Raw genomic sequence first — 112,950 nt, forward strand, 5'->3', positions numbered from 1 at the left:
GCCGGTTTCCCGGCACGTGTCAGCGGTGCGAAACGGTCTCCGCGGGTTCGGGGTTGAACGCTGACATTGACGGCTTTGAGGATTGAGTCGAAGTTCGCGAAAGAGGAAACGAGTTGACGAGCGTTTGCATCGAGTTTCTCCTTCTTGTTGCGACCCGACAGTTCGGTCGTGATTGACCTTTCCCCACCGGCATGGTGGAGACGAAGTCGCGCCGAAGGATTGGGTCCTTTCAAACGCAACAACGAGATCCACATAGCAATGGTGAATTCATAGATCCAGATCTGATGGAACATCACGTGGCACTCGTTTGCTCGACGGTTACCGCGTCGTTCTTCGGTTGGCTGGAAAATTCGGGAAAATTTTCTCGATCGATGATCCGCGCGATCTCCTCGGCTTCGATCGCGCCACGCTCCGTAAGGATTCGCGCAATGTCGTCCACATATCGCAAATGCTTGGCGATCTCGTCCTTCGCGCGCTGCAAGCAAGCATCCAGCACGACAGCAACCTGACGACGAAGGATTGGGTCGGCGCGAATTCTTGCGAACACTTGGTCAGGCTTGCTCGCCGCGACGTAAACGAGATCGTCGCCGAGGCCGTAGGAAACTTGCATCGCTGCGGCGATCAGCGTGGCGTGCCTGAGGTCGCTGGCATCACCGCCTCCGCCGCTGTCACCGTATTCATCGTAGACGTGGACCTCGGCGGCGATGCCAGAAAGAAGCACGGTGATCTGCGCGAGGTACGCTTTTTTGGTGAAATTGGCGCTGGGGATTTGATGGAAGACGGTCCAGCCTCCGTCGCCGTTTTGAGTTACTTCCCGGAACGCACGAGCTTCGACCACGGTCCGGCGCGTTTCCGCAGCCAGAAGAGTACCGACGACGACGTGGCCCGCCTCATGGACACATGCCTTGCGGAAGGCTTCATCGGACAGCCGGACGCGAGGGGGAAGCCCATGTTCGAGATCGGCAGTCGTCAGCGGACGGCGCTCCGCCCGAGCCTTCCGGCGGGCATCGCGCACGGTCTGCTCGATCACAGCGCCGGACGCTCCTTCGAGACGGATGGCGATGTCCATCAGGCCGCTGAGATGCCGATCCTCGCGGAGATGATGCCTCAGGATGCCAAGCCTTGCCGTCGCGTCCGGAAGCCCGATGCGGATGTGTTTGCCGAGACGACCGGGACGCAGGATTGCGCTGTCGATCTTGTCCGGCATGTTCGTAGCACCGACGGCCACGACGCCCTCGCGGCCATCGACACCGTCGAGACACTCCAGGAAGGCGTTGATGACCTCGCGCTCGTAAGTCTCATTCTTTCCATTCAGTGTTTCACGATCCCCGAAGCTGTCCAGCTCGTCGATGAACAGGATGCAGGGAGCGTCTCGGCGTGCAGCATCGAATGCCCCGCGCATCGCCTTCAAGAGGTCGTTCAGGTACCCTTTGGCCTGCCAGCGGGCGAGCGAATGGATGTGAATGGGCACGCCGCATGTGCGGGCCAATGCCTGCGCGAAAGTCGTCTTCCCCGTTCCCGTGGGACCGCTGAGGAGGACACCCCGGTCGACGTCCGCCCAAGGCAGGTCTCCAGCCAGATAGGCTCTCAGGTCCTTAGCAAGTTCGAGCCCCCAGACTGCGGCATCGCCGAGCCCATGCAGGTCCTCGAGACGCGTCTCATTGGGCGGATCGGCTTTCAGGCTTTTCTCGGAGGCGTTCTTCAGTTGCTCGAGGCTGCGAACGACAAGATTCGAGTTGCGCCCCTGCCTGATCACCGCACCAAGCAAGGAAAGGGGCGTCTCTACGACAGCCTGAAGGAGGTCCGTCGAAATACCGTGGAAGCCCACGGCACGACTTGCCGCCAGAATGGCGCTCACGTCGGTCGCCGGGATCGTCACGATACCATCGGCTGCCAGCCTGAAGGTTGCAGGGAAAGCGTCGATGTCCGTAGTAAGCCCAAAGACGTGGCTGTTCGCCGCGATATTTTCTGCGGTATCCGCTTCGTCGTCGCGGGGACGCGTTGGTTTGCCGTTGTCGGTCCACTGCAGAACCTTGTAACCGTGTACGGCGGTCTCGCGGTGCATCCTCTGCAACATCAGCCGACCAACCTTGGCCACGATGTCGATGTCGCTGGGATTTTTGACGACGACCCCGACAACAAACGGGGTGCCGGCGAGGGCGTGATGCATGCCGCCGTGACGGAGAGCGCGAACAAGCATACACCGGGCGATGGCGATTCCGACGTCCAGAATGGGACGCTTCATTACCCGCCTTCTCGATTTCCTGTTCATCCGTGACATAGACGTGCTCCGTCGCCTTCGGCCACGCATCGCGTCGCCGGCGAACCGTTATTCGTAAGGGAGAGGGCGATCAGCCTCGGAAGGTGGACACTCTGGTGTCGGGGCCAATACGGGCCTCGTCGAGGTCCATTTCGATGAAACGGCGCAGGACCAGCGCGGCGACGACGCCTATGGCATCGTGTCCATTCTGGACGACTTGAAGACAGGTCGAGAGCGGCACAGAGCCGTATTCCTCTAGCAGACCGAGAATCCTAACTCGGTCACCGAGGGATGCTCTGTAGGCGGCGTATTGGACGAGATCGCGCGCGTTCTCGAGCCTGACGTGACCACGCAAGTCATCTTCACGATGGGTCTCATAACCGTAGCCGAGAGCCTGGGCGGATGAGCTCGCCCATTCGGGAGGAATACGGCTGCACAGGTTCGGGATGACATCGATCAGGCTTTGGCCTGTAGCCCGTGTCACCGCAAAGTCCGGAACGTGCCTTCGAGTTCGATGGCTTAGAACCAGGGGAAGGCACGACCACGACGTGACCGTTGGGTCCAGATCGAGAAGGACGCCGACGTCGCGCGCAGCCTGCGTCCGGAAGACCGGATAGGCCGTGCACCGAACGACATTCCTCGGCGGGAAGGAAAGGGCGGACGCTTCCTCTCGGATGCTTGTTAACAACTTCGAGATGGAGTCTTGCCGATCAAGATTACGCTGGGCTTTGGGCATGAATACGCTTGTCCCGAAGCGGATGAAATCATCCGGGAATCCTTGGAATGCTCAGATCAAAGGAGTCAGCGTATGCGTATGTACGATGAACGTGTCTTCGCGCTGCGCTGCGGGCGCATCTGGGCGATTAGGGTGTGAGAAAACACGGTCATCATGAAAAGAACAAATAGCGAACTAAAAGGCAGAGTCAATACCAGATTTGCTTCGGGTGATATTGCCGATGCCCTTCCAGCCACCGGGCATGCTCCTCGGGAGTGGATAGGTCGCACCAGGAAACGGTGTGTAGTTCCGGCGCTCGGCTTTGCTCGAAATCGCGTAGCTCGTAAGTTCATGCAAATCAGGGAGCAAACGAACCGTGACGAGCCATCCCATCATAAAGCGTCTCGACATAACGCGCTTCAGGGGCATCGAACATCTTGAGTGGCGGCCTGCAAATGGCGTGAATGTTATGGTCGGCGGTGGCGATTCCGGAAAAAGCACGGTTCTCCACGCAATAGCTCTGCTTTTCAGCCCGACAAACGCGGTGCAAATTCTCGAAACCGACTACTTCAACCGACGAAGCGATGAGGGCTTCTCAATCGAGGCGACGGTCGAACTGCCCGACGAAATCGGCTTAGCCAACCTGCAACAGACGTTTTGGCCTTGGACGTGGGACGGGCAGGCCGGAGTCATTCCAGACGCCGACGCATCAGGCGGACAGGAAACCCCGGTCTATCGATTGCGTGTGCGAGGAACGAGCGAACTCGATCTCGCATGGGAGGTCGTCCAACCCAACGACGAGGTAGTCGCCTTGCCAGTTAGTCTGCGGCGCCGGGTCGGCGTCGTTCGCCTGACTAACGATGATCGCAATGATCGCGACCTTCGACTTGTCGCCGGATCGGCACTGGACCGGCTGCTTTCGAACGGCAATTTGAAGTCGAGGATCAGCCAAAAAATTTCGGAAGTGGATATCGATGCCGCCCTTCAGGAAGGCGAGACTGAGGCCCTGAGGGAGCTCGATAGCAAACTGCAGAAGGCAGGCCTGCCCCACGATCTCGCGCTTGGTCTCACGAGCAGCCAGGGACTGTCGATAGGTGCGCTCATCGGCTTGTTGGCCAGTCGCGACGATGTCATGCTTCCTCTCGCCAGTTGGGGGGCGGGTACGCGTCGCATGTCATCGCTCGAGATTGCTGGTAGCACCGAAGCAGCGACAAGGCTGACAATTATCGACGAGATAGAGCGAGGTCTGGAGCCTTATCGACTTCGGCAGCTCATCGTCAAATTGGACGAGGGCGGGGGTCAGTGCTTTGTAACAACCCACAGCCCGGTCGCCGTTGCTGCCGCCGGTCGCGGGGTATCGGCTTTGTGGTACGTCGATATCAAAGCAAAGATCGGATCGTTGCCTCGGGAAGCGATCGAGAACCAACAAAAGCGCGATCCAGAAACATTTCTGGCGAAGCTTCCCGTCATCGCCGAGGGCATAACCGAGGTCGGCTTTCTGCGGCGTATCTTTCAAACCGCGTTCGCCGCGCAACCTGAGTTTTTGGGGATAAGGGTCTGCGACGGTGGAGGTAACGACACGATGCTTGGCCTCTTGGAGGCTTTGCGTGATGCCGGATTGACACTGGGAGCGTTCTGCGACGACGAAGGAAGGTTCTCGGGTCGATGGAAGGCTATCTCCGAAGCACTAGGGCCACGGTTTTTCCAATGGCCGAAAGGGTGCTTGGAAGAGAATGTCATAAAACATATCGCAGACAAAAATCTAATGGCGCTCGCGCGTGACCCCGACGGGGCATCGGGTCGCAGGCTGCGCACGCTGGCAGTTCGATTGGACATCGCGGAAAAGGACGAAACGAGCATTCTGAAGGCTTGCGGCGCCCCCGAGATGCGATTTGCTAGACTTCGATCCGTCATCATCGCCGCAGCGACTGGCGACACGGAAGGAGCGCCGAACGACGAAGCAAAGAAGGAGTGGAAGAGCCACAGCCGGGAATGGTTCAAATCGCTTCAGGGCGGCAGCGAACTGGTGGACAAGGCGGTGCAGTTGAAAGCCTGGCCGAAGATTGAGACTGATATACTGCCGTTCATCAATGGACTGCGCGCCGCATTTGGACAGCCTGCTCTAGCCTTGGGGGCACTGAGGCCGTGAAAGACGATGAGATCGCCGATCTCCTGAGGTCGGAGATGCCGTTGGTTTTGATTGAAGCCCCAGCGGGATGCGGGAAAACGCATCAAGGAGCGATCTTCGCCGCAGAAACTGCGGCTCGCAACAAGCGGGGCCGACTTCTCATCCTCACCCACACGCACGCGGCGAGATCCGTGTTTGCCGGCCGGACCAAAAGCGGATCGGTCTCGATCAGGACGATCGACAGTTTCCTCACCGAGATCGCGACCGCTTATCATGCTGCTCTCGATTTGCCGCTGGATGTCGGCAGATGGGCACGCGAGAGCGGTGGATACGACGATGTCGCGAGGCGGTGTCGTCAATTTCTCGAAGGTTCTTCGATGGTCGCGAGCATGCTGGCCGACCGCCATCCGTGGATCGTCTGCGACGAGCACCAGGACGCGAGCGAAGACCAGCATCGGGCAATAATGGCGATCCATTCCGCGGGTGCCCGGGTGCGGGTCTTTGGCGATCCGATGCAGATGATCTTTGCGAAAACTGAAAAGGAAATCCAAAGGAACCTCAAGCGTTGGGAAGACCTCAAAGCGCGGGGCGTTTGGGGAGAACTCGAACATCCACATCGCTGGCATCCCCATTCGCCCGAGCTCGGTGAGTGGGTGCTGCAGGCTCGACACATCCTTCGCGATGGTGGATCGATTGATCTGACAGGTCGCTTACCGCGTGGTTTGGCGGTGCATATCGCCGAGAACTCCGCTCCCATCCCGAGAAATTCGATGAGCATGACGGCCGAACATCGCGCCCCCATAAACGCGCTCACACGCCGCGATCGATCATTGCTCGTGTTGGCTTCCGGAAACGAGCGCGTCGAGCATCTCAATGGCTTCTTCGGCCGATCAATGCCGATTTGGGAGGGACATACTCGCGATCATCTGACGGCATTGATCACGTGCGTCAGGTCGGCTTCGGGCGACGTCGGCACGATATCCGACGGTCTCTTGGATTTTGTCTATGCAACGACGGCGAGGTTCTCCGCATCGAGTCACGGAAATAGGCTGAAAGCCCAGATCGAGAACGGTTGCTCGAAGCGCGCGCGAGGCGCAACGGTTCATCTGCAGGTGATGGCGCGGCATTTGATCGATGAACCAGATCATCGTGGCATAGCGAAGGTCCTCCTTAAACTGACCGAGCTCGTTCGGGCTAAGGAAGAGGGCTTCGCGGAAGTCGCCCTGGATCTCAAGAGCGAAATCCGTGAAGCAATCCAGATAGGGCGTTTTTTGAATGCAGACGAGGGGTTTGCAGAGGTCTCGCGCCGCCGCTCGTTCACCCATCCGAAACCGGCACCACGAAGCCTCAGTACAGTCCACAAATCCAAAGGGCTGGAATGCGACCATGCGTTGATGATGCTATGCGACAAGCAATCGTTTTCGAACAGCCTTTACAAGCGACGTGTGTTCTATGTCGGTATCAGTCGTGCCAAGAAAGCGCTCGCTCTCGTTATATCTCGCAACGACCCAGTTCCATTTCTCTCCATGTAAATCCCGCTCGTTGAACATGGCGAGCATCACAGCTTTCTCCAAATTCAGCCGTCTTGACACCTCAATCGCGGATTCCTTCCTTTCGCTGTAGCGGTCTGTCAGATGCGCCGAGATGCCCCGAGTGAGCAGTGTGAATTTCACCAACTCCTCGGCGACGTCAACGATCCGATCATAATAGGGGGACGGCTTCATCCGTTTCGACGACTGCGTCCACATGGCGGCCTTAACCAGCTTGCAGAATAAGCCGCGATTGTTCCCATCAATGCGTAGCTTGAGAAACCTTATCCGGAGTGATACAGTATTTCCTCGGGCCATCGACAACCACCCGATGAGCCTTCGAGGCCAAGCGTTGTTTCTCTCCATTTCGGAGTTGGAACATGTCTTGTGCCAGCGCGACTTCTGCATCGATAAATCACGCGAAACTCAAAACGACGTCACGCCAACGCCTAAAGCGGCCTTGGCTGCGCCTCTTTGGACGGTTGACGGCATTTTCTCGGTATTTTGAGCGACTGAACTCGCGTCCAGAACTGCTCGACCTCAATGACCATCTGCTCGCTGACATCGGTCTATCGAGGCAGGATGCCGGCCAAGATACCCTCAGGTCCTGTCGGACGCAGCTAACATTGTGGCATGTCCACTGATGACGGCGTTCGCGTTCCGTAAAAGCATGTCCTGACGTCCAGTACGTAAATCGCGAAAATCTTTAACGTAGCGCACCGATGACGCCTGCGATCGTTGATCGGCTCGAAGATTGAAGCTGGCCGAGGAATCACGACATTCCTTGTGCCGTCCTTTTTGAGGCTGGTAATCGATTTCGCACCGTTCATGATCGCAGTGGTGAAAGTCACCGTGTCCCCGTAGCGGAGCGCGTCGAACAACAATCCGTCCTGCAATCGGAAGTCTTGGGTCGAATTTGCACCGACGGTTCCAGAAGGGGCCACACAAAGTCATAGGAAAAGTAACCAGCGCTGCCGCATGCGTCGCTAGGCGGTCGCGCGGCGGACCATGTTGACATGAGATGGGTCGGGATACCGGATCGATCTTGTCTTCCGCAAATCTCCACCAAGCGTATGTGACGGATATTCTCCGAACATGTCGCGGTAGTCGCCGGCGAAGCGTCCAAGATTTATGAAGCCATACTGCATGGCAACATCGGCGATTGTCGCCATGCGTGGGTCTGCTTCGAGCAAGGCGGTATGTACCGAACACAATCTCTTGCGCCGTAAAAACGTGACGGGTCCCATGCCGAATGTTTCATGGAAAGCTCTGTGGAGACTCCGTCTAGAAACCTTCAGCCTGTTACAGACTTCCGAAATATGGATTGGCTTCAGGCTGTTTCGATCGACATAGTCTTCCACCTCTCGCACGATTTTAAGCGCTGACGCCAGAGGACCAAGCGCTTCCGCCGGAACGTTGCGGACGACAGGAAGTGTCATCATCTCGATAATCGCGCGGCGCCAAAACGCGATGGCGTCGTCCGTCAGAATCGAATGCATGGCCATCGCCTGTCGCAATATGTCCAGAAGACGCGGAATGAAACTCGAGTCCGGGACGCCGCGCAGGTGGATCTTCTTCCAGGATTCCAGATCGCAAATGCGAGGCTCCTGCGCGAAAAAGGAAAGTATGTCGCTGTCGGACAGCGATATGGTCAGGATGGACGCTCCTCCAAAGTATCGTCCTCCATATTCGACGCCCGGAGGAGTGACCAAGACGTCGCCCACGGCCATGTCGCGGGACCAGTGTACGACACGCCCCTCTGTCGATGTCAGCATTCCGATCGTTGTCCGATCCGGACTCAGGATTCCCCGTGTTCTCACGCCGACCGAGAACGAGCCGACATTGACGGGCAGGCCGTCGATCGTGAGATTTGAAATGAAGCCGCTGACACGGCCCGGATCGAGCTGGATCACTTCACTGCTGGCTCCCTTGACCGTCGAGGCGAGCTCTTCAAAGTTTGTAAGCTGCAGCGTCTTGACCGATATGCCCATCGACCCCCCCATTCCGTATCGGAAATAACCTGAAGAGCCTCCAGCGGGCGCTCCACGTTGCGACGGCCTTAGAACTTGGCTTTGATGGTGCGTCCCTGGGAAAGAGCCATGGCGTTCGTATCGATCGCGACAGGAACCGAGACCGTGAAATATCCGGCCGTACCTTCCATGCGATTGACTGCGTCGAACTCGCGGTAGACCTTGAGCCGCGTCGAGACTGGCAACTTTCCTATCTCGAATGTGTAGCCGATCGATCCCCCCAGCGCCACGACCCGCCCTTCGTAGCCGCCTAGACGGGCTCCCGTGCCGGAATCAGCGGTGAGCTGTTGGTAGTAGTAACCAACGAGGCCGAGCGTGAATTCTTTGGTGATGTATTTCGTTGCGGCCCATTCGAGATGAAATTCATCGCCACTCTTATAATCTGTGGCCGTATTGGTCTGGTTGAATGTCACGCCCATCGCCGCAGACAAATCCCAGCCGATGGCAGGATCGAGCCATGTAAAAGTGCCGAACACATCCAGTGCCGGTCGGTTGAGCGAGGCATTCGATAGCTGCCCGGCGACATAGGTTCCCGATGGGATGACGCCGCCGACGCCGAGTTGCCAGTGGAAGTTTCCGGCATGCCATCCAACGAAGGACTGCAGGAAAAAGTCGCTGAGATTGGCCTGTGAGTCCGTGACGTTCAAGCCAATCGGACCGAATCGTGGAGAGTTTACGAGGAGACTTGCATTCACGCGCGGTTCGCCGACGGGGACCGTCAGCGAGAAGGCAAGATCGCCGCCAAGAATTTTGGCTGGCGTGACCCAGAGGGTCGTCGGCAACTCGATCCAGCTTTGAGCTGAAACATTTGCAACGAGGAGACCGCCCGTCGGCAAAGTGCGTCCGCCGCCGAGTTTCCCATCGTAATAATAGAAATCATTCTGGAAGAAGACGCCGGGTGGCGGCGTTATGCCCGCGCCGGTGGCATGCGACCCCAACAGAAAAACACCGACGCCGCCTTCGGCTGCCATCACTGGCGACAAGCATGAGAACGACACCACCGAGGAAATGGCAGCAGCAAGAAACCGAGCGCGCATCGCAGAACCCCACCGACAAGCGGACTACAAATCGAGACAGAATCAACATACGCGGAAATATTTGTTCGTCACGACAATTCATCTGCGGGCGTGATCCGGCTATCGACTGTTGCAAAAGAGCGTCGTGATCGCGAAATTTTATCAATATTGTTTGGACAGTTTGTAAGGCCTGCGACGAAATATCTTAAGCCTACGTCCTGCAGAAGATAAGATTGGCACAAACTGGACATCACAAAATTGCAGAGCTTCTCTAAACTCACCAGTACATAAGGAGGAGGAGCTGCTCCGGCAGCTCGCATGCTTTTGTTAATAGGGAAGAAACGCTGACGTAGATGCGCCTGCCTGACGGCGCGCGCCAGTACACATAAGGGGTGCCAATGAACTGCGTATCACTTGCATCTATCAAAAATGGCCGTGCTGGTCGCCTTCTACTCGCCGTGACGATTGTTACGTCCGCGCTTGCCATAAATATCTCTGATGGGTCGGCGATGGGGGTCGTCCCGACATCGACCTCCCTGTTGCGACACGATAGGGAGAGCGCAATCGTTCCAATTGTCGTTGTGCGACGCGGCGCTGCGGCGCGACGAACAACAGTCGTCGGACCGCGCGGCGGCGTGGCAAGCAGGACCGTGGTGCGCCGCGGAGCCGTCGTGCGGCCCGGCGTGGTACGGCCCGGAGCGTGGGTACGGCCGACCTGGTATCGTTGGGCACCGGGCGGTGCGATTGCTGCAGGCGCTGCGCTGGGTTTTGTCACTGCGGCAACTGCGGTCGCGTGGGCCGGGGCTCCGCCGGCGCCGGGCTACTGCTGGTACTACACCGACGCGAGCAGGCAACAAGGATTCTGGGACGTTTGCCCGCGCTAGTGCCGCAAGCAAGCCGGTGGGAATGCCATGGATGTAGCATCGTTGTTGGACGAGACTGCTGACGGGTCTGTTGTCAATGGTGTGCGCAGCCGCGACATGGTGAGGATTTCCGGCGGCACGTTCCTGATGGGATCGAACCGCCATTATCCGGAAGAGGCGCCCGCTCATCGGGTCAGCGTGAGCGCGTTCTCGATAGATGCAACGCCTGTCACGAACCGCCAGTTCAAGGCTTTTGTGAAAGCGACTGGCTACGTCACGACGGCGGAGATAGCTCCCGATCCCAAGGATTATCCGGGTGCGCTGCCGCATATGCTTTATGCGGGGTCGTTGACCTTCATGCCGCCGCCCAGCGGCGTCGTCGATCTGCGCGACTGGAGCCAATGGTGGTGCTTCCTCAAAGGCGCGGACTGGCGACATCCATACGGTCTCGGAAGCAACATCAATGTCCTGGACAACCATCCCGTTGTCCATGTCTCGTTTGCCGACGCGGCGGCTTATGCGGCATGGGCCGGGAAAGAGTTGCCGACCGAAGCGGAATGGGAGTTTGCCGCACGCGGCGGCCTCGACGACGCTGAATTTGCCTGGGGCGACGAGTTCACGCCCGCTGGCCTGCATCTTGCCAACACGTGGCAAGGCGAATTTCCAATCCGGAATGACGTTGACGATGGCTACGTACGCACATCTCCCGTGAAGGCGTTCCCGCCGAATGGCTTCGGCCTGCACGACATGATCGGAAATGTGTGGGAGTGGACCAGCGACTGGTACACACCCGGGCACGAAGCCGATGCGCCGAAGGCCTGCTGCATACCGCAAAACCCGCGCGGCGGACCGGAGGACGCCAGCTATGACCCGCACCAGCCGGACATCCGTATTCCCCGCAAGGTACTGAAGGGCGGCTCGCACCTCTGCGCGCCGAACTACTGCCGCCGTTATCGCCCGGCAGCGCGCCATGCCGAGCCGATCGATACGTCGGCAAGCCATGTCGGCTTTAGATGCATCATTCGAAACTAGCACCAGACGTACGTTTTCTTTGAAAGATGGAGACTTGAATGGCCAGCGACGTCCGAACGGAACAGCCCAAAGAAGCCTTATCGCGAGACGCGGAAAACCATGCGCTCAACCGCAGAAACCTGTTGCTGGGCAGTTCAGCGATTGTCGCGGCTGTAACGCTTACATCTGCCGCACTGGCTCAGGCGCAGAAAGCGGCCCCAATCGCCAGTTCGGCACGTCGACCGAACATCCTGCTGATCCTGGCAGATGATATCGGGTGGTTCGATGTGGGGGCCTATAACCGCGGAATGATGGGCGGGGCGACCCCCAACATCGATCGCATCGCCTCAGAAGGCGCGCTGCATACCGATCATTACGGTCAGGCGAGTTGCACGGCCGGACGCGCGGCATTCATCACCGGGCAGATTCCCATGCGCACCGGCATGACCACTGTTGGCATGCCGGGCGCCAAGCAGGGACTACAGGCTGAAGATCCTACCATCGCCGATCTGCTCAAACCCTTGGGCTACATGACGTGCCAGACCGGCAAGAACCACCTTGGCGACCGCAACGAACATCTGCCGACTGTGCATGGCTTCGATGAGTTTTATGGCAACCTCTATCATCTCAACGCAGAGGAGGAGCCTGAGCAGGACGACTATCCGAAGGGAAACGAGAAATTCAAGGAGACGTTCGGTCCCCGCGGCGTTCTCGAATGCAAGGCCACCGACCGGGACGATCCGACCGAGGACCGGCGCTTCGGCCGGGTCGGCAAGCAGACCATCAAGGATACCGGACCTCTGACACGAGAGCGCATGACGACTGTCGAAGATGACCTGCTTGGGCGTTCGACGGACTTCATGGATCGCGCCACCAAGGCAGGGAAGCCGTTTTTTCTCTGGCACAATACGACGCGCATGCATGTCTGGACACGTCTCTCCAAGCGATGGGACGGCAAGACCGGGCTTGGGCTGTACTCGGACGGCATGCAGGAGCTTGATTACGTTGTTGGCGGTCTGCTGAAAAAACTGGATGATCTCGGCATCGCCGACAACACGCTGGTGATTTTCACGACCGACAATGGCGCAGAGAAGTTCACCTGGCCGGACGGCGGCACATCACCGTTCCGGGGTGAAAAGGGACTCGGTTGGGAAGGTGGCTTTAGAGTCCCGTTCCTGATCCGATGGCCCGGCAAGATCCAGCCCGGCCGTGTCTTCAACGGAATCACGTCGCATGAAGACGTGCTTCCGACGGTCCTCGCCGCAGCAGGTGAGCCTGACGTAGTCGCGAAGTGCAAAGCGGGCTACGCGGCTGGGGAAAAGACGTACAAGGTGCATCTCGATGGCTTCAACCAACTGCCCTACCTGACGGGGGAAGCCAAGGAGTCGGCGCGTGACCAGTTCGTCTACTACGGAGAGACCAGTCTCTACGCCATCCGTTACAAGAACTGGAAGGTCCACTTCGAGACAAAGGACGACTGGTTCGCAGGACACTCGGCCGCACCGACGGTGCCGCAGCCGGTCAATCTCCGCTCGGACCCGTTCGAGCAACACATGCAGGCGCCGAACTATCCGAATTATGCGGTCAACAAGCTCTGGACCGTTCTGCCGATTGCGGCCCTGGTCGAACAGCACCTTGCAACGTTCAAGGACTTCCCGCAGCGGCAATCCCCCATCGACGTCGATGTCAATGCGATGATGAAGCGCGTGATGGCGGCGGCCGCAAAAGTCAGAGGCGGAAACTAGCCTGAGTGCTCTGTTGAGCAACGAAGAGATGGCGGCGAATGAACGCCGCCATTAAACTTGGGAGGCAATCCATGAACAAGAAATTCTCGTGCAAGGCACTTCTCCTTGGTGCAATGGTCGGGATGTCCAGCCCGGCCTATGCGCAGGTCCCGCTGACCAGCTATCAAGACAGTAAGGGCTTTATCGATGTCCAGGCGCTGACATGTGCCCAGCTCATCAACACCTATCAGGAAGACGCGGACACGCTCGCCGCATGGTATAGCGGCTGGTACAACGGCCTTGCCAAGAAGCATTTCGCCCATATCACGCGGGCGAAATCCGGCGAACACCATCTCATCCTCTACTGTCGTGCTAATCCGCAGTTGAAGATCATCGAGGCCATCGACGTTCTGCTCAAGAACGAAGCCTCAAAATAATCCGCGTATAACGTTTGAAGGTCAGCGATGCGTCGTGTCATTCACCTCATTTCATCTGTCGTATTCTGGATCTGCGCATCGTCAGCCTATGCCCAGTCAGATGCGTTGCCATCCTGGAACGACGGTGGAACAAAACAATCCATCGTTGATTTTGTGGCGCGCGTGACAGCGCAAGGCAGCGCTGATTTCGTGCCGGTGGAGCAGCGAATTGCTGTCTTCGATAATGACGGGACGCTGTGGTGCGAACAGCCGATCTACTTTCAATTCGCGTTTGCATTCGATCGCATCAAGGCCATGGCGGCGCAGCACCCTGAATGGAAGACGACCCAACCCTACAAAGCGATCCTGGACGGCGATATGAAGGCATTCGCGGCGTCAGGCGAAAAAGGCCTGCTGCAAATCGTAACTGCCGCCCACAGCGGCATGACGACCGACGAGTTCTCGAAAGCGGTCATCGAATGGACGACAACCGCCCGGCATCCGCGCTTTAACCGCCCTTATACCCAGCTCGTCTATCAGCCGATGCTCGAACTGCTGGCCTATCTGCGCGCCAACGGCTTCAAGACCTTCATCGTGTCGGGTGGCGGCATCGAATTTATGCGGCCATGGGTGGAAAAGATTTACGGCATCCCGCCGGAGCAAGTGGTCGGCTCGTCTGGCACTGTCGCGCTCCAAATGGATGCCGGCGGCAAGCCATCACTTCTCAAGACACCCAAAATTGAGTTCGTCGATGACGGGCCGGGCAAGCCCGTAGGCATCAACCGCTTCATCGGCCGCCGTCCGATCTTCGCGTTCGGCAATTCGGATGGTGATCTGCAGATGCTGCAATGGACAGCGGCAGGCGGAGGCGCGCGATTCATGGGATTGGTGCGCCATACCGATGCCGAGCGCGAGTACGCCTACGACCGGCAATCGAAGATCGGAAAGCTGGACAAGGCATTGGACGAGGCCACTGCGAAAGGGTGGAAGGTCGTTGATATGAAGAAGGACTGGAAGACGATTTTTCCTTGAGATGATCGGATTACGGAAGTTCCAGAGCAGAAGCTCATGACATGAGATAGTGACCTTGAGTGGCATCGATATCTTCGCCTGGATCGTTCTGATCATCATGGTCGCCAGCGCGATTGGGGTAGTCTGCATCGCTGGCTGGCTGCCGGGGCACATCGCCGCCACACGCGGCCATCCATGGGCGGAGGCCGTGACGGTGGCCGGCTGGATCACGTTGATCTGCGGATTTGCGCTGTGGCCGATTGTATTGGTTTGGGCCTATGTAGACGTGCCCGCGCCGCCCAGAACGAAGCAATCCTGATGGGCGCCGCGATCATCAACACTTATTTGGTGCTGCTCTTTCTACTGGTGCATTTCAGGTTCGTCCGCTTCAACCTGTTTTGGAAACTGTCTCCCTTCATTGTGGCGTTGCTGGTCCTGTTCGGCTTGCTGGTGCCGATGGGGTGGGGGGCGCCGCAAGGTCCTGCCGTCGTCATCCGCAATTCCGTTGCCATCGTTCCTGATGTCGCGGGTGAAGTGATCGAAGTGCCCGTTGCGGCGAACGTTACGCTGAAGGCAGGAGACGTGCTGTTCCGGATAGACCCAACGCCCTACGCCGCCCAAGTGAAAGCGATCCAGGCGCAATCGACGCTGGCCGACCAGCGCCTGGCCCAGATGACACAACTGTTCGATCGTAACGCCGGTCGCGGCTTCGACGTCGAGCAGCGGCAAGCCGAAGCCGATCAGGCGAAAGCTCAGCTCGAAGGCGCGCGTTGGAATCTGGAGAAGACGACGGTGCGAGCGCCGGCAGACGGCTATGTCACCAACCTGGCACTGCGTAAAGGGGCACGCGTCGCCAATTTGCCGCTCGCGCCAGTGATGGCCTTCATCGATACGTCGCAAACCATCATCGGCGTCGAGATTGCGCAGAACGATGCACGCTATGTCAAACCCGGTCAGTCCGTCGAGGTCACGTTCAAGTTCATGCCGGGCAGGGTCTATGACGGCAAAGTCGAGAGCGTGCTTCAGGCCATCGCCACCGGGCAGGTGCAGACATCGGGCGCCGCTGTGACGCCGAAGACGATTCAGACCACGCCTTTCGTGGTGCGCGTCGTGCTTGACGATGCCGCGTTCGCTCATTCACTGCCGGCTGGAAGCACGGGCGACGCCGCGATCTTCACCGACAGACTTCAGGTCACGCATGTCGTCCGGCGAGTCCTGCTGCGGCAAACCGCGATTACGAACTACGTCAATCCGTTCTAGCCAAACACGTATCAACGCGCGCAGGTCGGGAGGCCACGATGTCAGCAGCCAATCCGACCCGCTTTCGTGTCGGATTTCGCACGTCTATCATCGTGCTGTTCGTCGGAATTGTGTTGTTCGTCGGTCTGGCGCTGGTCTATCTCGCCTTCAGCCGGGTCACATTGATCACGCGGTCCGCGGCGAGCTCATTCATGGACAGTGTCGCCGAACTTGCCGCCGACCGTGTCAATGGCCAGCTTAAGACGGTACGGGACAGTCTTGATATCCTCCAGGGGCTGACCTCGGTCCAGTCCGCCGCCATCCAGGACAACCCGCGATTACATATCGTGTTGGCGTCGATGCTGCGCAACAACAAACAGCTCTATAATCTCTACATGGGTTACGACAACGGGACCTTCCTGGAGATGGACTTCATCGATCGCGGAGGTGAGGGGGCAAGAAGCCGACTGGCTGCGCCGCACGATGCCACCTTCCGGCTCGTCATCATCGCAAAGAGCGGCAATGATGGCCTGACATCCACCATCACTTTTCTGTCCGACGCGTTGGTCCCCGTCAGTCAGCGTCCGGGTCCGACCGATTACGATCCGCGCAGTCGTCCGTGGTTTAGGGACGCCTTCGGTCCGAATCCCAGCCTGCTGACGGAGCCGTATTTGTTCTTCGCGACCGGAGAGATCGGCTACACGGTGCGGATGCCGATCGCCGAAGGCTTCAAAGGCGTGGTCGCTGGCGATATCCTGCTGAGCGAAGCCGAGACCATGCTGCGCAAACAGCAGCTCGGCAAGTCCGGACTGGCGTTCCTGTTCGACGATGCCGGCCGCGTGCTGGTCCATCCCGACATGTCTCAATTTATTTCCCATGCGGGAGGCGGACGATTGAGCGAGCTGCCGCGCCTTGGTGATATTGATAAGGCAGGCGTCTCGTCCGCCATCGATGCCTGGAAACGAACCGGTGTAGCGCAACAGTTCTTTCACGACAGCGATGGGCGAGTATATGCGGCGGCGTTCCGTCCCATCGAGATGTCCGGTTCCGCAAACCTGCGGTTGGGGCTGTTTGCTCCCATCGACGAGTTCTACGCCAAAATCGAGTCGGAGCGACGCGCCCTGTTTCTTGCTGCCGTCGGTCTGGTGCTGGCGGTGCTTCCGATCGCGTTTGGGCTGGGCTCTATGCTGTCGCGATCATTGGGGGCGCTCGCACGCGAGACAGATGCCATCCAACGATTTCAGTTCACCGAAACAGCGAAATGGCATTCGCCCATTCGCGAAATTGACGAACTGAGCCGTTCGGTCTTCACGATGCGTACGCTTGTCCAGACATTCTCCCACTTTGTGCCCAAACTCCTCGTCCAGCAGCTCGTCGAAACTGGAAGCGCCATGAAGTTGGGAGGAGCTCGGCGAGAGATAACCGTTCTATTCACCGACGTGGAGAATTTCACGGGAATGACCGAAGACAGAGACCCGACCGATGTCATGACCTTCACTTCGCGCTACTTCGCAGCAATGTCGGAGGCCATCATGGCGCACAATGGCATTGTCGATAAATTCATCGGCGATGCCGTGATGGGCATCTGGAATGCGCCTGTGCAGGATGACAACCATGTCCAGGACGCGTGCGCAGCGGTGCTCGCCTGCATCGAAGCGAATGCGAGGCTGAACGCAGAATTTGAACGCGAGGGATGGCCAGCCTACCGCACTCGCTTTGGCTTACATGTGGGGGAGGCCGTTGTCGGAAATATCGGATCGCCCGACCGAATGAGTTATACGGCGCTCGGCGCCACCGTGAATCTTGCTGCTCGTCTTGAGGCTCTCAACAAGAACTATGGGACATCTGTTCTCGTCAGCAGTGAAATTAAACAGCGAACGGAGGCGTTCTACCTCTTCCGCCATGTGGACGTGGTGAAGCCCAAAGGCTTCGCAGCAGAGGTAAGTATCTACGAATTATTGGACTGCCGTCGGTCAAGGGATAACGATTGATTCGGGCTTAGTGCATCGAACGCGGGAAGAATTGGGACGAGATGGATGAGCGGGCGGGGAGCTCGGGAGGACCGAAGGCGAAGCCCCAATAGATGGTAGCTTCGCCGACTTCACAATCCCTAGAATTTCAGCCCCGTCGGCTCGACGGCGACGATCTCGGAATCCAGACTATTTCTCCAGTCATACGAGCCGATCGGATTTTCCGATTCTTCCGGATCCCAGCGTCCCTCGGGTTCATGTTCCGGTGGAAGCGAATCCGTTTGACCCGCCTCTCGCAGGAGACGATGCCGACAACGGTCGCGCCAATGCATCGCTTCTTTGTTCTCCGTTGGAGACAAAAGATCGAGAATGCGCTGCGGGCAGAAATCTGACACTGGACCTTCGTCTTCAAGAATGCCGCTGAGCTCGTACATGTTCTCGCCCGATGCAGGCTTGGGCATGACCAGAAGAACGCCACCATCGACGACGTCGCCGGTCTGCAACGCAATGGCTACGCTGTGTTCGCCACGGTCGTTGTAGTAAATTTGGAAATCGAGGACGTCGTCGCCGAACTCTTCGTCCAGATGGGCCTCGATGGCCTCGCCGATGTCCCCAGATATCTCGACGGTTTCGCGCATGTCGAACGCATTGCCCATATGAATTCCTCCCTCTGCCTCCCGCGAAAGATAGCGAGGTCTGGCGCAAGCAACGAAACCGCTCTGACGCGTGAGGAACTCGCTCATGCGAGCTTTGGATTGGAGTGTCGAATCGTCCTAGATTCCACCGACCACGTAGGCTGGACAGCATCTGAAATGCGAGTGGAAACGCCCCTGAAATGACGCGCCACGCGCCCAGAAAGTTCTCAGACGGCTCCGCTGAATTGGTTTATGCGATCGACGCCGCCGGTAAGATTCGACACATTTCCGAAGTCGAACGGGGATACGCCTGCGACTGCACATGTCCGGCCTGCGGAGCGATGCTGAACGCCAGGAAGGGCCCCGACAATGTCCACCATTTCGGGCATCGCTCGTTTTTCTCGTGCGCCAACGGCCCTGAAACGGCGCTGCACAAACTGGCTAAGGAGATTATCTCGACGGAGCGAAGACTGCTCGTTCCAGAAGTGAAGGCTATATTTGGAGAGCAGTCCTCGCTGATACACCAGAGAAAGCTCGTCTGCTTTGACGAAGTCGTCGAAGAGGCCCGGCATCTGAGCCAATTGGTGCCGGATATCCATGCCAAACTGGACGAGCACCATCTCTTCGTCGAGATCTACGTGACGCATGCATGCGATGAACTGAAACGCGAGAATCTCCGAGCCAATGGCGTCGCCGCTGTCGAGATCGACCTGTCTCGGCTTCGAAGAGACTCGGAGAGGTCCGTGGTTCGGGATGCGGTCATCGAAAAGGCTGACCGACAGTGGCTATTTCATCCGAGGATAGACGCCGCGGTTGATGCAATGCGAATAGCACACAGGGCAAAAGTGAATGCACAGCGAAAGCAATTCGACGATGAGGTTTCAGTCCGTCTCCGCAGGTATGATGCCGGTCTGACGGAGTTGGCAATTCGAAAGGTCGCCTCACCCGACAACACCAAGGAATTCTTCAGGATTGGTCTCGGCAATCACATCGGTTGCTCGCTTGGCGGATCGGGCGGCTTCACGGTGACCGAGAGGGAGTGGCAGTACCGCGTTCTCCGTGTATTCATTCCGAAAGATGACGTGCGGCGCTCTTTCCGCCATCAGGCGATCTTCGAGTGGATCAAGGACAAAAAGCTTCTGCGCGCTGGTTTCCATTATGTGAGACCTGAGCTGGAGGAAGCGATGCGAGAGCGTAACTCTCAGTTCCTGAGCCCGTACCGAGCCATTGAGGCCTATCTTGATGAGCTCGTTGGTCGCGGTGTGCTTCAAAAAATCAAGTCATATTCGCTTTCGGAGGCCGTGTTCACGAAGCTCATGGACTTGCGCGAAAGCATTGATCGGAAACACCAGCGTAGGACGAGCCTGGTCGAGCGCATTGAAAAACTCCTAGAACGCCTGCCGGAGAGCGAACTGGATGATTTCTCTTTGAACGACTGGATGTGGCAAGTTCAAGAGGACGGCATGTCGTTCGGCGAGGCCATCGAGGCCGACGACGAGAGCTTCGACGCGATGCTCGTACCGCTCCGCAAGATCGAAGCGATGATGTTCCGGAAGGGCGCTGCGGTCGCGTATTCATTGGGGCTTCCTATCGGTGCCGAGCAGGCACGCCAGATGGAAGCAAGAAAACGGGAAGCGGACGACAGGGAGGCAGCAAAGCAAGCGGAGGCGGTCCGTCGGGAAGAGGCTTTACAGAAGGCCGCTGCCGACCGTGGCGATGCTCTCGGGCTTACCGCAGCAAAGCACGGAGACGAATGGGTCTCCTGGATAACCATCGGACAGCCCGAACTCGACGGAATGACGCCGTTGGCCGTTGCTATTTTGGGACAGGAGGGCGCGGATAGGGCGCGCCGTCTGCTTCAAAGCCTCATCGAGAGGCGCGACGAAGAATGCGCCAGAAACGCCGAGATTGAGAGATGGAAATCCGAACTCGAGCGGGAGGTCTTCGGGCTTCTTAAAGACAGGACCCAGCCATTCTTGGATTCGCCATATGCTCTCGGACCAAGTGGAAAGAAAGTGAAGCCGCGGGACTACTGTGTGTCGAAGGAAACGTTTGAGGAATGCCTCAAATTGGCAACGAGCATAGCAAAAAAGAAACGATAGGTTCTGACCGACCTCTGGAAGGAAATTTACTTCGCCGGCGCAGCACTGGACGCCGGGGCGACCTGATCGACGACTAACCGGGCAGGGCTGCAGAAGTACACAACAGCGAAAACCGCAAGGGCATCCGCACTACCAAACTCGTGCTTGGTGCAAGGTTACAGCTCTTTTGGCGTCTTACGGTGCCATAAACGGCTTTTGAGGAGGCTTAAGCTACCATGCCGCCGCGAAGCCGGTTCACCACCGCGCCGCCGTTTGCCGTCGAAGATGCAAGCCAAACCCGTCGACTACGCTGGTCAAGGATTAGACGACCGACGATCCACGAATCCGGAAACGCTCGCCACGAGGAGCCAGCGGCCCTCTAAGGCGAACACCCATGGGCGATCAGCATAATTCACTTGTGATCGCACAGCAGAATAAACGTGTACCTGCACGAATTTGCCCGCCAAAACGCGTCCGCCTTTTGTGGGGTGACGCGGCTGTCTTATGTGGTCGATTGAATCCCACAACCAGCTTCAGAGGATCGTCAGCCAGGGCCGACGGAGCCAGCGAGCAAACGCGTCGATCATATGTGGGGTAGCGCGACGATCATTTGCGATGAAATGCAGACTTATGTGGGGATCAACATTAAGAGAACTGAAACTGGGACCACACGCCAATATCTCTGATTCGCATAAGGTATATTATGGAATATATTATCCCATAGCGATCCCAGAGACTTAGCTCAAATTGTTGCGATATCCAGTCGACCGACCAGCCATTCGAGCCAGTTTGTGGCCCCACATCATTGCGGCCCATATAACCTCAGCCGCCGAAATATCTGACTTGATCGAGGTCCGCGATCAATCCCGGCTGCGTTGGTTGCCAGTCGAGTCGCTGCTGCGTCCAGTCGCTGGATGCCGGCGCATCCATCGATGCGAAGCCTGCGAACCAGCCGAAGTGATCGGCGGCTTCAGCCGGCGATTTCGAGACGATTGGCAGGTTCAGGTGCCGACCGATGACCTCGGCTATCTCACGGAATACGACGCCTTGTTCGGCGCTGGCGTGATACCGAATGTCGGCGGAACCGTGCTCGAGGACGAGCCTGTAGAGCCGGGCGACGTCCAGCCGATGTGCGGCGGGCCAGCGGTTGAGACCGTCGCCGAAGTAGGCCGAGGCGCCCTTCTCCCGCGCGATATTGATCAGCATCGGCACGAAGCCATGGTCGCCATCGCCATGGACCGATGGCGGCAGCCGGACCGACGAAGTACGCACGCCGCGTGCCGCCAGACGTTCGGCGACCTGCTCCGATACGCGCGGGCTTGGCGACGCGCTCGACGGGCCCATGTCTTCGGTCGCCAGACGTCCGGGCGCGATGAAGGCCATGCCCGAAGTTACGATCAAGGGCCGCTCGGAGCCTGCCAGCACATCGCCAAGCGTCTCGATGGCACGTGCGTCGATCGCGCAGTTTTCCTTGAATTTCGAGAAGTCGTGGATGAAGGCCGTATGGATCACGCCGTCTGAATTGGCAGCCCCGGACCGTAGGCTGTCCAGATCTTCCAGATCGCCGCGATGTATCTGGGCACCCGCGTCGGCCAGCGCCTTGGCAGATGTATCCGAGCGCGCGAGACCGAGCACCTGATGACCGGCGCCGATCAATTCCTGAACCACCGCAGATCCGACAAAGCCCGAAGCACCGGTAACGAAGACACGCATGTGATATTCCTCTCGTGAATGCGCGGATGTATCGGTCCTGCGGTACAGTGCGTGAAGCCGTGACGTTATACGGGTATGGCGACTAACAGGCTGAGCATGACGGTCACCGAAACAACTTCCGGCGCTGGCTCCAATCCGCTTGGCGCTTATCTCAGGGATCGCCGCGCCAGGCTCGATCCCGTGGCGTTCGGTTTTTCGTCCGAGCGCCGCCGCACGCCGGGCCTGCGGCGCGAGGAAGTCGCGCAGCGCGCCAATGTCAGCGCCACCTGGTACACATGGCTGGAACAAGGACGCGGCGGCGCGCCATCGGCCGATGTGCTCGACCGGATTTCACGCGCACTGGAATTATCGACAGTCGAGCGCGAGCATCTGTTTCTGCTGGCGCAGCACCGGCTACCCGAGGTGCGCTTTGCGCCGTCCGATATCGTCACACCGACGCTGCAGCGCGTGCTGGATTCGATGGAGTTCAGCGCTGCCGTCGTGCGCAATGCGACCTGGGACATCGTGGCCTGGAATCGTGCGGCACTGGCCGTGCTTGGCGACTATCCGAACATCGCGCCCGAAGACCGCAACGTCCTGCGCATCCTGTTCTGTCGTCCGAATGTCCGCACCAAGATGCCGGACTGGGAGAATGATGCACGTTTCGCCGTGGCGGCATTTCGCGCCGACATCACGCGCAGCGGCGCGTCGCAGCGCGCCCAGACATTGATCGACGAGCTCTGCCGCATCAGCCCCGACTTCGCAGCCATGTGGCATGACAACGATGTCGGCAGTTACGGCGAAGGCCGCAAGCATGTGAACCATCCCGTCGTCGGGCCATTCACGATGAGCTATTCGACATTTTCGGTCGACGGTCAGCCGAATTTGGGCATGGTGGTCTATACGCCGGAGACGGCTGCAGATGCCGAGCGGATGAAGGCGCTGATCGCGGCGAAGGGCTAGGTGCGTAGCGACAATCTCGTCATTCCGGGATTCGTCATGACCGGCTTGCCGGTCTAGACGAAGGCCCGGAATCTCGATGTGTTTTCACTAGGTCGGGATTCCGGGTTCGCGTGCGCGAAAGTACGCCCGCGCCCCGGAATGACGAGTTTCTTGCTACGGATATTTCGGCAGCAAGCCATGCGCGGCGAAGCCGCCATCGACGTTGAGAATGTGGCCCGTCACGAAGCTCGACTTGCTGTCATCCAGCAGGAACATCGCGGCACCAGCGACCTCCTCCGGCTCGGCATAACGCCGCTGCGGCACCACCTGCATCCAGCCTTCCCGCGTTGCCACCGTATGCATCTCCTGCACCATGGGCGTCTCGAACGGGCCCGGCGCAATGGCGTTGACGCGGATCTTCAACGGCGCCAGTTCGCAGGCCATCACCTGGGTCAGCGTGACGACGCCGCCTTTGGATGCGCCATAGGCCGAGCGCTCGATATTGCCGCGCAGCCCCGACACCGACGCCACATTCACGATGGCGCCGCCGCCATGAGCCTTCATCAGCCGCGCAGCTTCCTTGGCAACGGCAAAGGTGCCAACCAGATTGATGTCGAGGATCTCGCGAAACAGTTTCACCGAGGTCTCGAAGAACGGCACCTGACGGCCGATACCCGCGGAATTCACCAGGCCACGCACCGGGCCGAAACCGGCTTCGCAGTCCTGCAGGCCGGCAATCACGGCGTCTTCATTGGCCACATCCATGACGACGGTTTTGGTCACACCGGCTTTGATGGCGTCGACCTGGGCCTTGGCGGCATCCAGAGCAGGCTGGGTGAGGTCGGCGAGCAGCACTTTCCAGCCCTCGCCCACGGCCGCCTTGGCGATTGCCAAACCGATTCCCGATGCGCCGCCGGTGATGATCGCTACGCCGTGATCCCTATTCATATGCTGTCCTTGCGTTTCCTCCACCGGTCCTGGCTGCCGGCGGCTTCAGTCGCGCGATGCTTCCCACAAATTCGCGCGGTGCAAAAGCCATGCGCGGGCGTCCTCTATTGGGCCTTGGCCGTTGGTCGCACGGCGAAAAGGCTTGACCGGGCAGCCCGGGCATGATGACCAGACGGCAAGGGCCCTTGGGCCTCACAAAGGCAAACAAAGAAGTGGTTGGGAGAAACAAAATGACGATTTCACGCCGGACTCTGTTGAAGGCATCGGCCGCTGCGACCGCATTTGGCGGCGTCAGCATGCCGTTCATCGCGCGCGCGCAGCAGGCCGAATACGTCTACAAATACGCGAATAACCTGCCCGATACGCATCCGATGAACATCCGCGCCCGCGAGATGTCGGCGGCGATCAAGACCGAGACCAACGGCAAGGTCGACCTGCAGGTATTCCCCAACAACCAGCTCGGCTCCGACACCGACATGCTGAGCCAGATCCGCTCCGGCGGCGTCGAGTTCTTCACGCTGTCCGGCCTGATCCTGGCCACCTTGGTGCCGGCCGCCTCGATCAACGGCATCGGCTTCGCCTTCCCGAATTACGACACGGTCTGGAAGGCCATGGACGGCGATCTCGGCGCCTATATCCGCAAGGAGATCACCAAGGCCAATCTCGTGGTCATGGACAAGATCTGGGACAACGGTTTTCGCGAAATCACCTCGTCCACGAAGCCGATCAAGAGCCCCGACGATCTGAAGGGCTTCAAGATCCGCGTGCCGGTGTCGCCGCTGTGGACCTCGATGTTCAAGGCGTTCGACAGTGCGCCCGCCTCGATCAATATCAGCGAAGTCTATTCGGCGATGCAGACCAAGGTCGTCGAAGGCCAGGAAAATCCGCTGGCGATCATCTCGACGGCGAAGTTCTACGAAGTGCAGAAGTTCTGCTCGCTGACCAACCACATGTGGGACGGCTACTGGTTCCTGGCCAACCGCCGCGCCTGGGAGAAGCTGCCGGCCGATCTGCGCGACATCGTCGCCAAGAACATCAATGCCGCCGGCATGAAGGAGCGCGAGGACGTCGCCAAGCTCAATGCCAATCTGCGCGGCGAGCTGGAATCAAAGGGGCTGGCCTTCAATGAGCTCGAGCCCGGCCCGTTCCGCGACAAGCTGAAGTCGGCCGGCTTCTACAAGGAATGGCAGGGCAAGTATGGCGACGAAGCCTGGGCCATCCTTGAGAAGGCCGTCGGCAAGCTCGGCTGATCGGAACCAATATGGCCGTGCATGACATCTCCGCCCTTGAAAGCGGCGCGTCCAGCGTGGAGAGGGCGCCCCTCTCCCGCCGCGACGCCATCCTGACCTCCATCGACCGCGCGCTCGGCCATCTGGTCGAGATTCCCGCGGCGCTGTTGGTGGTGGCGGAGGTGATCATCCTGTTCATCGGCGTGGTCGCCCGTTACGGCTTCCACCGTCCGCTGATCTGGTCCGATGAACTGTCCTCGATCCTGTTCCTGTGGCTCGCCATGCTCGGTTCCGCCGTTGCGTTCCGGCGCGGCGAGCATATGCGGATGACCGCGCTGGTGGCGTCGGTCGGTCCCCGAATGTGGGCCTTTCTCGACGTCGTCGGGACCTGCGCCGCACTCGCCTTCCTCGTGATGATCGTCGCGCCGTCCTTCGAATACGCCTATGAGGAAAGCTACATCACGACACCGGCGCTGCAGATCGCCAACAGCTTTCGCGCGGCCGCGCTGCCGGTCGGCATCTCGCTGATGATCGTCTTCGCGCTGCTGCGGCTGCTGCGCTACGGCCAGGTCCGCACCGTGCTGACGGCGCTGGGTACCGTCGTGGCGATCATTGGTCTGTTCTGGCTCGCCGAGCCGCTGTTGCGGACGCTCGGCAATCTCAACCTGATCATCTTCTTCGTCGGCGTCGTGGCGCTGTGTGTGTTCGCCGGCGTGCCGATTGCCTTCGCTTTTGGCCTCGCGATCTTCGGCTATATGGCACTGACCACGCACACGCCGATGATGGTGCTGGTCGGCCGCATGGACGAGGGCATGAGTCATCTCATCCTGCTGTCGGTGCCGCTGTTCGTGTTCCTTGGCCTGCTGATCGAGATGACCGGCATGGCGCGCGCCATGGTGGCGTTCCTCGCCAGCCTGCTCGGCCATGTCCGCGGCGGCCTGCATTACGTGCTGATCGGCGCGATGTATCTCGTCTCCGGCATTTCCGGCTCCAAGGCTGCTGACATGGCGGCGGTAGCGCCAGTGCTGTTCCCGGAAATGAAGGCGCGCGGCGCCAAGCCGGGCGATCTCGTCGCCCTGCTCTCGGCGACCGGCGCGCAGACCGAAACCATTCCGCCGAGCCTGGTGCTCATCACCATCGGCTCGGTCACCGGCGTGTCGATCTCGGCGCTGTTCACCGGCGGCTTGCTGCCGGGCGTCGTGCTGGCGATCACACTCGGCGCATTGGTGTGGTGGCGCTATCGCGGCGAGGACCTCAGCCACGTCAAACGGGCTTCCGGGCGCGACATCTTCAAGGCTTTCATAATCTCGGTGCCGGCCATCGCGCTGCCCTTCGTGATCCGCGCTGCCGTGGTCGAGGGTGTGGCGACCGCCACGGAGGTCTCCACCATCGGCATCGTCTATGCCGTGCTGGCGGGCCTGTTGATCTATCGCCAGTTCGACTGGAATCGGCTGAAGCCGATGCTCATCGATACGGCCTGCCTCTCCGGTGCAATCCTGCTGATCATCGGAACCGCGACCGGCATGGCCTGGGGCCTGACCCAGTCCGGCTTCTCGCGCTCGCTGGCGGCGGCCATGACGGGCCTGCCGGGCGGCGGTGCGACCTTCATCGCGGTCTCCATCGTGGCCTTTGTCATCCTTGGCAGCGTACTGGAAGGCATCCCCGCCATCGTGCTGTTCGGCCCGCTGCTGTTCCCGATCGCGCGGCTGGTCGGCGTCCACGAGGTCCACTATGCGATGGTGGTGATCCTCGCCATGGGCATCGGATTGTTCGCGCCGCCCTTCGGCGTGGGCTATTATGCCGCCTGCGCCATCGGCCGTGTCGATCCCGCGGAAGGCATCCGGCCGATCCTCGGCTATCTGCTGGCGCTGCTGATCGGCCTGATCATCGTGGCAATCTTCCCATGGATATCGATTGGATTCCTTTAAGATACGTTCTTTCAGAAGGTTACGGTCATCACCTCGCGTAATTTTGGAAGATCATTTCTGTGATAATCTGATAGATGAAATATCTTACATAACCTACTGAACTAAATATAGGAGTCTTAAAAATGATCCCAGATCAGGGCGCCTATAGCGTCGGCCTCGACCAGACTCCGGCCAACTTCGTGCCGCTGTCGCCGCTGAGCTTTCTCAAACGCAGCGCGGCGGTTTATCCAGACCTCACCAGCACGGTCTATGAGGGCCGCCGTTTCACCTGGGCGCAGACCTATGAACGCTGCCGGCGCTTTGCCTCGTTCCTGACGGGGCGCGGCATCGGACGGGGCGACACCGTCGCGGCGATGCTGCCGAACCTGCCGGCGATGAACGAAGCGCACTTCGCAGTCCCCATGGCCGGCGCCGTCCTCAACGCCCTAAACATCCGGCTCGACGCCGCGGCCATCGCGTTCCAGCTCGACCATGGCGGCGCCAGGCTGCTGCTGGTCGACCCTGAATTCTCCGGCGTGATCACCGAGGCCCTCGGCCTCATGACCGGACCGAAGCCGTCCGTGATTGACGTCGACGACGCGTCCTTCGCCGGCGGCCAACGGATCGGGGAACTTGAATATGAAGCCGCCCTTGCCGAGGGCAGTCCCGATTTCACCAGCGCGTTCCCGCTCGACGAATGGGACGCTATCGCACTCGGCTACACCTCGGGGACCACAGGCAATCCGAAAGGCGTCGTGACCCATCACCGCGGCGCCTACCTCAACGCAGTCTCCAACATTCTCGCGGCCGGTCTCGGCCAGCATCCGGTCTATCTGTGGACCCTGCCGATGTTCCACTGCAACGGCTGGTGCTTCCCCTGGACGGTCGCGGCGAGTGCCGGCGTCAATGTCTGCCTGCGCAAGGTCGATCCGACCAAGATCTTCGCGCTGATGCGCGAGCATGGCGTCACCCACATGTCAGGCGCGCCGATCGTCTACAACACGCTGATCAATGCGCCCGATGCGCCGGTTTATTCCGGCGGACCTCTGGTGCAAGGCTCGATCGCCGGCGCGCCGCCGCCGATGGCCGTTTTGTCGGGCGCCGAGAAGATCGGCATCAAGCTGACCCATGTTTACGGCCTGACCGAAGTCTACGGGCCCGCCTCGGTCTGCGCCGAGCAACCCGGCTGGGATGCCCTGCCCGCCGATGAGCGCGCCAACCTGAAGCGCCGCCAGGGCGTACCCTATCACCTGCAGGAAGCCGTCACGGTGATCGATCCCGAAACGATGCTGGAAGTGCCGCACGACGGCGAGACCATTGGCGAGGTCATGTTCCGGGGCAATATCGTGATGAAGGGCTATCTGAAGAACGAGAAGGCCACCAAGGAGGCCTTCGAAGGCGGCTGGTTCCACACCGGCGATCTCGGCGTGCTCGATGCTGCCGGCTACGTGACCATCAAGGACCGCTCCAAGGACATCATCATCTCCGGCGGCGAGAACATCTCGTCAGTGGAAGTCGAGGACGTACTCTACAAACATCCGGCCGTGCTGTTCGCAGCCGTGGTCGCCAAGCCCGATGCGAAATGGGGCGAAGTGCCGTGCGCTTTCGTGGAGCTGAAGGCAAATGCCGCGGCGACGGAAGCCGACATCATCGCGTTCTGCCGTGGGCAGATGCCGGGCTTCAAGACTCCGAAAGCCGTGGTGTTCGGTGTGATCCCGAAGACGTCGACAGGCAAGATCCAGAAGTTCCTGCTGCGGGATCAGGTGAAGTCGACGGGGTCGTTTAGTAGCTGATTGCAGCAAACTCGTCATTCCGGGGCGGGGTCTCGGCGAAGCCGAGAGCACGAGCCCGGAATCCCGTTATGTTCAAAACACTTCTGGATTCCGGGTTCGCCCGCGCAAGATGCGCGAGCGCCCCGGAATGACGAGATTGGTGTAAGGGTCTCGTCGTCCCCTTGCCGACGCAGAGGTCCCACATATGACGCAGAACTTCGCCGCAATCATTCTCGGCGGGACCGGGCAAGTCGGTGGTGCAGCCGTCACCGAGCTGCTGGCAGTTCCCGAATGCCGCGAAGTGGTGATGATCACCAGAAAGCCCATTGCCGCGCGATCGCGCGTGCGCAACGTCGTTCTTGATACCGGCGCTGCTGACTTTGCCGAACGCACTGCCGGCCTAGCCCGTGAAGTTTTAAGCCAAGGGCCCGCCAGCGCTGTGAGCTGCGTGGGTGTCGGTTCCGGCTCGATGCGGTGGAGCGAAGAGGAGCTGAAGCGCCTTGAACTCGGCGTTGTCGGCGCCTTCGCGCGTGGCTGCCGTGACGCCGGCATCGCCCAGTTCTGCCTGCTGTCTGCAGTAGGAAGCACAGCCCAAAGCCGGTTTCGCTATGTCCGCGTCATGGGCATGAAGGAAGACAATGTGCGCAACGTCGGTTTTACCCGCCTCGCGATCTTCCAGCCCGGCATTATTGTCGGCAACGCGCATACCCCGGCCTGGGTCGGTTGGCTGGGACGTCTCGTGCCTGGTCGGTTTGGCAATGTCGATCAGCGTGACATCGGCCGTTCAATCGCTGCCGAGATCGCCCTGCATCACCGCGAGACCGGCGTCGTGATCCTTGAGAACGCCGCCATGAAAGCGCTCGCTGCTCAAATTACTCCACCGTCAGTCTGATCCCGTCATAGGCGGGGACCACACTCTCCGGCAGTATCGCCTTTACCGCCTCGTAATCCACATCCGCCGTCATATTGGTGATCACCGTCCGCTTCGGCTTGAAGCGGTCGCGCCAGCGCAGCGCATCACTGATGCTGAAATGGCTGGGATGCTGTGTGTAGCGCAGCGCGTCGACGATCCAGAGGTCGAGACCTTCGAGCGCCGGCCAGCTCTCTTCCGGGATGTCGTTGAGATCAGGCGTATAGGCCGTATTGCCGATCCGGTAGCCCAGCGCCGGGATGTTGCCATGTTGGACCAGGAACGGCGTCAGCGTCAGATCACCGCCCTTCCCCGTGATGGTTCGGCTCTCGCCGGCCTCGATGCGAAGGCGATCGAGGATCGGCGGATAGTCGCTGCCGGCGGGCGACTGAAAGCAATAGCCGAAGCGCAGCATGATATCCGTCGCCGTCGAGGCGTTCATATGGACCGGGATACGCTTGCGGCGTTTCAGCACCACTGAGCGGAGGTCGTCCATGCCGTGGGTCTGGTCCGCATGCTCATGCGTCAGGAAGACCGCATCGATGTCATCGACATTAGCGTCGATCAATTGCTCGCGCAGGTCCGGCGAGGTGTCGATCACCACACGCGTGACGCCCTCGGGCCCGATCCGCTCCGCCATCATCGAACACCGACGGCGACGATTCCTGGGATTGGCGGGATCGCAGGCGCCCCAGCCAAGCGCTGGGCGCGGCACACCCGCCGAGGATCCGCAGCCGAGAATGGTGAGCACCAGCGTCATGCCGGCACGCCAGTGCCAGGCCCGCTCCCGGCGGATGCCTTGCTGAACAGGCGAAAGAAGTTCTCTGTGGTCTGCCGCGACAGTTCTTCGAGCGACACGCCTCGTGTTTCCGCGAGCACCTTCGCCGTCTCGACCACATAGGATGGCTCGTTGCGCTTGCCGCGCCATTTGCCGGGCGCCAGATACGGCGCATCGGTTTCGACCATGATGCGGTCGGCGGGAAGCTCAGCCGCGAGATCGCGCAGCTCCTGCGACTTCTTGAAGGTGATGATGCCGGTGAAGGAGATCGATAGGCCCATGTCGATGGCCTTCATCGCCAGCTCCCGTCCGCCGGTGTAGCAATGCAGCACCGCCTTGAACGCGCCCTTCGCCATCTCGTCTGCGAGAATAGTGCCGCATTGTTCGTCGGCCTCGCGCGTATGGATCACCAGTGGCAATCCGGTCGCGCGGGCTGCAGCGATATGGGCGCGAAAGCCGCGCTCCTGCGCGCCGGACGATTCATGCTCGTAGAAATTATCGAGCCCGGCTTCGCCAAGAGCAACGACCTTCGGATGCTTCGTCAGTTCGATCAGTTCTTCGGCGGGAATGCCGTCTTCCTCGTCCGCATTGTGCGGATGGGTGCCGACCGAGCAATAGACGTTCGGAAAGCGCTCCGCGATGGCGAGCAGTGCCGGGAGCCGGCGCACCCGCGTCGAGATGGTCACGAGCTTGCCGACGCCCGCGGCTTCGGCACGCGCGACGATGCCGTCGAGATCGTCGGCGAAGTCGGGGAAATCCAGATGGCAGTGGCTATCGACAAGCATCTCGCAAACTCAGCTCGCAGCCGGCGGCTCGACATAGCGCGGGAACACGCCGGTCGGCGTCGGCAGCTGCGTGCCCGGCCTAATGCGGGTCGCAATTGCCGTGAAGTCGCGCTCGCTTTCGGGGATGCCGAGCACGTCGAGCAGCTTCGCACATGACGCCGGCATTACCGGCTGCGCCAGAATAGCAACCTGACGCACGACTTCGGCAGTCACGTAGAGCACCGTGGCCTGCTTCTTCGGATCGGTCTTGGCCAGCGCCCACGGCGCCTCGCCCGCGAAATAGCGGTTGGCCTCGGCCACCACGGCCCAGATCGCGTTCAACGCCTGATGGATCTGCTGCGTCGCCATGGCGGTGCGTGCGAGTTCCAGCATGCCATCGGCCTGCGCCAGGATGGCCTTGTCGTTATCGCTGAAATCGCCGGGTTCAGGCAGCACGCCGTCATACTGCTTGGCGATCATCGACAGCGAGCGCTGCGCGAGATTGCCAAGATCGTTGGCGAGGTCGGCATTGGTCCGATTGACGATGGCTTCGTGATTGTAGCTGCCGTCCTGTCCGAACGAGACTTCGCGCATGAAGAAATAGCGCATCTGATCGACGCCATATTGCTGCGCCATACCGATCGGATCGACCACGTTGCCGACCGACTTCGACATCTTCTCACCGCGGTTGAGAAGAAATCCGTGACTGAAGACGCGATGCGGGACGTCGACGCCAGCAGCCATCAGGAATGCAGGCCAGTATACCGCGTGAAAGCGAACGATATCCTTGCCGATCACATGCAGATTGGCAGGCCAATAGCGTTTGAAGTCGTCGCCATCGACATCCGGATAGCCGGCTGCCGTGATGTAGTTGGTCAGCGCATCGATCCAGACATACATCACATGACCGGGCGCACCCGGCACCTTGATGCCCCAGTCGAACGTGGTCCGCGAAATCGACAGATCCTGCAGGCCGCCCTTCACGAAACTCGTCACTTCGTTGAGACGCTCGCGCGGCAACACAAAGTCCGGAACGCGCGCGTACAGATCGAGCAGCTTGTCCTGGTAGGCGGACAGACGGAAGAAATAGGTTTCCTCCTCGGTCCACTCGACCGGCGAGCCGAGCGGCTCACGCCGGACACCATCGTCGCCGAGCGTCGTTTCCGCTTCGTCGAAATAGGCTTCCTGGCGAACCGAATACCAGCCGGCATATTTGTCGAGATAGATGGCGCCCGCCTTCTCCAGGGCGACCCACAGCGCCTGAACGGAGCGCTCATGGCGCTTCTCGGTGGTGCGAATGTAGTCGTCATAGGAAATGTTGAGCGCAGCATCCATCTCGCGAAAACGCGCAGAATTCCGGTCGGCCAGTTCGAGCGGCGTCAGGCCTTCCTTGACGGCGGTCTGCTGCATCTTGAGACCGTGCTCATCCGTTCCGGTCAGGAAACGAACGTCGTAGCCGTCGAGCCTCTGGAAGCGGGCAATCGTGTCGGTCGCCATGACCGTATAGGCATGACCGATATGCGGCACGCCATTGGGATAGAAGATCGGCGTTGTCAGAAAATACGCCGGTCGGGTTGCATCGGTTGCAGATGTCATGGCTGACTTTACGGACCTTGAATAAGACGATCTTGGTGAAGCGCGGATCGGCTGAAACCAGTCTCGCAGCGATCAGCGCGTTGCTTCCGCGAGCAGTCCAAACACCGAGAAAACCAGCGGTTTTCGCTCGAGATTGTAGGATTCGGTCTCGCGCGCGGCTCGGTTGATCTTTTCCCATACCTCCGCCAGCCGCGCAAGGCGGGGCAAATTGGCGTTGGCATTGGCATCGTCGGCCCGCATGCGCTCGCCGATCCAGCGGTCGACACTGTCGACAAAGGCGCCGAGCGCGACACGGTCGCTGGTCCCCAGCGCATCCCCCAGCGCATGCAGCTCGCGCGGATCGACATGGGGCAGCGTGTTCAGGAGCGAGGCGGTGCGCTGGTGCAGTTTCAGCGCGCCGCCGCCCAGCAGATTCAGAGCACGGGAAACACTGCCCTCCGAGGCTTCCGCGACCTCCTTGAGCAAGGGATCGCTGGTTTCGATCTCGGCGGCCTGCGACGTGGCGCGGGTCACGTCGGCAACGGAAAGCGGACGCAGCGCCAGCTTGCGACAACGCGACTGGATGGTCGGCAACACGCGTGCCTGCGCATGTGTCACCAGCAGGAATAGCGAACGCAACGGCGGCTCTTCAAGCACCTTCAGCAGCGCGTTGGCAGCGTTGGCATTCAACTCGTCGACTGTATCGACGATACAGACACGCCAGCCGTCAACGGCGGCGGTCGAGCCGAAGAACGATACGGTCTGCCGGGTCTCATCGACAGTGATGACCGTGCGCATCACGCCCTTGTCGTTGAGCGAACGTTCCAGCGTCAGCAGCCCGCCATGGGATTCGGCGGCGACCTGGCGCACGATCGGATGCATCGGATCGAGACCGAGCGATGTTGCGGATTGCACTTGCGGCGACGCGGGATCGCGATGCGCCAGTACGAAACGCGCCATGCGATAGGCCAAAGTCGCCTTGCCGATGCCCTGCGGGCCGCCGATCAGCCAGGCATGCGGAATGCGGCCGCCGCGATAGGCGTTGAGCAGCGTGGCCTCGGCATCCTGATGACCGAACAGCGCGGTCGTCTCGCGCGGATGCGGAACCGAGATCGTTTGCTCGGACGACTTTGCGCTCATGCCGAAGTAACCTCGTGGTTCGACGGCGTTAGAAGGCGTCGGCGCAACACGCCCCAGATATTGTTCGATACGATCTTTGAATCTGCATTGGCGTCGATCAGTACGCAGCGTTGCGGTTCATCGGCTGCGATCTGCCGGAACGCGTCACGCAGCCCCTGATGGAAAGCGATGCCCTCGGCCTCGAATCTATCGGGCACATCATTGCCACGCCGCGCTGCTGCGCGTCGCATGCCGATCGACACCGGGATATCGAGAATGACGGTGAGATCTGGTTTGAGCCGTCCGATGGTGACGCGCTCCATCGCATTGAGCAGTTCCGGCGAGACGTGCCCGAGTCGGCCCTGATAGGCCCGCGTCGAATCCGAGAAGCGATCACACAGCACCCAGATGCCCTGCTCCAGCGCCGGCGCAATCACCGCATGGACATGGTCGTCGCGCGCCGCGGCAAACAGCAGCGTCTCGGCTTCAGGACCGAGCAGTTTGCCCATGCCCGACAGCACCACATGGCGGATGATCTCGGCACCGGGCGAACCGCCGGGCTCGCGGGTGACGATGACGCGCTTGCCTTCGGCCTCCAGCCGGTCGGCCAGAATCTTGATCTGGGTCGATTTGCCGGCGCCCTCGCCGCCCTCGAAACTGACGAAACGACCGCGCGGCGGCGGTGTCGTGGGCGTGTCCGTCATGTCAGAGCTTCTCGGCGCCGGCGCGGAACAGTCCGATCACCAGCTCACCGGCGCCGTCGACGGCGCGCCGCATGGTCGATCCCGTGCCGACGGCGGCCGCCGTATAGAGCGGCGTTTCGACGGCGATATTGGCGCCGCGCCAGACCTTGATCACGCCGACCGGCTGACCGGGCTCGATGGGTGCACGCACGGGGCCTTTATAGACGACGCGAGCGATCAGCTTGTCGGTGCCGTTCTTCTGCACCATCACCTTCACTGGCTCCTTGGCCGAGAGCGCGACCGAGCGGCTCTCGCCGCCAAACACCTTGGCGAAGCCGACGGTCTGGTCGGCTGCGAACAGCGTGCGAGCCTCGAAATTCTTGAAACCCCACTCCAGCAGCTTCTTCGCCTCGGTCGCACGATCGTCCGGATCGTCCAGACCGTTGATCACCACGATCAGCCGCATGCCGTCGCGGATGGCCGAGCCGACCATGCCGTAGCCACCATCCTTGGTGTAGCCGGTCTTGAAACCGTCAGCGCCGTCCAGCGTCGCCAGCAACGGATTGCGGTTCTGCTGGCGGATCTTGTTCCAGGTGAATTCGCGCTCGCCGAACAGTTTGTAGAATTCGGGATAGGTGCGAACGATATGTCGGGCGAGCAGACCAAGCTCGCGCACCGTCATCTTGTTGCCAGGGTCCGGCAAACCATTGGAATTGGCGAAGGTGGATTTCGGCATGCCGAGCACACGTGCCCGCGCTGTCATCTTCTCGGCAAAGGCGGTCTCGCTGCCGGCGATACCCTCAGCCAGGATCATGCAAGAGTCGTTGCCGCTCTGGATGATGGCCCCGCGCAAGAGATCAGCGACCGGCACGCGGCTGTTGATGGCGGCAAACATGGTCGATGCGCCTGCCGGCGCGCCGCCCTTGCGCCAGGAATTCTCGCTGACGCGGTATTCGTCCGTGAGCTTGATGTCGCCGCGGGTCAGTGCGTCGAACACCAGTTCGACCGTCATCAGCTTCATCATGCTGGAGGGCGCGCGGAGCTCGTCGGCATTCTTCTCGAACAGCACGCTGCCGGAGCCAGCCTCGATCAGGATCGCGGTCGGCGCATCGGTATCGTAGCCGCCGTCCTCGACGACCTTCTTGGCGCCCTGCACGCTCTGGTTCGCAGCCTGCGCTGTTGGGCCGAGGGCGACGCCAAACGTCACCAGGGCAGCCAGAAGCGTCCGCCAGCTCCGCGCGGCGAATTGCGATCGTTTCAAGGGAATGGAGCCAGATGCCATGTGCTGTCCTGAGTGCTCTGGTCTTAACAGGATCAACGGAGGCAAACAACGCGGCAAGGTGCAACGCGGATTAGGGCGCCATGCTGCACCCGTCATGTTGTCGGCAGAGAAAGATGGACTGGCTTAGTAGAGACCGCGGCCAGACAGGATCGCCTGGGCGCCGCGCGCATCGACCGTGCCGTCATCCGGCTCGGCAGGCGCAGCATAAGCGGCGTTGCTCTCATAGGACACCGCGCGATGGTTCTCGGTCATGCGCGGCGCCGATGCCGTTCGCATGCGGCTCGATGCCGACATTTCCGACGTCGAACGGATCGACGCCACATCGGCCGAGGTATTGCCGAGCGAATACGGGCGGCCCTCCGGCAGAGGAACATCGCGGGAGACGACGCGACCGCCCTGCATGTCGGGCACGAAGGAGCGCGCCGAGGCGACACGCACCAGCGATGGCGACGGTGCCGGTTCACCGGTGCGCAGCGTGGCAACGAGCTGGCGATCGTCCGACCCTTCCAGCGGCGCGCGGCCGACATATTCGACGCGAACCTTGGCGGTGCCGTTACCCTTGAACTCGAGCAGTTCGGCGGCCTTGTTCGAGACGTCGATCAGGCGGTTGCCGTGATACGGGCCGCGATCGTTGACGCGAACGATCAGCGACTTGCCGTTATAGACGTTGGTGACGCGGGCATAGCTCGGGATCGGCAGCGTCGGATGGGCCGCGGTGAGCGAGGCCATGTCGAACACTTCGCCATTGGCTGTCAGACGGCCATGAAACGCGTCGCCATACCAGGAGGCGATGCCTTCAGCGCGGTAATTGATGTTTTCTTCCGGCACATAGAGCTTGCCGGCGACGGTGTAGGGCTTGCCGACACGGTAGGTGCCGCCGCCCTTGGGAACCGGCTCGCCCATCCCGACGACCCGAGGACTGCTCGAGACGCCATATTTCGGATCGAGGCGGCTGAAGCTGGTGGTGGAGGAGGAACAATTGGCCAGCGCCAGACAGGCGCTGATGGCCGCTGCTGCCTGAACAGCCTGGCCGAGTCGGTTTGACCCACGAATCCCCATACGCCCCAATACCATTCCAGCGGCCGCCTGCCCATCTCCGGGCATCCCCACGGCCAAAATCCCGATGCAGCCCACTTCCGCATCAAGTGGTGAATATATCGCAGCCGGATCGCGGCGGAAATGGGGAGAGCCCCGGTATGGTAAACAGAGGATGTGGGTTTTCAGCCCGCACGCCGGGTGTCGCTCGCACCGCACACGTCGCGCTAGAAGTTCCTCTTGCGATCGGTGAGATGGCACCGTGATTGTGTTCAACCACTTCAGAACACGCGCATTTTTCCGGGATCGACGCTTACATATTTACCCCGGATTCAGACGAGCTTCGTAGCGTGCACACTATGAAAAACCTCATCAAGCGATTTATCGCAGACGAAACCGGCGCCACGGCCATCGAATATGGACTGATTGCTGCCGGCATTGCCCTCGCCATCATTGCCGTCATCAACGGTATGGGCACCAAACTCAATGGCAAGTTCACATCGATCAACTCGTCACTGAAGTGACGACCTGACGATCCATTATCACTCCCCGCGCCGCCACGGCGCGCGGAGTTCTCCCTCAAGTTACGTCTCGCACGATCAATCGTACCACTCGCGGCGGATATACGGGCCGTACAGCACGTCCTGACGCCAGCGATAAACCTGCACCAGCAGGCCGCCGACACCGGCAACAACACTCAGCAACAACAAGGTCTCGATCACCACAAAGCCCCCGGCATTCTCGTTGGGCACAGCAATACATGATGATTTTTAAGATCCCCGCTGCGGTTTGTTTTGAATTTGCGGCCCGCCGCTAACGGAGATTAATTTCCGCAACTCGCTCCCCCGTCCGTTTCAACTATTTGTTAGTTGAACGATCGCGCATGATTTGGATTTGATAGCGGAACGCGCTGACGCGATTCCTGGCGGGACTCTTGCGGCGGGATGTTGGGGATGGAGATGGACGTTTCAAGGACGGATTGCGGCGGAATAACCGGTGCGGGAGAGTACAGGTTTCGCGATGGCCACCTGATCGTGACGCTCTACCAGATCGCGATCTGGGCCGAACATCCCCAAGCGATCTTCACCGTCGTCACATCGCGCTTCCAGAACAGCATGAAGCTCTATGTGCTCGGGTCGTGGCGCCTGCCGAATGCTGCAGCGTCGAGTGAGCAGCCACCCGCTCCCGCTAGTGCGGAAGGAATGTCGCTGCATTGATCACGGTGACGACCGCGAAAGCCATCACCCATAGCGGCCAGACGGACGCCTGCGCCCGCGGGCGGAACTGTCGGGGAACGCCGAAATTGCGTGCCATTGCCTGCTCCATTGCATCGACCGAACGACACTGAATGTGAGCATGCATTCTGTTAAAATTGCGTCGTGGCTTCGGCTATAATTTGTGCGTCCACGGCAAGCATAGCCGCGGCGCGCGGCGCTTCGTAATGACGCAGAGTGAGCTGGCAGCAAAGCGGGGCACCATCGCATCGTGACGATGGATGCCTACCGACGATCAGACGCACATGCTGCCGGTAAGGTTGATTGGTTAGGTTAAACCGGTAATTGCATTGACCGCACCTGCTGCCTTGCTCAATTGCCGGCATGATCGACGATGACGACAGCTATGAGTTGAATGACCAGGGCATCCGGGTGCTGATCGGGCTGACCGTGGAAGAGACTGCGGAATTCACCCGCCTTGACGGCACCATCGGTCACGGCCGCCCGCCTGGGATCTCGCTCGAACAATGGGCCCATGCCGAAGACCGGCGCTGGCTCGAACTCTATCAGAAACACGAAACTGCGCGGCAGCCGTTCTTGCAGACAGGCAAGACCAGGCACTGAGCGCGCAAAAGCGGCATTCTCCGACACCGTAAACTAAAAGCACTCTGCAAATTAAAAGCCGCGCCAACCCGAAGGTTGACGCGGCCATGGCCGTTCTGTTGCAAGGTGGACCTACCCCGAACGGTTACGCCGCGAGGCGCACTTCGTTCATGCGAACGTTATCGTTTGCATTTAGGTTTTGACCCGATAACGGCGGTATCATGCCGAGCACAATTCACAACTTCTTCGCGGCCATCGATCCTGTTTCGCCCCCGCCTGAGCAGCCCGTGCATTTCACCGTCCGGCGAAATCGACCTCACCTGGGTGAGATCGCCAGCTGCTGAGGTGGAGGCGCCGGGTACTGCCCCCGGGTCTGCCCGCAGTCCATTGAGAGGTTCAGCGCCATCGTCTTGCGACGAACCAGATATAGGCGCGATCTCAGGCGAAATCTAGGCTCGGTCCGCCCTGCATTCCGGGCGGAATGCCGCTAGCCCTTCTTGGCGGAACTCTTTTTGGTGGCGGTCTTTTTGGCGGCGCCCTTGGCCGCTTCCGCCTTGGCCGGCTTTTCTTTAGGTGCCTTGGTCTTTGCAGGTTTGGCTTCGGCAACCGGAGCTTCGACCGGCAGCACGTCAGCGGCCTGAGGCCCTGAACCCTGCGTCTCGACCGCCAGAACCTCGACCGCCGGCTCCCCGGCAGGCTTCGCGGCAGCCACCTTCTTCGCCGCAGGCGCAGGCTTGCTCTCCGCGGGCGCGGCGGCCTTGCCGGCCTCCTTGATCAGCCGCTGCGCGGCTTCGAATTTGGCCTCGCGCATCGCACGCAAGGCGTCGGCGCGCGGTGTCGGGTTTGCCATGATGGTCTCCGTCCTCAGAATCGTCAGGCTTTGCTTAGCACGCCCGGCGCCCGGCACCGACCGGCCCAAGGGAATCCCCGTGTTAGATGATTTCAGCCCCGGACAGCTGCCCCGGCGCAATCCTCTCTTTCCCTCGGCAGGCCGCTTTGCTAAGCGCTGTCCCACGACGGAAAGGTGGCCGAGTGGTTTAAGGCAGCGGTCTTGAAAACCGCCGTGCCTGCAAGGGTACCGTGGGTTCGAATCCCACCCTTTCCGCCAAATCAGCAACTATCAATCTGATTTTAAAGGGATATTTTAGGATCACTGTTTGCAGCCCACAAATGAACCAACAACCTCTCAGGGGTGCGCGCGTTCACCCACTTGCCCTGCCCCCTTTATTCTTTCAGACTTCCTTTCAGGTTTGGAGCTATACGCAGGAAGCGCCTCGTATGCTCTGTTTCGAACAATCACTGCATTCATGACCGTAGATTTACAGTTTGCGCCGGTGTTCCCTAGGCACGCGATCGAACGATGCGCTGCCACTGTAGGCTTTGTCCCGGCGCTGCCCGATAAGGCCTTCGATCGGCTGATCGCAGCCGTTACTCCAATTCTTCAGAATGCCGGCCTCATACCCCAAGCTACCGTTTCGATCGGATTTATGGTTGGTCCGGACGGGAAAATGGTACCTATGGATGGGGGCGCCCCCGGCGGCGGCCCTCGCGTTTTCTCTTTACCAGATCAGACAAGCGCGCTGACAATCACCCCTGATGGTTTGGTTTGGGCCATCAGCACATACGTACGGTGGCAGCCATTCGTTGGCGGTGTCGAAAAGAACGTCCTCCCCGTGCTCAAAGAGTTTCTGAGCGACGTGTCTATTGCGGCAGTTAAACTTGAGTACTGGGACCGATTCCTGTGGTCTGGCACGTGGGAAAATTTTGACGTCGGTAAGCTGTTGAAGAAGGGCTCTGGGTTCATTGCTCAAGAGGCTGCGACCCGTCCGAAGCAATGGCACTCCCATTCAGGCTGGTTCGACAATGAAGCAGGTCTTCGCCGTCTGACAAACGTTAACGTCGATCTTGCCGAAGTGGCAGTGGATCCCAGCTTGCCGCCTAGACCTTCTGTGGGAATCTATTCGTCACTTACCGATCAGACTAATGTTCCAGAATACGGAATGATCGATATTTCAGCACTTGGTGAAAGCTTCGTGGTTGAGCGTCTGGAACATCAGCACCTTGCGTTGAAGGATATTCTTGGCCATATCATCACTGATGAAATGGCGACTCGCATCGGATTGAACCCACGGAAGCCCCAAAATGCCGGCGCTTGATCTCGATACGACATACCAATCGAAGCCAATTGACCGAGATCGTGACAAACCCTCGATCACACGGACGGGAGCAGACATCCGCCTGCCAAGCTTGGCGAAGGCCAGGACGTTTGTGCGCCTCGTGGGCTCGGCTCAGGAAGCCGATCAGTTTGTGTTGCTCGCTCCCAGAGATCCTTGGCTAATTGAAACGATAAGGTTGATCGACGATCATCGAAACCTTGCAAAGGGCTGGGATGGCGAGTGTGCAGAACCTCCAGAAGCTGGAGCGCTGGATACTGCCGAGATGCTCTCGGTTTTTCTTAACTCGAATGGACCAGGGAGTCGGCCGACATTCTCAGTCGACTCTTTAGGCCGTCCCACCTTCGCTGCGCGGACGAACAATTTTTATATTCATCTGACTGTCGATAAAAGTGAGCGGATCACTTGGTTCGCGGAGGTGGATGGCGTCGAACACTTCCACGACGACGTTGAATTTAAGGGGCGCAAACTGCCCGACGAGTTATCAGCCATTTTATCGTAGTGGTACATGAGCCGCGAAAAATGCAGAGCGGCTATTAAAAGCACGCCTGAAGAGGAAATTGCTCGAAAGCTTCACCGTGCAACGGAAGACGTGTGCGGTTGCGAGCAATTTGAGATGGAAGACACGTCACCGGGACGAGTTTCGGACGGTGAATTACTAAATTTGGTCGTAAGTGATCCAAATAGTCTGCTCCCCGACGGCTCGCTAAATCCAGCGATGGTTGTGCAAATCGATCTCGGCGGCCTCAGCTGTTTGCGCGGTGCCGCAGAAGACGAAGAATTTCGGCTCACCATAGATCAGTTGAAGACGCGCTCGGCGGCGGCCGGAAAGCAGAGGTTTTTGCACGGCGTATGTATTTTTCCTGCTTCGACTGTTCGCTACGACAACGATTCGAGGCTCTTGGGAGTTTACGACACCGCGCTTCCCGACAAGCCTCATCATGCGGACATGATCGCTCCCGATTTGCATCCAATCACCACGTTGTCGAAGACTCAAAAAGAAAAAGAAAATCGCAGACGATATAAACGCATCATCGAGTTAATCGGAGCAACGCTCGTGCCGGCGCGGCAATTCCGCGGCGGCCAGTTTGCTACTTACGGACGATGAACAAGGGCGCCCGCCGGCGAACCGGCGGGCTTTCCTTGCTAGGCCGCTCGCTTAACCTCAATACCCGTCAGGTGCGAAAGCATCAGGCCGACCATCTGCTCCTCCTTGGTGTTTCCGTCCTCGATCTCGCCAAGCCAGCAGAAGTTGATGATCGCTGAAGCAACGGCACGAAAGCCCGCGAGCGTCGTCGGCTTCAACTCCATCATCTCCTCGAAGACGGCTGCCTCCTCGTCCCAAACGGCGCGCAGCGCTCGATCGGCTGCGTCGTAGCCACTTTCCTGTCGAGACTTCGCATGCGCCTCGCGGTGGGTGTCAAGTGCGGCAATGAGTTCGTCGGCTCGCTTCCGCCGCTGCTCATCGCCGAGCGATACGAAAAGATCCGCGGGCGCGCCGGCGGGAAGGCTTCGGTTGCTTCTCCAGTTCGATAATCCGAATTCGTCCCACTGCTCCGATGTGCCAATGAAATTCCATTGATGGAATTCGGTGCGACCACGAAGCTTGTCGATGTCGTCCTCCACGCACCATTCTTCCCAACGTCCGTCGGCTTGGCGCGTGTACGAGCCGACGTCTCCGTCGTCGTAGCGCTTCAGCAAGACGCGCGGGCGTTCTGGCCGTACCCAGGCATCATCGCATTTACCGAGTTCGATCGAGCGCTGCCTGCATAGGCCTCGAAGCCTTGTGAGCTCATCCGCTAGCGTGATCAGCCTGGCCTCATATCCTTCGGCCGCGCGCGCTGGTGACGGCAAAAGCTGAACGGCGACTGGCGTTGCCGCCAGCGGTAGCGTGACTAGCTGGTTCATGAGGGTCCTCCGTGTCAGGGCTGAGCCAATCGCTCGAGGAACGAAAGTCGGTGCCCTGCCCTCTGGTTCGCTGTCCACAGGGACGGTCTGGGCCGCGCGTGGGCGGCTATCTGGAATCAGGGGCGCTCGGCATGCTGTTCGGTCGCCGGCAGCGCTGGCGGACTCCGCACGGGGCGGAAACATGGGTATGGCTAGGGTCATTGTGGTCGCTCACTGAAATGGGCCTCTCACAGCCGCGCTCGGAGACAGTCCGAGCAGCCGGGGGGTGAGAGCCTGTCAGTGAGACAGGTGCGCCGGTTTTAAGCCCCGAAGGACTCTGGACAGAACGGCACGCCCCGGCCATAATTCGGCCGTTCGGAGCCGCGCCGCCAAGCGCGTCCGTTGGAGCCCTCATCGGGCGCCATTATTCAACCGCCGCCACGTCGCTTGCAGGCGACAAGGCAATTCCTTGCAGGGAATGGTGCGGTCGAAGTCACTGATCCGGGCTCTCACACCCGCCTTCATGCTCATCTGAATTCGTTAACAAATCAATCCCTCTCGGGGGCGCCTTGGCGCGTCTGGCCCATCGGATCGGGAGTCCGAAGAAGCAGCCCGTACGTGCGCGCCTGTGGGTAGTAGCGGCGGACGGCTAAAGTATCGTTGCCTCCCGCCCAAGTTGCGGGTTCATTGTGCGCCGGCATCAATAACATCAATCGTCGGGGCGGAAATGCGATTAGCATCTTTTCGAGTGCGGGAGTTTCAGAGCGTTCGGGACTCTGGAGACGTCAAGGTCGGGGATATCACCTGTCTGGTCGGCAAAAACGAGGCCGGCAAAAGTGCGCTGCTGAAGGCCCTTTATCGCGTGAATCCCGTCGTGCCTGAAGAAGGCGGCTTTGATGTAACAATCGATTATCCCCGCATGTCAGTCGAGGACTATCGCCACGATGTTGAGACTAAGAAACGAGGCATCGCGAACCCCATCGCAACTCAGTACGAACTCACTGACGACGAGGTCGAAGCCATCGAGAGCGAATTCGGCAAATGTCTGAAAAATCGCTTCGTCATGATCTATAAGTACTATGACAATTCTCGCACCTTCAATATGAGTGTCGACGAAGTCGCTGGCCTGACAGCGCTCATCAAAAAAGCTGACATCCCAGAACCGCTTCGCGGGAATCTTCTCGCAAGCACCGTCACAGCGGACGGAGTTCTCGCGAAGCTAACGGCGGCCGAAGCCACCACTGAAACCGATCGGCTCAAAACCCTCTTCACAGCTATCAGCAAAACAAGCGTGAAGAAGTATATTTACGATGAATACGTGCACGAAGCCGAGCCCTCGTATCTTTATTTCGACGAATATTATCAAATGACCGGCCACGAAAATATTGAGGCCCTCGTCCAGCGCTCAGAAGCAAAGGCTCTCAAGTCTTCGGATCATCCAATGCTGGGGCTCATCCGGCTTGCCAGGCTGAAGCTTCCGGACTTGCTTAATCCACAGAGCACCATCGACCTGAAGGGAAAGCTTGAAGGTGCAAGCAATCACTTAACCAGGCAGGTGCTGAAATACTGGTCGCAAAATAAGCATCTCAAAATGACATTTGACGTTCGACCGGGCCTGGCACGCGACCCCGAAGGCATGAGGACAGGAACGAACATCTGGGGCGGCGTATTCGACAGCCGCCATGCGGTGACCACAGAGTTGGGAAGTCGATCGAGAGGCTTTGTGTGGTTTTTCTCGTTCCTAGCGTGGTACTCGGATGTAAAGCGCGACAATAAGCCGGTAATTCTACTGCTCGATGAACCTGGCCTGACGCTGCATGCAAAAGCTCAAGACGACCTACTTCGTTACTTCGAGACGGAGTTGAAGGGCGAGCACCAGTTAATCTATTCGACGCATTCACCCTTTATGATTGATGCGAAGCACTTCGATCGTGTGCGCATTGTCCAAGACGCAAGCATCGACGGCTCTGAAGACATCGGTGGCACGGAAGTACTCAAGGACGTTTACGCCGCGAGTGAAGACAGTTTATTTCCGTTGCAGGCAGCTCTCGGATACGAGATGCATCAAAGCCTATTTGTTGGCCCTTACTCGCTGATTGTTGAAGGGGCCGCCGATCTGCTGTTCATTCAAACTATGTCAGCCCTACTCGGCGCGGACGGGCGGACATCCTTGGACGAGCGTTGGACCGTCACTCCAGTCGGGGGCGCGTCAAAAATACCGACTTTCGTCGCGCTCCTCGGATCTCAGAAAGGCATGACCATAGCAACTTTGATCGACAGTCAGACGTCCGATCAGGAGGCTATTGAAGCTCTGTACAAAGAGAAGCTTCTGAAAAAGGCCAACGTGATAACCTTCGCAGACATCTTGGACGCAAAGGAAGCTGACGTCGAGGACATGTTTGGACAAGCATTTTACCTGCAGATCGTGAATGCTGAGTTCAAGGGGCAGCTGTCCGGTCAAATCAAGGCAGCAGCGATAAAGTCTAAACACCCTCGTTTAACAAAGCGCCTAGACGAATATTTTGCCGAGCACCCATTGAAGCAAGGCTCCTTTGGACACTTTCGACCGGCCCGCTATTTCAGCGAAAACGCAGCCAGTTTGAAGAAAGACATACCGGCCACCGCGTTCGATAGCTTCGAAAAAGCATTTAAGAAGCTGAACAAGCTGCTCGATTGATTGATCGTGCAATCATAGCCGATAGCGGGCGCAACCACCGCGATTCCCGCTGGCCTGCCATCCATGCGATCATACACCCTGGTCACGAATCAAATCGGAAGGGAAACTCTGATGTCACACCTAGTAGATAATCGGCTGGTAGCAGCAACATTAGCCGCTCCAGTAATTGCGAAACTAGAGCTCGGCGCCGCACTCGAGAATGAAGCGGTCAGAATTTATAATGAAATACTGAAACGGTTGGATGAACAATCTGCGAAGGCAGCAGCCGATGGCATTGATAGCTACCTTTCAGGATCGATCATGAGGTAGGCCGTGCCAGCGAGGCACTCCGTCACGGGCCGTTCTGGGTCACCAACTGTTTCTGTGTCCGGCGCTGCCGCTGAGGCACCACCGGCGCGACGTCTGCCAGACCGTTCGGGCCGTCTCCCGCGGGCCGTCGTCTCGGCGTTCTTGTTTGTTCCAATTATGTAATACCCCGTAACTTCTATTAATCAGCGCAAAACTGCATCGCTGGACCGCAGTTCAGGACTTTTGTTCATGCCTACAAACGAACTGATTGGATCAGCCGTTGTTGCAGCCTTTGTTTCCGGCGTCGTTTCCATCGCGGGTGCGCTAATATCGAACCGCACATCTGCGAGTATCAATCGAGAGAAGATCGCGGCGGATGGCGAGCTTGCTGATCGCCGCTTTCGGTACGACCGGGAGATGCACGATTACAAGCGCCGAACCGAGCTCGGCGAAGACGTCTTGGCGAGCTTCTATGAGTTTCGGGACATTATGCGCTCGGTGCGTAACCCCGGATCTTCTGGCAATGAAGGCGATACCAGAGAACGAGCGCCGGGAGAGTCTCCAGATCTCGCACGCAGCAGGGATTTGTACTTCATTCCGTTCGAGCGACTAAATAAAAACGCACAGTTCCTTGGAGCCCTCTTCAGTAAACGCTATCGTGCGCGAGCGCTGTTCGGTGAAAATATAGAGAAAGCGTTCTCGCAATCCCATCAAGCGATGGTGTGGGTTCGTGTCTCCGCAAGCATGCTAATGCGAACGGCTGGCCATCCTCCAAATTTTGAACAACAAAACCGCTGGGAAGGCGACATCTGGGAGGGCTTTGCGGAGCAGGATCGCGTTGCTCTTGCAATCGACCAAGCGATTGGCCTAGCCGAATCCGCCATTGAGCCTTCACTCTCGCGTCAGCCTTCCGGCGAATAGTGCTGCGCTAAGGCCGCGCCGCCATGACGCAATCCGGCTCTATCGAAGACCCGGTCCGACTGATCCACATTCGCGTAGTCTGTGAATAGCGGGCGCAACCGGTCCGCGGCTCCCGCCAGCCGCCTACCCGTGCGATCATGCACCCTGATCACGAATCAAGCTGCTTCAACGGAGCGAATATGAGCGACGCGAACGCGATGGTGAAAAGCCTGGAGATACTTGATAGATCCGCCAAAGAGCTCTCAGGCCTCGGCTTCAACAATGTGACCGTCAGCGAGATGTTTTTTGCCTACGGCATCCGCATCGGGGTGCTCGTCGAGGGCGCAGCCGTGTTCGGCGCCGCCCGCGCCGTGATCGACAGCATGGAGAAGCAAAGCCGTGGTTGACGACGCTAATTCTGGCGCGATCTACACTGAACGCTATGTGGCGTTCATCGATATCCTAGGGTTCAGTGACGTCGTTCGGCAGTCGACGTTTTTTCCATGGCGCGTAGCCAGTCTGATCTCGATCCTCGAGCAGATGGCGGATCCTCAGCAATACCTTCTTGATGGGCTACTGCTCGAAGCGGACAGCTTCAAAGCCCAATCATTCTCCGACTGCATCGTAATGTCAGAAAACGCCAGCCCAGGTGGTTTGCTTCACTTGTTAGGCGCATTGACGGTCACAAGCGTCAAGCTCTTGGCGAAAGGCATATTCACTCGTGGCGGAATCGCGAAGGGGCTCTTGCACCACACCGATAAAGTGGTTTTTGGCCCCGCAATGATCGAGGCCTACAGGCTAGAATCCACAACGGCAAAGTACCCGCGTATCCTTGTCGATAAGGCTACGCATGTTGACTACAAATCTCCGACGTACACGCACGCTGGTGCCAACTATTCAGAACTTCCTGCATTCCGCTTCGACAACGACGGCCCACCTTTTCTGGATATTCTAGCGCCGCTACGACTTCCGACAGCCGATGGTTTTGAAGAGGACATTCCGCTAATTCGGGAAGAGATACAGCGCTCACTTGACGAGGCTATTTACGAACCAAAGCACTTCGAAAAAGTGAGATGGCTCGCTATTTACTGGAACGAGCTTGCGCTTTCCATCGGCGCGCGGACGGTCGATTTTCCACAGCTCGATCATTTGAATCCGAAAAAGACGTAGTGTGCTTCTTCGCTAGGGCAGCACCACCACCACGACGCATTTAAGCCGACGCCTTGCCGCCGACCCGGTCCGCCCACCTGTGAATCACCCGAGAGCTGACCGAGCCCGCTGTCACGGTGGTAAGCTGCGCGAAGCCGCCAACCGCACAGAACTCGCCGTCGATGCCTTTATTGGCGATCAGGTGAGCACGCTGCAGCTGCAGAATTCGAAGCCCATGGACTGCAGGATTGATCGCATCGGCGTCGCCATCTAACGGCAACGACGCCACGATCTTCTCGTGGAGCCCGAGCTCATTAGGCAGACACGTGACGCCTGCAAGCGTAACGACGCGCCATGCGCACCCGTATCGATCATGGCTCGCGACCATGTAGGAGCACGGCCCAGTCGATTCCGAAATGCCGGCGACGAGGACCTCGAAGTCAGCGCTGGCCCGGCAGTCCTCGAACACCGGGGCATAATTGTGCGCGCCGGCCTGAAGCAGCTCGACGATGACGGATCTCAGTTCGTCGAAGGACGCCGCACCGTTGCCGATGAGCTCGGCAAAAATCGGCCTCATGCCGGCGGGACCGCGCATCGCGACCGCGCAGTCGAGATGTGGCATCGGCACCGCCTTCGGCCCGATCATCATAATCTCGCCGTCCGGGTGGTACGCCAGCGCATCCGTCAAGAGATGCACGGAGTTCGACTGGAGTATCACATTCATTGCGGACATGCGCGGTACCTTTCATTGCATTGGTAAGAAGAGAGCCTCCGAGCCCAATTGCGGCGGTACCGAGCATCCCGGGGATGCCGGCACCGAACAGCGCAGGACCAGCCCAAAGAGCGAAGGCGGAGACCGCAACGAGCGCGACCAACCCCAGAACCTGCTTGGTGCCGTTCTGGCCGCCGCCCAGCGGATACGAAACGAAGCGGACGTTGTCGTTCGCCGCTATCCGCGTGCTCGTCCAGAACCTCCGCAGAAGCGGCACGCCGTTGATCTCGAGAATGGTCGGCAGGCCCTTCTTGAACTGCCATCCATACTTCGGATCCCGGGTTGCCCAGCCCGTCCGCCGGAGAAAATCCGTGACCGTCTCGCGACGCCGCGGCACATCGCGCGCAATTTCCTGTCCCGGCATCACAAGATGCAAAACGGGAGTGCGCTCGGCGCTCCGGCGGCGTTCTCGACGTGTGCCCTGAGTCTGTGTCATGCCTCATCGCCCCGTGAACTATATGTCCTGATCTCGCTCGCTGGCTTCAGCGCGCGCCCGATGAGTAGCCGGCGACCGCGCGTGGAGAGCCCGCGGTCGCCGGCCAAGCGCTGCAGCGTTCTGCTTTTGCCGCGGCGCTATTCTTGAATGTGCCCATCACGATTGTTCCAGGATCGTCAGCCGGCGGAGCCGGTCTGCAGATCCGCGTTCCTGCGGTGTCATCGCCTCGAGCTCGAGTCGCCGGCGACGATATGCAATCCGATCGGAGTCGCTAATCTGTGCCGTGGCGCTCGTCGACGACGATCCGCTGAGTCCGACCGCGTCTCTTAGCGTGCCGATGCGATCGACCATGCCGGCCGCGCGAGCGGCGTCTGCCCTAAGTGTACGCCCTTTGCCAAAGTTGCTGCGCACGGTGGCTGCGCTGACGCGGCGCCCGCTTGCGACCGCGGAGATAAACCGGTCTGCCACTTTATCGACCCCATCTTGCATATGGGCTCGCGCAACAGCGCTGAGCGGCTCGAAGGAATTGGCTTCCACCTTGAATGGGCTGGCCCTGCTGACTATGAATGTGGGCTGGATGCCGGCGACGCCGAGTGCGCGGGAGACATCGGTGTGCAGGCACAGCACTCCAATGCTTCCAACTTCGCCGGATGTGGTCATTGTAATCTGAGGTGCTTGAGACGCGAGCCAGTATCCTGCGCTTGCCGCCAGGCCATCGACAAATGCCGCCATCGGTTTGACCCTGGCCGCCGCTGCAATATCGGCACCCAGTTCGTCGCAACCAGTCGCAGCACCACCGGGAGAGTCGACATACAACAAGATTTTGGAGACAGATCGATCGGACAGCGCTTCATACAGTTTTCCGCGAATTGCGGCGTAGTTGGAGAAGCCAAAGTAATCCGACATCATCCCGCCATTTCGCATCAGCGGGCCTGTAATCCCGACGACGGCGATCCCAGCTGGAGCGCCGTTGGAATTGCGTGCCGGTGCTGCCATGCGCTCGCCCCGGGCCATCAGCGCCACCATGCCGCTGAGCCGTGTGGGCTCGATGGCCCACGCCTGCGACTCCGCGCGGAGCATCGCCCAAACGTCACCGTGATCGCGGCCGCTCATGTGCGGGCACCGAGCGCAATGAACGGCGATTGGGTGACCGTTGAATTTTCGGGAGTGATCGTCTCAGCCCATGCCGGCGCGCCGTCGACGCGGTAGCGAAACTTGAACGCCGACTCGTCGGTGAGGAACCGCACGTGGATCGAGCTCAGAAGGTTCGGTTCGCGCTCGGCAAGCAAGTATTGGGAAAAGTCGGCGAGCAAAATGTCGCCCGTGCTGCCGAGCACGGAGGTGTGTTCGCTCAGTTCGACGGGCATCTGGTGCAGAAGCCGCTCACCGTTGGGGCCGGTCTCGATCAGTGTCGGGCCGTCTTGTTCCAACGCCAGCACCTGGCCGAAGACGTCGTTACTCATGAGCCACACGGCTCGCTGATGCGAAGGACCCCAAAGCCGACTGACCATACCGCTCAGGTTTGTCGTGCTGACCGAGGCCGCGGCCTGGCCGACGTCTTTCTCGACGGTGATGAGCGAAGGCGACTTTAGCACGCCGAGCGGCAGTCCGGCGCCGGTGCCGTTAATGACCTCGCGTTCAATTTTGAAGGCGGCGGCCAGCGAGAAAAGCCGCTCGATCGTCGCTGCCAAGACCGGCGCGTCCTGCAGCAATTCGTCGGTCACATAAATCAGAGAAAGAAGTTTTCGAAGGGTGAGCTTGACCTGTTCGATTTTCAGCCCTGTTTCAGGTGCCGGCGCCGCTTCATCGGTCCAATATGTTTGAACGCCGCCGAACCGGGCAATGCCGCCGTCGGCGATTGCAGGGATCGTGATATTCTTGCCCTTGGTCGACGGGAGGCGATCGCACCGCGCCAGGATGGATCCCGCGGCAAAAACCCGGGCCCATAGCCGCTCGATAAACTCCTCCGGAACGAGAAAGCCGCCCTGGTTTCCGAATCCTTCATTCTGTCCGAGCGCGACGGCTTCCATGACGAGACGCGCATCGCGCAGATCGCCGCCATCAGAATCCTGACGCGCGACCGCGAGCAGGAATGCGGAAAACTCATCAAACGTCTCGGTAAGGATTTGCTTGTTCACGCGGTGACTCCAAAGTTGCGCACGCGGCGAGCCCAAACAGCGGCGATGCTGTCCCATCGGCTGAGATCCATCTGGCTCAGATCGCGCGATATGTCCGGTAGCAACTGCGACGTCGGCTCCGGCGCCTCAGCGGCAAACTCCGCCCGAATGTTTCGCTCCGCCTCCAGTGCGAGGCTAAGCCCGTCAACGGCGGCAACGATTTTCTTCGTCGCGACCATATGCCGATCGCGGTAGGTCATCGCGATCTGCACGGATAGCGCGGTGCGTGCCACCAGGAAGGCTTCGTGCGCAGCAACGTACCTGGGCTGAAGCGCGGCGAAATCGAACTCCAGAGCTTCGATGTCGCTCGCTGCCTTTATCGGGCTGCGTTGTGACGCCGCTATAAGACCGCTCAAACTGGCAGCCAGATCCTTTGATCGCTCGGGGATGTGGCTGAGTCCCGCAAGGCTGCGTGCCAGACGGCGCCGTTCGAGATCGCTGCGCAGTTCACGCATCTGCACGCTGATCGCGCGCCATGCTGACTCCGCGGCGGTATACTCGGCGGCCACGTCGGGCGCCGGCGGATCGGGTTTCATAGCAAGAGCGGACGTCATGCGGACCTCGTTCGATCCCAGATCGGCGTCGCGACGGCGCACCTACAGGGTCAAAACGAGAGTTGAGCGATTTGCTGGGTCACTTACAGCGCGGCGGTGACCCAAGCTAAAATAATCTGCGCATGCGGGCTGCGCTTAGCAGAGGACCGCAACGCAGGATTTCGAACCCCGCTAGCCGCTTCGGGTCGTCGATGGCTGGTGTCGATCGATGCCGAAAGCCTAACGCGGCCAACCGATTCAGATCCTCCACGATGGCGTCCGCTGCTTTGTGCGCGCTGCTGAGGTCGGAGTACCAATTCTTTCTATAGGTTCGCAACAGATAACAGCGCTCGCGCACCATGTCCGAGTGTGATCGCTTACGGCGGAGACGGTCCGCTACGCGTTCTCGGTCCTCATCTGAGACGTATGCAAGCACGAGTTCGAGGAACTGGGCGAACATCTCTGGGCTCATCGCGGCTCGCTCCATGAGTTCATTTCCCTGGAAGCGGCGTTTCGCGCCGGACAGGCTCTTTGGAGCGATCGGCGCCGTAGCTCGAGTAATCAAGCAGCGAGGCGTAACGCACCGGATCACGCCAGGTCCGAGATCCAACGCCCGCGACGCATGCGCGGACGAAGCGCATATCGATGTCCGGCCTGATTTCTCGCTTGTCAGCAGCAATCCCTTGCTTAGCCTCCAACATAGCCGCCGCGAGAAGTCGAGATTCCGGCGGCCACCTCGGATTGCTCGCTACGCTCAGCAAGTCCTTGGGATCGTCGGTCATCGCAAAAACGTCGTCGATCGCGCGTCGGACGACAACGAGACGTTCGGGGCTCTGGTGGTCGTGAAGTGCCACGCCGCGGTGCTCACCGATCGTTGCTATCGCGTCGCTCATGATTTTCCTCCTTTGAGAATTCGTAGGGCGCGGCGCGCGACCGGATCGGTCTCATCCGCGCCTGATTCAGCAGTCGGCCTTTCGGGGAGCGGTCCGAGCTTTAGGAGCGCTCTGGCTGCTGAGACTCGGGCCGCTGCTGGCGCGCTCGGATCTCCGGCCACCGCGCGCAACACCGCCATGGGATCGACACTCGAGATGTCGACGCCGGCAAGAGCCGACGCGCTTGTTTCCTCTCGTGTTGGTCTCCCGGGACCGCGTCGCTTAACTCGTTTGGCCATTTGGTGTTTTCACTTAATTAGAATTTCTAGAGATTTTTTCCGCGCGCGCAGATGGTGCAAATGCGACCCCAAGCGGTAACTGCCCCTTCCCGACTTCGGGAACTTAGGCCCCCCGCCCCTTTGTCCCGCCGCGATCATCGCGGCTGATCCTACTCGATGCGTTTAGCCATCGCCGCGCGGCGTGCCGGTAGGGTTGCGATGACGTCGCGGATGGAGTTCAGCCTACCCTGCGCATTGGCGATCATCTCGAGCACCTCCGCCGTGACCGGCATGAACTTGCGGGTATCAATGCAATCCCGCGTTGCCCACTCGATGGCGGCGAACGATGGCGCCTTGGCTATGGCACGGTCCACCATGATCGATGCGTAAGCACCGGCGGCTTTGCTATTGTGAAAATTCAACCTCATCACCGCGAGGTGGTCGCCAATCTCGACCTCGGTGGCTGGCCGAGCGATGACCGCAAAGCGGTCCCGCAGATCCGCTAGGGTCGGAAGGATTCCATCAACGTCCTGCATCAGCCGACGTAACGTATCCGGATCAGCATTGTCGTACGCGTTTGCAATGACATCGCGTCTATAGAGATCGAGCAGCCTTTCACCGGTGTTCTCGAACTCCTCGGATAGAACGCGGAGTTCGCGTTGCGATTTGTGCACCTGGGGTACGGTCATGTTGGTCTCCGGTTAAAGCCAGCAATGGATGGGTCATTCATTCCGATGGGCGACTGGAAAGAGCGCGGCTCTTCAAGCTCATCGGCCCATGCGCGGCTTCGCAACCATCGGGCTGGGTATGGAATGTACTTGCGGTCCGTAGGCGGACGACGGGAGAAGTGTTCCACCAGCCGCGCCACGCCGGCCATGATCTCAGCTTCAGTCGCCTGCTTCTTTTTCAGAACTTGACCCAGAGCAAGTTCAGCGTCTCCGGGTGCCTTCTTGCGTGGGTAGGCTGCGTAGAACCGTTTGAAGAAACTATCTGACGCGACATCGACGCCGCATGTGGGTGGCATCGGAAGAAATAGATATCCTTCTCTGTTCTCTTCTTTGTTCAATACTTCAGTGTTTGTGTGGATGGCCGTAGGTGGTTCGGAAGGCTGTTCGTAGGTGGTTGAGGTGAACGGCCGTACCGGGTTGATCTCTTTCAACCGTGCACTGCTGTCGCTGGTTGACCCTGTACGGCGGTGGGCGGTTAACCCTGTCTCGCCAGCGATTGTTGGATGATCTGTCGGCAGCGATAATTCGTAGCTATTCGAATGCCGACCTTTCGTGCTCACTCGTCGGATGTATCCCGCCTGCTCGCCTGCTTTGATTTGCTTCGGTATGGCGGTGATCTGCTGGCCTGTCCCATCGGCCAGCGTCTGATAGGACGGATTGCATTGTCCGGTCTTGAAATTCTTGTGCAGCGAGATCCGTTGCAAGAGAGTTTTCGTTGCCGGCGTGAGGCGTCGGTCAGCCAATACGGAAGCTTGCCACATGTCACGTTCTCGCAGGGTCTTCATGGGGGGAGAGCTTTCGCACGGGACGGTTCTGGACGAGCGCGACCGCTTCAGCATGCTGGCGCGATCCGAACGGGCCGGGAGCATCGTCGTGCCAGCCGATGAACCATGCGCCATCGTCGTGCTGGACGATTTCGTTGATCGAAAGCATTAGATCGCCGACCGATCACGCTGAGCGATGCGATCGCGCTGCCACTGGGCGATCTCGGAGGCAAGCCACGCAACGGCCTTGCCGCGTTGGGTGAGTTTGATGGGTCGCGGGAACTGAGGCGGCGTTTCACCCATCAGATCGTAGATGGTGGACCGTCCGAGCCCTGTCGCTTCTTTGACGGCAGCTAGCCTGAGTAAGGTATCGACCTGATTGCCTGAACTCTGCACTTTGTTCTCCATGTTCCAACCGGATCATCCCGGGCTTGGTTGGAAGATGCAGAAACGCTCAGCGCGCGTCGTACCAAAAATAAATGAGATTAGATTTGCACATCGCTGGCAAGGCCGAACCCGGCGGCTCGGCGCGCTTTACATCGCTTCCGCCAGATTGACGCCACGTTCAGTTCGCTCGTGCCTAAGCGGCACTCGCTAAGTGCCGCCGAAACTATGGAGCAGGCACACGGGCCCGTACTGGCGCGGTTTCTGGTGGGCCTTAGGCCTCGGGATACCATAAGCTCCACGGCAGCAAAGATGGCTTCATCTCGATGCAGATGCGAAACGGCGTGGCTGCCTTGTCTGAAGTTCGGCGGCTTCATGGCTGCCCGGACGACGTATGCCTGCAGGACCAACGGCAAGGAAAGGTTTCGACCTGTGCGATGCGCGGCAATTTCGCAAAGCGCTTCATGGGCGATCCGATCTCCGCTGCCTGCGAGTTCGATCAAGCGCTCGGGATGATCACCCGAGTAAAGAACGCGGGCCTCCATCGGCATCGACGCGTCATTGGCAAAATCTAGGCCAGCTTCGCACATCAGATTGAACCGGTAAGACCGGTTACTGGCCTCCTCGTCCGCCACCCAAGGGTGCTGCAGCAGGTACGCAAGGGCAGCATCGTAGGCCGATTCAGCTGACACTTCGCTCACGTGGATGCTGCCCGAATCGGTACGACCGAAGCGTTGCGCGGTCCCCCGGCGCAGTATTGCGCCCAGTCGTCCATCAGGCGCCGGCGCTTCTCCCTCATATTGCCGCGGCGATAGGCTGCTTCAACCTTGTCGGAAACTGTGTGGGCGAGCGCCATTTCGGAGACCTCGTTTGGGTATGAAGTCTGCTCGGCGCACCAGTCCTTAAACGTCGATCGGAAGCCGTGCACGGTCAGGTCGTTATCAAACCCCTCCATACCCTGCAGCAACTCTAACATTGCCATATTTGATAGTGGGGTGCCCTCCTCTGCCCCAGGAAAGATGAACTCGCCGGTGCCGTCGGCCAACTCCACTATGTCGCAGGCGCGCTCGCAAAGCGGTACGACATGATCGTACTTCCGGGCGCCCTTTTTCCCCTTCATTCGTGCTTTAGGAACTGTCCAAAGCTTTTCCTGAATGTTGAGCTCAGACCGCGTGCCTTCGATCGTATCGCTGGTACGTGCCGCGGTAAGAATGGTGAACTCAAGCGCACGAGCACTGATGCTGTTTTTGGCGCGAAGGTCGACCATGAAGGCGGGAAGATCGGCGTACGGAAGAGCTTTATGATGCCGAACGGGGGCGACCGATGACTTGGCGGGCAGAAGCTGGTCGAGATGCCCTCGCCACCGAGCTGGATTTTCGCCATCTCTCAGCTTTCGAGCTTTTGCCCAGTCCAGTATTTTCTCGATGCGGCCTCGCACCCGGCTTGCGGTCTCGGTTTTTCCGGCCCAAAACGTCGGTGCACCAAGTTCCTCGCTCTCGGTTTGCTCAAGAATCTTCAGCACCAGATTGGTGTCGATGGCATCAACGGCCAGCCGGCCGATTGTCGGATAAGCGTAGGTTTCCAAGGTGGAGCGCCATTGATCGCCGTGCTTCGCTGATTTCCAGCCTGTCTGATGAGCAGTTATGTACTTTTCGGCTGCCTGTTCGAATGTCATCAGCTTGGCATGAGCTGCGCTCGCCTGGAGTCTTTCCGCGCGTCGCTGCTCAAGCGGGTCGACACCGGTCAGAATAAGCTTGCGACCGGCACGGGCATTCTCGCGAGCCTCCGCAAGGGTTACCAGGTTGACTGGGCCCAGCCCCATCTCGCGGGCACGGCCTGCGATCATGTAGCGAAGGAGCCAGCTTTTGGTGCCGGCGTTGGTCACCTGTAAATACAGGCCGCCGCCATCGGCGTATCGGCCGGGCTTCTTCTGCTTAGTGACTTCGATCGCCGTTAGGCCCTTCGAGGCTGCCATTGACCCACAATCCAACCCACAAAATCGGTCCGGATTTGGCCGGACGTGGTTGGATTTGTCCAGACGATTATCGCCAGATTGTGCCCTTTTACGTATGTTTTTGGACAGGGGCGGAATACAACGGAACCAAAATTACGGACACCCTTTCCGCCATTTGCCGCATCATCCTCTGTCGGACGACATGATCGATCAATCCGAGCCAACGACGCCCGCTGAAACACTCGGCGCTCTCAAGCCGCCGCGCTGCGCGATGTGCCGGGCGCGAATGGCGTTGCTGCGAAGCGAGCCGGATCCCGGCGGCGGCGACAAGTGCACCTTCACCTGCCCGAAATGCGAATTCCTGAAGACCAAGGTCATCGGCGGGCCGCCCGATCTCAGCCGCCACAGGCCGCCCAAAAAAACACGACAGCCCCAGACACGTTAGGCCGCCTGAGGGATTACCGCGGCGGCTGTGCTGCCGCCGGGAGCGGAGCGCCGCCGACCGAGATGGCACCAGCGGGACGATCGGCGGGGCGCTTGCGCGGCGCCGTGGGTGCCGGGCGCGCGGCCACTGGCGCAGCCGGAGCTGCGGCCATGGGCGCTGGCGCCGCAGCGGCTGGAGCCGGCGGGGAGAGAACGCCCCTGCCTTGCAGCGTATCGATCTTGGCGGTTAGTCCAACGACCTGGGTCGTGAGGCCCTGGATCTGATCGGACAGGCGCTTCAACTCTGTCTGCTGCGCCGTCAGCAGTTCGGTAGCAGCCTGGATCGAGCTTCCGGTCTGCTGCTGGAACGCCGCGAAATCAGTCGCGCTGACGCTGCCCTCCGCCGCGCTCGCCAACACCGGGGCGCTCTCTCTGGGGCCAGTGCTTCCTGTCACCGCCTGTGCCATGTCGGTCAGTGCGTCGTGGTAGTTCAGCCAGAGATATCCACCGCCGCCAGCGAGGATCAACAGCACGGCGACAACTCCGAACGGGCCGAACGACCTGCGCTTGCGTAGCGGCACAGGGGGCGGTCCGACATTGATCTCGTTATTGAACGTATCGGCCACTGGAGATCCTCACTTGCGACGTCCGATCCTGCGGCTCGGGGAGCGAGACAACCGGCGCGATTCCTTGAAGCGTATGTAAGCAAAAAATCCACTGAGGTGAACTGCTGCGACTCGGTCATCCCCCATGTCGCCTCATCATGCCCGCGCAGATACGCCTTCAGCGCCCGTTAACCCTGCGCCGGGCTGGCATCGCCTCGCCGGCGCCGCATTGTCATCGCCGTTGCGCCGCGATCACTCCTCGCAACCGCGTAAAATGTTGCAACGACGCATCACTACAGCTCCGAATGAAAAGCGGACCGCGAATCTCTTTGACTGTGCGGCCCCCCGTGCCGTCTGTAGTTCGCGGGGGAATAAGGACCACCACGATGATTGAGACCGTCACTGCACTCTTCGGATTTCTCAGCGCCGGCATTCTGGCCGCTCACGCTTATGACGGTTACCGCGCCCGCTTCTAAGCGCGCGACGATTTCGCGACACGGCCGCTCAGCCATCTCGCAACTCAGCTAGTTGGTGCGCTTGCAGCCACTGCGCTGCTCTGATCGAGACATTCGGCTTCGATGAAAGCTGTCTCCGACGAAACAAGACTGAAACACGATTCTCCAGAACCGCTTTGAACGCGCCCGACGAGGGTAGCGACTGATGGGCAGGGACACAGCAAAGCGCTCGCGCGCCCACCCAATGGAGAAGATCTATGTTTCGCAAAGTAACCCTCGGACTGATCGCTGCAGCCTCGCTCGGTGCAGCCGCCCTCGCCCCCAGCGCTGCATCGGCTCACGGCTGGCATGTCGGTGGCTGGCACGGTGGATGGGGTGGCTACGGTCACCACGCCTTCTATGGCGGGCCGACCTTCTATGTCGGCGGCCTGACCGACGGCTGCCTGCAGCGCCGCGTGGTGGAAACCCGCCGTGGGCCGCGCGTCCGGACCGTCAACGTCTGCGCCTACTGATCGCATCAAGTTACGGAAAGCCCGGCCGCCCAACGGCCGGGCTTTTTGCTGCCGTACTCAGGTATTGTTCTGCTTCTGTTGCCCCCCGGTGACAGCCAAGGTCAGCGTTTCCAGCTAAAGCTTGTGTCGAATTCGCTCAATATCTTCAGAGCGATGGAAGGTCCTGGATGCGAACCCTTTGGCTGGCCGCGATCATCGCAGCGTCGGGCGCGGTGAATGCCGCTGCTGCCGACCTGCAGTCGCGCGTCTGGACCAAGACGCCCGCGACGACCGAAGCAGGCTATAGCTGGGGCGGCTGGTATGTCGGCGGCAACGCCGGCGGTTCCTGGGGCCAGAGCAACGTCTCCAACGCTTTCGTCAATGGCACCGCGCCGATCGCAAACCAGCAGGCAATTGCGGCTGCCTCGCCGCGCCTCAATCCTGATGGCTTCACCGGCGGCGGTCAGGTCGGCTACAATCATCAGGTGGACCGCTGGTTGTTTGGCGTCGAGGCCGACGCGAACTATTTCGGCCTGAAGCAGTCGCGCGGTTTCACCGCGCCCTTCCCGGCCGGCGGTTCGTTCACCACCACAAATTCCGTAACGAGTGATTGGCTGGTCACGCTGCGCCCGCGCGTCGGCTACACGGTCGATCGTACGCTTTTCTACGCAACTGGCGGCCTCGCGCTCACCGAGTTGAATTTCGCCTCCTCGCTAACCGACACGACTGGCCAGAACGAAACCGCGTCACTGTCAAAGACCGTGGCAGGTTGGACCATCGGCGCCGGCATCGAACACGCGTTCACCAAAAACTGGTCGGCGAAGGTCGAATATCTCCATACCGATTTCGGCAAGCAATCGGTCTCGGCTCCGACCTTCACGGGACCAGGCGCTGCAACCGGTATCATCGCCCATGATATCGACCTGAAGACCAATACGGTACGCGGCGGACTGAACTATCATTTCGGCGGCCCGTCGGTCGCGCGCTACTGATCGCTGCAGAGATCTCCAAACAAAAGGCCCTCGCTAGCGAGGGCCTTTTGTTTGGAGATGCATGCGCCGGTCAGCCGGTCATCGCCAAAACGCGGCTTTCGACCGGATACGGCTCCACAGTGATCGTCCAGCGCAGTGGCCAGCAGGTCAGATCCGGACGAACGGCGTGAACATAGCCGTTGACGAAAACGCTGTCGGCATCGTCGCTGAATCGCTCGTCGATCAACTCGCCATGAAGATGCGCCATCCGGCAGCGGCGCATCTGCGCGTATTTCGTCGTTTCGTATTTGGCCAAATCGGGCCTCCCCAACGTCGCAATGTCCCCATCGGGAACTTTGGGCGACTCGCGGTTAACAAAGCCTCAAGCGGATCCGCGACGGTATCGGGCTGGAGTGCGCGTATCAAAAATGCGCAAAGCCCCCGACTTTCATCGATTCGATTCACGGCTGCTTCAAGAATGCAGAACAGTGTGGCGCCAATATTATTGGAGCGTCCCATGTTCATGATCGCGAGCATTCTGACGGTCGCTGCCGGTGTGTTTTACGCAGCGAGTATCAACAACAGCAGATGGGCGATGCAGGTGTGCCACTACGGCGACATATTCTGCATGAACCCGTCATGGCTTGTCATCGCCGCCGTCCTGTCCATCATCTGGGCATTCTTTTTGCGCGTCGATCGACTGTAGTCGTTCGATCAGCAGACGACCTGGTCCGCAACGAGTTCAGCGGGCTTGAGGTGTTGCCGGCGCGGCGCCAAACGCAGCGATTTCGACGTGGCACAATGTGGACAGCCAAAGGTGCGAATTTCACCGCCCTCTTCGTCCGTCTCGATCTTGATCAGATAAACTTGGGTCCTGCAGCCCGAACATTTCAGATGTTCGGTGCGAATGTTATCGTTCAGATGAACTCTGCGGGTGCCGGACATCTGCAGTCTCCGAAAACCGATGACAGCCTGCCCAGACTATCGCGTTTTCACGCATGCCGAGCGCCGAAATAGACAACCTGTAATTGCTTAAAAGAAGCTCTGCGCCCTTAAGGAATCGCCGCCGTATTGAGCTACCGTGTTCCGGCAGGATTATCCAGATTGCGGGTTCCACGCGATACGTCTTTTCACGCAGTTTAGAGTATATCTAAATTCTTCGATTGCGGTTCATCGTCACACAACTATAGATATTGATGGATCGATCTGCTCGACGACCCTGGAATGTCGCAATGCACAAGCGATATCAGCCGCTCAATATCCCCATCGAGATCGTTCGCACGGTGGTGGCGATCGCGGAAACCGGCAGCCTGACCAAGGCTGCCGAACGGCTGGGCCTGAGCCAGCCCGCTGTCAGTTCCCAGATCAAGCGCATTCAGAACATGGTGGGAGGCAACCTCTTCACCAAAACGGTCAACGGCACGACGGCTACCCAGCTCGGCAAGCTGGTGCTGCATCAGGCCAAACGGATTCTGGAAGCCAACGACCAGATGTTGCGGATTGGCGGCGTGGCCAATCTTCCGCAGCCGATCCGGTTTGGATTGAGCACACTGTTCGTCCAGGATTTCTTCAGCCATCAGACCTCCCAAAGTCTGGCCGATCTGGTCATTCACACTGACAACTCGGTGGGCATCACCAAAGGCCTGATCGACGGCTATATCGATATCGCCTACATTCTCGAAAATCCGGAAATGAGCAGCGAGATATCGCACCTGATCGTCAACGAGGCCGATGAGGAGTTCGTGTGGGTGCGCGCAAAGGACTTCGTCCTCAGTTCGGGCGCGCCGATCCCCATTCTGACATGGCCGGGCGACGATCTGATGATCCGGACCCTGACGCGCCACGGTCTGTCCTACAAGATCGTATTCAACAGTCCCGACTATCACGCCAAGTTGGCGGCTGTGGAAAGCGGCATCGGCATCACCGCGATCCCGAAGCGGATGATTCCGCCTACACTCGTCTGGGCGCAGGAATATTACCTGCCGCACCTGCCGCCCGTCAAAGCGTTGCTGTGTGCGCGCTCGAACCTGGAAACAATGCAGAGCACGGAATTGCTCAACGCGATCTCGTCACGCTTTTTCAAATCGCCGGCCATGTTGAACCTGTAACTCAGCCATGATCGTGAGCCCGGCCGTAATCCCTATCGGCAGTCAGCGTGGCACGAGATAGTGTTCGTCCCATTCGCTACGCGGCACCTCGGTGCCAAGCTGATAGGCAAAGGATTTGACGTCGAGCCCGTCAGGAGTGGTCTCGCAGACATAGGACAGCCTGTACCACTTGCCCCCGCTGCGGATGGCACCGCCCGGCGCTTTGATCTGGTTGTCTCGAATGACCGGATCGGCAAACGCGTAGGCCACGAACTCGTCCGGCTTGTATCCCTTGTGCTCGCGGCCCACGGAGCCCATCGCACGCGCATCGCAACGCTGCTCCAGACGGGTTTCCGGCGACAGTTTGAGCATCTGATCGGTCCGGGACGACGCTGCATGTAGGGGAGATTGGGCAGCGATGCCGATAAAGGCAACAACTGCGAACACTAGTTTTCTCATTGCCTTAGGCCAATTACCTTATTTGACTTGCGAGGATTTTGTGGCGCGAACCTACCATGTTCGCACATGCAAAAAACCCCGCTCGTGTTACCGGCGGGGTTTCAAATTCGGGATCGTCAGCCGATCCGTTTGAATGTCAGCAGTTGATGAAATTCCGAGGGCGAGAACCGGCGGCCGCCGAGACCGGAGATACTGACCCGCCACCCCGCATCGTTGAGCGTCCGGGCCTGCGCGACGGCGACGTCCGGAATGATCCGGTGCGTCACCATGCTCTGGTCGTTGCGCGTCGCGTGGATGGTGAAGATATCGCCCCGCCGCGAAGCCGCAGGGATATCGGCTGCTTCAAGATCACTGTCAGAGAACACGGTCGCCAACGCCAGCCTCCATCATCAGTCAAAGCCCGATGTGATTGTGCAGCGCACGTGGTTAACTAATTATTACAGCAACGCGCGCGCCGTCAGGATTTGAAGACGCCCGTGATCTTGTTCCAGAGCGATGAGCCGTCGTCGTTATCGTGTTTCGACCGGTCCGGCTGCGTAGCACTCACAGGATCCGAAGCCGGGAAACTGTCCTTCAGGCCGGTCTTGAGTTCCTCAGACGTTTTGCGATCAGCACGCGCCGCCTCCTTCACGCCAACAGCGTATTTGTCGTGGGGTGCGGGATCGAATTTCTCAGCCATGATCGTCTCCTTCATCTGATGAAGGAAAAACGTCGCCGTGGCCAAGAGGTTCCTCTCTGCGGCGATTAGTCGAGACCGCGCTCGCGGCTGAGGCCGACCATCTCCTGGATGAACAGCGCCTTCTGCTTGTCATCCAGCGTGGCGAATAGCGGCTCCGCGGCATCGGCAACGGCGCGCTGATCGACGGCCCGGTCGTTGAGGAACTGAGCCTCGTTGCGCATCTGCTCGATGATGTCATCCGGCGGATCGCGCTTGGCGCGGGCAATGCGCAGTTTCAGACGCTCCGCGCCGTTATTGCCGAGCGTATGCATGGCGTTGCTAAAACCGGCCCAGTTCTTTTCCTGCTCCGGCGTCAGGTTGAGCGACGTCTTGATACGGCTAGTGTTGGCGTCGCTACTCGCGACGATTTGCTCGGCGGTCAGTTCCGGCTCCGCCGCGGGTTGAGCGCCCTTCTTGCCCTTCTTGGCGGCCTTGGTTTGTTTGGCGCTCGACTGCCCGCCCACGGGACCGCGAACATTGTTCGAGGGCACGCCCAGCACGCCGCCGACAACGCCCACGACGCCGCCGATCGCTCCACCGAGAACGCCCCCGATCGGCCCAGCCGCACGATTGCCGTCTCTTGCGCCTTGCTGCACGCCCTGGACCAGCCCCTGCGCGTGGACCGCTGCGGAATTTCCGAGCAGCAGAACGGCGGCGGCGCACAGCACATGGCGCAGTGGTCGATGCGTGCGCTTGGGCAAATTCATTCTGGTCATCATCGTCTCCTCACCGCAATTTCGCGGCGCAGCAAATCACTTGTGATCATCAGCAACCATAGTGGCTTCAACACGGCCAAGTCCACACGCCAGGTCTCCGCCAATGGTAGACCTCATCGAGCCAAGCCTGTTAGATAACGCCCGCGCGGCCCCTGGCGGGTGCGCAACAACGTAGAATGCTTCAAGGGGTGGAAATGGCGACCAACAAGAAGAAACTTCTGATCACCGAGTCGATGTCGACCCAGGGAATGGACCTGTTCAATGCACGCGATGACATCGAAGTGGTCAAGTTCAGCAATCTGATTTCCGCTGCCGACTACATCAAGCTGATTGAGCAACACGCACCGGTGCACGGCACCGCGCTCGGCGCCACGCGGTTCGGCGAGTCCGAACTCGAAGCCTGCAAGGACATGAAGGTGGTGGCGCGCATCGGCGTCGGCTACGACGCGGTTGATGTGCCGGCGCTGTCCAAGCGCAAGGTGCCGCTGATGATTGCTGGCACCGCCAACTCGCCCTCGGTTGCGGAACAGGCGCTGTTCATGATGCTGACGCTCGCCAAGCGCGCAGTCGAACTCCACGCCATGGTCAAGGAGGGCAAATGGGCGTCGCGCTTCGGAGCGCTACCGTTCGACCTGTTCGGCAAGACGGTGCTGGTGGTCGGCTTCGGCCGTATCGGCACCCGCACCGCCAAGCGCTGCCAGGCGATGGAAATGAACGTCCTGGTCTATGACCCCTATGTCTCGGCCGATACAATCAAGGCTGCCGGCTGCGAGCCTGTCAGCGATCTCGACGCAGCCCTGCCCCGTGCCGACTTTGTCAGCCTGCATTGCCCGAAGACTCCGGAGACGACCGGCCTGTTCAACGCTGCGCGGATCGCCCGCATGAAGCCGTCGGCCTATCTCATCAATACCGCGCGTGGTGGCATCATCATCGAAGCCGCGCTGCATGACGCGCTGGTCTCGGGCAAGCTCGCCGGCGCTGGCCTCGACGTGTTCGAGGCGGAACCGCCGCCGCTCGGTCACGCGCTGTTCGAACTGCCGAACGTGATCATCGCGCCGCATGTCGCCGGCGTGACCCGCGAGGCACTCGACCGCATGGGCGCGCAGACCGCGCGCAACATGCTGAGCGTGCTCGACGGCGAGCCGATCAAGCAAAATGCCGTCAACGCGGACGTGTTCGGCTGAACCGGCGATTGCTGGCGCGGATGATTGATCCGCGCTAGCACTGCCGCAGTCCTCACCAGAGTACCCCGCGATGGCATTCAAGGAATATGGCGATCACGATGCGCTCGGCCTTGCCGGGCTGGTGCGCAGCAAGCAGATCACCCCGCGCGAACTGCTCGATGAGGCGGTGGCGCGCACCGAGCGCGTCAATCCCCGGATCAACGCTGTCGTGGTGCGCCATGAGGACTATGCGCAGCGCCAGATCGACGAGGGGTTGCCCGACGGGCCGTTCACCGGCGTGCCATTCCTGCTGAAGGATCTCGAACTCCTCGATGGCACGCGCACGACCTTCGGGGCCAGTCTCTACAAGGACTTCGTCGCCGATCATACCGGCACCCTCGCCCAACGCTTCCTCAATGCCGGCCTGACGATATTCGGCAAGAGCGCGAGCCCCGAATTCGGGCTGATGCCGACGACGGAATGCCGGCTGCACGGACCGACGCGCAATCCGTGGAATACCGATCATGCATCGGGCGGCTCGTCCGGGGGCGCAGCCGCTGCCGTGGCCGCGCGGATCCTGCCGGTCGCCCATGCCAGCGACGGCGGAGGTTCGATCCGTATTCCAGCCTCGGCCTGCGGCGTGTTCGGTCTGAAGCCGACCCGCGCTCGCAATCCGACGGGTCCTGACAAGGCCGAAGGCTGGGGCGGCTTTTCCTGCGGCCACGTCGTCAGCATCAGCGTACGCGACAGCGCCGCGATGCTCGATGCTGTTCACGGACCCGAACTGACTAGCCCCTATATGGCGCCCGCACCGGAACGTCCCTTCCTCGATGAAGTCAGCCGTGGTCCCGGCAGGCTGCGCATCTTCTTCACCGACAAGTCGCCCTATGGCGATGCGATCGATCCCGAAGTCGCCGCTGCCGTCCGCGATGTCGCCAGGTTGCTCGAAGCACAGGGTCATCATGTCGAAGAACGCGCGCCGGTGCTGCCGCTCGACCCTGCGCAAGTGATTGCGGCGATCGTGTCGGCCAATACGGCGGTGACCGTGCAGTTCGCGGAGAAGAAGTTCGGCCGCCCGATGACCTCGGATGATTTCGAGAAACTCACACTCGGCAGCGCACACAATGCCCGCAAGGCAAGCGCAGTCGACTACGTGACAGCACTGCAGAACGCATTCCAGATCTCCCGCAGCGTCACCGAATTCTTTACCGGCTGCGACATCTTCCTGTCGCCGACGCTCTGCACGCCGCCGATCAGGATCGGTGAGATCGACACGATGTCGGACGATCTCAGCCATGTCGCGCCTTTGCTGCGCCACTACATGCCAAGCACCAGTATGGCCAACATGACCGGCCAGCCGTCCATGTCGGTGCCCCTGGCCTGGAGCAGCAAAGGCCTGCCGATCGGTATGATGTTCACGGCGCATTTCGGCGACGAGGCCATGCTGTTCCGTCTGGCCGGGCAACTCGAGCAGATCCGGCCCTGGAAAGACAGGCGTCCGCCGATCTCTGCCTAAAAACAGCCACAGCGATTACCAAAATGAAACCACAGCCGATTAGATTATCGGCGGTATGTGGACGTTGCGTAATTACGGGGAGGCGCATTTCAATGACCCAGAACGATCCGACCGATCACGCCCTCGCGGCCATTGCGAGCATTCTCGACCGCAAGGAAGCGGAATCGCAAGTGGCCGAACACGGCGACGCCGAGCCCGCTTCGATTACCGTCGTCACTGAAACCGTGGTCACCGAGACTGTATCCGTCATGGTCGCCGCCGAACCCGAAGCGCCGCTCGTCGAACACGAGTCGCCCTCCACGGTTCCAGAGGCCCTCGAGGTCGATGGTTACTCTCGTCTCGGTCCAGGTCCGCTCGATGCCATCCGCTTTCGCTGGACCGCACGCCGCGACGACGACGGCCAGTATTTCGTCGATGAAACCATCGGCAGTTCACGGCCGATTTCGTCAGGCCCGATGCCGCGTGACGAAATCATCGATTTCATCGATGGGCGCGAGCGCGCCGCCCGCGATCGTTTCGAGACGCTGAAGAGCCAGATGACCGTGGGCAGCAGCGCCTCGCGTTACAGCGACTACTGACGAAAGCCAGGCTTCAGGCGACGCCGCCGTCCAGCGGCGGCGTTGGGGCCTATCACGCTGCCTCAAACAGAAGATGTCCGGCGCAGGATTGAACCACTTCTTCAGTCGGCGCCACACACCAAAGCAATTGCAATTCCCCCCTGAGTGACGCGGATCAAGCGTTCGGGCGCATCCGCGGCTCGGTTCAGGGTCAGGATTTCAACCGCTTTGGAGGACACATGAAGCCGCTCTTCGCCCTCGCCGCTATCCTGCTGACCAGCACCGCCGCTCAGGCTGGCGACAGCTACTCGTTCGACATCGGTGGCCGCACCATTACCATCGAAGCGCCAAGCGACTGCACTTCGACGGACTGCATCTCGGTTTCCATTCCCGGCGTCTACGAATATGGCACGAAGCGCAGCAAGCGCGAGCGTGACCGCGAGACGCGCGAGCAGGCCCCTAACACTCCGCGATCCGAACAGATGGCCAAGCCTGTGGAGACGCAGAAGCCCGTTGCCGCCCCAAAGGAGGCGGCCGCTCCGGCGACACCTGTCACGCCATCCGTCGCGGTAGCCCCGCAGCCTGCCCCGGCACCCGCGCCTGCCGAGAAATCTGCGCCCTCTACGGTCGTCGCCAACGCACCGCCCACAGATCCAGTCGACAAGCAGGATGCGCCCGCACCGGTTACGCCTGCCGCCGCGGCAACGCCGCTCGGCATCTGGATGACCGAGAAGAAGGAAGGCAAGGTTCGCATCGAACAATGCGGCGCCAATCTGTGCGGCTATTCGATGAATGCCAAGACCGAGGCCAATGGGGAGAAGGTGCTGATCAACATGAAGCCCGGCAACAACAAATGGGCGGGAAAGATCTTCGATCCGAACAGCGGCAGCACCTACGAATCGACCATCGCGCTCAAAGATAGTGACACGCTGCGTGTTCAGGGCTGTGCCTTCGGCGGCATGTTCTGCGGCGGACAGACCTGGACGCGGGTGAACTGATCCCAGCCGACGCTGCTCATTGATTGAAAGGTCCAACATCCCCTGTAAGCTGATCGTAACGCGGTGCGCCCCTGAACGGTGCGCTTCGCGATACAAACGGGGGAGACGTCATGATCCGGATCACCGCCGCCTGGCTTGCGGCCTGCCTGCTGCTTGCCGCGCCCTTGCATGCACAGACGCCGGCCCCTGCGCCCTCACCGTCCCGCCTCGACGATATCATTGCCCGGAGGACGCTCCGCGTTGGATTGACCGGCGACTACATGCCGTTCAGCGCGTTCGATCCTGTCACGACATCGTTCAAGGGCTTCGACGTCGAGATGGCAGAGGCGCTCGGAAAAGCACTCGGCGTCAAGGTCGACTATGTGAAGACCAGCTGGCCAAAACTGTCAGCGGACTTTGCGGCAGACCAGTTCGACATGGTGATGGGCGGCGTGTCGATCACTCTGGACCGGCAGAAGAAGGGCATGTTCTCGATCCCGATCATGCGCGAGGGCAAGACGCCGATCGCGCGCTGCACCGATGCAGGGAAATTCGGCACACTCGCTGAGATCGATCGGCCAGGTATCAAGGTGATCGTGAATCCGGGCGGCACCAATGAGCGCTTTGCACGGACGCATATCAAATCGGCCGAGATCACCGTCTTCAACGACAATACCCGCATCTTCGACGAGATCGCACAAGGCCGTGCTGATTTGATGATGACCGATGCCTCAGAGACCCGCTATCAGCAGAAGCTGCATCACGGTGTGCTCTGCGCCGTGCATCCCGACACGCCGTTCGATTTTGCCGAGAAAGCCTATTGGCTCCAGCGCGACGTGGGGCTGAAGGCTTTCGTCGATCAGTGGCTGCACATCATGCAGGAAGACGGCAGTTTCCGTGGGACCGTCAACCGCTGGTTCGACTGACCGGAGGCAATCGGCGCGCCGGCTGCAAAGCCGGCGCACACGACGTGACGACACTATCCATTACGGAACGCGTAGCCATATCCATTCAGCGCCGGCGCGCCGCCAAGATGCGCATAGAGCACCTTGGATCCTTCAGGGAAGTAACCCTTCTGCACGAGGTCGATCATTCCCTGCATCGATTTCCCTTCATAGACTGGGTCGGTGATCATGCCCTCCAGACGCGCGCAGAGACGGATGGCGTCCTTGGTCTCTTCCGATGGCACGCCATATACGGGATAGGCGTAGTCCTCGATCAGCACCACATCATCCTCGACGAGGTCTTTGCCTAATTTGACCAGCTTGGCGGTGTTCTGCGCAATCTCAAGTACCTGCGCCTTGGTCTGAGCCGGCGTGAAAGATGCGTCGATACCAATGACCCTGCGCTGGCGGTCGTCCTTGGCGAAGCCTACCAGCATGCCGGCATGGGTCGAGCCGGTCACGGTACAGACGACAATGTAGTCGAACGCGAAGCCGAGCTCCTTCTCCTGCGCCCGGACTTCTTCGGCAAAGCCGACATAGCCGAGACCGCCGAATTTGTGCACGGAGGCACCGGCCGGAATGGCGTAGGGTTTGCCGCCCTTTGCCTTCACATCCTCGATCGCCTCTTCCCAGCTATGGCGGATGCCGATGTCAAAGCCTTCGTCGACGAGCTGCACATCCGCCCCCATGATCCGGCTGAGCATGATATTGCCGACACGGTCGTAGACGGCGTCCTCATGCGGCACCCAGCTCTCCTGTACCAGCCGGCACTTCATACCGATCTTGGCCGCAACGGCTGCGACCATGCGTGTATGATTGGACTGTACGCCGCCGATCGATACCAGCGTATCGGCGTTCGACGCGATGGCATCGGGGATAATGTATTCGAGCTTGCGCAGCTTGTTGCCGCCATAGGCCAGCCCGGAATTGCAGTCCTCGCGCTTGGCGTAGAGTTCGACCTTACCGCCGAGATGGGCCGAGAGCTTCTCCAGCTTCTCGATATAGGTGGGTCCAAAGGTGAGCGGATAGCGTTCGAAGCCTTCGAGCATGTGACACCTGTTGTCGTGAAAACTGGCAGTACAGCTAGCATTTTCGGTGCGGAAGGTGCTTTCAAAGATATGGCTGTTATCTGCTATATGTCGTACTATATCCATATAAACTGGAAGTATGACGCATTAAATTCCAAAAATTGAGAAGATTCTTTCATGGCTGAAAATCTGGATAAAATCGGACTTCGCATGCTGCATTTGCTGCAGAAAGACGGACGTCTGAGCAATGCCGATCTGGCCGCGAAGGTGAATGTCAGTCCCGCCACCTGTCATCGCCGCACGCAGCAGTTGTTTGACGAAGGCTATATCAGGAACACACGTGCCATCATTGCGCCCGAGAAGGTCAACCGCGGCGCGCTGGTCATGGTCGGTGTCGTGCTCGATCGCTCGACGCCGGAAAGCTTTGCAGTGTTTGAAAAGGCGGTGGCCAAACTGAAATTTGTTCTCGATTGCCACCTGGTCGCCGGCGACTTCGACTATTTCCTAAAAATCCGCGTCGGCGACATGGCCGATTTCAATCGTATCCACGGCACGCAACTCATCGCACTGCCCGGCGTCCGTCAGACCCGAACCTTTTTCGTCATGAAAGAGGTGGTGGACAATGCGCCGCTAGACTTTTGAACCCGGCGTCGTCCTCGTACCCGGCAATGCCTGGCCGTCCTAGCCGACCGGCTTCGCATATTGTTCGTCGCTGACCTTTTCCATCCAGTCCGCGGTCTTGCCGTCGAGCGCTTCCTGCATGGCGATATGGGTCATGCCGGTGGTCGGCGCCGCGCCGTGCCAGTGTTTCTCGCCCGGTGGAATCCAGACGGTGTCGCCCGGCTTGATCTCGACGACTGGCTGACCTTCGGTCTGGAAGCGCCCGACGCCCGCGATGACATAGAGCGTCTGCCCGAACGGATGGGTATGCCAGGCGGTGCGTGCGCCCGGTTCGAAACTCACGCGGAACGTCACCAGCCGCGCCGGCGCTTCCGCGACAATGACCGGATCCTGCCAGACCGTGCCCGTGAAGTATTCCTCTGGCGCCCTTTTGGTCGGGCGCGAACCTGCTGGAAAAAGCTTCATGGCACGGTCTCGCTGTTGTTCGGTGCGTTACTTCTTCGACGCGGCGTAGCGCGCCTTGGTTTCGGCATTCATCGGATACAGGCCGGGCAGCGTGGCGCCGTTATTCACCTCGTTGACGATCCAGGCTTCCATGCGCTCCTGCTCGGCGCCTTCGGCGAGGATGAGATCGAGGAAGGCCTTCGGGATCACGACAGCGCCGTCCTGGTCGGCGACGATGACGTCGTCCGGGAAGATGGCAACGCCGCCGCAGCCGATCGGTTCACCCCAGCCGACAAAGGTCAGGCCGGCAACCGACGGCGGAGCAGCATAGCCGTCGCACCAGACCGGCAGATTGGTGCCGAGCACGCCCTCGATGTCACGCACCACGCCGTCGGTGATCAGCGCAGCGACGCCGCGCTTCTGCATGCGGGCGCAGAGGATGTCGCCGAAGATGCCGGCGTCGGTGATGCCCATGGCGTCGACCACGGCGATGCAGCCTTCCGGCATCGCTTCGATGGCGGTGCGGGTCGAGATCGGCGACGACCACGATTCCGGGGTCGCGAGATCCTCGCGCGCCGGCACAAAACGCAGCGTAAAGGCCGGACCGACGAGACGGGGCTGACCGGGGCGCAGCGGCTTGGCGCCGCGCAGCCAGACATTGCGCAGGCCCTTCTTCAGGAGAACGGTGGTGATGGTCGCGGTGGTGACCTTCGACAGGGTGGCAATGGCTTCGGGTGTCAGGGACATACGCAGGGCTCTTCAGGTCAGAGGGTGCAGGACGTTGGACTTACGGCGGCGCATCTTGCGGTGGAATGCCAGCGCGTCAAGGGCTGCTGCTTCAAAGCGCCATGCAATGTGATGAAACCTCTGCGATCAGTACGGCTTATCGCCAACATGCGTATTAATTTATTGAAGATGCACGGCTATTTTCAGATTGCGAATTCCACTCGCTGGTAAAACGCGCTATGCATGATTGTCCAATACTGACGTTGTGAGGCCATGGTCGCAGCTCTCTCCCCGCCCCGCATCCTCCCCAGTGGCGATGCTGCCATCACCGTCGAATTCAGCCGCACCATCGACGAGGAAGCCAACCGCCGGGTGCTGGCGCTCGACAAACTCGTCGCGTCGGCCGGCCTTGCTGCCGTCACCGAAACGGTCCCGACCTATCGTTCGCTGCTGGTGCATTACGATCCCTTGCAGATCGGCTTCGATGCGCTGGGCGAGAAACTGACCGAACTGGCGTTGCAGCCGCTACCCGAGGCCAAGGCGGCCCGGCGCTGGCGCATCCCGGTCGCCTATGGCGGCGAAAACGGCATCGATCTCGAAGACGTCGCGAAGGCGCTCAACATCACGCCGGACGAAGTGGTCGCACGCCATGTGGGCGGAGACTACAAGGTGGCGATGATCGGTTTCACGCCGGGCTGGTCCTATCTCAGCGGGCTGCCGAGCTCGATGCAGATGTCACGCCGACAGAATCCCCGGCTGCTGACGCCGCCCGGCACGATCTCCATCGGCGGCATCCAGACCGGCGTGCAATGCCTCGCCGGCCCGAGCGGCTGGCATCTCTTAGGGCGGACCGCCGTGCGCACTTATCAGCTTGGCCGCGATCCGACATTTCTTCTGGAGCCTGGCGACGCCATCACTTTCGCCGCTGTCGACGAGAAGACCTTTGCCGAGCAGGACCGCGCAGCCGAAGCCGGTGCATTCGTCGCGGAGCTGATCGCATCATGAGCAAGCTCATCGTCACTTCTGTGAGCCCCGGCACGTCCGTGCAGGATGTCGGCCGGTTCGGCGCACAGCGCTATGGCCTGGTGCCATCGGGCGCCGTCGATCGACTGGCAATGGCCGCCGCCAATGCCCTGCTCGGCAACACGCTGTTTGCCGCGACCATCGAACTCGGCCCGCTCAATTCAGTCTTCACGGCTAAGGGCGGCGCCGTTCGGATCTCGCTCACGGGTGCAACACGGCCAGCCGATATTGCCGGCACGCCTGTCACGGTGAATACGTCGGTGACATTGGCCGACGGCGAGAGCCTCAATCTCGGCGTCGCCCGCGCCGGCACCTTCGGCTATCTCGCCATCGAAGGCGGCGTGCGCGGCGAGCCGATGTTCGGCAGCCTGGCCGTGAACGCCCGCGCCGGTCTCGGCAGTCCCTATCCGCGCCCGCTGCAGGCCGGTGACGAATTGCTGGTGGCGGCTGCCAGCAGCGCCAACGAGAAGCGCATCGATTTGCCTGCGCCGGCCGAAGGTCCGATCCGCGTGGTGCTTGGACCACAAGACGATGAATTCGGTGACGCCAAAGAATTGTTCCTCAGCAGCGAGTGGAAGATCTCGGCGACCAGCGACCGCATGGGCTATCGCCTTGAAGGCCCCGTCATCAAACATCTGCACGGGCACAACATCGTTTCTGACGGCACCGTGAACGGCTCGATCCAGGTACCCGGCAACGGCCAGCCCATCGTGCTCATGCCCGACCGTGGCACATCAGGCGGCTATCCGAAAATCGCGACCGTGATCTCGACGGATCTCGGCCGGTTCGGCCAGACCCAGCCGGGCCGCGCTTTCCGCTTTAAAGCCATCTCCATGGCCGAAGCGCAGGCGGAATACCGCGCCTTCGCAGAATTGCTGCAGAGCCTGCCCGGTCGTGTCCATGATTCCAACATCCTGATGCTGGACATCAAGGCGCTGCTGTCGGCCAATGTCGCTGGCACCGCAGTCAGCGCGATCGACGTCGAGACGTGGCAGGCGCCGCAGCCGGCAGACGCGCAAGACTGATTTCGAACCCTATTTACGAAAGAGCACGACCATGGCGACCATCGATCTGAACTGCGACCTCGGCGAAAGCTTTGGCATGTGGGAGATGGGCAACGACGCCGCGATGATCGACCTCGCGTCCTCGGTGAACATCGCCTGCGGTTATCACGCGGGCGACGCCGACGTGATGCGCAAGACCGTGCAGCTTGCGAAAGCGCGCAACGTCAGGATCGGTGCCCATCCGGGCTATCGCGATCTGCACGGTTTCGGCCGCCGCCCCATCGTCGGTCTCACCGCGCTGGAGATCGAGAACCTGATCGCGTACCAGATCGGCGCCTTGCAGGCGATTGCCGCCATGGAAGGCTACAAGGTCACCCATGTGAAGGCCCACGGCGCGATCTCCAACGTCGCCTGCGAGGACGACATGACCGCCCGCGCCATCGCTGCCGGCATCAAGGCCGTCGACCGCAACCTAACCTTCGTGGTGCTGGCGAATTCCAAGCTCGTGACCGCAGGCGAAGCCGCCGGACTCCCGTTGGCACATGAAGTGTTCGCCGACCGCGCCTATGAGGACAACGGCAATCTCGTCTCGCGCAAGAAGCCCGGCGCGGTGCTGCATGATCCGGTGATGGTTGCCGATCGTGTGGTGAAGATGGCACAGACCGGCGAAGTCATCTCGATCACTGGCAAGGTGATCAAGATGAAGATGGACACAGTGTGCATTCACGGCGACACGCCGGGAGCCGTCGAACTTGGCCGCCATGTACGAGATGGGCTGAAGGCGGCGGGGATCGATGTGGCGCCGTTCAAGACGGCGCTTTAGAACTCCATCGTCATTCCGGGGCGCGTGCGACTTCGCACGCGAACCCGGAATCCCGAAATGTTCTTCACCTCTAACATTACGGGGGCGGACAGTGGGGACTCATCTTGAGATTCCGGGTTCGCATGCGCAAAGATGCGCACGCGCCCCGGAATGACAGTGAATTCATCACCGATCGTTCAACATCCCCTCATGCGGCAGTCCCTCGATCGGGCATTCCTCGACACCGACCGTCGGCCGCGTGAAGGCCTCGACATTCTCGCGCGCCTTGTCGGGATTGTTGACCCAGTTCGCGTAGAAATCGAACGGACAGGCTGCGACGCCCTTGTTGCTTTCGCCGGAATTGATCGTGCCCGTATAACCGCGATGCAGCAGCTTGAAGAGATGGTTCTCCGACTGCCCGGTGCGTCGCGCGTCGCGGATCAGTGATTTCGACAGTGCCGCATATTGAATGCCGTAATCTTCCTCGCCGCATTCGCCGAGCGTGCGGCCATCGAAACCGATGATCGCCGAATGTCCGAAGTAGGAATATACGCCGTCGAAGCCTGAGGCGTTGGCGACGGCGACATAGGTGTTGTTCGCCCAGGCCATCGCCTTGGCCATCAGCACCTGCTGATCCTTCGCTGGATACATGTAACCCTGACAGCGCACGATCAGTTCGGCGCCCTTCATGGCGCAGTCACGCCAGATCTCGGGATAGTTGCCGTCGTCGCAGATGATCAGCGAGATCTTCAGTCCCTTCGGCCCCTCGGAGACATAAGTGCAATTGCCGGGATACCAGCCTTCGATGGGCACCCATGGCATGATCTTGCGATATTTCTGAACGATCTCGCCCTGATCGTTCATCAGGATCAGCGTGTTGTACGGCGCCTTGTGCGGATGCTGCTCATGGCGTTCGCCGGTCAGCGAGAACACGCCCCAGACCTTGGCCTTGCGGCAGGCCTCCGCGAAAATCTCGGTTTCCTCGCCGGGTACGATCGAGGCGGTCTCGTACATTTCCTTGGAGTCGTACATGATGCCCTGGGTCGAATATTCCGGGAACACCACCAGATCCATGCCGGGCAGACCGATCTTCATGCCGACGATCATGTCGGCGATCTTCTGCGCATTGGCCAACACCTCGGCCTTCGTGTGAAGCCGCGGCATCTTGTAATTCACGACGGCGACGCCGACCGCGTCCTTGCTGGATGAAATATCGCCGTGATGCATCTGCGCTGGTCTCCGTTGCCGGGCGATGGTGGGCCGACGGAGGGAGACCGGGAATACGTGGATTTACGGATGTGGGTGGTGCGGCAATCTCCGCCTGTCGTCCCCGCGAAGGCGGGGACCCATAGACACCACTGCCGCGATCGGAACACTGCGGAGAATGCCAGCTTAAGCTACGGACTCGGAGGCTATGGGTCCCCGCCTTCGCGGGGACGACGGTCAAGAGTGCAGAGGGATGCTACAGCCCCGCACCCTTCCCGATCGCATCGTTGAACGATCGATCCACGATCGCATTGGCATCGAGCTTCTGCTTGATCAGTCCGCTGCGCAGATAGAGATCGATGGTCTTCTGCTCATCCGCGGCGACGCCATCGTCGATCGGTGCGATGCGGATTTTTGCGCGTGTCAGCCAGTTCAGCGGCACCGACGGCGCCACGTTCATCAGCTTGCCCCAAGTCTGCGCGTAAGCATCCGCGTTCTTCAGCGCCCAGGCGCGCGCCGCAGTGAGGCGGCGGAGATAGTCCTCGAGTTCGGCATGCTTGTCGCGGATCGCATTCGGCGTCGCCACGACAAAGCTCAGCCCCGATGTCAGGCCCTCGGCATTGAGCAGGACGCGCGACTGGAACAGCACCTCTTCCTGACTCACATAAGGTTCCCAGGTCGACCACGCATCGACTGAGCCGCGGGTATAGGCGACCTTGGCGTCCGACGGCGCGAGGAACACGATCTGCACATCGCTCGCCGTCCAGCCCTTCTGTTCCAGCGCGGCGAGAATGAGCTGATGCCCGATCGAGCCGCGGCCGGTGGCGATCTTCTTGCCCTTCAGATCGTCGAAGCTCTTGATCGTCGAGTCCTTCGGCACCAGCACGGCGAGACCGTCGCCGGTCTGCCGGATCGCGCCGATGGCCTTGACCGGCACATTGGCCGCTGCTGCAAAGGTGAAGGGCGCATCGCCGACCAGCCCGCTATCGAGTGCGCCGGCACCGAGCGCTTCCAGCAGCGGCGCTGCCGCGGCGAATTCCTTCCACTCGATCTTGTAGGGCACGTCTTTCAGCACGCCGGATGCTTCCATCACGGCGCGCGCATTGCCCTTCTGGTCGCCGACGATCAGCGTGGTCTCGGCGTGGGCGGAAGTGGCAAAAGCCGCGAGGATCAGACCGGCGGCAAGAACAAGCCGTTTCATGCTGCGACAACTCCCTTGGCGGCATCACGCGCCGCAATCAGTTCGCGGGTGCGCGGGATCAGTTCGCGGCCATAATCGATGGCGTCGATCAGGGGATCGAAGCCGCGGATCAGGAAATGGCTGACGCCGAGATCGTAGTAATCGGCGAACACTTCGGCGACCTGCTCAGGCGTGCCGACCAGCGCGGTGGTGTTGCTGTTGGCGCCGGTGAGCGCCGCCATCTCGGTCCACAGCCGCTTGTCGATGCGGGTGCCCTGCTCGGCCAGCGCCAGCAGACGCTTCGCACCGGCGGTGGCATGGCCATCGGCCGGCTTGCGATAGCCGGTCTTGTCCTGCAGCGCGGTGGCGCGGGCGAGAATGTCGTCGGCCTTGGCCCAGGCCTTCTCCTCGGTGTCGGCGATGATCGGGCGCACCGACAGGCTGAAGCGCGGCGCCGGACGGCCGTATTTCGCAGCAGCAGCACGTACGCGGCCAGTGACGTCGCGGACCTGCGCATAGGATTCACCCCACAGCGCAAACGTATCGGCATGCTTGCCGGACACGTCGATGGCCGCATCCGACGCGCCGCCAACGAAGACGTGAATCGGCACGGTCGGCTTCACCTGTGAAAAGCCACCCTCGACCTGGTAGTATTTGCCGTTGTAATCAAACGGCTTCTCGCTCGTCCATTCCTGCTTGATGATGTCGAGCCATTCGCTGGTGCGCGCGTAACGCTCGTCCTTGTCGTCGAGCGTATTGCCGTCCTGCCGCAGCTCCTTGGCATTGCCGCCGGTGATGACGTGCAGCGAGACGCGGCCATGGTGGAAATTCTCGATGGTGGCGAGCTGGCGTGCCAGCACCGTCGGTGCCGTGAAGCCCGGGCGCTGGGCAATCATCACTTTCAGCTTTTCGGTGACGCCGAGCGCATGCTGGGCGACCTGCAGGCCGTCCGGCGTGGTCGAATGGAAGGCGAGCAGCGCGCGGTCGAAGCCAGCGAGCTCATGCGCCTTGGCGACGGTTTCGATATAGCTGGGATCGAGCACCGGGCCGGAGCGCACGCGGGTCTCGGATGCGTCGTTGTTGGTGATGAAGCCGATGAATTCGACGGACATGGGTCTCTCCACTTCCTGCTGTTATTCAGATGCCGAGCGCGATGCGTCCGGCGGAAATCCTGGTGCTGTCGTCCTGCGGCGTGTGTACGCGGCCGCACAGAACGTCGCGATAATGCCGCTCCAGCGGATTGGCGCGGGTCAGTCCGTGATTGCTGGTCAGCGACAGCGCGTCCTCGACGACAGCCACGGCATTATTGGTGACGGTGAGCTTGAGGATGTTGGCTTCGACCGGCGTCAGCGTAACACCGTCATCGATGTCCCGTGCGAAAGTGTCGAGCAGCCGCGCATTGACCGAGAGCTTCGCCTCGATGCCGCCGACGATCTCCTGCGCCCGCGGCAGAGTCGCCAGCGGCGCGCCGAGGCTCGATGGCGTGCGGGTCTTCAGAAAGTCGATCAGCCAGTCACGCGCCGCCCGCGCCACGCCGTCATAGACGGCCCCGACCAGCACGGCCTGGATGGTCGCCTGCGACACATCCGGTGCGCCCCAGTCACCCGGACGGCGCACGTCCACTTCATGGTCGAGCGGAACGAGCACGTCGTCGAACACGACGTCGTGGCTGCCGCTGGCGCGCAGACCGAGATGATCCCAGGTCTCGACGATCTCGGTGCCCGGCAGACCCGCCGGCACCAGAAAGACGCCGACCCGTACCTCGGGCTCGTCCGTCTTGGCCCATACAGTGTACCATTTGAGGATCGGCGCACCGGTCGAATAGATCTTGCGGCCGGTCATGCGCCAGCCTTCGGCCGTGCGCTTCGCTGTGGTTTGAGGCAGACCGCCCCGCGATGGCGATCCCTGATCGGGCTCGACGCGCAACGCGTTGATCAGCGCAGGGCCATTCACGGCGTCGCGCGACACGCGCTGCGCCAGATGCGCAGGCCAGTTGCCGTTCCGCGTGATGACCAGATGGTGGATATAGTGCATCGCCAATACAAGCGCGGTCGCGGCATCGGCCTTGCCGACCGCGTTCACGACGCGCGCAGCCTCGCGCACCCCGGCGCCCGCGCCGCCCAGCACCTTTGGCACCGGTAGCGCCAGCAGGCCCGCCTCGGACAGTTCCTGAAAATTCTCGAATGGAAAACTTGCCGCACGATCATGCGACGACGCACGTTCCGCAAAGCCCGGAACGAGCAAATTAACTCTGTCGATAACGCTGGGAACCGCGTCCATATCGTATTGCTTTCGGCTTCTCTGACCCTAGAGAATGCCGTTCGGCAGGGGTTACAAGCGGTATCCGGAAATAACGACAGCGGGACTGATGGGTCTCAGACCTACAGGTGAAAATTCTCCCCAACGACCTCAAGCGAGAATTTTATTCGCGCGATTTTGAAGCCCGATTCAGGAATCTGCCGCCTTGCCCCGACTGCCGGCGATATGGCTCGTGAGCTTCTGCGTGACCTCGCGCCGCAACGCGTTGAACTCCGGCGATGCGACATCGCGCGGACGCGGCAGATCGACCTCGATTTCGCAATCGATCCGGCCCGGCCCCGCCGACATCACGATGACGCGATCCGCCAGCATCACGGCTTCCTCGACCGAATGCGTCACGAAAATCACCGTGAGGCCGGTGGTGCGCCAGATCTCGACGAGTTCCTCCTGCAGCTTGCTGCGCGTCAGCGCATCCAGCGCGCCGAACGGCTCGTCCATCAGCAGCACGTCGGTGTCGTTGCTGAGCACACGCGCGATAGCAACGCGCTGTTTCATGCCGCCGGAGAGCTGGTGCGGATAGCGATCGGCGAAGGCGGTCAATCCGACCATCGCCATGAACTTGTCGGTGAGCTCGCTCACGAGTTTGGTGGCGAGACGGCGATGTTTGGGGCCGAAGCCAATATTGTCGCGCACCGTCAGCCACGGAAATAGCGCGTAATCCTGAAACACCATGCCGCGATCCGGGCCCGGCTTGTCGACGGGAAAGCCATACATGGTCACGGAACCCATCGTCGCCGTCTCAAAGCCGGCGACGATGCGCAGCAAGGTGGACTTGCCGCAACCGGACGCGCCGAGCAGGCAAACGAACTCGCCCTTGCGGATGGTGAGATTGACACTGCGCAGCGCTTCAACCGGGCCGTTGGAGGCCTGATAGATTTTCCCGACGTCGCTGACCTCGAGGATATCAGGCGCAATTGTGGTTGGTCGATCAAGCATGATGCTGTGGGCTCCAGCGAAGGAAGTAGTTGCTGAGCATCAGCAGGATGCGATCCGACACGAAGCCGGTGATGCCGATGATGATCATGCCGGTGATCACGAGATCGGTGCGCGACAGCGTGCGGCCATCCATGATGACGGCGCCGAGCCCTTCGGGCACGCCGGTCATCTCGCCGACGACGATCAGGATCCACGCAAAACCCGCACCGAGACGAAGCCCGTTGAAGATGCTCGGCAACGCTGCCGGTAAGACGACGGAACGGAACTGCTGTGCGCCGCTGCAGCCGAGCATCTCCGCGGCTTCGAACAACCTGATATCGACGGAGCGTACGCCGAACACCGTATTGAGCAGGATCGGAAAGAACGCGCCGAGAAACACCAGGAAGATCGCCGCACGCGGACCGAGGCCGAAGAAGATCATCGACAACGGCAGCCATGCCGTGACCGGGATCGGCCGCAGCAGCGACAGCGTGGGATCGAGCAGCTTGCGCAGCAGCGGCATCCGCCCGATCATCAGCCCGAGCGGAATGCCGACCGCCGCCGCACAGAGAAAGCCGCCATAGACACGCTGCACGCTTTTCCAGAAATGGATCGGCAGGCTGGCGCTGTAGGCGTCGTCATAGATTCCGCCGAAAGCGAAATCCCACATCATCACGGCGACGCCATAGGGCGATGGCACCAGTCGCGTGCCGGTCCAGCGCACCATGACGTCCCAAATCACCATCAAGCAGACCGGCACGATCAGCGCGAGCGCGACTGTACGCGCCCGCTGCACGCCCTTCCCGGCCGCGGGCACCGGCGGGGTTTCCGCTGCCGGCGCAAGCTGTACCCTGTTGGACGTATCGTCCATCGTGCTTTGCAGGCTCACGATGTGCTCACGTGGCCGCCAGCGCCTTCACGAAGCTCGCATCGATGAAGGTCTTGTAGTCCGGCAACTGCCGGATCTGCTTCTTGGACAGCATCTGGCCGCCGTAATATTCCGCCTGCTTCATGAACTGGTCGTCGATATTCCAGGTCAGCTCCACATTCGGCGCGGCCTTCTCGATCGACGGCTTCTGCTGGCCGAGCTTCTGCATGGCGATGGCGATAAAGGCCTCGCGGTCCTTCATGGCATATTCGCTGGCCAGGCGGTGGGTCTTGAGCAGCGCCTTGATGAGCTCGGGATCTTTCTCGATCAGTTCGCGGCGCGTGGCCAGCACCATGTTCAGCGAACCGGTCGGCGTGGTGTAGGGATATTCGACGATCTGGCCGACGCCATTGGCGAGGCTGATGCCCGGGCCGGGCTCGGCGCCCACATAGGCGTCGATGTCGCCGCGGGCTAGCGCCGGCGCCATGTCGCTGAACGACAGACGCACGGACTCGACGTCCTTCACCGTCATGCCTTCGGCGGAGAGGCGATCGAGGATCACGACTTCCTGGGTCGAGCCCGGCAGGATCGCGACCTTCTTGCCCTTCAGGTCCTTGATCGTGTTGATCCCGGAATCTTTCTTGGCGACGACCGCCATGCCCCGATTGCAGGCAGATGCGATGACGACAACCGGCTCGCCATTGGCGCCGCCGAGCGTCGCCGCGGCAAAACCGAAGATGCCGAAATCGACGGTGCCGGTCACGACGGCATTCTTGCCGTCGGTCGGGGTTTCGAACGGGATCACCTCGAACTTGACGCCATCAGGCGCGAATTTCTCGTAGAAATACGGCGTGACGCCGTGGATGAGCTTCAGCGTTCCGATCTTGACCACGCGGTCAGCGGCGAAGGCCTTGATGCTGGTCGTGGACAGCGCCGCGGCAATGGCCGTCAGGCGGATGAAATCACGTCGGTTGGTGCTGTACATGTCATTCCCTTGGGCTGAACCGTGTGTCAGCCCAAAAGGAATGCAATAACCGTGCCTCGTATACAGCTATCGGTGGAGTGTGCCCTCACCCGCAACGGATCATAATCGGGAGGAGCTCACCACGTCGCGTCCAGCCCGAGCAGTCGCAGGATCTGCCGTCGCAGCTCGGCCAGATGCGGATCGCCGCGATGGCGCGGATAGGGCCGGTCGACCGTGATATCCGCCGTTACCCGCGCCGGACGATCGCTGAACACGATGACGCGATTAGCGAGGAACAGCGCCTCCTCCACGTCATGGGTCACCAGCAGTGCCGTGAAGCCGTTGCGCTGCCACAGCGACACCAGTTCGGCCTGCATGGTGATGCGTGTCAGCGAATCCAGTTTGCCGAGCGGCTCGTCGAGCACGAGGATGCGCGGATCGTTCACCAGCGCCCGCGCCAATGCCACGCGCTGTGCCATGCCGCCCGAGAGCTGATGCGGATAGGCCTTCCGGAAGGCTCCGAGGCCGACGAGATCGATCGCCGCATCGACGCGGTGACGCTGCGTCTTGAGTACGCCCTGCGCTTCCAGCCCGAGCGCAACATTGTCCCACACCGTCCGCCACGGAAACAGCGTCGGGTCCTGAAACACGACAACGCGGGACGGGTAAGGGCCGGTGATGGCGACGCCATCCTCATCCAGCGTGCCGGCACGCGGCGGCTCGAGACCCGCCACCAATCGGAGCAGCGTGGACTTGCCGCAGCCGGACGGGCCGAGCAGCGCCACGAACTCTCCGGACGCAACGCTGATGCTGACATCGTCGAGCACCGGCAGCACGCTGCCATCGATGTCGAAGGCGTGGCTGACGCCCTTGACGTCGAGCGACGCGCCCGTCGCCGCTGGCTTGAATGCTGTCGCCAGCGCTACCATTTGACGACACCCTTCTGCCAGACCAGCAGCCGGTCACGCACCTTGAACAGCAGCGTGATCGCGCCGGAGCACAGCAGCGACATCACGATCAGTGCCGCGTACATGTTGTTGTAGGACGCCCAGCCCTGCGCCCATTGCAGATAGAAGCCGAGGCCCGCCTTCACGCCGATCATTTCGGCCACGACCAGCACCGCGAAGGATGCGCCGAGCCCCATGAACAGACCGACGAACACATGCGGCAGCGCCGCCGGGATCGCGACCTTGGTCACCAGGAAAGACGGTTTTGCGCCAAGCGTTCGTGCGACGTCGTAATAGGCGGTGCTGACGCTGGCCACGCCCGACCAGGTCAGCACTGTCACCGGAAAGCCGGTGGCCAGCGCGATCAGAAACGTGCTGGCGCTCCAGGCGGACGGGAACGTGAAGAACGCAATCGGCAGCCAGGCAGTCGCCGGCAATGGTCCGATGAAGCGCAGGATCGGATGCACCCAGTAACCCGCGAGCCGCGACCAGCCGATGGAGACGCCGGTGAGGAAGCCTACGACCGCGCCGATGAAGTAGCCGCCAAGCTGCAGCTTCACCGAGGCGAAAGCGCTATCGAGCAGCTTCGGCAGGTCGTCGGTATAGACCTCGACGATCGACTGCGGCGGTGGAAAGAACGGCAGCGGCAGCCAGCCGAATTTCGCCGTCGCAAGCTCCCACAGCGTCAGGAACACTCCCAAGGCAAACAGCCAGGGCGCGCGTCGCTGCACGCCGTCGCCGAATTTGCCGAGTGCTGCCTGCGCCGTGGTCGCAATCGCGATGCCGCCAGCAATCGCGAATGCCGTATAGGCTACAGCCTCGGTGCGTGGCCAGTCGCCGATATCCGGCCATCGCAGGCACGACAGGCCGAAAGCCAGCCAGGCGAGCCCTGCCCCGATCCCCGTGATGCTGAAACGAAGCTTGTTGACGAATTGAAGTCCACCATCGCCAGCAATAAGCGCGGTCTCGCGGTCACCGCCAAGCGATGAGATCTCAGACGCGGAATACGTCGGCATAGATGCGCTCCGCGAATTTGGTGGTGTCGGTTGACGGCTTGAACACGGAAACCGTCTTGAGATCGTCAGCGTAGGATTTCAGCTCGCGCTTCAGCGCATCGCCCACGGGGTGATGATGATGGGTGTGATACTTCACCATACCCAGCAGATCTTCGACGGTGGCATTCTTCGGCGCATAGGGCTGGAACGACTTCGCAGCCTTCTCAGGATTCTGCGATGCGAACATTGCGGCATCGAGCAATGCCTGCGTCAGGCCGCGCGCGACCAGTGGATCGTCACGCAGTAGGCTGCCACGCACACCGACGATGCAGCAGCTGATATCCTTGTAGGGGCCATCGAGATTGGAGCCGACTTCCTTCAGCTCGCCATCCTTGAGCCAGAGATAGGCCAGCGGATCGGAGGCGAGCCCGATTTGTGCTTCGCCCTTCTCCACGGCGAGCCGCACGAGGTTGCCGGGATATTGCCGCCACTCGACGTCCTTGTCCGGATTAAGTCCGGCTTTCGCGAGCTGGATCGAGAAGAAGTTCTTGTCGGGGCCGGCCATATCGCCGACGGCGATGGTCTTGCCCTTGAAATCCGCAACGCTCTTCACCTCCGACTTCGCCGGCGCCAGCGCGCGCAGGCAGCCGCCATGGGTACCGGCGACGATCTTGACGTCGAAGCCCTGCTCCAACGGCTTCAGCCAGCGCAGCGCCATACCCAGGCCCGCATCGGATTTCCCCGTGGCGATGGCTTCGAGAAGCTGGTCCGTCGAGCCGCTGTAATTGACCAGCTCGACATCGAGGTTCTGCTTCTGGAAGAAGCCATGATCGATGGCGACCGGCAGCGGCGCAAGGCAGACCGCGCCGGCATTCCAGGAGAGCTTCAATTTACGCGGTGCACCGGTGAGCGCGGGCGCCTCCGATGCGGTCCTGCAGATTGGAAATTCGGAAAAATCGATGGGTGACGCCTGCCGGAACGGGAACGCCTGCGCGCCCCATACGCCGAGTGGTGCGGCCAATGCTGCTGCAGCGCCGCCGCGCAGCAGCGACCGGCGATCCATCAGCGGCTTGCGGTTGTGATCATCGTTCGACATCTGGTCTCCTTGCGATCGGCACAGCGCTGCCCATGGCCGCAACGGATGGTGTTGCGGCTCGCGCTGATGCGATGGTCAATGTGTTGAGTGGAAGCTCAGCCGTGAGAGTCCGCCGACTCCCGCCCCTGTGATTTCGATGGTACGAGGATGCGCAGCGCGGCGGCTTCGGTCAATAAAATGGAATTTTGAATGTCGCGCAGGTTGGAGAGATTATCTCCAATGAGAGCAGCGCCGGGAGAGAACGCAATTTATCGCTGAGGAAGCGTTCTACTGATGACGCAGTTGAAGCAAAACAGTTCTCTCGCAAACGCGCGCTCCCCTCATGGTGAGGAGGCGCGAAGCGCCGTCTCGAACCATGAGATGCCGGCGCTCCGAGTCTGCGGCCATCCTTCGAGACGCCCGCTAACGGCGGGCTCCTCAGGATGAGGGCTAGAGATATCAATATACGTCGAGCTGAAACCGCCCCTTCTTCTTCAGCTCACTGACGAACGTCACCGCTTCATCAGTCGAACGCGCGCCATGCTGGGCGGCGATATCGACCAGAGCCCGCTCCACATCCTTGGCCATGCGCTTGGCATCGCCGCAGACATAGACATGAGCGCCTTCGGCGAGCCACGTCCAGACGTCGCGGCCGACCTCACGCATGCGATCCTGCACGTAGAATTTCTCACCGGCGTCACGCGACCAGGCCAGCGACAACCGTGTGAGGAAGCCTTCGGTCTTCATGCCATTGAGTTCGTCGGCATAGAAGAAATCCGACCCGCTGCGCTGATGGCCGAAGAACAGCCAGTTCTTGCCCGGCGCCTTGGTGGCCTTGCGGTCGTGCAGGAACGCCCTGAATGGCGCGATGCCGGTGCCCGGCCCGACCATGATGATCGGCGTCTCCGGATTTTCCGGCAGCGCGAAACCGTGCGCCTTCTGGACATAGACCTTGAGCTCGTCGCCGGGCTGAATGCGATCGGCGAGGAAGCTCGAGGCCAGACCATGGCGCTTACGCTTGCCGACCATATAGCGAACGATATCGACTGTCAGCGACAGTTTGCCGGGCGTGGCGTTGTGCGATGACGAGATCGAGTAGAGCCGCGGCTGCAGTGGCTCAAGCGCCTCGATGAAAGCTTCCGGGTGCGGCCGCACGCCGGAGAATTTCTGCAACGCAGCCATCACGTCGAGCGTCGCGGCATCACCATCGGGGTCCTCGCCCTGGGCCAGTGCGCGTGCCTTGGCGCGCTGCGCTCCGCCGGTGAGATAGGACATCAGCTCGAACAGCGAGTCCGGTGCCGGGGCCAGCGAGACGTCGTATTGCAGCACTTCACGCAGCGTCTTGCCACGCACCTCCGTCGTATGCGACGCGCCGAGCAGAGCGATGATCTGGTCGACGTGACCGAGATCGTTCGACGCAAAGATGCCGAAACTGTCGCCGACGACGTAATCGAGGCCGCAGCCCGACAGATCGAAATCGATATGCCAGGTCTCCTTTTCGGAGCCTTTGCCATTGAGCAGGCGGCGGCCGAGAAACACGGCGGATGCGGGATTGTCGCGCGAGCGCCCGAGCGTCGACGGATCCGGCGCAGCAACTTCGACCGGTTCTGCAGCAGCAGGCGTCGCTGCTGCCGCGGGCGCAGCACCCGCCGGCGCCTTGTCGAGCTCTTCATAGAGCGACTTCAGCATCCGCGCGGTTTCCTTGCCGCCGGGGACGCAGAGATTCAGGCGCGCTTCGGCCTTGGAGGCGATCGCGTCGGAATAGTCGTTGCAGTTATAGCCGCACTGGCCGCAATCCTGCTGCGCCATCGCCGCCATCATCTTGCGACGAACCGGCTTGCCCTCGGCGAGCTTCATGCGATCGGCGATCGGCATGGTCTGGTCATGCCACGGCGCGCCGTCATCTTCTTCCATGATGGCTGCGCCCTGCTCTGCAGAGAGCGGCGTCGCCGGCGCATCGGACAGCAGGCCGGCGAAGAAGCCGTTCAGCCAGGAGCGTTGCGCTTCCGAGAACGGCGCAGACGCAGGAATGATCTCGAGTTTGGGCGGCGGCGTCATCTGGTTCATGCGGACACCTGTTCGTCAGCAAGCTTGCGCAACGAAGCTGCGTCGCGACGGCGCGAGAAAGTGAGGAAGGTCTCGTCCGGCGACGCACGATTGGCGAGATAGGCCTTCAGCAGCCGCTCGACGACGACAGGCGCGTCCTCGGACTTGACGTTCTGATAGACCTCCTGCCCCACATCGGCCTGCGGGCCGAAGCCGCCGCCGGTGAAGATGTGGAAACCGTCCACGGTGTCGTCGCTATCGTCCAGCGCCACGCGCGCACCGATCATGCCGATGTCGCTGATGTAATGCTGCGCGCAGGAATGATGGCAGCCGGTGAGATGGATGTTGATCGGCGTATCGACCTCGACGCGCGTATCACACCATTCGGCGATGTTTGTTGCCGTGCGTTTGGTATCCGCATTGCCGAATTTGCAACCGGCGCGGCCGGTGCAGGCGATCAGGCCGGCGCGGATCTCGGTGGTCTTGATGGCAAGGCCGAGCGCTTCGATGGCTGCAGTCGCCAGCGCAACATTCGCGTCTTTCACACCGGGGATCAGCAGATTCTGCCACACCGTGAGGCGGATATCGCCGTCGCCGAGATCGGCCGCAATCTTCGAAAGCCCCCGCATCTGATCGGTCGTCACCTTGCCCAGCGGCAACACGACGCCGATCCAGTTCAGGCCATCCTGCTTCTGCTTGTGCACGCCGACATGCGCCGTGCGGTCGAAGCTTGGGCGCGGCAGCAACGCGTCCGCCGGAACGCGGGTAAACGGCGCGCCGAGCTTCTCCTCGACGATGGTCAGGAACTTCTCCATGCCCATGCCGTCGATGACGTATTTCAGCCGCGCTTTAAGCCGGTTAGTACGATCGCCGAGATCGATGAAGACGCGCACGATGGCGTCGGAGACCTTGGTAGAGTCCTCCGGTCTCACGATGATGCCGGTATCGGTGGCGAAATCCTTGTGGCCGGTGATGCCGCCGATGCCGAGCTTGAACCAGACGCCGGGCGCGACGCCGAAGCCATCTTTCACTTCGACTGCCTGGAAGGCGATGTCGTTGGTGTCTTCCAGCACGGCGATCTTGCCGGCGCCGTCGAAGGCGACGTTGAATTTGCGCGGCAGGCCATAGAGCGTGCGGTCATTGAGAATGTGATAGTGCCACTCGCGCGCATAGGGCCGCGTGTCCAGCAGTTCCTGCGGGTCGATGCCCGCGGTCGGCGTGCCGGTGACGTTGCGGATGTTGTCTGCCCCGGAGCCGCGTGAGCACAGACCGAGATCCTGGATACCCTCGATCAGTTTCACAGCATTTTTCGGCGGAATCTCGCGCACCTGCAGATTGGCGCGCGTGGTCACATGGGAAAACGGACCGCAGAGCTCGTCACTGAGATCGGCAAGACCCGCAAGCTGCCAGTGCTTCATGATGCCGTTCGGGATCCGAAGCCGGCACATATAGGAGTCCTGCGTTGGACCCACATAGAAGATGCCGTAATAGCGCCAGCGGAAATTGTCGGCCGGCGATGGCCGTGCATCGATCGCGGCCTGATCGCGCAGCCGCGGATAGGCGTCGAACGGGTGTTCCTCGCGCTTCCATTTCTCCTGCTCGACCAGCTTCTTGCCCGACGCAATCGTGCGGTCCTGCGCCTTGATATGCGGCGCATCCGGTCCGGTCGGCTCCGCATTGGCCTTGGCTGACGCAGCGCCGCCGAGACCCTTGCCGACACGACTGATCTGCAGCCCGGTCGAAAAGCCTTCCAGGTAGCGCTTCTGTTCGTCAGTAAAGTCGATGGAGAGCGTTTCAATTTTCATGCGGGACGAAGCTCCTGCGGGCCACAGCGTGGCTTCAACGGGGATAAGGATCGCGGACCGCACAGGCTCAAGTCAGCGCGTCGCGCCGGCTTGAATTCTGAAGCGATCCGATCAGCCTCGTTGCTGCGGAAATCCATCTGAACTGGCCGGCGGGCATCAGCGAACGCCGGTTGACTAGAGACATTCAAGTCTCGTGCCAGATCGTCATCGGGGGAAAAATATCAATAAATCAGGGGATTGAGGTCGAGATCGGGCCGAACCCGGCCGTTCGGTGCCAGCGTTTGTGCACCGCACGCTCAATAATTAGACGGTGGGAACGTCAATGGCAGCTATCGGTGCGAGGGCCCTTGCGACGAAGGAACCCAGCCTGGCCTCGTGGCCTTTCGGATTTGTCGCCTCGCCAAGAGGAAAGCTGGCAAGCCAGCTTTCCTTGACCTCATCATGAGGTGCAACAGTGAGCGCGGGCCTAAGCCGTTAGACCGCCTCGAACGCCGCCAGATCAGCGGCTCCGTCGTCCAGCACTTGCGTCTGCCGCAGCATGTCCTCGATGCCATCTATCGCGCGCCCCACATCGACCGTCGACGTGTCGATCCGCAACTCGACCGTCTCCGGCGCCTGATAGTCGTTGGCGATACCGGTGAAGCCCGGCAGGTCGCCGGCGCGGGCCTTGGCGTAATGCCCCTTGGGATCGCGCTGCTCGCAGATCTCCGCCGGAGTCGCGACATAGATCTCGCGAAATGCAGTATCGACCGCGCTGCGGGCCTCGGCGCGGTCGCCGCGCGAGGGTGAGACTGCCGCGACGATGGCGATATGACCGTTGCGGGCGAGATGGCCGGCCATCTCCGCCAGCCGCCGGACATTCTCGCTGCGATCGGCGGCGGAGAAGCCGAGGTCGCGATTGAGTCCGGCGCGCAGCGTGTCGCCGTCGAGCAGGATCGGCGAACCGCCTTTGGCGAACAGACGGTGCTCCAGCGCCCGCGCCAGCGTCGACTTGCCCGATCCCGGCAATCCCGTGAACCACACCACCGCGCCTTGATGGCGATAGCGCGCCGAACGTTCCTCAGGCTGTAGTGCCGACTGCACCGGCACGATGTCCGATGACACGACGCGTTGGGCAGCATCGATGGACAGCACGAGACCGCCACCGGCGATCCGGCCGCCGACCTCGATCACGAGACGTCCGGTGCGCGGATTGTCGACATAGCGATCAGCGGCGACCGGTTGCGACAGTGCGATCTCGATTTCACCGACGTGATTGCGGGCGATCTGCTTGGTTTCGACACTGGCCAGTTCGCCGGGATCGATCGCCTTCTCGATCGCGACTACACGGCCGCGCACTTCGCGCACGCCGAGCCGCACCAGGATCGACGATCCCGCTGTCAGCGGCTGATCGTGCAGCCAGAAGATCCGCGCCCGCAGTCGTCGCGTATCCGATGGCACCACGCCCACATGCGCGATCACGTCGCCGCGCTCGACGAACAGTTCGCGGTCGAGCGTGATACCGACGGATCGCCCTGCCCCGTGCTCGCCTTCCAGCGGGGTCGCCGACCAGCGCTCCACGCTCTTGATCTTTGCCCGCTTGCCGGCGGGCATGATCACCACATCGTCGCCGACAGCCAGATGACCCGCCTCGATACGCCCGGCCACGATGCGCCGGTCATCGAACTTGTAGATCGCCTGTACCGGCAGCCGCAGCGGTAATTCATCAAGCGCGAGTGCCGGCTTCAGCGCATCGAGCGCCCCCACGACTGTCGGCCCGCGATACCAGCCGATACGGTCGGTATGGGTGGCCACGCCATCGCCATCCCGCGCCGAAATCGGAATCACCGCGGCGGGCGTGACGCCGAGTTCGACGAGATGCGCCGAAATTTCGTCACTGATCGCCTGGAAGCGCACAGCGCTGAAATCGACGCGGTCCATCTTGTTGACGACGACGGCGACCTGCTTCACGCCCAGGAGATGCAGCAGATAGGCATGGCGCCGGGTCTGATCGCGAACGCCTTCCAGCGCATCGACGATCAGCACGGCGCCATCGGCCTGCGATGCACCGGTGATCATGTTACGCAGAAACTCGGCGTGGCCGGGCGCGTCGATCAGAATGACGTCGCGCAATTTGGTGCGGAAGCGGATCTGCGTGGTATCGATGGTGATGCCCTGGTCGCGCTCGGTCTGCAGTGCATCGAGCAGGAACGACCATTCGAACGGCATGCCGCGCCGGGCGCTAACCGCTTTCAGCATCTCCAGCTTGCCATCCGGCAAGCCGCCGGTCTCGTGCAGCAGGCGACCGACCAGCGTCGACTTGCCGTGATCCACATGGCCGACGATGACAATGCGCAGTTGCGGGCGCGTGGTGCCGTTGGGCATTCCGAGCGAGGTCGGATTGACGGGTTTGGTCATGGCATCACCTCTACAGATAGCCGGCGACGCGCAGTCGCTCGAAGGCGTCTTCGGTCTCATGATCGAGTGCGCGGCCGGCGCGCTCGGGAATCGTGGTGCCGTCGAGCTCGACCAGGATTTCGGCAATCGTGCTGGCGGTGGATGCGACCGGATTGGTGATGTCGGCATCGCCCAGCGAGCGGTAGCGCTTGCCGTCTTTGGCCAGATAGAGCGGGATGATCGGGATGTTTTCGCGCGCCGTGTAGGCCCAGATGTCGGCTTCGGTCCAATGCAGGATCGGATGAATGCGCAGATGCGCACCGGGCGGCGGCGAGGCGTTGAACTGGTCCCAGAATTCCGGTGGCTGGTCGCGCACGTCCCATCCGCCCTCGACACCGCGCGGCGAGAACACACGCTCCTTGGCGCGGGTCGCCTCTTCGTCGCGGCGAATGCCGGCGATCAATCCGTCGAAGCCGTGCTTCGCCAACGCAAGTTTGAGACCTTCGGTCTTGCGCGCTGCGGAGCGCGCCGCTGGCGGCAGTGTCGGATCGACACTATCGATCGACGGGCAATATTCGACGGTGAGGTCGAGTCCCCATTCCTTCGAATAGTGATCGCGGAAGGCGTACATCTCCGGAAACTTCTTGCCGGTATCGACATGCAGCGCGGGGAACGGTACGTGACCGAAGAACGCTTTGCGCGCCAGCCAGATCATGACGTTGGAGTCCTTGCCGAGCGACCACAGCAAGGCCAGCTTCTTCAGCCGGGCGAAGCCCTCGCGCAGGATGTAGATGCTCTGCGCTTCCAGTTGATCGAGGTGGTCCATCGATACCACGTCCGATCGGACGCGTTCGAGATTGGTCGACGTCATACGCCTTCTCCAGGTCCTCAAAACCGCCGTGAGATTCGCCGTTGCTCACGAAGCGGATACGCTCGGAGAAAGTGCATCTCTGGAACTCGATTTATGGGGTCAAAAAATCTAAACTGCGCTTCTCAAATAGAAAGAATATTTTTCTATTAAGTGGCGACAAACAACTGATATATAGAATCTTATTCCAGTCAAGCTGGATGTGTTGAGGAGTTCGAGATGCTGTCGCCCGGAGCCGTCGCAAGTGCTGTCCAATACGATCAAGCGCTGCAATCCGCCTCGCCCGCCGAGGTGATTGCTGCGGCGCTCGATGTCGTGGGCCGCGATAGACTCGCGCTGGTATCGTCGTTTGGCACGGAGTCCGCGGCGTTGCTGAAGGTGATGGCCGATGTCGATCCCGCCATCCCCGTGCTGTTTCTCGACACCGGCTGGATGTTCGAGGAGACACTCGCCTATCGCGACCAATTGATCCTGACGCTGGGCCTGCGCGACGTGCGAACGATCCGCCCCGCAGTAGATGCGCTTGCCGCTCACGACAGCGATGGGGATTTGTGGTCGTCCGATCCCGACACCTGCTGCCGGATCCGGAAGGTCGAGCCGCTGGCGCAGACGCTGACGCCGTTCAGCGCCTGGATCAACGGCCGCAAACGATTTCAGGGCGCATCGCGCGCCGTCATTCCCGTCGTCGAGGATGATGGTTCAAAATTGAAATTCAATCCATTCGCCAACGTCACGCCGGACGAGATCGGGCTGATCTATGCGTCGGCGAAGCTGCCGCCGCATCCGCTCATAGCCTCAGGCTTTGCGTCGGTCGGCTGCATGCCCTGCACGTCCCGCACCGCGCCTGGCGAGGACCCCCGCGCCGGCCGCTGGCGCGGCCGCGCCAAAACGGAATGCGGCATCCACACATCGGCGAACTGACGCCGCCGCTACGACTTCATATGCGCGATCTCGAACGCAGCGAGATGGGCAGCGATGTTGCTCGGATCGAATGGCGGTCCAGCGAAGGCGCCAACCGCGTCGGGCACATCAGTCAGAGCGCTCCCGGTGATACCGAGCGCGGCATCGTAGAGGTCGGGGCGGAACACACCCTGTGCGATCTTCAGCGCCTCGGGGCTGATCGCGGCCTGTCCCCAGCGCACCATCTGGGCATAGAGCCAGGCGGCCTGAACCGGATCGGGACGCCCGGCTCCTTCGCGGCCGACCAGCAGATAGCGCCCGCTCTCGCGCATGGTGCCATCCGGTGAAATCTTCAGCCGGCCATCCAGCGTCCGCAGCAGGACCTCCGGCGAGACGCCGATATATTGGGGCTTGGCGAGAATCGCGGCAATCTCATTGCGGTTCTCCGGGGCCTCGATGAAGGCAGCCGCGCTCACATGCGCCCGCGTGAGCGCCGCCACGGTGTCCGGGTTCTTCTCCGCCCAGCTCTGCCTCATCGCCAGCACCTTTTCGGCAGCGCGCAGCAGGATGTCGGAGACGAAATGCAGGATATGGCCGACGCCGAGATCGACCGCGACAGAATTCCAGGGCGCGCCGACACAGAACGCATCGACGTGACCGTTGGCGAGGCTGTCGACCATGTAAGGCGGCGGCAACACCACGAGGCGGACGTCCTCGTCAGGATCGACGCCGCCAGCCGCCATCCAGAAACGGAGCTGGTAATTGTGCGTCGAGAACGGAAACGTCATGCCGAAGGTCAGGGGATCGGCGCCGGCACGGGCACGGGCGACGACCACGCGGCGCAGCGCCTGCGCGGTGGCCATGGGATCGGTCGGGTCACCGTCGAGTTCCGACATCAGCGCTGCATGCAGCGCCGGCGAGACGGTAATGGCATTGCCGTTGATGCCGAGATTGAACGACGCCACGATCGGCACTTTCACATGCCCGAGCCCGAGGCTGGACGCGATGGCAACGGGCGCCAGCAGATGCGCCGCTTCGAACAAGCCGATATTCAGCTTGTCGCGGACATTCGACCACGACACTTCCCGGACCAATTCGACGTTCAGCCCCTCGGCCTTCGTGAACCCCTTGTCGACCGCGACAATCAGGGCGGCAGCGTCGGCCAGCGGGATGAAGCCGATGCGAAGCGGGTGGTCGATCATTTCAGCAACTCCGCTGCGGTGATGATCGACTGCGCGATCTCGCCGATTTTCTTCTTTTCACGCATCGCCGTGGATCGCAGCAATACGTAAGCCTCTTCTTCATTGAGGCCCTTGAGCTTCATCACGATGCCCTTGGCGCGGTCGATGATCTTGCGCTCCTCCAGCGCCGACTTGGTGCGCTCGAGCTCGTCCTGCAGTTTGGAGAAGGCGTTGAAACGGGAGATGCAGAGATCGAGGATCGGCTTGATCCGCTCCTTCTTCAGCCCGTCCACGATGTATGACGATACCCCCGCCTCGACCGACGCCCGCGCCGACTCGGCGTCGCTCTGATCGACGAACATGGCGACCGGCCGGCGCACCGCGCGGGACACCTGGAACATTTGTTCCAGCACGTCGCGGCTGGGGTTTTCGAGGTCGATGACGATGACGTCAGGGTCCAGGGCGTAGATCCGGGCCAGCAGGTTATGCATCTCCCGGATATGCTGGACGTCCACATAGCCAGCCTCCCGCAGCCCCTCCTCAAGGATCGCGGCCCGGATCGGGCTTTCGTCGACGATAACGATTTTGGGCGACTGGTCGGCAGGCATCGGGCACTCACATGGATGCAGCATACCCATAGCACGCCCGCGCACGGCTTAAAGCCTTGTAATTATGGGCAAATGGGACTACCTGCTGCCTCTCAATCAGGCAGATCGAACATGCAACAGGCCGCCGCGCCGAAAATCTCCTTTGTGTCACTGGGATGCCCGAAGGCCCTGGTGGATTCCGAGCGCATCATCACGCGCCTGCGGGCCGAAGGTTACGAACTCGCCCGCAAGCACGACGGCGCCGACATCGTCATCGTCAACACCTGCGGCTTTCTCGACAGCGCCAAGGCGGAGTCGCTGGGCGCCATCGGCGAAGCCATGGCGCAGAATGGCAAGGTCATTGTCACCGGCTGCATGGGCGCCGAGCCCGAGCAGATCGAAGCCGCCTATCCCAACCTGCTGTCGATCACCGGGCCGCAGCAATATGAAAGCGTGCTCGACGCCGTGCATCGTGCGCTGCCGCCGGTGCACAATCCGCACATCGATCTGGTACCCCCGCAGGGCATCAAGCTGACGCCGCGGCACTACGCCTATCTGAAAATTTCCGAAGGCTGCAACAACCGCTGCACCTTCTGCATCATTCCGAAGCTGCGCGGCGATCTCGTCTCACGCCCGGCCAACGAAGTCCTGCTCGAAGCCGAGAAGCTGGTGAAAGCCGGCGTCAAGGAATTGCTGGTCGTGTCACAGGACACCTCGGCTTACGGCGTCGACATCAAATACGCTACCAGTCCATGGAAGGACCGTGAGGTCCGCGCCAAGTTCTACGATCTCGCCAAGGAGCTCGGCGAACTCGGCGCCTGGGTGCGGCTGCAATACGTTTACCCGTATCCGCATGTCGACGAAGTCATCGGCTTGATGAATGCCAACAAGAATGTGCTGCCCTATCTCGATATCCCGTTCCAGCATGCCGCTCCGGACGTGCTCAAGGCGATGAAGCGCCCGGCGGCGCAGGACAAGACGCTGGCACGGATTAAGAAGTGGCGCGAGGAATGTCCGGACCTGACGTTGCGCTCGACCTTCATTGTCGGCTTCCCCGGCGAGACCGAAAGCGATTTCCAGTATCTCTTGGACTGGCTCGAAGAAGCGCAGATCGACCGCGTCGGCGCGTTCAAATACGAGTCCGTGGCAGGCGCGACCTCCAATGCCATCGCCAATGCAGTGCCCGAAGAGATCAAGCAGCAGCGCTGGAACGCGCTGATGGAGCGCCAGCAGAAGATCTCCGCGCGCCGCTTGAAGCGCAAGGTCGGCACCCGGCAGCAGATCATCATCGACGAGGTCGGCCCGACTGTATCAAAGGGCCGCTCGAAGGCGGACGCGCCTGACATCGACGGATCGGTCTATATCACCGCACGCCGGCCGCTGAAGGTCGGCGAGATCGTCACGGCGAAGATCGAACGCGCGGATGCGTATGATCTGCACGGGACGGTGGCTGGATTCTGAGAGAAGCGTAACTAAAACGCCGTCATGCCCGGGCTTGTCCCGGGCATCCACGCCTGTCTTTTCTCGCGGCCAAAACGTGAATGGCCGGGACAAGCCCGGCCATGACGAACATTAGCAATGAGACTGTGGCAGAGCCACCCGCCTCACACCTTCAAAATCACCGCGCCCGTGGTCTTGCGTGCTTCCAGATCCACATGCGCCTTGGCCGCATCCTTCAGCGCATAAGCATGATTGATCGGCACATGCAGCTTTCCGTCGATCACAGCCGAGAACAGCGTGTCGGCGCCCTCCAGCAATTCCGAGCGCTTGGCGACATAGTCATTCAGCTTCGGACGCGTCGCGAACAGCGAGCCGTGATTGTTGAGTTCGGCGATCGCGAATGGCGGCACCGGGCCTGACGCGTTGCCGAACGATACCCACATGCCACGCGGCTTCAGGCATGACAGCGACCCCGGATAGGTGGTCTTGCCCACACCGTCATAGACCACGTCGCAGAGTTCGTTACGGCTGATCTGCTTCACGCGATCGACGAAGTTCTCTTCGTTGTAATAGATGACGTGATCGCAGCCATTGGCCAGCGCCAACTCGCCCTTCTCCTTCGAGCCGACAGTGCCGATCACATGCGCGCCCATGGCTTTCGCCCACTGGCAGGCGAGCAGACCGATGCCGCCCGCTGCAGCATGGATCAGCACGCGGTGATGGGGCTCGACCTTGAAAGTCTTGTGCAGCAGATACCAGACCGTGAGGCCCTTCAGCATCAGCACGGCACCCTGCTCGTGGGTGATGCGATCGGGCAGTTTCACCAGCCGGTCGGCGGCAAACACGCGCTCGGTGGCATAGCTGCCGAGGGCCGAATAATAGGCGACGCGGTCGCCGGGATGAAAGCCGGTGACGCCCGGACCGACCTCGATCACTTCGCCCGAGGCCTCATTACCGGCAATGAACGGCAGCTGCGGCGCCTTGTAGAGGCCGCTGCGGAAGTATGTATCGATAAAATTGACACCGATGGCATGCTGGCGGATGCGCACCTCGCCCGCAGCCGGTGCCGGGACCTGCACGTCTTCATAAGTGAGGACTTCGGGTCCACCGATCTCATGGACGCGGACGGCTTTGGTCATCGTTCAATCTCCCTGAGTGACTTTGGTCTCAAGCGATAACCGACAGCCGCGTGATGTCAACCTGTGCCCGGCTGGGCCCGCTTGCGGCGATTGCGCTTCGCCAGCACATTGAACAACTCGACCGCCGCCGAGAACAGGATGGCGAAATAGATGTAACCGCGGGGAATATGGAATTTGAATCCATCCGCCATCAGCGAGACGCCGATCAACACCAGGAAGGCCAGCGCCAGCATCTTGGTGGTCGGATATTGCGCCACAAAGCGCGCCACGGGTCCGGACGATACATACATCACCGCGCAGGCAATGATGACGGCGGCCACCATGATCTCGATGTCCTGTGCCATGCCGATCGCAGTGATGATGGAGTCGAGCGAGAACACGAGATCAACGACGATAACCTGCAGGATCACCCAGGCAAAGGCGTTTGGTGCCGGCTTCTCGTTGCCGGGTCCCTCGCGCGCCTCGACCTCGGCATGAATCTCGTGCGTTGCCTTGGCGATCAGGAACAGACCGCCACCGATCAGGATTAGATCGCGCCAGGAGAATGCGAGGCCTCTCACCGTGATGACGGGTTCGGTCAGGCCGATCAGCCAGACGAGGACACTCAGCAGGATGATGCGGAACACCAGCGCCAGCGCGAGACCGATCTGGCGTGCGCGGGTGGCCTGCGGCTCCGGCAGCCGCGACACCAGCACCGACAGGAAAATCACATTGTCGATACCAAGTACGATTTCGAGCGCGGTCAGCGTCAAGAGCGCGGCCCAGGCTTCAGGGCTGGAAAACAGTTCGATCATGATTTGGAGGGCCTCATGAGGCGGATGACGGCGTCACCGCAGACAATGTAAAAAGCGATCGCGCAGAGCGCTACCGTAATAGGCAAAGCAACAGCGAAGTTCTGTATCAGCGTGATGACGGCCAGCACAGCCCATATCGCCATCAGCGACAGGTTCAACCGGCGCAGACGCGTCACGCGAACGGGATGCAGCACATGCACCGGCACAAAGGTCAGGACAATCAGCGCCAGCATCGCAAGGCTGGCTATGACGGGTGATGGTTGCAGCAGGAACAGATAGAACGCCGCCCCGTTCCACAGTGCCGGAAAACCGCGAAAGTGGTTGTCGTCGGTCTTCATGCGTTTGTCGGCAAAATATAGCGCGCTGGTGACGACGATACCGGCACCGAGCAGCACCGCCGTCCACGGCACCAACAGACCGGAGGCCGCGATCGCATAGGCTGGCACGAACACGTAAGTGAGGAAGTCGACCACGAAATCGAGCGCGTCGCCCGACCAATCCGGCAACACGCGGCCGACGTCGAAGTGTCGGGCGATCGGGCCATCGAGCCCGTCAATGATCAGCGCCAAACCGAGCCAGCCGAACATCACAGCCCATTCGCCGCGCACGGCGCTCATCATGGCAATGAGTGCCACGCCGGCACCGAGCGCAGTAAAGATGTGAACCGAGAACGCCGCCGCGCGCGCGGATCGTGATGACGACGGGAGTTGGTCCGGACTCGAAGCGGTCATGTGCCAGGAATTGCTAGCAGGAATCCGCCCGATTTGCACAGGCACCGATGCGGCACTCGGCCGCCCGATCACGCGGGAACGATTCCGCGGCGCGTAACGGCTTGAAAATACCGGGCCAAAGGCCGATGGTCCGGCCATGACCGAGACCCCTGTTTCCACCTCCATCTATGATGTCGCCGTTGTCGGCGGCGGTCCTGCCGGCCTTGCTGCCGCCCTCGCGCTGGCCGAGACCGGCGCCCGTACCGCCCTCGTCGCCCGCCGCGTCCCCTATGGCGACAACCGCACCACCGCGCTGCTGGGCGGCTCCGTCGCGTTTCTGGAAAGCCTCGATGTCTGGCGCCGCTGCGCCGACAAGGCCGCCGCGCTGACGACCATGCGGCTGGTGGACGACACGGGCCGGCTGATCCGTGCGCCCGAAGTCAAATTCGTCTGCAGCGAGATCGGCCTCGAGACCTTCGGCTACAATATCGAGAACCGCGAATTGATGATCGCGCTCGAAGCGCGCGCCGCGGAATTGACCAATCTCATTCGCATCGATGACGAAGCCGATACGGTCTCGCCGGACGAGATGCAGGTTCAGGTCCGCACGCGACAAGGCAAGGTCCTGGTGGCGCGGCTGATCGTCGGCGCCGATGGCCGCCAGTCCCTGTGCCGCGAAGCCGCGGGCATTTCAGTCAAGCGACGCGCGCTTGAGCAGACCGCGCTGACCTTCAACATCGCGCATAGCCGGCCGCACAAGAACATGTCGACGGAGTTTCACACCCCCGCCGGTCCCTGCGTGTTCGTGCCCCTGCCCGGCAATCGCTCCAGCGTCGTCTGGGTCAACAAGCCCCGGGATGCCGAGAGCCTGATGGCATTGAGCGACGAGGCATTGTCGGACGCCGCCGAGAAACAATCGCATTCGATCCTCGGCCGGGTTCAGGTCGAGCCGGGTCGACACACGTTCCCGCTGGCAATCGAGCAGCCCGCACAGCTAGCAAAGAACCGCATCGTACTGGTCGGCGAAGCCGCGCATGTGGTGCCGCCGATCGGTGCGCAGGGTCTCAATCTTGGCCTGCGCGACGCCGGCGATATCGCTGACGTCGTTCGCGATGCCGGCATGAATGGCGCGGATATCGGGGCAGCGCCGGTGTTGGCGCGTTTCGAGCAGATACGCCGCAGCGATATCTCCTCGCGTACCTTCGCTATCGATATGGCCAACCGCTCGCTGCTGAGCGATCTCCTACCGATGCAGGTGATCCGCGCGGCCGGCATGCAAGCGATGGGGTCCATAGGCCCGTTGCGCCGGCTTGCGATGCGCGAGGGCCTGTCGCCGTCGTGGCGCAAGAGCTGACGTAACTTGTCTTTCGTAGGATGGGTAGAGCGTCTTCGCGAAACCCATCATTCACACGTGCGATAGGTGATGGGTTTCGCTCCGGCGCTTCGCGCCTCCGCTCTACCCATCCTACAAGCGGGTACCCTACGGAAACGCGATCTGGCCGGTCTTCAAGAAGTACATCACCGAAGTGAGCGTCAGCACGGACACGAACGTACCGAGCAACACCGCAACCGATGCCGGTTCGATCCAGCTATCGTATTGCCGCGCGATCACGAACACGTTCAGCGCCGGCGGCAATGACGCGAGCAGCACGGCCGTCGCGGCCCATACCGGCGGGAACGGTCCGAGCAACAGCATCAGGCCGAACACGATCAAGGGATGCAGCAACAGCTTGATGAAAATCAGGCCCGGGATTTCCCATGGCACGCGTCCCAGAGGACGCAGAGCGACCGTGACGCCGAGTGCGAACAATGCGACGGGCGCCGCCGAATTCTGCAGGAACAGCAGCATGCCGTCGACCGCGACCGGCATCTGGATGTGAAACGCCGCGACAAAGGCGCCGAGATAGGCTGCCACGATCAGCGGATGCAGCACGATATGCTTGATGACGATGCCAATGGTCGGCAGCAGCGGGCGCTTGTCGCCTGAGGTCAGCGCCATCATCAGCGGCGCGATCGAGAACAGGAAGATGCTGTCGAAACAGAACACCAAAGCGGTCGGCACTGCCGCCTTGGGGCCGAGCACCGCCAGCGCCAGCCCCGGGCCCATATAGCCGATATTGCCATAGCCGCCGGCGAGCCCCGCCATCCCGGCCTCGCGCATGGTCAGCCGGCCCAGGAATTTACCGGTGCCGACCGACAGAAAGAACGCCGTCGCGGTCGCCAGCGTGGTTCCGATCACGAAGGGCAGATTGTTGAGTTCCTCGAACGGCGTCTTGGCCATGATCCGGAAGAACAGTGCCGGCAGCGACACATACAGAAGGAAAAAATTCATCCAGGCGAGGCCCGTTTCGGGCAGGTTCTTCACCTTGCCGCAGGCGAAGCCGATGAAGATCAGCCCGAAATACGGCAGTGCGAGATTAAGGACGTCCATCATGTCAGGCGTGTTTTTCTTGGTTCTTGGCCCGGTGGGCGGGATAGCGGGGAGCGGCTTCCGGCTGTCTTAATTCCGTCGTTTGCCTCTAGCATCGGCCACAATCCTGGTCTATTCGACCAGAATGATTAAAGCGCGGACCGCCAAATTCCAGATTGGACAGATCGTCCGCCACCGGATCTTTTCGTTCCGGGGGGTGGTGTTCGACATCGATCCGGAATTCAACAACACCGAAGAATGGTGGCTGTCGATCCCCGAAGACGTCCGTCCGAACAAGGACCAGCCATTTTACCATCTGCTGGCCGAGAATTCTGAGTCGGAATACGTCGCTTACGTCTCCGAGCAGAACCTGCTGCCGGATGAATCCGGCGAACCGATCCGGCACTCCCAGGTCGCCGAAATCTTCATCAAGGACAAGTCCGGCAGCTACCGGCCGCGCAATCCGTCGCTGAACTGACGCCGGGCCGTCCGAGCTTCCATTTCCAGGTATCTGTTGCTGCGTTCAGGATTATAGTAAGTTTATCGCTGGCGAGGAGCAGTTGTATGGCGCCCGGTAAGGCAATCAGCGTCAAACTCGGCGCGCAGCAGGAATCCCTGCAGCGCCATCTGGAGTCCGGCCGTTACGATGACGCCAGTGATGTGGTTCGCGACGCTCTCCGGGCTCTCGATCAACGCGATGCGTTAGTCGACGAAGTTTTACGCGAGGATGTGAAGGCCTCGATAGCCGACAAGCGTCCCAGCACTCCCATTGATGAGGTGTTCAAGCGGGCCCGCGCACGGATCGCCCGGAAGATAAAATCCTCCGAACGTGGCGCATAAGGTCGTTTTTCGCCGACATGCGGAGAAACAGCTAATCGAGCTGGGCGAATATATCGCCTTTCACGCAAGCCCCCAGATCGCCAACGGCTATCTCGATCGCATCTACGAGACCTGCCTGGCGCTGGAGCATTTTCCCGAGCGTGGCAGGCGCCGCGATGACATCCTGAAGGGGTTACGGACGATCGGCTTCGAGCGCCGCGTGACGATCGCATTTCGGGTTTTGAAAACCCGGGTTGAGATCGTCAGCATCGCCTACGGTGGACAGGATTTCGAAAGCGAACTCCGAAGACGCCGATAGGAGAACGCCTCCTCAACCCAACAAAAAAGCGCTCATTTCTGAGCGCCTTTTCGTTTGTCTGTTGAACCAGCTTACTTCGCGGCCGGATTGGCCGGGGCCGCCGGTGCTGCACCAGCTGCCGGCTGCTGGGCTTCGAGCTTGGCGCGGGCTTCCGCTGCGCGCTTCTGCAGCTCTTCCTGCAGCTTCTTCTGGGTTTCTTCGAACACCTTCGGATCGGTCGGCGGACCGTCATAGGCCTTGGCGAATTCGGCCAGCGGCAGCGGCAGCGTCAGCGGTGCGCCGTTGGAGTTGATCGCCTGCACGATCAGGTTCTGGCCCTTCTTCAGATTGGCCAGGAGCTCCGGAGTGACTTCGTAATCCGACATGCAGCCGTTGGCGAAGCAGATCACATAGGGGCTCTGCGCCGGGGCATTGCTGTCCACGATCACGCGGGTGCCGTGCACGAGCTGCATGCCAAGCGGCAGCGTCACGCGCAGGATCTTCTTCGGTTCGCCTTCCGGCTCGATGATGACGGCGGCGATGACGGGCTGGCCCGACTCGATGCGACCGTCCTTGCCGGTAAAGCAGACCTGCTTGGCATTAGCGTCCTGGCCCTTGAGGCAGAACTTGGTCCAGGGCGCATAAATCAGCTGAACCTGCTGATCGGCCGGGGGCGCGCCTGCGGCCGGCGCCTGGGCGGCGGGAGCGGCCGGAGCAGCAGCCTTCGGAGCGGCCTTCGGGGCAGCCTTAGGCGCAGCAGCCTTCGGCGCCGCGGCCGGCGGCGCAGCAGGCGCGGGAGCCTGCGCATGCGCAACCGGAGCGATCATCGTGGCGGTCAAGGCCGTCGCCGCCAGAAGCGCGAAGCCCCGCCCGCGCGGCAGAACCGACGCAGCCAAGAGACGGAAATTCATTTCGGAAAACCCTTTCTGAACGGAGGCGCTCATATCCCGGAGGCGGCGCTGACAGTCACCCGTTGGCGGGTGTCTCGGTGCCAATTAAGGCCGTTACGTGACAGGCCGCGCCGTCCTCGTCAATTGTCCGCTTTCAATACAGCGGCCGACGAAAAGATCAATGGCGCCAGCCCTATTTGATGCATGGCACAGGTTCGGGGCGGGCAGCCATGGTAAAGTTCCTCTGTGAAATCAACCGAATCAAATCGCACACATGCGCAGGGTCTCTCGACCCTGTCCAAGGCGATCGCGGCGCTGGCCTGCTGGACAGCTCTGGCCGCCCCAGTGGCCGATTCCGCACAAGCCGATCCCAGCCACGCGATCGCCATGCACGGCGCCCCGGCCCTGCCACCCGATTTCAGGCAGATGCCCTATGCCAATCCCGACGCGCCGAAAAGCGGCCGCATGGTCCAGGGCGTGCTCGGCACCTTCGACAGCCTCAATCCCTTCATCGTCCGGGGCATCGCGGTGCCGCAGATGCGCGGCTATGTCATCGAAAGCCTGATGACCCGCGGCCAGGACGAGGCCTTCACGCTTTACGGCCTGCTCGCCGAGAGCGTCGAAACCGACGATACCAGAAGCTTCGTCACCTTCCGGATCAATCCCAGGGCCCAATTCTCCGACGGCAAACCCGTCCTGGCTGTAGACGTACTGTTCTCCTGGCAGTTGCTGCGCGACAAGGGCCGGCCCAATCACCGGCAGTATTATTCCAAAGTCGCCAAGGCCGAGGCGCTGGATGAGCGCACGGTCCGCTTCGACTTCGGCGGCCAGGCCGATCGCGAATTGCCGCTGATCCTCGGCCTGATGCCGGTGCTGCCGAAACACGCCGTCAATCCCGACACCTTCGAGGAAACCTCGATGGCGCCGCCGCTGGGCTCCGGGCCCTATACGGTGACGGGTGTGAAACCCGGCGCCGCGGTGACCCTCACCCGCAATCTCGCTTATTGGGGCCGCGATCTGCCGATCAATCGCGGGCTGTGGAATTTCGACGAGATCCGCCTCGATTACTATCGCGAGGCCAACACCCATTTCGAAGCCTTCAAGCGCGGCCTCTACGACTTCCGCGTCGAGAACGAGCCGCTGCGCTGGCACGACGGCTACACATTCCCCGCCGCCACGTCCGGCGAGGTGATCCGCGACAGCATCAAGACCGGCCTGCCGAAGCCGTCGGAATTTCTGGTGTTCAACACGCGGCGACCGATGTTCGCCGATATCCGCGTACGACAGGCGTTGACGCTGCTGTTCGATTTCGAATGGATCAACCGCACCTATTTCTTCGGCCTCTATGCCCGTTCGGCCGGCTTCTTCGCGGGCTCGGATCTCTCCGCTTATACGCGCGCCGCGGATGATCGCGAACGGACACTGCTGCAGCCCTACGCCTCAAATATAGCCGCCAATATTCTCGATGGCAGCTACCGCTTGCCGGTCAGCGATGGCTCGGGCCGTGACCGTCCCGCGCTGCGCACCGCGCTGGCACTGCTCAAAGACGCGGGCTATGAGCTTGTAAACAACGTGCTGCGGCGACAGTCGGACAAAGCGCCCCTCGCCTTCGAGATCCTCGTCACCACCCGCGATCAGGAACGCATCGCGCTGGCCTATGCACGCGATCTCAAGCGCGCCGGCATCATTGCCAATATCCGCTCCATCGATGCCGTGCAGTTCGACCAGCGCCGCATCAATTTCGAATTCGACATGATCCAGAATCGCTGGGACCAGTCGCTGTCGCCGGGCAACGAGCAGTCGTTCTACTGGGGCTCGGAAGCCGCCGACAATCCCGGCACCCGCAACTATATGGGCGCGAAGAATCCCGCGGTCGACGCCATGATCTCCGCCATGCTGGAGGCCCGCGACCACGGCCCCTTCGTCGATGCCGTCCGCGCCATGGACCGCGCACTGATCGCAGGTTTCTACGCTATCCCGCTCTACTATGTCGGCGAGCAATGGATTGCCCGATGGAATCGGATAGAACGACCTTCGACCATCGCACTCTCAGGCTATTTGCCGGAGACCTGGTGGGCCAGAACGCTGCCAGCTTCGCCGCCGAACCGGAAGTGACACCGTGACATCACCCACGCCGAACGCCTCGCCCACCCTCGACGGTCTGTTTCGCCGCATTCTCAGCCGGCAGCCGCAGGCGCTGGCGCTGGTCGACCCCGCCGACAAGCTGCGCATCACGGCGACGGAACCGCAGCGGCTGACCTTTGCGGACGCCGATCGCGCGATCTCGGCGCTGACGGCGCATTTCATGGAGGCCGGCCTCCCCGCCAATTCGGTCATCGCCGTCCAATTGCCGAACACCGTCGAATTCGTACTGACCGTGCTGGCTGCGCACCGCGCCGGCCTCGTCGTCGCGCTGCTGCCGCAGCTCTGGCGCCAGGCCGACCTGACCATGGCACTGAATCGCTGCAGCGCGCGCGCCCTGGTGACGTCGAGCAAGATCGACGGCGTCAGCCATGCCGATCTGATCATGAACGCTGCGGCTGAAGCCTTCTCGATCCGCTATGTCGGCGGCTTCGGCAGCGACCTGCCGGAAGGCATGACCCCGCTCGACGCCGTATTGACCGGCGAATTCACCGAACCCACCCCGGTGGTGCAGGACGCCCGCCGCGCGGCCATCGTCTCCTTCGATGTCACCTCCGACGGCTTCCGCGCGGTGCCGCGCACGCATCTCAACCTGATCTCCGGTGGCCTCGCCGTCTTCCTCGAAAGCGGGATGCCACAGGGCGCCACGATCATGTCGGCGATGGTGCCATCGTCTTTCGCCAGCATCGCCTCGTCGCTGGTGACCTGGCTGCTGTCCGGTGGCGTGCTCGCTTTGCATCATCCGTTCGACAATGCGGTGCTGGAACGTAGCATCGCTGCCAACGCCTGCGACGTGCTGGTGGCGCCTGCGCCGCTGGCGCAGCGCCTCGCCGAGGGCGGACTGCTCGATCGGTCTCCCGTGCTGCGTTATGTGCTCGGCCTGTGGCGCGCGCCTGAACAGGTCGCCGCCTCGCCTGCATGGCCGGGCTCGCAGGCCTCGTTCACCGACGTCTATCTGTTCGGCGAAGCCGGCCTGTTCGGCGCCGTCCGCGGCGACGACGGCTTGCCCGTCGCCATTATGCCCGGCCCGCACGGCGCTCCGCGCGCCCAGCAAGGCTCCTCCATTGCCGGCGATATCATGCTGACGCCCAGGGGCACGCTGGGCCTCCGCGGCCCGATGGTACCGGTGCTGGCCTATACGGCCCAGGCCGACGCCAGCAACGCGCTGATCCCCGCCCAGCCGCTCGATTATGTCGATACCGGCTATATGGCCCGGCTCGACCGCGCGACGGGCGCGATCAATATCACCGCGCCGCCCTCGGGCATCATGGCCGTCGGCGGCTATCGCTTCCTGGCGCAGGACCTCAACGAATGGGCCAAGCGTCTCGGCGAGAATGCGATGCTGACGGCGCTACCAGATCGTCTCAGCGGCTACCGCCTCGCCGGCCGCGCCAGCAATAATGGCCGCGCCCGCGACGCCCTCACCGAACTCGGCCTCAATCCGCTGATGGTCGAAGCCTTCCGCGACCGTGCCGCAGCCGACTGAGCGAGCAAAAGCGATCCTGAAAATGCGAGCGATCTCATTGACTCTGCATTAAGGACGTCGGGCTAGCCTGCCGCGATCAGTTTCGCGTAGAGGTTCAGCTCAAGCATGTCCGACCAGGCCACGATCGTCGCCGTCTCCAACCAGCAGCCGGCCGCGTTTGCGACAGCCCTGGCGGAGAGCAACATCTTCCCGGTGGTCGATGCGACATGGGCCGAGGCGCTGGATGCGGTGGCCCGGGTACAGCCGGCCGCCGTCGTGGTGTCGGCTTCCGCTGACGACATGCCGACCTTCCAGGCGCTGGCCAAGCGCCTCGGCGCCAAGCAACCTTATGTGCCGCTGATTGCGATCGATCCCGCCACGGACTTGCCGGGCCATGCGATCCCGCTCACGCAAACCGACGGCAATTTCGACCGGCTCAGCGCGCGGCTACGCAACGCGCTGCGTGTGCGCACGCTGCACGCCACGGTCATGCGACGCCTGACCGCCGAAAACCTGCATCGCATGTCCCTGCAGTCGGACCCGCTCGACGATGCGACGGTGATGCTGATCGGCCGCGGCGGTGGTTACGCCGCGCTGTCGGTTGCGCTCGGCGAACGCGTCGGCGTGGTCGGCGCGCTCAGCATCGAGGCTGCCGCCAAGCATCTCAATGCGCGCGACCTCGACGGCATCGTCATCGGCGAAGGCTTCAGCACACGCGTCGTTGACGCGTTTCTCACTGTCCTCACCGAGGACGCACGCTTCCGCAATCTGCCCGTTGTCGTCACCGTGCCCGGCCTGACGCCGAGCTACGATCTCGCCAATCTCGAAATGGTCGTCGGAGACGCCGACACCGTCGCGGCCACGGCGCTGCCGCTGCTGCGCCAACACGCCTTCGAGGCGCGTCTCGGCCGCACCTTGAAGTCGATCGAGTCCGACGGGCTGCTCGATCCCGCTACCGGCCTGCTGACGACGGCAGCCTTCGAACGCGATATCGCGACCGCCGTCTATCACACGCAAACCCGCGGCGGCGGATTGTCGATGGCCCGGTTCTCATTCGACAATATCCCGCTGCGTGCGCAGCGCGACGCTGCGCGGATCATCAGCCGGCTGATGCGGCGGATGGATTTCGGCACACTGCAGAGTGACGGCGCCATCGTGGTCGCCTTCGCCGAAACCGACCAGCGCAACGCCCACATGATCGCCAGGCGACTCTCCAGCGTGATGAAGCACACCATGCATGGACCCAAGCGCGATGCGCGCAACGATCCCCACGTCACGGTGATCACAATGGAGCCAACGGATACCGCGAAGTCACTGCTGGCACGCCTGCATGGCGAGAACGCGCAACGCGCAGCGTCTTAGTTCCAGAAATAAAATCAGGAACGAAGTATCGAACATCGCATTGTAGGTGCATCTGCAATGGAGACAACGATAATGAAAAAGCTTGCACTGATCACCGCTTCCCTCGCCCTTCTCGCCACGCCGGTTCTCGCGCAGTCGACAGTCACGACGGGTGCTGCACCCGCCGAGGCAAAGTTCTCGACCGTCTCCAAGGAGGAGATGTTCTCGTCCAAGCTCAAGGGCCTGAACATCACCAATCAAAAGGATGAGACGATCGGCGAGATCAGCGATCTCGCAATCAAGAACAATCAGGTCGACGCGCTGATCCTGTCGGTCGGCGGCTTCCTGGGCATGGGCGAACACTACGTCGCAGTCTCGCCGGCTTCGGTGAAGGTGAGCCTGAACAAGGACAACAAGTGGGTGGCGTCGATGAACACCACCAAGGAAGCGCTGAAGGCCGCTCCGGAATTCAAGTATCCGAAGTAAGCGTCGCGTAGTTCAACGAACGGCCGTCGGCAGCAATGCCGTCGGCTGTCTTGTTTTGCGGCATGCTCTGTCCTCATCCTGAGGAGCCGCACTTTGGCGGTGTCTCGAAGGATGCGTGTTCGGCGCTGACTTCGCAGCCATCCTTCGAGACGCAGCGCCATCGGCGCTGCTCCTCAGGATGAGGACGGAGCGAAAGCGCCTACGCCGCCTTCTTGCTCTCCGCGAGCCCCGCCAGCGCGCGCAGGATTTCTGTTGCGCCTTCGAGACGTTCTTCCGGCGTTCCCCAATCCTGCAAGAACACCACCTTCATGTCCGGGCGCACCTTCGCGGCCTGGCCATACTGCTTGATGAAGAATACCAGCCTGTCCGGCTGCGCGAACGAGTTGTCGCGGAACGAGATGACAACGCCCTTCGGACCGGCATCGACCTTCTCGACATTGGCGCGGCGGCAATAAGCCTTGATGGCAGCGATCTTGAACAGATAACGGACCTCGTCCGGCAGCACGCCGAAACGGTCGCGCAGTTCGGCGGCGAAGGCAGCGATCTCGTCATCGGTCTCGAGATCAGCGAGCCGACGATAGAGCGACAGACGGACCGCAAGATCGGCGACGAAGTCGTCGGGGATCATCACCGGCATGCCGAGCGTGATCGTCGGCGACCACCTGTCGGCGATCGGCTCGGAGATGCCTGACTTGAGCGCGAGGATCGCCTCTTCCAGCATCGACTGGTAGAGCTCGAAGCCGACTTCCTTGATATGACCGGACTGCTCTTCGCCGAGCAGATTGCCGGCGCCGCGGATATCCAGATCGTGCGAGGCGAGCTGGAAGCCGGCGCCTAGGTTCTCCAGCGACTGCAGCACTTTCAAACGGCGCTCCGCCTGCCCGGTGATCTTGTGGGTCGACGGCAGCGTGAACAGGGCATAGGCGCGCAGCTTGGAGCGACCGACACGGCCACGCAGCTGATAGAGCTGCGCGAGACCGAACATGTCGGCGCGGTGGATGATCAGCGTGTTGGCGTTGGGAATATCGAGGCCTGATTCCACGATCGTGGTGGACAGCAGGATGTCGTATTTGCCGTCATAGAAGGCCGACATAATGTCCTCGATGACCGTCGGCGCCATCTGGCCATGAGCCACGGCGACCTTCATCTCCGGCACGTGCTTGTCGAGGAAGTCCTTCACCTCGGCGAGGTCGTCGATCCGCGGCACCACATAGAATGCCTGCCCGCCGCGATAGCGCTCACGCAGCAGCGCCTCGCGGATCATCAAGGGATCATGCGGCGCCACGAAAGTGCGCACGGCGAGACGATCGACCGGTGCCGAAGCGATGATCGACAGATCGCGCACGCCGGTGAGTGCGAGTTGCAGCGTGCGCGGGATCGGCGTCGCGGACAGCGTCAGCACATGGACATTGGCGCGGAGCTGCTTCAGCCGCTCCTTATGCGTCACGCCAAAGTGCTGCTCCTCGTCGACCACGACGAGACCGAGGTCCTTGAACTTGATCGACTTGCCGAGCAGCGCATGGGTGCCGACGACGATGTCGATGGAGCCGTCCGCAAGGCCTTTCTTGGTCGCCGTCAGTTCTTTCGGCGCGACCAGCCTTGAGGCCTGCGCGACATTCACCGGAAAGCCCTTGAAGCGCTCCGTGAAGTTCTTGGCGTGCTGGCGCGCCAGCAGCGTGGTCGGCACCACGATGGCGACCTGCTTGCCTTCCATGGCGACGGCGAAGGTGGCGCGCATGGCCACTTCCGTTTTGCCGAAGCCGACATCGCCGCAGATCAGGCGATCCATGGGCTTGCCATGTTCGAGATCGTGCAGCGCGGCGTTGATCGCGGTCTGCTGGTCCTCGGTTTCCTCATAGGGAAAGCGCGCGCAGAACTCGTCATACTGCTCGCGCGGTACGACGATCCGCTCGGTCTCGCGCAGATGCCGTTCGGCCGCGATCTTGATGAGTTCGCCGGCAATTTCCTGGATGCGGTTCTTGAGCTTGGCCTTGCGTGCCTGCCAGCCGGAACCGCCGAGCTTGTCGAGTTCGACATTGGCCGCGTCGGAGCCATAGCGCGACAGCAGTTCGATATTCTCGACCGGCAGAAACAGTTTGGTCTCGTTGGCGTAGCGCAGCTCGAGACAGTCATGCGGCGCGCCGCCGACCTGCAGCGTCTGCAGCCCGACGAAACGGCCGATGCCGTGCTCCACATGGACCACGATGTCGCCGGCCGCGAGGCTCGTCACTTCCGAGATGAAGTTGTCGAGCTTGCGGCTCGCCTTGCGCGGCCGCACCAGACGGTCGCCGAGGATGTCCTGTTCGCTGATGACCGCGATCTGGTCGGTCTCGAAACCGGATTCCATCCCGACCACGGCCAGCATGGTCTCGTTGCGCGGCGTCGCCTGCACCACGCGCCAGGAATTCACCATCTGCTGGTTCAGCAGCTTGTGATCCTTCAACATGCTCGCCATGCGGTCGCGCGAGCCCTCGCTCCACAGCGCGACGACGACCTTCTTGCGCTCTGCTTGCAGCGCCTGAATATGCGCGACCACGCGCTCGAACACATTCACATTGGCGTCGGCGCGTTCCGGCGCGAAGTTGCGGCCTGCCCGTGCGCCCGCGTCGACCACGCCCGGCGTGCCGTCCGGCACGGCGAACGGCGACAACCGCGCCATTGCGAGATCTTCCAGCCGTTTGTGCCACTCGCCGTCGGTCAGATAGAGCCGGTCCGGCGGCAGCGGCTTGTAGATCGCACCGCCGCCCGGCGTGCCCATGACCTCGCGGCGCGCCTCGTAATAATCGCCGATCTGCTTGAAGCGTTCGGTCGCTGCATCTTCGCCCTGCGGCTCGATGGCAACCGGCGTGCCCGGCAGGTAGTCGAACAGCGTGTCCATCCGGTCCTGGAACAGCGGCAGCCAGTGCTCCATGCCGGGATGACGGCGGCCTTCGCTGACCGCTTCATAAAGCTGGTCGTCGCGCTCCGGCGCGCCGAATTGCGCGACATAGCCCATGCGGAAGCGGCGGATGGTTTCGGTGATGAGCTGGAATTCCGACACCGGCACCAGATCCAGCGCGCGCATATCCATCAGCGTGCGTTGCGTCTCGGCATCGAAGGCCCGGATCGATTCCAGACTGTCGCCGAAGAAGTCGAACCGCACGGGCTGGTCGAGGCCCGCCGGAAACAGATCGAGGATGCCGCCGCGCACGGCATATTCGCCGGGCTCCCGCACGGTGCCGGAGCGGGTGTAGCCGTTGTGTTCGAGCCAGGCGACGATGGAGTCCATCGGCACCACATGGCCGGGCGCGACCGACAGCGCCTGCGCCGCGACGATCTCGCGGGCCGGCACGCGCTGGACGACGGCGTTGACCGTCGTCAGCACGATCATCGGCTTGTCGCTGCCGGTGAGGCGCGACAGCCGCGCCAGCGTGGTCATGCGATGCGCGAGAATGCCGCCATGGGGCGAGACCCGGTCGTAAGGCTGGCAGTCCCAGGCCGGGAATTGCAGCACCGGCAAATCCGGCGCGAAGAATTCCAGCGAGCGCGCGAGCTGCTGCATGCGCGGCCCGTCACGGCAGATCACCGTGAGGCTCACCGCCGGCGGCTTCGGCTTGGCCGCAACCGCGCGTGCCAGATCGGCAACGATCAGGCCTTCGGCACCCTCGGCGACATTGGCAAAGGTCAGCGCACGGCCGGGCGCAAGCTGCGCGGCCGGCGAGGCAACGGGGGATTTCATAGAGGCTTGTCCAGATTCCGGAACAGCTTGATGCGCTCGAACAGCGGCGTGCGGTACTGCTCGTCCAATTGGGTATCACCGACAAACGCCGGATAAAGCTCGGGGTCTTCGAGGCCGATCAGGTCTTCGAGCTGCTTGAGTTCGAGGTCCGCCAGAATGCCGATCTCGGCATCCGCAAAGCGGCCCAGAATGAGATCCATCTCGCGCGTGCCGCGGTGCCAGCAGCGGAACAGCAGCCGCTTGCGGCGGTCATCCAGGCCGTTGCTCGATCGTGTCGTTCCC

General features: G+C 61.0%; 113 protein-coding genes, 1 tRNA gene, 1 other RNA gene and 1 pseudogene (2 of these 116 running past the window's edge). 52 read left to right on the forward strand and 64 right to left on the reverse strand.

Annotation, left to right across the window (positions count from 1 at the left end; all coding sequences use genetic code 11):
• The 3 genes from HP556_RS25550 to HP556_RS25560 form a co-directional block, all read right to left on the reverse strand.
• Nucleotides 1–293, reverse strand: the 5' portion of a protein-coding gene (locus HP556_RS25550) for a hypothetical protein (RefSeq protein WP_175369031.1). It extends 40 nt beyond the left edge of the window; the window shows 293 of its 333 coding nt (coding positions 1–293); the start codon lies at nt 291–293; its stop codon lies beyond the left edge, outside the window.
• On the reverse strand, nt 293–2,245 hold the full coding sequence (locus HP556_RS25555; RefSeq protein WP_175369032.1) for an AAA family ATPase: 1,953 nt from the start codon (nt 2,243–2,245) through the stop codon (nt 293–295). Before HP556_RS25555 ends, HP556_RS25550 begins: the two co-directional genes overlap by 1 nt.
• A 106-nt stretch (nt 2,246–2,351) precedes the next feature.
• The gene (locus HP556_RS25560) at nt 2,352–2,744 is read right to left on the reverse strand and encodes a hypothetical protein (RefSeq protein WP_175369033.1); all 393 of its coding nucleotides are present in this window, start codon (nt 2,742–2,744) and stop codon (nt 2,352–2,354) included.
• A gap of 607 nt (nt 2,745–3,351) precedes the next feature.
• Here HP556_RS25560 and HP556_RS25565 point away from each other — a divergent pair.
• Together HP556_RS25565 and HP556_RS25570 are read left to right on the forward strand one after the other, a co-directional pair.
• Complete coding sequence (locus tag HP556_RS25565; RefSeq protein WP_338117616.1) at nt 3,352–5,124, forward strand: ATP-dependent nuclease; 1,773 nt, start codon at nt 3,352–3,354, stop codon at nt 5,122–5,124.
• Complete coding sequence (locus HP556_RS25570) at nt 5,121–6,635, forward strand: AAA family ATPase (protein WP_175369034.1); 1,515 nt, start codon at nt 5,121–5,123, stop codon at nt 6,633–6,635. Before HP556_RS25565 ends, HP556_RS25570 begins: the two co-directional genes overlap by 4 nt.
• A 30-nt stretch (nt 6,636–6,665) precedes the next feature.
• Here the strand turns inward: HP556_RS25570 and HP556_RS30330 are convergent.
• Nucleotides 6,666–6,833 (reverse strand): annotated as a pseudogene (locus HP556_RS30330) (arsenical resistance protein ArsH); the annotation flags it as partial.
• A gap of 179 nt (nt 6,834–7,012) precedes the next feature.
• Between HP556_RS30330 and HP556_RS30605 the strand changes: the two are divergent.
• Nucleotides 7,013–7,276, forward strand: coding sequence for a DUF1127 domain-containing protein (locus tag HP556_RS30605; RefSeq protein ID WP_175369035.1), 264 nt, complete (start codon nt 7,013–7,015; stop codon nt 7,274–7,276).
• Between the two features lie 342 nt (nt 7,277–7,618).
• On the opposite strand, the gene HP556_RS25580 is transcribed toward HP556_RS30605, so the two are convergent.
• Entirely contained in the window at nt 7,619–8,623 is a 1,005-nt protein-coding gene (locus HP556_RS25580) for a helix-turn-helix domain-containing protein (RefSeq protein ID WP_175369036.1), read from the reverse strand.
• Nucleotides 8,624–8,691: 68 nt separating this feature from the next.
• Nucleotides 8,692–9,699, reverse strand: a complete 1,008-nt coding sequence (locus HP556_RS25585) for a SphA family protein (protein WP_175369037.1) — start codon at nt 9,697–9,699, stop codon at nt 8,692–8,694.
• A 959-nt stretch (nt 9,700–10,658) separates the two neighbouring features.
• Here HP556_RS25585 and HP556_RS25590 point away from each other — a divergent pair.
• The 7 genes from HP556_RS25590 to HP556_RS25620 all read left to right on the forward strand — a co-directional run bounded on the left by HP556_RS25590 (nt 10,659) and on the right by HP556_RS25620 (nt 17,933).
• The gene (locus tag HP556_RS25590; RefSeq protein WP_175369139.1) at nt 10,659–11,573 is read left to right on the forward strand and encodes a formylglycine-generating enzyme family protein; all 915 of its coding nucleotides are present in this window, start codon (nt 10,659–10,661) and stop codon (nt 11,571–11,573) included.
• Nucleotides 11,574–11,611: 38 nt separating this feature from the next.
• On the forward strand, nt 11,612–13,297 hold the full coding sequence (locus HP556_RS25595; protein WP_175369038.1) for an arylsulfatase: 1,686 nt from the start codon (nt 11,612–11,614) through the stop codon (nt 13,295–13,297).
• A gap of 71 nt (nt 13,298–13,368) precedes the next feature.
• Nucleotides 13,369–13,713, forward strand: a complete 345-nt coding sequence (locus HP556_RS25600) for an HdeA/HdeB family chaperone (protein ID WP_175369039.1) — start codon at nt 13,369–13,371, stop codon at nt 13,711–13,713.
• Nucleotides 13,714–13,740: 27 nt separating this feature from the next.
• Entirely contained in the window at nt 13,741–14,724 is a 984-nt protein-coding gene (locus HP556_RS25605; protein ID WP_175369040.1) for an HAD family hydrolase, read from the forward strand.
• A gap of 55 nt (nt 14,725–14,779) precedes the next feature.
• Nucleotides 14,780–15,022, forward strand: a complete 243-nt coding sequence (locus HP556_RS25610; protein ID WP_175369041.1) for a DUF3302 domain-containing protein — start codon at nt 14,780–14,782, stop codon at nt 15,020–15,022.
• A complete protein-coding gene (locus tag HP556_RS25615) occupies nt 15,022–15,963 on the forward strand; it encodes an HlyD family secretion protein (protein ID WP_175369042.1) in 942 nt (313 codons plus the stop codon). The genes HP556_RS25610 and HP556_RS25615 overlap by 1 nt, the downstream gene beginning before the upstream one ends.
• A 38-nt stretch (nt 15,964–16,001) precedes the next feature.
• Nucleotides 16,002–17,933: an adenylate/guanylate cyclase domain-containing protein gene (locus HP556_RS25620; RefSeq protein WP_175369043.1), complete on the forward strand. Its 1,932-nt coding sequence runs from the start codon at nt 16,002–16,004 to the stop codon at nt 17,931–17,933.
• A 119-nt stretch (nt 17,934–18,052) separates the two neighbouring features.
• On the opposite strand, the gene HP556_RS25625 is transcribed toward HP556_RS25620, so the two are convergent.
• Nucleotides 18,053–18,568 (reverse strand): hypothetical protein, encoded by a 516-nt coding sequence (locus tag HP556_RS25625; RefSeq protein WP_175369044.1) that lies wholly within the window; start codon nt 18,566–18,568, stop codon nt 18,053–18,055.
• Between the two features lie 179 nt (nt 18,569–18,747).
• On the opposite strand from HP556_RS25625, the gene HP556_RS25630 reads away from it, so the two are divergent.
• Complete coding sequence (locus HP556_RS25630) at nt 18,748–20,649, forward strand: competence protein CoiA family protein (RefSeq protein WP_175369045.1); 1,902 nt, start codon at nt 18,748–18,750, stop codon at nt 20,647–20,649.
• 801 nt (nt 20,650–21,450) lie between these two features.
• Here the strand turns inward: HP556_RS25630 and HP556_RS25635 are convergent.
• Nucleotides 21,451–22,341: an SDR family oxidoreductase gene (locus tag HP556_RS25635; RefSeq protein WP_175369046.1), complete on the reverse strand. Its 891-nt coding sequence runs from the start codon at nt 22,339–22,341 to the stop codon at nt 21,451–21,453.
• A 96-nt stretch (nt 22,342–22,437) separates the two neighbouring features.
• Here HP556_RS25635 and HP556_RS25640 point away from each other — a divergent pair, with 96 nt between their 5' ends.
• Nucleotides 22,438–23,283 (forward strand): helix-turn-helix transcriptional regulator, encoded by an 846-nt coding sequence (locus HP556_RS25640; RefSeq protein ID WP_175369047.1) that lies wholly within the window; start codon nt 22,438–22,440, stop codon nt 23,281–23,283.
• Nucleotides 23,284–23,436: 153 nt separating this feature from the next.
• Here the strand turns inward: HP556_RS25640 and HP556_RS25645 are convergent, their stop codons facing one another.
• On the reverse strand, nt 23,437–24,210 hold the full coding sequence (locus tag HP556_RS25645; RefSeq protein ID WP_175369048.1) for an SDR family NAD(P)-dependent oxidoreductase: 774 nt from the start codon (nt 24,208–24,210) through the stop codon (nt 23,437–23,439).
• Nucleotides 24,211–24,440: 230 nt separating this feature from the next.
• Between HP556_RS25645 and HP556_RS25650 the strand changes: the two genes are divergently transcribed.
• From HP556_RS25650 to HP556_RS25665, 4 genes are all read left to right on the forward strand, one after another.
• The gene (locus HP556_RS25650; RefSeq protein ID WP_175369049.1) at nt 24,441–25,460 is read left to right on the forward strand and encodes a TRAP transporter substrate-binding protein; all 1,020 of its coding nucleotides are present in this window, start codon (nt 24,441–24,443) and stop codon (nt 25,458–25,460) included.
• Nucleotides 25,461–25,471: 11 nt separating this feature from the next.
• On the forward strand, nt 25,472–27,367 hold the full coding sequence (locus HP556_RS25655; RefSeq protein WP_175369050.1) for a TRAP transporter large permease: 1,896 nt from the start codon (nt 25,472–25,474) through the stop codon (nt 27,365–27,367).
• Between the two features lie 122 nt (nt 27,368–27,489).
• Entirely contained in the window at nt 27,490–29,139 is a 1,650-nt protein-coding gene (locus HP556_RS25660; RefSeq protein ID WP_175369051.1) for an acyl-CoA synthetase, read from the forward strand.
• Between the two features lie 184 nt (nt 29,140–29,323).
• On the forward strand, nt 29,324–30,010 hold the full coding sequence (locus HP556_RS25665) for a Rossmann-fold NAD(P)-binding domain-containing protein (protein ID WP_175369052.1): 687 nt from the start codon (nt 29,324–29,326) through the stop codon (nt 30,008–30,010).
• Here the strand turns inward: HP556_RS25665 and HP556_RS25670 are convergent.
• The 7 genes from HP556_RS25670 to HP556_RS25700 all read right to left on the reverse strand — a co-directional run bounded on the left by HP556_RS25670 (nt 29,991) and on the right by HP556_RS25700 (nt 37,288).
• Nucleotides 29,991–30,788, reverse strand: a complete 798-nt coding sequence (locus tag HP556_RS25670; protein ID WP_175369053.1) for an MBL fold metallo-hydrolase — start codon at nt 30,786–30,788, stop codon at nt 29,991–29,993. The two genes, HP556_RS25665 and HP556_RS25670, sit on opposite strands and share 20 nt — an antisense overlap.
• Nucleotides 30,785–31,591, reverse strand: coding sequence for a TatD family hydrolase (locus HP556_RS25675; protein ID WP_175369054.1), 807 nt, complete (start codon nt 31,589–31,591; stop codon nt 30,785–30,787). Before HP556_RS25675 ends, HP556_RS25670 begins: the two co-directional genes overlap by 4 nt.
• A gap of 9 nt (nt 31,592–31,600) precedes the next feature.
• On the reverse strand, nt 31,601–33,166 hold the full coding sequence (gene metG / locus HP556_RS25680) for a methionine--tRNA ligase (RefSeq protein WP_175369055.1): 1,566 nt from the start codon (nt 33,164–33,166) through the stop codon (nt 31,601–31,603).
• A gap of 72 nt (nt 33,167–33,238) precedes the next feature.
• On the reverse strand, nt 33,239–34,285 hold the full coding sequence (locus HP556_RS25685) for a DNA polymerase III subunit delta' (protein WP_115028791.1): 1,047 nt from the start codon (nt 34,283–34,285) through the stop codon (nt 33,239–33,241).
• Nucleotides 34,282–34,968: a dTMP kinase gene (gene tmk / locus HP556_RS25690; protein ID WP_092143015.1), complete on the reverse strand. Its 687-nt coding sequence runs from the start codon at nt 34,966–34,968 to the stop codon at nt 34,282–34,284. The genes HP556_RS25685 and tmk overlap by 4 nt, the downstream gene beginning before the upstream one ends.
• 1 nt (nt 34,969) lies before the next feature.
• Nucleotides 34,970–36,229 (reverse strand): D-alanyl-D-alanine carboxypeptidase family protein, encoded by a 1,260-nt coding sequence (locus HP556_RS25695; RefSeq protein ID WP_175369056.1) that lies wholly within the window; start codon nt 36,227–36,229, stop codon nt 34,970–34,972.
• 123 nt (nt 36,230–36,352) lie between these two features.
• On the reverse strand, nt 36,353–37,288 hold the full coding sequence (locus HP556_RS25700) for a septal ring lytic transglycosylase RlpA family protein (protein ID WP_175369140.1): 936 nt from the start codon (nt 37,286–37,288) through the stop codon (nt 36,353–36,355).
• Nucleotides 37,289–37,623: 335 nt separating this feature from the next.
• On the opposite strand from HP556_RS25700, the gene HP556_RS25705 reads away from it, so the two are divergent.
• A complete protein-coding gene (locus HP556_RS25705) occupies nt 37,624–37,788 on the forward strand; it encodes a Flp family type IVb pilin (RefSeq protein WP_089264337.1) in 165 nt (54 codons plus the stop codon).
• Nucleotides 37,789–37,863: 75 nt separating this feature from the next.
• Here HP556_RS25705 and HP556_RS30435 read toward each other — a convergent pair whose 3' ends face one another.
• Nucleotides 37,864–37,986, reverse strand: coding sequence for a hypothetical protein (locus HP556_RS30435; protein ID WP_276509758.1), 123 nt, complete (start codon nt 37,984–37,986; stop codon nt 37,864–37,866).
• A gap of 237 nt (nt 37,987–38,223) precedes the next feature.
• On the opposite strand from HP556_RS30435, the gene HP556_RS25710 reads away from it, so the two are divergent.
• Nucleotides 38,224–38,481: a hypothetical protein gene (locus tag HP556_RS25710; RefSeq protein WP_175369057.1), complete on the forward strand. Its 258-nt coding sequence runs from the start codon at nt 38,224–38,226 to the stop codon at nt 38,479–38,481.
• Nucleotides 38,482–38,862: 381 nt separating this feature from the next.
• Nucleotides 38,863–39,102 (forward strand): hypothetical protein, encoded by a 240-nt coding sequence (locus HP556_RS25715; RefSeq protein WP_175369058.1) that lies wholly within the window; start codon nt 38,863–38,865, stop codon nt 39,100–39,102.
• Between the two features lie 82 nt (nt 39,103–39,184).
• Here HP556_RS25715 and ssrA read toward each other — a convergent pair.
• Nucleotides 39,185–39,537: a transfer-messenger RNA gene (gene ssrA, locus HP556_RS25720) on the reverse strand.
• Nucleotides 39,538–39,568: 31 nt separating this feature from the next.
• The gene (locus HP556_RS25725; RefSeq protein ID WP_175369059.1) at nt 39,569–39,931 is read right to left on the reverse strand and encodes a histone-like protein 2; all 363 of its coding nucleotides are present in this window, start codon (nt 39,929–39,931) and stop codon (nt 39,569–39,571) included.
• A 168-nt stretch (nt 39,932–40,099) separates the two neighbouring features.
• Between HP556_RS25725 and HP556_RS25730 the strand changes: the two genes are divergently transcribed.
• The 4 genes from HP556_RS25730 to HP556_RS25745 all read left to right on the forward strand — a co-directional run bounded on the left by HP556_RS25730 (nt 40,100) and on the right by HP556_RS25745 (nt 42,363).
• Nucleotides 40,100–40,189 (forward strand) — tRNA-Ser (locus HP556_RS25730).
• A 199-nt stretch (nt 40,190–40,388) separates the two neighbouring features.
• A complete protein-coding gene (locus HP556_RS25735; RefSeq protein WP_175369060.1) occupies nt 40,389–41,237 on the forward strand; it encodes a hypothetical protein in 849 nt (282 codons plus the stop codon).
• Entirely contained in the window at nt 41,224–41,757 is a 534-nt protein-coding gene (locus HP556_RS25740; RefSeq protein ID WP_175369061.1) for a hypothetical protein, read from the forward strand. The genes HP556_RS25735 and HP556_RS25740 overlap by 14 nt, the downstream gene beginning before the upstream one ends.
• Before the next feature lie 6 nt (nt 41,758–41,763).
• On the forward strand, nt 41,764–42,363 hold the full coding sequence (locus HP556_RS25745; protein ID WP_175369062.1) for a hypothetical protein: 600 nt from the start codon (nt 41,764–41,766) through the stop codon (nt 42,361–42,363).
• Nucleotides 42,364–42,401: 38 nt separating this feature from the next.
• Here HP556_RS25745 and HP556_RS25750 read toward each other — a convergent pair whose 3' ends face one another.
• Nucleotides 42,402–43,163, reverse strand: coding sequence for a hypothetical protein (locus HP556_RS25750; RefSeq protein ID WP_175369063.1), 762 nt, complete (start codon nt 43,161–43,163; stop codon nt 42,402–42,404).
• A 727-nt stretch (nt 43,164–43,890) separates the two neighbouring features.
• Between HP556_RS25750 and HP556_RS25755 the strand changes: the two genes are divergently transcribed.
• The 5 genes from HP556_RS25755 (at nt 43,891) to HP556_RS25775 (ending at nt 48,177) form a co-directional block, all read left to right on the forward strand.
• Nucleotides 43,891–45,819, forward strand: a complete 1,929-nt coding sequence (locus tag HP556_RS25755) for an AAA family ATPase (protein WP_338117617.1) — start codon at nt 43,891–43,893, stop codon at nt 45,817–45,819.
• Nucleotides 45,820–45,930: 111 nt separating this feature from the next.
• Nucleotides 45,931–46,128, forward strand: coding sequence for a hypothetical protein (locus tag HP556_RS25760; RefSeq protein WP_175369065.1), 198 nt, complete (start codon nt 45,931–45,933; stop codon nt 46,126–46,128).
• Between the two features lie 228 nt (nt 46,129–46,356).
• The gene (locus HP556_RS25765) at nt 46,357–47,028 is read left to right on the forward strand and encodes a hypothetical protein (RefSeq protein WP_175369066.1); all 672 of its coding nucleotides are present in this window, start codon (nt 46,357–46,359) and stop codon (nt 47,026–47,028) included.
• Between the two features lie 179 nt (nt 47,029–47,207).
• Nucleotides 47,208–47,414 carry a hypothetical protein gene (locus HP556_RS25770; protein ID WP_175369067.1) on the forward strand — a complete coding sequence of 69 codons (207 nt, stop codon included), beginning with the start codon at nt 47,208–47,210 and terminating at the stop codon, nt 47,412–47,414.
• Nucleotides 47,407–48,177, forward strand: coding sequence for a hypothetical protein (locus HP556_RS25775; protein ID WP_175369068.1), 771 nt, complete (start codon nt 47,407–47,409; stop codon nt 48,175–48,177). Before HP556_RS25770 ends, HP556_RS25775 begins: the two co-directional genes overlap by 8 nt.
• Before the next feature lie 40 nt (nt 48,178–48,217).
• Here the strand turns inward: HP556_RS25775 and HP556_RS25780 are convergent, their stop codons facing one another.
• The 11 genes from HP556_RS25780 to HP556_RS25830 form a co-directional block, all read right to left on the reverse strand.
• Nucleotides 48,218–48,889, reverse strand: coding sequence for a hypothetical protein (locus HP556_RS25780; RefSeq protein WP_175369069.1), 672 nt, complete (start codon nt 48,887–48,889; stop codon nt 48,218–48,220).
• A gap of 631 nt (nt 48,890–49,520) precedes the next feature.
• A complete protein-coding gene (locus HP556_RS25785; protein ID WP_175369070.1) occupies nt 49,521–50,477 on the reverse strand; it encodes a S49 family peptidase in 957 nt (318 codons plus the stop codon).
• Entirely contained in the window at nt 50,474–51,502 is a 1,029-nt protein-coding gene (locus HP556_RS25790; RefSeq protein ID WP_175369071.1) for a phage major capsid protein, read from the reverse strand. The genes HP556_RS25785 and HP556_RS25790 overlap by 4 nt, the downstream gene beginning before the upstream one ends.
• Nucleotides 51,499–52,095, reverse strand: coding sequence for a hypothetical protein (locus HP556_RS25795; protein ID WP_175369072.1), 597 nt, complete (start codon nt 52,093–52,095; stop codon nt 51,499–51,501). Before HP556_RS25795 ends, HP556_RS25790 begins: the two co-directional genes overlap by 4 nt.
• Before the next feature lie 470 nt (nt 52,096–52,565).
• Nucleotides 52,566–52,967, reverse strand: coding sequence for a hypothetical protein (locus HP556_RS25800; protein WP_175369073.1), 402 nt, complete (start codon nt 52,965–52,967; stop codon nt 52,566–52,568).
• A 427-nt stretch (nt 52,968–53,394) separates the two neighbouring features.
• Nucleotides 53,395–53,913 (reverse strand): hypothetical protein, encoded by a 519-nt coding sequence (locus HP556_RS25805; RefSeq protein WP_175369074.1) that lies wholly within the window; start codon nt 53,911–53,913, stop codon nt 53,395–53,397.
• Complete coding sequence (locus tag HP556_RS25810; RefSeq protein ID WP_175369075.1) at nt 53,910–54,713, reverse strand: helix-turn-helix domain-containing protein; 804 nt, start codon at nt 54,711–54,713, stop codon at nt 53,910–53,912. The genes HP556_RS25805 and HP556_RS25810 overlap by 4 nt, the downstream gene beginning before the upstream one ends.
• 1 nt (nt 54,714) lies before the next feature.
• On the reverse strand, nt 54,715–54,885 hold the full coding sequence (locus tag HP556_RS25815) for a hypothetical protein (RefSeq protein WP_175369076.1): 171 nt from the start codon (nt 54,883–54,885) through the stop codon (nt 54,715–54,717).
• Nucleotides 54,885–55,124: a helix-turn-helix transcriptional regulator gene (locus tag HP556_RS25820; protein ID WP_175369077.1), complete on the reverse strand. Its 240-nt coding sequence runs from the start codon at nt 55,122–55,124 to the stop codon at nt 54,885–54,887. Before HP556_RS25820 ends, HP556_RS25815 begins: the two co-directional genes overlap by 1 nt.
• A 77-nt stretch (nt 55,125–55,201) precedes the next feature.
• Nucleotides 55,202–55,801, reverse strand: a complete 600-nt coding sequence (locus HP556_RS25825) for a hypothetical protein (RefSeq protein ID WP_175369078.1) — start codon at nt 55,799–55,801, stop codon at nt 55,202–55,204.
• The gene (locus HP556_RS25830; protein ID WP_175369079.1) at nt 55,798–57,075 is read right to left on the reverse strand and encodes a tyrosine-type recombinase/integrase; all 1,278 of its coding nucleotides are present in this window, start codon (nt 57,073–57,075) and stop codon (nt 55,798–55,800) included. The genes HP556_RS25825 and HP556_RS25830 overlap by 4 nt, the downstream gene beginning before the upstream one ends.
• A 181-nt stretch (nt 57,076–57,256) precedes the next feature.
• Between HP556_RS25830 and HP556_RS25835 the strand changes: the two genes are divergently transcribed.
• A complete protein-coding gene (locus tag HP556_RS25835; protein WP_175369080.1) occupies nt 57,257–57,499 on the forward strand; it encodes a hypothetical protein in 243 nt (80 codons plus the stop codon).
• Nucleotides 57,500–57,512: 13 nt separating this feature from the next.
• Here HP556_RS25835 and HP556_RS25840 read toward each other — a convergent pair whose 3' ends face one another.
• The gene (locus HP556_RS25840) at nt 57,513–58,103 is read right to left on the reverse strand and encodes a hypothetical protein (protein WP_175369081.1); all 591 of its coding nucleotides are present in this window, start codon (nt 58,101–58,103) and stop codon (nt 57,513–57,515) included.
• Between the two features lie 691 nt (nt 58,104–58,794).
• Between HP556_RS25840 and HP556_RS25845 the strand changes: the two genes are divergently transcribed.
• Nucleotides 58,795–59,049 carry a hypothetical protein gene (locus tag HP556_RS25845; protein ID WP_175369082.1) on the forward strand — a complete coding sequence of 85 codons (255 nt, stop codon included), beginning with the start codon at nt 58,795–58,797 and terminating at the stop codon, nt 59,047–59,049.
• 167 nt (nt 59,050–59,216) lie between these two features.
• Nucleotides 59,217–60,020, forward strand: coding sequence for an outer membrane protein (locus HP556_RS25850; protein ID WP_120289759.1), 804 nt, complete (start codon nt 59,217–59,219; stop codon nt 60,018–60,020).
• Nucleotides 60,021–60,090: 70 nt separating this feature from the next.
• On the opposite strand, the gene HP556_RS25855 is transcribed toward HP556_RS25850, so the two are convergent.
• The gene (locus tag HP556_RS25855) at nt 60,091–60,315 is read right to left on the reverse strand and encodes a hypothetical protein (RefSeq protein WP_068731744.1); all 225 of its coding nucleotides are present in this window, start codon (nt 60,313–60,315) and stop codon (nt 60,091–60,093) included.
• 201 nt (nt 60,316–60,516) lie between these two features.
• Here HP556_RS25855 and HP556_RS25860 point away from each other — a divergent pair, with 201 nt between their 5' ends.
• Nucleotides 60,517–60,705 carry a hypothetical protein gene (locus HP556_RS25860; RefSeq protein ID WP_092142869.1) on the forward strand — a complete coding sequence of 63 codons (189 nt, stop codon included), beginning with the start codon at nt 60,517–60,519 and terminating at the stop codon, nt 60,703–60,705.
• An 8-nt stretch (nt 60,706–60,713) separates the two neighbouring features.
• Here HP556_RS25860 and HP556_RS25865 read toward each other — a convergent pair whose 3' ends face one another.
• Nucleotides 60,714–60,944, reverse strand: coding sequence for a hypothetical protein (locus HP556_RS25865; RefSeq protein ID WP_120289761.1), 231 nt, complete (start codon nt 60,942–60,944; stop codon nt 60,714–60,716).
• Between the two features lie 287 nt (nt 60,945–61,231).
• Between HP556_RS25865 and HP556_RS25870 the strand changes: the two genes are divergently transcribed.
• The gene (locus HP556_RS25870; RefSeq protein ID WP_175369083.1) at nt 61,232–62,107 is read left to right on the forward strand and encodes a LysR family transcriptional regulator; all 876 of its coding nucleotides are present in this window, start codon (nt 61,232–61,234) and stop codon (nt 62,105–62,107) included.
• 42 nt (nt 62,108–62,149) lie between these two features.
• Here the strand turns inward: HP556_RS25870 and HP556_RS25875 are convergent, their stop codons facing one another.
• The 4 genes from HP556_RS25875 to HP556_RS25890 form a co-directional block, all read right to left on the reverse strand.
• Entirely contained in the window at nt 62,150–62,533 is a 384-nt protein-coding gene (locus HP556_RS25875; protein WP_338117618.1) for a DUF930 domain-containing protein, read from the reverse strand.
• Nucleotides 62,534–62,661: 128 nt separating this feature from the next.
• The gene (locus HP556_RS25880; protein WP_089264353.1) at nt 62,662–62,919 is read right to left on the reverse strand and encodes a hypothetical protein; all 258 of its coding nucleotides are present in this window, start codon (nt 62,917–62,919) and stop codon (nt 62,662–62,664) included.
• 83 nt (nt 62,920–63,002) lie between these two features.
• The gene (locus HP556_RS25885) at nt 63,003–63,224 is read right to left on the reverse strand and encodes a hypothetical protein (protein ID WP_120290333.1); all 222 of its coding nucleotides are present in this window, start codon (nt 63,222–63,224) and stop codon (nt 63,003–63,005) included.
• A 65-nt stretch (nt 63,225–63,289) separates the two neighbouring features.
• Nucleotides 63,290–63,979: a Spy/CpxP family protein refolding chaperone gene (locus HP556_RS25890; RefSeq protein WP_420878703.1), complete on the reverse strand. Its 690-nt coding sequence runs from the start codon at nt 63,977–63,979 to the stop codon at nt 63,290–63,292.
• Between the two features lie 194 nt (nt 63,980–64,173).
• Here HP556_RS25890 and HP556_RS25895 point away from each other — a divergent pair, with 194 nt between their 5' ends.
• From HP556_RS25895 to HP556_RS25915, 5 genes are all read left to right on the forward strand, one after another.
• A complete protein-coding gene (locus HP556_RS25895) occupies nt 64,174–65,163 on the forward strand; it encodes a hydroxyacid dehydrogenase (protein WP_175369084.1) in 990 nt (329 codons plus the stop codon).
• 70 nt (nt 65,164–65,233) lie between these two features.
• Nucleotides 65,234–66,658, forward strand: coding sequence for an amidase (locus tag HP556_RS25900; RefSeq protein ID WP_175369085.1), 1,425 nt, complete (start codon nt 65,234–65,236; stop codon nt 66,656–66,658).
• 92 nt (nt 66,659–66,750) lie between these two features.
• Nucleotides 66,751–67,236 carry a hypothetical protein gene (locus tag HP556_RS25905; protein ID WP_149534110.1) on the forward strand — a complete coding sequence of 162 codons (486 nt, stop codon included), beginning with the start codon at nt 66,751–66,753 and terminating at the stop codon, nt 67,234–67,236.
• A 218-nt stretch (nt 67,237–67,454) separates the two neighbouring features.
• Nucleotides 67,455–68,213 carry a DUF2147 domain-containing protein gene (locus HP556_RS25910; RefSeq protein WP_175369086.1) on the forward strand — a complete coding sequence of 253 codons (759 nt, stop codon included), beginning with the start codon at nt 67,455–67,457 and terminating at the stop codon, nt 68,211–68,213.
• A gap of 110 nt (nt 68,214–68,323) precedes the next feature.
• The gene (locus HP556_RS25915) at nt 68,324–69,118 is read left to right on the forward strand and encodes a transporter substrate-binding domain-containing protein (protein ID WP_175369087.1); all 795 of its coding nucleotides are present in this window, start codon (nt 68,324–68,326) and stop codon (nt 69,116–69,118) included.
• A gap of 53 nt (nt 69,119–69,171) precedes the next feature.
• On the opposite strand, the gene HP556_RS25920 is transcribed toward HP556_RS25915, so the two are convergent.
• Nucleotides 69,172–70,185 (reverse strand): 1-aminocyclopropane-1-carboxylate deaminase, encoded by a 1,014-nt coding sequence (locus HP556_RS25920; RefSeq protein ID WP_068731723.1) that lies wholly within the window; start codon nt 70,183–70,185, stop codon nt 69,172–69,174.
• Nucleotides 70,186–70,341: 156 nt separating this feature from the next.
• On the opposite strand from HP556_RS25920, the gene HP556_RS25925 reads away from it, so the two are divergent.
• Nucleotides 70,342–70,806 carry an Lrp/AsnC family transcriptional regulator gene (locus tag HP556_RS25925; RefSeq protein WP_089264361.1) on the forward strand — a complete coding sequence of 155 codons (465 nt, stop codon included), beginning with the start codon at nt 70,342–70,344 and terminating at the stop codon, nt 70,804–70,806.
• 39 nt (nt 70,807–70,845) lie between these two features.
• Here HP556_RS25925 and HP556_RS25930 read toward each other — a convergent pair whose 3' ends face one another.
• On the reverse strand, nt 70,846–71,250 hold the full coding sequence (locus HP556_RS25930; RefSeq protein ID WP_175369088.1) for a (R)-mandelonitrile lyase: 405 nt from the start codon (nt 71,248–71,250) through the stop codon (nt 70,846–70,848).
• A 27-nt stretch (nt 71,251–71,277) separates the two neighbouring features.
• A complete protein-coding gene (locus HP556_RS25935; protein ID WP_089264363.1) occupies nt 71,278–71,976 on the reverse strand; it encodes a ribonuclease activity regulator RraA in 699 nt (232 codons plus the stop codon).
• 252 nt (nt 71,977–72,228) lie between these two features.
• Here HP556_RS25935 and pxpB point away from each other — a divergent pair, with 252 nt between their 5' ends.
• From pxpB to HP556_RS25950, 3 genes are read left to right on the forward strand one after another with little or no spacing between them, the layout of a single operon-like run.
• Complete coding sequence (gene pxpB, locus HP556_RS25940; protein ID WP_089264364.1) at nt 72,229–72,960, forward strand: 5-oxoprolinase subunit PxpB; 732 nt, start codon at nt 72,229–72,231, stop codon at nt 72,958–72,960.
• On the forward strand, nt 72,957–74,003 hold the full coding sequence (locus HP556_RS25945) for a 5-oxoprolinase subunit C family protein (RefSeq protein ID WP_175369089.1): 1,047 nt from the start codon (nt 72,957–72,959) through the stop codon (nt 74,001–74,003). Before pxpB ends, HP556_RS25945 begins: the two co-directional genes overlap by 4 nt.
• 31 nt (nt 74,004–74,034) lie before the next feature.
• Entirely contained in the window at nt 74,035–74,805 is a 771-nt protein-coding gene (locus tag HP556_RS25950; RefSeq protein WP_068731711.1) for a LamB/YcsF family protein, read from the forward strand.
• Between the two features lie 165 nt (nt 74,806–74,970).
• Here the strand turns inward: HP556_RS25950 and HP556_RS25955 are convergent, their stop codons facing one another.
• The 14 genes from HP556_RS25955 to cysD all read right to left on the reverse strand — a co-directional run bounded on the left by HP556_RS25955 (nt 74,971) and on the right by cysD (nt 92,351).
• Nucleotides 74,971–76,011 (reverse strand): aliphatic amidase, encoded by a 1,041-nt coding sequence (locus HP556_RS25955; RefSeq protein ID WP_175369090.1) that lies wholly within the window; start codon nt 76,009–76,011, stop codon nt 74,971–74,973.
• Nucleotides 76,012–76,246: 235 nt separating this feature from the next.
• A complete protein-coding gene (locus HP556_RS25960; RefSeq protein WP_175369091.1) occupies nt 76,247–77,191 on the reverse strand; it encodes an ABC transporter substrate-binding protein in 945 nt (314 codons plus the stop codon).
• The gene (locus HP556_RS25965) at nt 77,188–78,282 is read right to left on the reverse strand and encodes an LLM class flavin-dependent oxidoreductase (RefSeq protein ID WP_175369092.1); all 1,095 of its coding nucleotides are present in this window, start codon (nt 78,280–78,282) and stop codon (nt 77,188–77,190) included. Before HP556_RS25965 ends, HP556_RS25960 begins: the two co-directional genes overlap by 4 nt.
• A gap of 25 nt (nt 78,283–78,307) precedes the next feature.
• Nucleotides 78,308–79,450: an acyl-CoA dehydrogenase family protein gene (locus tag HP556_RS25970; protein ID WP_175369093.1), complete on the reverse strand. Its 1,143-nt coding sequence runs from the start codon at nt 79,448–79,450 to the stop codon at nt 78,308–78,310.
• 168 nt (nt 79,451–79,618) lie between these two features.
• Nucleotides 79,619–80,425, reverse strand: coding sequence for an ABC transporter ATP-binding protein (locus HP556_RS25975; RefSeq protein ID WP_093758603.1), 807 nt, complete (start codon nt 80,423–80,425; stop codon nt 79,619–79,621).
• Nucleotides 80,418–81,275: an ABC transporter permease gene (locus tag HP556_RS25980; RefSeq protein WP_175369142.1), complete on the reverse strand. Its 858-nt coding sequence runs from the start codon at nt 81,273–81,275 to the stop codon at nt 80,418–80,420. Before HP556_RS25980 ends, HP556_RS25975 begins: the two co-directional genes overlap by 8 nt.
• A gap of 25 nt (nt 81,276–81,300) precedes the next feature.
• Nucleotides 81,301–82,257, reverse strand: coding sequence for an ABC transporter substrate-binding protein (locus tag HP556_RS25985; RefSeq protein ID WP_175369094.1), 957 nt, complete (start codon nt 82,255–82,257; stop codon nt 81,301–81,303).
• 116 nt (nt 82,258–82,373) lie between these two features.
• The gene (locus HP556_RS25990) at nt 82,374–83,165 is read right to left on the reverse strand and encodes an ABC transporter ATP-binding protein (RefSeq protein WP_175369095.1); all 792 of its coding nucleotides are present in this window, start codon (nt 83,163–83,165) and stop codon (nt 82,374–82,376) included.
• The gene (locus HP556_RS25995; protein ID WP_175369096.1) at nt 83,159–84,199 is read right to left on the reverse strand and encodes an ABC transporter permease; all 1,041 of its coding nucleotides are present in this window, start codon (nt 84,197–84,199) and stop codon (nt 83,159–83,161) included. Before HP556_RS25995 ends, HP556_RS25990 begins: the two co-directional genes overlap by 7 nt.
• Nucleotides 84,177–85,274 (reverse strand): ABC transporter substrate-binding protein, encoded by a 1,098-nt coding sequence (locus HP556_RS26000; protein ID WP_175369097.1) that lies wholly within the window; start codon nt 85,272–85,274, stop codon nt 84,177–84,179. The genes HP556_RS25995 and HP556_RS26000 overlap by 23 nt, the downstream gene beginning before the upstream one ends.
• A 438-nt stretch (nt 85,275–85,712) precedes the next feature.
• A complete protein-coding gene (locus tag HP556_RS26005) occupies nt 85,713–87,320 on the reverse strand; it encodes a sulfite reductase subunit alpha (protein ID WP_175369098.1) in 1,608 nt (535 codons plus the stop codon).
• Nucleotides 87,317–89,104, reverse strand: a complete 1,788-nt coding sequence (locus HP556_RS26010; protein WP_175369099.1) for a NirA family protein — start codon at nt 89,102–89,104, stop codon at nt 87,317–87,319. Before HP556_RS26010 ends, HP556_RS26005 begins: the two co-directional genes overlap by 4 nt.
• Before the next feature lie 474 nt (nt 89,105–89,578).
• Nucleotides 89,579–91,501: an adenylyl-sulfate kinase gene (gene cysC / locus HP556_RS26015; RefSeq protein ID WP_175369100.1), complete on the reverse strand. Its 1,923-nt coding sequence runs from the start codon at nt 91,499–91,501 to the stop codon at nt 89,579–89,581.
• Between the two features lie 10 nt (nt 91,502–91,511).
• On the reverse strand, nt 91,512–92,351 hold the full coding sequence (gene cysD, locus HP556_RS26020; RefSeq protein ID WP_068731681.1) for a sulfate adenylyltransferase subunit CysD: 840 nt from the start codon (nt 92,349–92,351) through the stop codon (nt 91,512–91,514).
• Between the two features lie 216 nt (nt 92,352–92,567).
• On the opposite strand from cysD, the gene HP556_RS26025 reads away from it, so the two are divergent.
• A complete protein-coding gene (locus tag HP556_RS26025) occupies nt 92,568–93,269 on the forward strand; it encodes a phosphoadenylyl-sulfate reductase (protein WP_175369101.1) in 702 nt (233 codons plus the stop codon).
• 8 nt (nt 93,270–93,277) lie between these two features.
• On the opposite strand, the gene HP556_RS26030 is transcribed toward HP556_RS26025, so the two are convergent.
• Together HP556_RS26030 and HP556_RS26035 are read right to left on the reverse strand one after the other, a co-directional pair.
• Nucleotides 93,278–94,447: an ABC transporter substrate-binding protein gene (locus HP556_RS26030; RefSeq protein WP_175369143.1), complete on the reverse strand. Its 1,170-nt coding sequence runs from the start codon at nt 94,445–94,447 to the stop codon at nt 93,278–93,280.
• Nucleotides 94,447–95,037 (reverse strand): ANTAR domain-containing response regulator, encoded by a 591-nt coding sequence (locus HP556_RS26035; protein ID WP_089264382.1) that lies wholly within the window; start codon nt 95,035–95,037, stop codon nt 94,447–94,449. Before HP556_RS26035 ends, HP556_RS26030 begins: the two co-directional genes overlap by 1 nt.
• 111 nt (nt 95,038–95,148) lie before the next feature.
• Here HP556_RS26035 and rimO point away from each other — a divergent pair, with 111 nt between their 5' ends.
• Nucleotides 95,149–96,477 (forward strand): 30S ribosomal protein S12 methylthiotransferase RimO, encoded by a 1,329-nt coding sequence (gene rimO / locus HP556_RS26040; RefSeq protein WP_093758613.1) that lies wholly within the window; start codon nt 95,149–95,151, stop codon nt 96,475–96,477.
• Between the two features lie 143 nt (nt 96,478–96,620).
• On the opposite strand, the gene HP556_RS26045 is transcribed toward rimO, so the two are convergent.
• Genes HP556_RS26045 through pcsA form a run of 3 tightly spaced genes read right to left on the reverse strand, consistent with a single transcriptional unit; the run spans nt 96,621 to nt 99,120 of the window.
• Complete coding sequence (locus HP556_RS26045; protein WP_068731670.1) at nt 96,621–97,595, reverse strand: quinone oxidoreductase family protein; 975 nt, start codon at nt 97,593–97,595, stop codon at nt 96,621–96,623.
• 56 nt (nt 97,596–97,651) lie between these two features.
• A complete protein-coding gene (locus HP556_RS26050; protein ID WP_089264384.1) occupies nt 97,652–98,389 on the reverse strand; it encodes a TerC family protein in 738 nt (245 codons plus the stop codon).
• Entirely contained in the window at nt 98,386–99,120 is a 735-nt protein-coding gene (gene pcsA / locus HP556_RS26055) for a phosphatidylcholine synthase (RefSeq protein ID WP_175369102.1), read from the reverse strand. Before pcsA ends, HP556_RS26050 begins: the two co-directional genes overlap by 4 nt.
• 136 nt (nt 99,121–99,256) lie before the next feature.
• Between pcsA and HP556_RS26060 the strand changes: the two genes are divergently transcribed.
• The gene (locus HP556_RS26060) at nt 99,257–100,453 is read left to right on the forward strand and encodes a UbiH/UbiF family hydroxylase (RefSeq protein WP_175369103.1); all 1,197 of its coding nucleotides are present in this window, start codon (nt 99,257–99,259) and stop codon (nt 100,451–100,453) included.
• 126 nt (nt 100,454–100,579) lie between these two features.
• Here the strand turns inward: HP556_RS26060 and HP556_RS26065 are convergent, their stop codons facing one another.
• The gene (locus tag HP556_RS26065) at nt 100,580–101,533 is read right to left on the reverse strand and encodes an AEC family transporter (RefSeq protein ID WP_175369104.1); all 954 of its coding nucleotides are present in this window, start codon (nt 101,531–101,533) and stop codon (nt 100,580–100,582) included.
• A 121-nt stretch (nt 101,534–101,654) separates the two neighbouring features.
• On the opposite strand from HP556_RS26065, the gene hspQ reads away from it, so the two are divergent.
• From hspQ to HP556_RS26080, 3 genes are all read left to right on the forward strand, one after another.
• A complete protein-coding gene (hspQ, locus tag HP556_RS26070; RefSeq protein ID WP_089264388.1) occupies nt 101,655–101,987 on the forward strand; it encodes a heat shock protein HspQ in 333 nt (110 codons plus the stop codon).
• Nucleotides 101,988–102,073: 86 nt separating this feature from the next.
• Nucleotides 102,074–102,349 carry a type II toxin-antitoxin system ParD family antitoxin gene (locus HP556_RS26075; RefSeq protein WP_120289820.1) on the forward strand — a complete coding sequence of 92 codons (276 nt, stop codon included), beginning with the start codon at nt 102,074–102,076 and terminating at the stop codon, nt 102,347–102,349.
• Nucleotides 102,339–102,647 carry a type II toxin-antitoxin system RelE/ParE family toxin gene (locus HP556_RS26080; RefSeq protein ID WP_120289822.1) on the forward strand — a complete coding sequence of 103 codons (309 nt, stop codon included), beginning with the start codon at nt 102,339–102,341 and terminating at the stop codon, nt 102,645–102,647. Before HP556_RS26075 ends, HP556_RS26080 begins: the two co-directional genes overlap by 11 nt.
• Before the next feature lie 71 nt (nt 102,648–102,718).
• Here HP556_RS26080 and HP556_RS26085 read toward each other — a convergent pair whose 3' ends face one another.
• A complete protein-coding gene (locus HP556_RS26085) occupies nt 102,719–103,537 on the reverse strand; it encodes an invasion associated locus B family protein (protein WP_093758618.1) in 819 nt (272 codons plus the stop codon).
• Between the two features lie 294 nt (nt 103,538–103,831).
• Here HP556_RS26085 and HP556_RS26090 point away from each other — a divergent pair, with 294 nt between their 5' ends.
• The 4 genes from HP556_RS26090 (at nt 103,832) to HP556_RS26105 (ending at nt 108,950) form a co-directional block, all read left to right on the forward strand.
• Nucleotides 103,832–105,631: an extracellular solute-binding protein gene (locus HP556_RS26090; protein WP_246297913.1), complete on the forward strand. Its 1,800-nt coding sequence runs from the start codon at nt 103,832–103,834 to the stop codon at nt 105,629–105,631.
• Between the two features lie 4 nt (nt 105,632–105,635).
• Nucleotides 105,636–107,144, forward strand: coding sequence for an AMP-binding protein (locus HP556_RS26095; RefSeq protein ID WP_175369105.1), 1,509 nt, complete (start codon nt 105,636–105,638; stop codon nt 107,142–107,144).
• Nucleotides 107,145–107,249: 105 nt separating this feature from the next.
• Nucleotides 107,250–108,485, forward strand: coding sequence for a GGDEF domain-containing protein (locus HP556_RS26100; RefSeq protein WP_175369106.1), 1,236 nt, complete (start codon nt 107,250–107,252; stop codon nt 108,483–108,485).
• Between the two features lie 72 nt (nt 108,486–108,557).
• Nucleotides 108,558–108,950, forward strand: coding sequence for a PRC-barrel domain-containing protein (locus HP556_RS26105; protein ID WP_093758623.1), 393 nt, complete (start codon nt 108,558–108,560; stop codon nt 108,948–108,950).
• A 199-nt stretch (nt 108,951–109,149) separates the two neighbouring features.
• Here the strand turns inward: HP556_RS26105 and mfd are convergent, their stop codons facing one another.
• Together mfd and HP556_RS26115 are read right to left on the reverse strand one after the other, a co-directional pair.
• On the reverse strand, nt 109,150–112,668 hold the full coding sequence (gene mfd / locus HP556_RS26110) for a transcription-repair coupling factor (RefSeq protein ID WP_120289830.1): 3,519 nt from the start codon (nt 112,666–112,668) through the stop codon (nt 109,150–109,152).
• Nucleotides 112,665–112,950, reverse strand: partial view of an FAD assembly factor SdhE gene (locus HP556_RS26115; RefSeq protein ID WP_089264393.1) — the 3' portion only. It continues 5 nt past the right edge of the window; the window shows 286 of its 291 coding nt (coding positions 6–291); its start codon lies off the right edge, out of view; its stop codon occupies nt 112,665–112,667. Before HP556_RS26115 ends, mfd begins: the two co-directional genes overlap by 4 nt.

Origin of the sequence: Tardiphaga robiniae, assembly GCF_013359755.1 — a bacterium.
GTDB lineage: Bacteria > Pseudomonadota > Alphaproteobacteria > Rhizobiales > Xanthobacteraceae > Tardiphaga > Tardiphaga robiniae.

Excerpts from the sequence above, each read along its gene's own strand:
- HP556_RS25555 (WP_175369032.1), bottom strand. The coding sequence starts at position 2,245 with ATGAAGCGTCCCATTCTGGACGTCGGAATCGCCATCGCCCGGTGTATG.
- HP556_RS30605 (WP_175369035.1), top strand. The coding sequence starts at position 7,013 with ATGTCTTGTGCCAGCGCGACTTCTGCATCGATAAATCACGCGAAACTC.
- HP556_RS25580 (WP_175369036.1), bottom strand. The coding sequence starts at position 8,623 with ATGGGCATATCGGTCAAGACGCTGCAGCTTACAAACTTTGAAGAGCTC.
- HP556_RS25585 (WP_175369037.1), bottom strand. The coding sequence starts at position 9,699 with ATGCGCGCTCGGTTTCTTGCTGCTGCCATTTCCTCGGTGGTGTCGTTC.
- HP556_RS25590 (WP_175369139.1), top strand. The coding sequence starts at position 10,659 with ATGGTGAGGATTTCCGGCGGCACGTTCCTGATGGGATCGAACCGCCAT.
- HP556_RS25595 (WP_175369038.1), top strand. The coding sequence starts at position 11,612 with ATGGCCAGCGACGTCCGAACGGAACAGCCCAAAGAAGCCTTATCGCGA.
- HP556_RS25600 (WP_175369039.1), top strand. The coding sequence starts at position 13,369 with ATGAACAAGAAATTCTCGTGCAAGGCACTTCTCCTTGGTGCAATGGTC.
- HP556_RS25605 (WP_175369040.1), top strand. The coding sequence starts at position 13,741 with ATGCGTCGTGTCATTCACCTCATTTCATCTGTCGTATTCTGGATCTGC.
- HP556_RS25615 (WP_175369042.1), top strand. The coding sequence starts at position 15,022 with ATGGGCGCCGCGATCATCAACACTTATTTGGTGCTGCTCTTTCTACTG.
- HP556_RS25620 (WP_175369043.1), top strand. The coding sequence starts at position 16,002 with ATGTCAGCAGCCAATCCGACCCGCTTTCGTGTCGGATTTCGCACGTCT.
- HP556_RS25625 (WP_175369044.1), bottom strand. The coding sequence starts at position 18,568 with ATGGGCAATGCGTTCGACATGCGCGAAACCGTCGAGATATCTGGGGAC.
- HP556_RS25630 (WP_175369045.1), top strand. The coding sequence starts at position 18,748 with ATGACGCGCCACGCGCCCAGAAAGTTCTCAGACGGCTCCGCTGAATTG.
- HP556_RS25635 (WP_175369046.1), bottom strand. The coding sequence starts at position 22,341 with ATGCGTGTCTTCGTTACCGGTGCTTCGGGCTTTGTCGGATCTGCGGTG.
- HP556_RS25640 (WP_175369047.1), top strand. The coding sequence starts at position 22,438 with ATGACGGTCACCGAAACAACTTCCGGCGCTGGCTCCAATCCGCTTGGC.
- HP556_RS25645 (WP_175369048.1), bottom strand. The coding sequence starts at position 24,210 with ATGAATAGGGATCACGGCGTAGCGATCATCACCGGCGGCGCATCGGGA.
- HP556_RS25650 (WP_175369049.1), top strand. The coding sequence starts at position 24,441 with ATGACGATTTCACGCCGGACTCTGTTGAAGGCATCGGCCGCTGCGACC.
- HP556_RS25655 (WP_175369050.1), top strand. The coding sequence starts at position 25,472 with ATGGCCGTGCATGACATCTCCGCCCTTGAAAGCGGCGCGTCCAGCGTG.
- HP556_RS25660 (WP_175369051.1), top strand. The coding sequence starts at position 27,490 with ATGATCCCAGATCAGGGCGCCTATAGCGTCGGCCTCGACCAGACTCCG.
- HP556_RS25665 (WP_175369052.1), top strand. The coding sequence starts at position 29,324 with ATGACGCAGAACTTCGCCGCAATCATTCTCGGCGGGACCGGGCAAGTC.
- HP556_RS25670 (WP_175369053.1), bottom strand. The coding sequence starts at position 30,788 with ATGACGCTGGTGCTCACCATTCTCGGCTGCGGATCCTCGGCGGGTGTG.
- HP556_RS25675 (WP_175369054.1), bottom strand. The coding sequence starts at position 31,591 with ATGCTTGTCGATAGCCACTGCCATCTGGATTTCCCCGACTTCGCCGAC.
- metG (WP_175369055.1), bottom strand. The coding sequence starts at position 33,166 with ATGACATCTGCAACCGATGCAACCCGACCGGCGTATTTTCTGACAACG.
- HP556_RS25685 (WP_115028791.1), bottom strand. The coding sequence starts at position 34,285 with ATGAGCGCAAAGTCGTCCGAGCAAACGATCTCGGTTCCGCATCCGCGC.
- tmk (WP_092143015.1), bottom strand. The coding sequence starts at position 34,968 with ATGACGGACACGCCCACGACACCGCCGCCGCGCGGTCGTTTCGTCAGT.
- HP556_RS25695 (WP_175369056.1), bottom strand. The coding sequence starts at position 36,229 with ATGGCATCTGGCTCCATTCCCTTGAAACGATCGCAATTCGCCGCGCGG.
- HP556_RS25700 (WP_175369140.1), bottom strand. The coding sequence starts at position 37,288 with ATGGGGATTCGTGGGTCAAACCGACTCGGCCAGGCTGTTCAGGCAGCA.
- HP556_RS25705 (WP_089264337.1), top strand. The coding sequence starts at position 37,624 with ATGAAAAACCTCATCAAGCGATTTATCGCAGACGAAACCGGCGCCACG.
- HP556_RS25710 (WP_175369057.1), top strand. The coding sequence starts at position 38,224 with ATGGACGTTTCAAGGACGGATTGCGGCGGAATAACCGGTGCGGGAGAG.
- HP556_RS25715 (WP_175369058.1), top strand. The coding sequence starts at position 38,863 with ATGATCGACGATGACGACAGCTATGAGTTGAATGACCAGGGCATCCGG.
- HP556_RS25725 (WP_175369059.1), bottom strand. The coding sequence starts at position 39,931 with ATGGCAAACCCGACACCGCGCGCCGACGCCTTGCGTGCGATGCGCGAG.
- HP556_RS25735 (WP_175369060.1), top strand. The coding sequence starts at position 40,389 with ATGACCGTAGATTTACAGTTTGCGCCGGTGTTCCCTAGGCACGCGATC.
- HP556_RS25740 (WP_175369061.1), top strand. The coding sequence starts at position 41,224 with ATGCCGGCGCTTGATCTCGATACGACATACCAATCGAAGCCAATTGAC.
- HP556_RS25745 (WP_175369062.1), top strand. The coding sequence starts at position 41,764 with ATGAGCCGCGAAAAATGCAGAGCGGCTATTAAAAGCACGCCTGAAGAG.
- HP556_RS25750 (WP_175369063.1), bottom strand. The coding sequence starts at position 43,163 with ATGAACCAGCTAGTCACGCTACCGCTGGCGGCAACGCCAGTCGCCGTT.
- HP556_RS25760 (WP_175369065.1), top strand. The coding sequence starts at position 45,931 with ATGTCACACCTAGTAGATAATCGGCTGGTAGCAGCAACATTAGCCGCT.
- HP556_RS25765 (WP_175369066.1), top strand. The coding sequence starts at position 46,357 with ATGCCTACAAACGAACTGATTGGATCAGCCGTTGTTGCAGCCTTTGTT.
- HP556_RS25770 (WP_175369067.1), top strand. The coding sequence starts at position 47,208 with ATGAGCGACGCGAACGCGATGGTGAAAAGCCTGGAGATACTTGATAGA.
- HP556_RS25780 (WP_175369069.1), bottom strand. The coding sequence starts at position 48,889 with ATGTCCGCAATGAATGTGATACTCCAGTCGAACTCCGTGCATCTCTTG.
- HP556_RS25785 (WP_175369070.1), bottom strand. The coding sequence starts at position 50,477 with ATGAGCGGCCGCGATCACGGTGACGTTTGGGCGATGCTCCGCGCGGAG.
- HP556_RS25795 (WP_175369072.1), bottom strand. The coding sequence starts at position 52,095 with ATGACGTCCGCTCTTGCTATGAAACCCGATCCGCCGGCGCCCGACGTG.
- HP556_RS25800 (WP_175369073.1), bottom strand. The coding sequence starts at position 52,967 with ATGAGCGACGCGATAGCAACGATCGGTGAGCACCGCGGCGTGGCACTT.
- HP556_RS25805 (WP_175369074.1), bottom strand. The coding sequence starts at position 53,913 with ATGACCGTACCCCAGGTGCACAAATCGCAACGCGAACTCCGCGTTCTA.
- HP556_RS25810 (WP_175369075.1), bottom strand. The coding sequence starts at position 54,713 with ATGTGGCAAGCTTCCGTATTGGCTGACCGACGCCTCACGCCGGCAACG.
- HP556_RS25815 (WP_175369076.1), bottom strand. The coding sequence starts at position 54,885 with ATGCTTTCGATCAACGAAATCGTCCAGCACGACGATGGCGCATGGTTC.
- HP556_RS25820 (WP_175369077.1), bottom strand. The coding sequence starts at position 55,124 with ATGGAGAACAAAGTGCAGAGTTCAGGCAATCAGGTCGATACCTTACTC.
- HP556_RS25830 (WP_175369079.1), bottom strand. The coding sequence starts at position 57,075 with ATGGCAGCCTCGAAGGGCCTAACGGCGATCGAAGTCACTAAGCAGAAG.
- HP556_RS25835 (WP_175369080.1), top strand. The coding sequence starts at position 57,257 with ATGATCGATCAATCCGAGCCAACGACGCCCGCTGAAACACTCGGCGCT.
- HP556_RS25845 (WP_175369082.1), top strand. The coding sequence starts at position 58,795 with ATGTTTCGCAAAGTAACCCTCGGACTGATCGCTGCAGCCTCGCTCGGT.
- HP556_RS25850 (WP_120289759.1), top strand. The coding sequence starts at position 59,217 with ATGCGAACCCTTTGGCTGGCCGCGATCATCGCAGCGTCGGGCGCGGTG.
- HP556_RS25860 (WP_092142869.1), top strand. The coding sequence starts at position 60,517 with ATGTTCATGATCGCGAGCATTCTGACGGTCGCTGCCGGTGTGTTTTAC.
- HP556_RS25865 (WP_120289761.1), bottom strand. The coding sequence starts at position 60,944 with ATGTCCGGCACCCGCAGAGTTCATCTGAACGATAACATTCGCACCGAA.
- HP556_RS25870 (WP_175369083.1), top strand. The coding sequence starts at position 61,232 with ATGCACAAGCGATATCAGCCGCTCAATATCCCCATCGAGATCGTTCGC.
- HP556_RS25885 (WP_120290333.1), bottom strand. The coding sequence starts at position 63,224 with ATGGCTGAGAAATTCGATCCCGCACCCCACGACAAATACGCTGTTGGC.
- HP556_RS25890 (WP_420878703.1), bottom strand. The coding sequence starts at position 63,979 with ATGACCAGAATGAATTTGCCCAAGCGCACGCATCGACCACTGCGCCAT.
- HP556_RS25895 (WP_175369084.1), top strand. The coding sequence starts at position 64,174 with ATGGCGACCAACAAGAAGAAACTTCTGATCACCGAGTCGATGTCGACC.
- HP556_RS25900 (WP_175369085.1), top strand. The coding sequence starts at position 65,234 with ATGGCATTCAAGGAATATGGCGATCACGATGCGCTCGGCCTTGCCGGG.
- HP556_RS25905 (WP_149534110.1), top strand. The coding sequence starts at position 66,751 with ATGACCCAGAACGATCCGACCGATCACGCCCTCGCGGCCATTGCGAGC.
- HP556_RS25910 (WP_175369086.1), top strand. The coding sequence starts at position 67,455 with ATGAAGCCGCTCTTCGCCCTCGCCGCTATCCTGCTGACCAGCACCGCC.
- HP556_RS25915 (WP_175369087.1), top strand. The coding sequence starts at position 68,324 with ATGATCCGGATCACCGCCGCCTGGCTTGCGGCCTGCCTGCTGCTTGCC.
- HP556_RS25920 (WP_068731723.1), bottom strand. The coding sequence starts at position 70,185 with ATGCTCGAAGGCTTCGAACGCTATCCGCTCACCTTTGGACCCACCTAT.
- HP556_RS25925 (WP_089264361.1), top strand. The coding sequence starts at position 70,342 with ATGGCTGAAAATCTGGATAAAATCGGACTTCGCATGCTGCATTTGCTG.
- HP556_RS25930 (WP_175369088.1), bottom strand. The coding sequence starts at position 71,250 with ATGAAGCTTTTTCCAGCAGGTTCGCGCCCGACCAAAAGGGCGCCAGAG.
- HP556_RS25935 (WP_089264363.1), bottom strand. The coding sequence starts at position 71,976 with ATGTCCCTGACACCCGAAGCCATTGCCACCCTGTCGAAGGTCACCACC.
- pxpB (WP_089264364.1), top strand. The coding sequence starts at position 72,229 with ATGGTCGCAGCTCTCTCCCCGCCCCGCATCCTCCCCAGTGGCGATGCT.
- HP556_RS25945 (WP_175369089.1), top strand. The coding sequence starts at position 72,957 with ATGAGCAAGCTCATCGTCACTTCTGTGAGCCCCGGCACGTCCGTGCAG.
- HP556_RS25950 (WP_068731711.1), top strand. The coding sequence starts at position 74,035 with ATGGCGACCATCGATCTGAACTGCGACCTCGGCGAAAGCTTTGGCATG.
- HP556_RS25955 (WP_175369090.1), bottom strand. The coding sequence starts at position 76,011 with ATGCATCACGGCGATATTTCATCCAGCAAGGACGCGGTCGGCGTCGCC.
- HP556_RS25960 (WP_175369091.1), bottom strand. The coding sequence starts at position 77,191 with ATGAAACGGCTTGTTCTTGCCGCCGGTCTGATCCTCGCGGCTTTTGCC.
- HP556_RS25965 (WP_175369092.1), bottom strand. The coding sequence starts at position 78,282 with ATGTCCGTCGAATTCATCGGCTTCATCACCAACAACGACGCATCCGAG.
- HP556_RS25970 (WP_175369093.1), bottom strand. The coding sequence starts at position 79,450 with ATGGACGCGGTTCCCAGCGTTATCGACAGAGTTAATTTGCTCGTTCCG.
- HP556_RS25975 (WP_093758603.1), bottom strand. The coding sequence starts at position 80,425 with ATGCTTGATCGACCAACCACAATTGCGCCTGATATCCTCGAGGTCAGC.
- HP556_RS25980 (WP_175369142.1), bottom strand. The coding sequence starts at position 81,275 with ATGGACGATACGTCCAACAGGGTACAGCTTGCGCCGGCAGCGGAAACC.
- HP556_RS25985 (WP_175369094.1), bottom strand. The coding sequence starts at position 82,257 with ATGTACAGCACCAACCGACGTGATTTCATCCGCCTGACGGCCATTGCC.
- HP556_RS25990 (WP_175369095.1), bottom strand. The coding sequence starts at position 83,165 with ATGGTAGCGCTGGCGACAGCATTCAAGCCAGCGGCGACGGGCGCGTCG.
- HP556_RS25995 (WP_175369096.1), bottom strand. The coding sequence starts at position 84,199 with ATGCCGACGTATTCCGCGTCTGAGATCTCATCGCTTGGCGGTGACCGC.
- HP556_RS26000 (WP_175369097.1), bottom strand. The coding sequence starts at position 85,274 with ATGTCGAACGATGATCACAACCGCAAGCCGCTGATGGATCGCCGGTCG.
- HP556_RS26005 (WP_175369098.1), bottom strand. The coding sequence starts at position 87,320 with ATGAACCAGATGACGCCGCCGCCCAAACTCGAGATCATTCCTGCGTCT.
- HP556_RS26010 (WP_175369099.1), bottom strand. The coding sequence starts at position 89,104 with ATGAAAATTGAAACGCTCTCCATCGACTTTACTGACGAACAGAAGCGC.
- cysC (WP_175369100.1), bottom strand. The coding sequence starts at position 91,501 with ATGACCAAACCCGTCAATCCGACCTCGCTCGGAATGCCCAACGGCACC.
- cysD (WP_068731681.1), bottom strand. The coding sequence starts at position 92,351 with ATGACGTCGACCAATCTCGAACGCGTCCGATCGGACGTGGTATCGATG.
- HP556_RS26025 (WP_175369101.1), top strand. The coding sequence starts at position 92,568 with ATGCTGTCGCCCGGAGCCGTCGCAAGTGCTGTCCAATACGATCAAGCG.
- HP556_RS26035 (WP_089264382.1), bottom strand. The coding sequence starts at position 95,037 with ATGCCTGCCGACCAGTCGCCCAAAATCGTTATCGTCGACGAAAGCCCG.
- rimO (WP_093758613.1), top strand. The coding sequence starts at position 95,149 with ATGCAACAGGCCGCCGCGCCGAAAATCTCCTTTGTGTCACTGGGATGC.
- HP556_RS26045 (WP_068731670.1), bottom strand. The coding sequence starts at position 97,595 with ATGACCAAAGCCGTCCGCGTCCATGAGATCGGTGGACCCGAAGTCCTC.
- HP556_RS26050 (WP_089264384.1), bottom strand. The coding sequence starts at position 98,389 with ATGATCGAACTGTTTTCCAGCCCTGAAGCCTGGGCCGCGCTCTTGACG.
- pcsA (WP_175369102.1), bottom strand. The coding sequence starts at position 99,120 with ATGACCGCTTCGAGTCCGGACCAACTCCCGTCGTCATCACGATCCGCG.
- HP556_RS26060 (WP_175369103.1), top strand. The coding sequence starts at position 99,257 with ATGACCGAGACCCCTGTTTCCACCTCCATCTATGATGTCGCCGTTGTC.
- HP556_RS26065 (WP_175369104.1), bottom strand. The coding sequence starts at position 101,533 with ATGATGGACGTCCTTAATCTCGCACTGCCGTATTTCGGGCTGATCTTC.
- hspQ (WP_089264388.1), top strand. The coding sequence starts at position 101,655 with ATGATTAAAGCGCGGACCGCCAAATTCCAGATTGGACAGATCGTCCGC.
- HP556_RS26075 (WP_120289820.1), top strand. The coding sequence starts at position 102,074 with ATGGCGCCCGGTAAGGCAATCAGCGTCAAACTCGGCGCGCAGCAGGAA.
- HP556_RS26085 (WP_093758618.1), bottom strand. The coding sequence starts at position 103,537 with ATGAATTTCCGTCTCTTGGCTGCGTCGGTTCTGCCGCGCGGGCGGGGC.
- HP556_RS26100 (WP_175369106.1), top strand. The coding sequence starts at position 107,250 with ATGTCCGACCAGGCCACGATCGTCGCCGTCTCCAACCAGCAGCCGGCC.
- HP556_RS26105 (WP_093758623.1), top strand. The coding sequence starts at position 108,558 with ATGAAAAAGCTTGCACTGATCACCGCTTCCCTCGCCCTTCTCGCCACG.
- mfd (WP_120289830.1), bottom strand. The coding sequence starts at position 112,668 with ATGAAATCCCCCGTTGCCTCGCCGGCCGCGCAGCTTGCGCCCGGCCGT.